92 protein-coding genes and 3 pseudogenes (2 of these 95 cut by a window edge) are annotated in these 115,343 nt (G+C 70.9%); 45 read left to right on the top strand and 50 right to left on the bottom strand.

Annotated features, from left to right (window positions below; translation table 11 throughout):
- The 4 genes from pglY to ACZ4D5_RS30465 all read left to right on the top strand — a co-directional run.
- On the top strand, positions 1–2,056 hold the 3' portion of the coding sequence (gene pglY, locus ACZ4D5_RS30480; protein ID WP_467775655.1) for a BREX-2 system ATPase PglY. It extends 1,844 nt beyond the left edge of the window; only the last 2,056 of its 3,900 coding nucleotides appear in the window; its start codon lies off the left edge, out of view; it ends in the stop codon at positions 2,054–2,056.
- On the top strand, positions 2,056–4,974 hold the full coding sequence (gene pglZ / locus ACZ4D5_RS30475; protein ID WP_467775654.1) for a BREX-2 system phosphatase PglZ: 2,919 nt from the start codon (positions 2,056–2,058) through the stop codon (positions 4,972–4,974). The genes pglY and pglZ overlap by 1 nt, the downstream gene beginning before the upstream one ends.
- Positions 4,975–5,044: 70 nt before the next feature.
- Positions 5,045–6,397 carry a BREX system ATP-binding protein BrxD gene (gene brxD, locus ACZ4D5_RS30470; protein ID WP_467775653.1) on the top strand — a complete coding sequence of 451 codons (1,353 nt, stop codon included), beginning with the start codon at positions 5,045–5,047 and terminating at the stop codon, positions 6,395–6,397.
- Between the two features lie 53 nt (positions 6,398–6,450).
- On the top strand, positions 6,451–8,607 hold the full coding sequence (locus tag ACZ4D5_RS30465; protein WP_467775652.1) for a DEAD/DEAH box helicase: 2,157 nt from the start codon (positions 6,451–6,453) through the stop codon (positions 8,605–8,607).
- Positions 8,608–8,662: 55 nt separating this feature from the next.
- Here the strand turns inward: ACZ4D5_RS30465 and ACZ4D5_RS30460 are convergent, their stop codons facing one another.
- The 8 genes and pseudogenes from ACZ4D5_RS30460 to ACZ4D5_RS30425 form a co-directional block, all read right to left on the bottom strand.
- Positions 8,663–9,733, bottom strand: coding sequence for a hypothetical protein (locus tag ACZ4D5_RS30460; protein WP_467775651.1), 1,071 nt, complete (start codon positions 9,731–9,733; stop codon positions 8,663–8,665).
- A gap of 236 nt (positions 9,734–9,969) precedes the next feature.
- Positions 9,970–10,623 (bottom strand): restriction endonuclease, encoded by a 654-nt coding sequence (locus ACZ4D5_RS30455; protein ID WP_467775650.1) that lies wholly within the window; start codon positions 10,621–10,623, stop codon positions 9,970–9,972.
- Between the two features lie 534 nt (positions 10,624–11,157).
- Positions 11,158–11,367 carry a hypothetical protein gene (locus ACZ4D5_RS30450; protein ID WP_467775649.1) on the bottom strand — a complete coding sequence of 70 codons (210 nt, stop codon included), beginning with the start codon at positions 11,365–11,367 and terminating at the stop codon, positions 11,158–11,160.
- Positions 11,368–11,746: 379 nt separating this feature from the next.
- Positions 11,747–13,276 (bottom strand): annotated as a pseudogene (locus ACZ4D5_RS30445) (amino acid permease).
- A gap of 42 nt (positions 13,277–13,318) precedes the next feature.
- Positions 13,319–14,248, bottom strand: a complete 930-nt coding sequence (locus tag ACZ4D5_RS30440) for a hypothetical protein (protein WP_467775648.1) — start codon at positions 14,246–14,248, stop codon at positions 13,319–13,321.
- A gap of 84 nt (positions 14,249–14,332) precedes the next feature.
- On the bottom strand, positions 14,333–14,983 hold the full coding sequence (locus tag ACZ4D5_RS30435; protein ID WP_467775647.1) for an L-threonylcarbamoyladenylate synthase: 651 nt from the start codon (positions 14,981–14,983) through the stop codon (positions 14,333–14,335).
- 4 nt (positions 14,984–14,987) lie between these two features.
- The gene (locus tag ACZ4D5_RS30430) at positions 14,988–15,752 is read right to left on the bottom strand and encodes a phytanoyl-CoA dioxygenase family protein (protein ID WP_467775646.1); all 765 of its coding nucleotides are present in this window, start codon (positions 15,750–15,752) and stop codon (positions 14,988–14,990) included.
- Entirely contained in the window at positions 15,736–16,572 is an 837-nt protein-coding gene (locus tag ACZ4D5_RS30425) for a creatininase family protein (protein ID WP_467775645.1), read from the bottom strand. Before ACZ4D5_RS30425 ends, ACZ4D5_RS30430 begins: the two co-directional genes overlap by 17 nt.
- 55 nt (positions 16,573–16,627) lie before the next feature.
- On the opposite strand from ACZ4D5_RS30425, the gene ACZ4D5_RS30420 reads away from it, so the two are divergent.
- Together ACZ4D5_RS30420 and ACZ4D5_RS30415 are read left to right on the top strand one after the other, a co-directional pair.
- Entirely contained in the window at positions 16,628–17,323 is a 696-nt protein-coding gene (locus tag ACZ4D5_RS30420; protein WP_467775644.1) for an XRE family transcriptional regulator, read from the top strand.
- Complete coding sequence (locus ACZ4D5_RS30415; RefSeq protein ID WP_467775643.1) at positions 17,310–17,777, top strand: NUDIX hydrolase; 468 nt, start codon at positions 17,310–17,312, stop codon at positions 17,775–17,777. The genes ACZ4D5_RS30420 and ACZ4D5_RS30415 overlap by 14 nt, the downstream gene beginning before the upstream one ends.
- Before the next feature lie 4 nt (positions 17,778–17,781).
- On the opposite strand, the pseudogene ACZ4D5_RS30410 reads toward ACZ4D5_RS30415, so the two are convergent.
- Both ACZ4D5_RS30410 and ACZ4D5_RS30405 read right to left on the bottom strand, forming a co-directional pair.
- Positions 17,782–18,069, bottom strand: a pseudogene (locus ACZ4D5_RS30410) (metal-dependent phosphohydrolase); the annotation flags it as partial.
- The gene (locus ACZ4D5_RS30405; protein WP_467775642.1) at positions 17,955–19,016 is read right to left on the bottom strand and encodes a DUF6236 family protein; all 1,062 of its coding nucleotides are present in this window, start codon (positions 19,014–19,016) and stop codon (positions 17,955–17,957) included. The pseudogene ACZ4D5_RS30410 and the gene ACZ4D5_RS30405, both read right to left, overlap by 115 nt.
- Before the next feature lie 316 nt (positions 19,017–19,332).
- Between ACZ4D5_RS30405 and ACZ4D5_RS30400 the strand changes: the two genes are divergently transcribed.
- The 6 genes from ACZ4D5_RS30400 (at position 19,333) to ACZ4D5_RS30375 (ending at position 26,917) form a co-directional block, all read left to right on the top strand.
- Positions 19,333–19,908: a DUF3558 domain-containing protein gene (locus ACZ4D5_RS30400; protein WP_467775641.1), complete on the top strand. Its 576-nt coding sequence runs from the start codon at positions 19,333–19,335 to the stop codon at positions 19,906–19,908.
- Positions 19,909–20,052: 144 nt separating this feature from the next.
- Positions 20,053–20,694, top strand: a complete 642-nt coding sequence (locus ACZ4D5_RS30395; protein ID WP_467775640.1) for a hypothetical protein — start codon at positions 20,053–20,055, stop codon at positions 20,692–20,694.
- A 71-nt stretch (positions 20,695–20,765) separates the two neighbouring features.
- Entirely contained in the window at positions 20,766–21,788 is a 1,023-nt protein-coding gene (locus ACZ4D5_RS30390; protein WP_467775639.1) for a hypothetical protein, read from the top strand.
- A gap of 80 nt (positions 21,789–21,868) precedes the next feature.
- On the top strand, positions 21,869–22,180 hold the full coding sequence (locus tag ACZ4D5_RS30385; RefSeq protein WP_467775638.1) for a hypothetical protein: 312 nt from the start codon (positions 21,869–21,871) through the stop codon (positions 22,178–22,180).
- Positions 22,181–22,187: 7 nt separating this feature from the next.
- Positions 22,188–26,678, top strand: coding sequence for a DUF6531 domain-containing protein (locus ACZ4D5_RS30380; protein ID WP_467775637.1), 4,491 nt, complete (start codon positions 22,188–22,190; stop codon positions 26,676–26,678).
- Positions 26,679–26,704: 26 nt separating this feature from the next.
- Complete coding sequence (locus tag ACZ4D5_RS30375; RefSeq protein WP_467775636.1) at positions 26,705–26,917, top strand: bacteriocin immunity protein; 213 nt, start codon at positions 26,705–26,707, stop codon at positions 26,915–26,917.
- Positions 26,918–27,217: 300 nt separating this feature from the next.
- On the opposite strand, the gene ACZ4D5_RS30370 is transcribed toward ACZ4D5_RS30375, so the two are convergent.
- Both ACZ4D5_RS30370 and ACZ4D5_RS30365 read right to left on the bottom strand, forming a co-directional pair.
- A complete protein-coding gene (locus ACZ4D5_RS30370) occupies positions 27,218–27,979 on the bottom strand; it encodes a hypothetical protein (RefSeq protein WP_467775635.1) in 762 nt (253 codons plus the stop codon).
- A gap of 35 nt (positions 27,980–28,014) precedes the next feature.
- Entirely contained in the window at positions 28,015–28,374 is a 360-nt protein-coding gene (locus tag ACZ4D5_RS30365) for a hypothetical protein (protein WP_467775634.1), read from the bottom strand.
- Positions 28,375–28,944: 570 nt separating this feature from the next.
- Here ACZ4D5_RS30365 and ACZ4D5_RS30360 point away from each other — a divergent pair.
- Together ACZ4D5_RS30360 and ACZ4D5_RS30355 are read left to right on the top strand one after the other, a co-directional pair.
- Positions 28,945–29,142: pseudogene (locus tag ACZ4D5_RS30360) on the top strand (CorA family divalent cation transporter); the annotation flags it as partial.
- Positions 29,143–29,195: 53 nt separating this feature from the next.
- Complete coding sequence (locus ACZ4D5_RS30355; RefSeq protein WP_467775633.1) at positions 29,196–29,747, top strand: hypothetical protein; 552 nt, start codon at positions 29,196–29,198, stop codon at positions 29,745–29,747.
- 49 nt (positions 29,748–29,796) lie between these two features.
- Here the strand turns inward: ACZ4D5_RS30355 and ACZ4D5_RS30350 are convergent, their stop codons facing one another.
- A complete protein-coding gene (locus ACZ4D5_RS30350) occupies positions 29,797–30,723 on the bottom strand; it encodes a LysR substrate-binding domain-containing protein (protein ID WP_467775632.1) in 927 nt (308 codons plus the stop codon).
- Between the two features lie 71 nt (positions 30,724–30,794).
- Here ACZ4D5_RS30350 and ACZ4D5_RS30345 point away from each other — a divergent pair, with 71 nt between their 5' ends.
- The gene (locus ACZ4D5_RS30345) at positions 30,795–31,712 is read left to right on the top strand and encodes a dihydrodipicolinate synthase family protein (protein ID WP_467775631.1); all 918 of its coding nucleotides are present in this window, start codon (positions 30,795–30,797) and stop codon (positions 31,710–31,712) included.
- 32 nt (positions 31,713–31,744) lie between these two features.
- Positions 31,745–31,945: a hypothetical protein gene (locus ACZ4D5_RS30340; RefSeq protein WP_467775630.1), complete on the top strand. Its 201-nt coding sequence runs from the start codon at positions 31,745–31,747 to the stop codon at positions 31,943–31,945.
- Here the strand turns inward: ACZ4D5_RS30340 and ACZ4D5_RS30335 are convergent.
- The 4 genes from ACZ4D5_RS30335 to ACZ4D5_RS30320 all read right to left on the bottom strand — a co-directional run bounded on the left by ACZ4D5_RS30335 (position 31,927) and on the right by ACZ4D5_RS30320 (position 37,124).
- Positions 31,927–32,727 (bottom strand): GNAT family N-acetyltransferase, encoded by an 801-nt coding sequence (locus tag ACZ4D5_RS30335; RefSeq protein ID WP_467775629.1) that lies wholly within the window; start codon positions 32,725–32,727, stop codon positions 31,927–31,929. The genes ACZ4D5_RS30340 and ACZ4D5_RS30335 overlap by 19 nt on opposite strands.
- A 67-nt stretch (positions 32,728–32,794) precedes the next feature.
- On the bottom strand, positions 32,795–34,321 hold the full coding sequence (locus ACZ4D5_RS30330) for an amino acid permease (RefSeq protein WP_467775628.1): 1,527 nt from the start codon (positions 34,319–34,321) through the stop codon (positions 32,795–32,797).
- Between the two features lie 79 nt (positions 34,322–34,400).
- Entirely contained in the window at positions 34,401–35,435 is a 1,035-nt protein-coding gene (locus ACZ4D5_RS30325; RefSeq protein WP_467775627.1) for a hypothetical protein, read from the bottom strand.
- 993 nt (positions 35,436–36,428) lie between these two features.
- Positions 36,429–37,124, bottom strand: a complete 696-nt coding sequence (locus tag ACZ4D5_RS30320; protein ID WP_467775626.1) for a GAF and ANTAR domain-containing protein — start codon at positions 37,122–37,124, stop codon at positions 36,429–36,431.
- Between the two features lie 379 nt (positions 37,125–37,503).
- On the opposite strand from ACZ4D5_RS30320, the gene ACZ4D5_RS30315 reads away from it, so the two are divergent.
- A complete protein-coding gene (locus ACZ4D5_RS30315) occupies positions 37,504–37,806 on the top strand; it encodes a hypothetical protein (protein ID WP_467775625.1) in 303 nt (100 codons plus the stop codon).
- A gap of 43 nt (positions 37,807–37,849) precedes the next feature.
- On the opposite strand, the gene ACZ4D5_RS30310 is transcribed toward ACZ4D5_RS30315, so the two are convergent.
- The gene (locus tag ACZ4D5_RS30310) at positions 37,850–38,035 is read right to left on the bottom strand and encodes a hypothetical protein (RefSeq protein WP_467775624.1); all 186 of its coding nucleotides are present in this window, start codon (positions 38,033–38,035) and stop codon (positions 37,850–37,852) included.
- Positions 38,036–38,100: 65 nt separating this feature from the next.
- Between ACZ4D5_RS30310 and ACZ4D5_RS30305 the strand changes: the two genes are divergently transcribed.
- Complete coding sequence (locus ACZ4D5_RS30305; protein WP_467775623.1) at positions 38,101–39,450, top strand: phosphatase PAP2 family protein; 1,350 nt, start codon at positions 38,101–38,103, stop codon at positions 39,448–39,450.
- 24 nt (positions 39,451–39,474) lie between these two features.
- Here ACZ4D5_RS30305 and ACZ4D5_RS30300 read toward each other — a convergent pair whose 3' ends face one another.
- The 4 genes from ACZ4D5_RS30300 to ACZ4D5_RS30285 all read right to left on the bottom strand — a co-directional run bounded on the left by ACZ4D5_RS30300 (position 39,475) and on the right by ACZ4D5_RS30285 (position 44,149).
- Positions 39,475–40,566 (bottom strand): LCP family protein, encoded by a 1,092-nt coding sequence (locus ACZ4D5_RS30300; RefSeq protein WP_467775622.1) that lies wholly within the window; start codon positions 40,564–40,566, stop codon positions 39,475–39,477.
- A 2-nt stretch (positions 40,567–40,568) separates the two neighbouring features.
- Positions 40,569–42,665, bottom strand: coding sequence for a bifunctional polysaccharide deacetylase/glycosyltransferase family 2 protein (locus tag ACZ4D5_RS30295; protein ID WP_467775621.1), 2,097 nt, complete (start codon positions 42,663–42,665; stop codon positions 40,569–40,571).
- Positions 42,662–43,120: a hypothetical protein gene (locus ACZ4D5_RS30290; protein WP_467775620.1), complete on the bottom strand. Its 459-nt coding sequence runs from the start codon at positions 43,118–43,120 to the stop codon at positions 42,662–42,664. Before ACZ4D5_RS30290 ends, ACZ4D5_RS30295 begins: the two co-directional genes overlap by 4 nt.
- Positions 43,121–43,498: 378 nt before the next feature.
- A complete protein-coding gene (locus ACZ4D5_RS30285; RefSeq protein WP_467775619.1) occupies positions 43,499–44,149 on the bottom strand; it encodes a maltokinase N-terminal cap-like domain-containing protein in 651 nt (216 codons plus the stop codon).
- A gap of 213 nt (positions 44,150–44,362) precedes the next feature.
- On the opposite strand from ACZ4D5_RS30285, the gene ACZ4D5_RS30280 reads away from it, so the two are divergent.
- Both ACZ4D5_RS30280 and ACZ4D5_RS30275 read left to right on the top strand, forming a co-directional pair.
- Positions 44,363–45,643, top strand: a complete 1,281-nt coding sequence (locus tag ACZ4D5_RS30280) for a TolB family protein (RefSeq protein ID WP_467775618.1) — start codon at positions 44,363–44,365, stop codon at positions 45,641–45,643.
- Between the two features lie 229 nt (positions 45,644–45,872).
- Positions 45,873–47,519, top strand: a complete 1,647-nt coding sequence (locus ACZ4D5_RS30275) for a caspase family protein (RefSeq protein ID WP_467775617.1) — start codon at positions 45,873–45,875, stop codon at positions 47,517–47,519.
- 89 nt (positions 47,520–47,608) lie between these two features.
- Here the strand turns inward: ACZ4D5_RS30275 and ACZ4D5_RS30270 are convergent, their stop codons facing one another.
- The 3 genes from ACZ4D5_RS30270 to ACZ4D5_RS30260 all read right to left on the bottom strand — a co-directional run bounded on the left by ACZ4D5_RS30270 (position 47,609) and on the right by ACZ4D5_RS30260 (position 51,443).
- A complete protein-coding gene (locus ACZ4D5_RS30270; protein WP_467775616.1) occupies positions 47,609–49,321 on the bottom strand; it encodes a helix-turn-helix domain-containing protein in 1,713 nt (570 codons plus the stop codon).
- Between the two features lie 335 nt (positions 49,322–49,656).
- A complete protein-coding gene (locus ACZ4D5_RS30265; RefSeq protein ID WP_467775615.1) occupies positions 49,657–50,385 on the bottom strand; it encodes an HAD family hydrolase in 729 nt (242 codons plus the stop codon).
- Positions 50,386–50,519: 134 nt separating this feature from the next.
- Positions 50,520–51,443 (bottom strand): maleylpyruvate isomerase family mycothiol-dependent enzyme, encoded by a 924-nt coding sequence (locus ACZ4D5_RS30260; RefSeq protein WP_467775614.1) that lies wholly within the window; start codon positions 51,441–51,443, stop codon positions 50,520–50,522.
- Positions 51,444–51,507: 64 nt separating this feature from the next.
- On the opposite strand from ACZ4D5_RS30260, the gene ACZ4D5_RS30255 reads away from it, so the two are divergent.
- From ACZ4D5_RS30255 to ACZ4D5_RS30215, 9 genes are all read left to right on the top strand, one after another.
- A complete protein-coding gene (locus ACZ4D5_RS30255; RefSeq protein WP_467775613.1) occupies positions 51,508–52,428 on the top strand; it encodes a MerR family transcriptional regulator in 921 nt (306 codons plus the stop codon).
- Positions 52,429–53,335: 907 nt separating this feature from the next.
- A complete protein-coding gene (locus tag ACZ4D5_RS30250) occupies positions 53,336–54,787 on the top strand; it encodes a pyridoxal phosphate-dependent decarboxylase family protein (protein WP_467775612.1) in 1,452 nt (483 codons plus the stop codon).
- A gap of 12 nt (positions 54,788–54,799) precedes the next feature.
- Positions 54,800–56,374 carry a phenylacetate--CoA ligase family protein gene (locus tag ACZ4D5_RS30245; RefSeq protein ID WP_467775611.1) on the top strand — a complete coding sequence of 525 codons (1,575 nt, stop codon included), beginning with the start codon at positions 54,800–54,802 and terminating at the stop codon, positions 56,372–56,374.
- Between the two features lie 73 nt (positions 56,375–56,447).
- Positions 56,448–57,020: a hypothetical protein gene (locus ACZ4D5_RS30240; protein WP_467775610.1), complete on the top strand. Its 573-nt coding sequence runs from the start codon at positions 56,448–56,450 to the stop codon at positions 57,018–57,020.
- 49 nt (positions 57,021–57,069) lie between these two features.
- A complete protein-coding gene (locus tag ACZ4D5_RS30235; protein ID WP_467775609.1) occupies positions 57,070–57,882 on the top strand; it encodes a hypothetical protein in 813 nt (270 codons plus the stop codon).
- Positions 57,883–57,905: 23 nt separating this feature from the next.
- A complete protein-coding gene (locus ACZ4D5_RS30230) occupies positions 57,906–58,331 on the top strand; it encodes a hypothetical protein (protein ID WP_467775608.1) in 426 nt (141 codons plus the stop codon).
- A gap of 36 nt (positions 58,332–58,367) precedes the next feature.
- On the top strand, positions 58,368–58,943 hold the full coding sequence (locus ACZ4D5_RS30225; protein ID WP_467775607.1) for a hypothetical protein: 576 nt from the start codon (positions 58,368–58,370) through the stop codon (positions 58,941–58,943).
- Positions 58,944–59,036: 93 nt separating this feature from the next.
- On the top strand, positions 59,037–60,458 hold the full coding sequence (locus tag ACZ4D5_RS30220) for a carotenoid oxygenase family protein (protein ID WP_467775606.1): 1,422 nt from the start codon (positions 59,037–59,039) through the stop codon (positions 60,456–60,458).
- 87 nt (positions 60,459–60,545) lie between these two features.
- Positions 60,546–61,355 carry a polysaccharide deacetylase family protein gene (locus ACZ4D5_RS30215; RefSeq protein WP_467775605.1) on the top strand — a complete coding sequence of 270 codons (810 nt, stop codon included), beginning with the start codon at positions 60,546–60,548 and terminating at the stop codon, positions 61,353–61,355.
- Between the two features lie 16 nt (positions 61,356–61,371).
- Here ACZ4D5_RS30215 and ACZ4D5_RS30210 read toward each other — a convergent pair whose 3' ends face one another.
- Positions 61,372–62,601: a cytochrome P450 gene (locus ACZ4D5_RS30210; RefSeq protein ID WP_467775604.1), complete on the bottom strand. Its 1,230-nt coding sequence runs from the start codon at positions 62,599–62,601 to the stop codon at positions 61,372–61,374.
- Positions 62,602–62,704: 103 nt separating this feature from the next.
- Between ACZ4D5_RS30210 and ACZ4D5_RS30205 the strand changes: the two genes are divergently transcribed.
- Positions 62,705–63,145 (top strand): SRPBCC family protein, encoded by a 441-nt coding sequence (locus ACZ4D5_RS30205; protein WP_467775603.1) that lies wholly within the window; start codon positions 62,705–62,707, stop codon positions 63,143–63,145.
- A 57-nt stretch (positions 63,146–63,202) separates the two neighbouring features.
- Here ACZ4D5_RS30205 and ACZ4D5_RS30200 read toward each other — a convergent pair whose 3' ends face one another.
- The 5 genes from ACZ4D5_RS30200 to ACZ4D5_RS30180 form a co-directional block, all read right to left on the bottom strand.
- On the bottom strand, positions 63,203–64,354 hold the full coding sequence (locus ACZ4D5_RS30200) for an XdhC family protein (protein ID WP_467775602.1): 1,152 nt from the start codon (positions 64,352–64,354) through the stop codon (positions 63,203–63,205).
- Positions 64,355–64,399: 45 nt separating this feature from the next.
- Positions 64,400–65,857, bottom strand: coding sequence for an NCS2 family permease (locus tag ACZ4D5_RS30195; protein ID WP_467775601.1), 1,458 nt, complete (start codon positions 65,855–65,857; stop codon positions 64,400–64,402).
- A 226-nt stretch (positions 65,858–66,083) separates the two neighbouring features.
- Positions 66,084–68,468, bottom strand: coding sequence for a xanthine dehydrogenase family protein molybdopterin-binding subunit (locus tag ACZ4D5_RS30190; RefSeq protein WP_467775600.1), 2,385 nt, complete (start codon positions 68,466–68,468; stop codon positions 66,084–66,086).
- Between the two features lie 2 nt (positions 68,469–68,470).
- Entirely contained in the window at positions 68,471–69,082 is a 612-nt protein-coding gene (locus ACZ4D5_RS30185) for a (2Fe-2S)-binding protein (protein WP_467775599.1), read from the bottom strand.
- Entirely contained in the window at positions 69,082–69,972 is an 891-nt protein-coding gene (locus ACZ4D5_RS30180) for an FAD binding domain-containing protein (RefSeq protein WP_467775598.1), read from the bottom strand. The genes ACZ4D5_RS30185 and ACZ4D5_RS30180 overlap by 1 nt, the downstream gene beginning before the upstream one ends.
- A 351-nt stretch (positions 69,973–70,323) precedes the next feature.
- Between ACZ4D5_RS30180 and ACZ4D5_RS30175 the strand changes: the two genes are divergently transcribed.
- Both ACZ4D5_RS30175 and ACZ4D5_RS30170 read left to right on the top strand, forming a co-directional pair.
- Positions 70,324–72,066: a PucR family transcriptional regulator gene (locus tag ACZ4D5_RS30175; RefSeq protein ID WP_467775597.1), complete on the top strand. Its 1,743-nt coding sequence runs from the start codon at positions 70,324–70,326 to the stop codon at positions 72,064–72,066.
- Between the two features lie 185 nt (positions 72,067–72,251).
- Positions 72,252–73,013, top strand: coding sequence for a hypothetical protein (locus ACZ4D5_RS30170; protein WP_467775596.1), 762 nt, complete (start codon positions 72,252–72,254; stop codon positions 73,011–73,013).
- 59 nt (positions 73,014–73,072) lie between these two features.
- Here ACZ4D5_RS30170 and ACZ4D5_RS30165 read toward each other — a convergent pair whose 3' ends face one another.
- Positions 73,073–73,732, bottom strand: a complete 660-nt coding sequence (locus tag ACZ4D5_RS30165; RefSeq protein ID WP_467775595.1) for a DUF4360 domain-containing protein — start codon at positions 73,730–73,732, stop codon at positions 73,073–73,075.
- Between the two features lie 139 nt (positions 73,733–73,871).
- Complete coding sequence (locus ACZ4D5_RS30160) at positions 73,872–74,654, bottom strand: GntR family transcriptional regulator (RefSeq protein ID WP_467775594.1); 783 nt, start codon at positions 74,652–74,654, stop codon at positions 73,872–73,874.
- A 139-nt stretch (positions 74,655–74,793) separates the two neighbouring features.
- Between ACZ4D5_RS30160 and ACZ4D5_RS30155 the strand changes: the two genes are divergently transcribed.
- Together ACZ4D5_RS30155 and ACZ4D5_RS30150 are read left to right on the top strand one after the other, a co-directional pair.
- On the top strand, positions 74,794–75,657 hold the full coding sequence (locus ACZ4D5_RS30155) for a (2Fe-2S)-binding protein (RefSeq protein WP_467775593.1): 864 nt from the start codon (positions 74,794–74,796) through the stop codon (positions 75,655–75,657).
- Between the two features lie 188 nt (positions 75,658–75,845).
- The gene (locus tag ACZ4D5_RS30150) at positions 75,846–76,901 is read left to right on the top strand and encodes a DUF2637 domain-containing protein (protein WP_467775592.1); all 1,056 of its coding nucleotides are present in this window, start codon (positions 75,846–75,848) and stop codon (positions 76,899–76,901) included.
- A 58-nt stretch (positions 76,902–76,959) separates the two neighbouring features.
- On the opposite strand, the gene ACZ4D5_RS30145 is transcribed toward ACZ4D5_RS30150, so the two are convergent.
- A complete protein-coding gene (locus tag ACZ4D5_RS30145; RefSeq protein ID WP_467775591.1) occupies positions 76,960–77,442 on the bottom strand; it encodes an ATP-binding protein in 483 nt (160 codons plus the stop codon).
- A gap of 177 nt (positions 77,443–77,619) precedes the next feature.
- Between ACZ4D5_RS30145 and ACZ4D5_RS30140 the strand changes: the two genes are divergently transcribed.
- Entirely contained in the window at positions 77,620–80,676 is a 3,057-nt protein-coding gene (locus tag ACZ4D5_RS30140) for an alpha-mannosidase (RefSeq protein ID WP_467775590.1), read from the top strand.
- Positions 80,677–80,808: 132 nt separating this feature from the next.
- Here the strand turns inward: ACZ4D5_RS30140 and ACZ4D5_RS30135 are convergent, their stop codons facing one another.
- The 4 genes from ACZ4D5_RS30135 to ACZ4D5_RS30120 all read right to left on the bottom strand — a co-directional run bounded on the left by ACZ4D5_RS30135 (position 80,809) and on the right by ACZ4D5_RS30120 (position 89,570).
- Positions 80,809–81,576: a hypothetical protein gene (locus tag ACZ4D5_RS30135; protein ID WP_467775589.1), complete on the bottom strand. Its 768-nt coding sequence runs from the start codon at positions 81,574–81,576 to the stop codon at positions 80,809–80,811.
- Positions 81,577–81,731: 155 nt separating this feature from the next.
- Positions 81,732–83,474, bottom strand: a complete 1,743-nt coding sequence (locus tag ACZ4D5_RS30130; protein WP_467775588.1) for a pyruvate dehydrogenase — start codon at positions 83,472–83,474, stop codon at positions 81,732–81,734.
- 71 nt (positions 83,475–83,545) lie between these two features.
- Entirely contained in the window at positions 83,546–85,213 is a 1,668-nt protein-coding gene (locus tag ACZ4D5_RS30125; protein ID WP_467775587.1) for a protein phosphatase 2C domain-containing protein, read from the bottom strand.
- A 598-nt stretch (positions 85,214–85,811) separates the two neighbouring features.
- Entirely contained in the window at positions 85,812–89,570 is a 3,759-nt protein-coding gene (locus tag ACZ4D5_RS30120) for a S8 family peptidase (protein WP_467775586.1), read from the bottom strand.
- Between the two features lie 205 nt (positions 89,571–89,775).
- Here ACZ4D5_RS30120 and ACZ4D5_RS30115 point away from each other — a divergent pair, with 205 nt between their 5' ends.
- The 3 genes from ACZ4D5_RS30115 to ACZ4D5_RS30105 all read left to right on the top strand — a co-directional run bounded on the left by ACZ4D5_RS30115 (position 89,776) and on the right by ACZ4D5_RS30105 (position 91,854).
- The gene (locus ACZ4D5_RS30115) at positions 89,776–90,777 is read left to right on the top strand and encodes a helix-turn-helix domain-containing protein (RefSeq protein ID WP_467775585.1); all 1,002 of its coding nucleotides are present in this window, start codon (positions 89,776–89,778) and stop codon (positions 90,775–90,777) included.
- 150 nt (positions 90,778–90,927) lie between these two features.
- Positions 90,928–91,410 (top strand): DUF456 domain-containing protein, encoded by a 483-nt coding sequence (locus tag ACZ4D5_RS30110; protein WP_467775584.1) that lies wholly within the window; start codon positions 90,928–90,930, stop codon positions 91,408–91,410.
- A 72-nt stretch (positions 91,411–91,482) separates the two neighbouring features.
- Entirely contained in the window at positions 91,483–91,854 is a 372-nt protein-coding gene (locus tag ACZ4D5_RS30105; protein WP_467775583.1) for a PPOX class F420-dependent oxidoreductase, read from the top strand.
- 12 nt (positions 91,855–91,866) lie between these two features.
- Here ACZ4D5_RS30105 and ACZ4D5_RS30100 read toward each other — a convergent pair whose 3' ends face one another.
- Together ACZ4D5_RS30100 and rsgA are read right to left on the bottom strand one after the other, a co-directional pair.
- Entirely contained in the window at positions 91,867–93,273 is a 1,407-nt protein-coding gene (locus tag ACZ4D5_RS30100; protein ID WP_467775695.1) for a DNA-3-methyladenine glycosylase 2 family protein, read from the bottom strand.
- 210 nt (positions 93,274–93,483) lie between these two features.
- Complete coding sequence (gene rsgA, locus ACZ4D5_RS30095) at positions 93,484–94,599, bottom strand: ribosome small subunit-dependent GTPase A (RefSeq protein ID WP_467775694.1); 1,116 nt, start codon at positions 94,597–94,599, stop codon at positions 93,484–93,486.
- A 477-nt stretch (positions 94,600–95,076) separates the two neighbouring features.
- Between rsgA and ACZ4D5_RS30090 the strand changes: the two genes are divergently transcribed.
- Positions 95,077–96,963, top strand: a complete 1,887-nt coding sequence (locus tag ACZ4D5_RS30090) for a collagenase (RefSeq protein ID WP_467775693.1) — start codon at positions 95,077–95,079, stop codon at positions 96,961–96,963.
- 5 nt (positions 96,964–96,968) lie between these two features.
- Here the strand turns inward: ACZ4D5_RS30090 and ACZ4D5_RS30085 are convergent, their stop codons facing one another.
- Genes ACZ4D5_RS30085 through ACZ4D5_RS30060 form a run of 6 tightly spaced genes read right to left on the bottom strand, consistent with a single transcriptional unit; the run spans position 96,969 to position 104,428 of the window.
- On the bottom strand, positions 96,969–99,164 hold the full coding sequence (locus tag ACZ4D5_RS30085; protein ID WP_467775582.1) for an MGH1-like glycoside hydrolase domain-containing protein: 2,196 nt from the start codon (positions 99,162–99,164) through the stop codon (positions 96,969–96,971).
- Positions 99,161–99,286, bottom strand: coding sequence for a hypothetical protein (locus ACZ4D5_RS30080; protein WP_467775581.1), 126 nt, complete (start codon positions 99,284–99,286; stop codon positions 99,161–99,163). The genes ACZ4D5_RS30085 and ACZ4D5_RS30080 overlap by 4 nt, the downstream gene beginning before the upstream one ends.
- Complete coding sequence (locus ACZ4D5_RS30075; protein WP_467775580.1) at positions 99,283–101,292, bottom strand: beta-galactosidase; 2,010 nt, start codon at positions 101,290–101,292, stop codon at positions 99,283–99,285. The genes ACZ4D5_RS30080 and ACZ4D5_RS30075 overlap by 4 nt, the downstream gene beginning before the upstream one ends.
- Positions 101,289–102,128 (bottom strand): carbohydrate ABC transporter permease, encoded by an 840-nt coding sequence (locus tag ACZ4D5_RS30070; protein WP_467775579.1) that lies wholly within the window; start codon positions 102,126–102,128, stop codon positions 101,289–101,291. Before ACZ4D5_RS30070 ends, ACZ4D5_RS30075 begins: the two co-directional genes overlap by 4 nt.
- On the bottom strand, positions 102,125–103,057 hold the full coding sequence (locus tag ACZ4D5_RS30065; RefSeq protein ID WP_467775578.1) for a carbohydrate ABC transporter permease: 933 nt from the start codon (positions 103,055–103,057) through the stop codon (positions 102,125–102,127). Before ACZ4D5_RS30065 ends, ACZ4D5_RS30070 begins: the two co-directional genes overlap by 4 nt.
- A gap of 3 nt (positions 103,058–103,060) precedes the next feature.
- Positions 103,061–104,428, bottom strand: a complete 1,368-nt coding sequence (locus ACZ4D5_RS30060) for an ABC transporter substrate-binding protein (RefSeq protein WP_467775577.1) — start codon at positions 104,426–104,428, stop codon at positions 103,061–103,063.
- 127 nt (positions 104,429–104,555) lie between these two features.
- On the opposite strand from ACZ4D5_RS30060, the gene gcvPA reads away from it, so the two are divergent.
- From gcvPA to ACZ4D5_RS30030, 6 genes are all read left to right on the top strand, one after another.
- Positions 104,556–105,917: an aminomethyl-transferring glycine dehydrogenase subunit GcvPA gene (gcvPA, locus tag ACZ4D5_RS30055; RefSeq protein WP_467775576.1), complete on the top strand. Its 1,362-nt coding sequence runs from the start codon at positions 104,556–104,558 to the stop codon at positions 105,915–105,917.
- A complete protein-coding gene (gene gcvPB / locus ACZ4D5_RS30050) occupies positions 105,914–107,509 on the top strand; it encodes an aminomethyl-transferring glycine dehydrogenase subunit GcvPB (protein ID WP_467775575.1) in 1,596 nt (531 codons plus the stop codon). The genes gcvPA and gcvPB overlap by 4 nt, the downstream gene beginning before the upstream one ends.
- Positions 107,506–108,645 carry an ATP-NAD kinase family protein gene (locus tag ACZ4D5_RS30045; protein ID WP_467775574.1) on the top strand — a complete coding sequence of 380 codons (1,140 nt, stop codon included), beginning with the start codon at positions 107,506–107,508 and terminating at the stop codon, positions 108,643–108,645. The genes gcvPB and ACZ4D5_RS30045 overlap by 4 nt, the downstream gene beginning before the upstream one ends.
- Before the next feature lie 23 nt (positions 108,646–108,668).
- Entirely contained in the window at positions 108,669–109,415 is a 747-nt protein-coding gene (locus tag ACZ4D5_RS30040; RefSeq protein WP_467775573.1) for an SDR family NAD(P)-dependent oxidoreductase, read from the top strand.
- Positions 109,416–109,463: 48 nt separating this feature from the next.
- The gene (locus tag ACZ4D5_RS30035) at positions 109,464–110,105 is read left to right on the top strand and encodes a GntR family transcriptional regulator (RefSeq protein ID WP_467775572.1); all 642 of its coding nucleotides are present in this window, start codon (positions 109,464–109,466) and stop codon (positions 110,103–110,105) included.
- Positions 110,106–110,391: 286 nt separating this feature from the next.
- Entirely contained in the window at positions 110,392–112,494 is a 2,103-nt protein-coding gene (locus ACZ4D5_RS30030) for an ATP-binding protein (protein ID WP_467775571.1), read from the top strand.
- 90 nt (positions 112,495–112,584) lie between these two features.
- Here ACZ4D5_RS30030 and ACZ4D5_RS30025 read toward each other — a convergent pair whose 3' ends face one another.
- From ACZ4D5_RS30025 to ACZ4D5_RS30010, 4 genes are all read right to left on the bottom strand, one after another.
- Complete coding sequence (locus ACZ4D5_RS30025) at positions 112,585–113,217, bottom strand: fimbrial biogenesis chaperone (protein ID WP_467775570.1); 633 nt, start codon at positions 113,215–113,217, stop codon at positions 112,585–112,587.
- 528 nt (positions 113,218–113,745) lie between these two features.
- Positions 113,746–114,555 (bottom strand): class I SAM-dependent methyltransferase, encoded by an 810-nt coding sequence (locus tag ACZ4D5_RS30020; RefSeq protein WP_467775569.1) that lies wholly within the window; start codon positions 114,553–114,555, stop codon positions 113,746–113,748.
- 11 nt (positions 114,556–114,566) lie between these two features.
- Entirely contained in the window at positions 114,567–115,124 is a 558-nt protein-coding gene (locus tag ACZ4D5_RS30015) for a GNAT family N-acetyltransferase (protein ID WP_467775568.1), read from the bottom strand.
- Between the two features lie 60 nt (positions 115,125–115,184).
- Positions 115,185–115,343: the 3' portion of a DUF4188 domain-containing protein gene (locus ACZ4D5_RS30010; RefSeq protein ID WP_467775567.1), read on the bottom strand. Its footprint extends 345 nt past the window's final position; only the last 159 of its 504 coding nucleotides appear in the window; the start codon falls outside the window, past its right edge; its stop codon occupies positions 115,185–115,187.

Raw genomic sequence — 115,343 nt, 5'->3', positions numbered from 1 at the left:
GAACTTCCCGGAGATAAAGGTCACCGGTACCGGGCCGGGTGCGGTGGTGCGCCTGGAACTCACCGGCGTCGACCTGGACGCCGTCCTCGCCAACGCCCAGGTCCACAACAACCAGGGCAACCGGCGCACCAAGATGCGTGCCCTGCTCAAGGACGCGCTCGGCGTCAGCGATGGTCCCGGCGGTTTCGACGCGTACGACGTACTCGGCCTGGTGTGGAAGGGGACCGAGCGGCAGGTCGAGGTGGTCTTCGGGAACGTCGCCGATCCCGACTCCCTGCCCGAGACCACTCTGCGTCCCAGTCAGGACGACGCCTGGCGCCTCGTCGTCGACTTCCCTTACGACGAGGGCGAGTTCGGCCCGATGGATGACTTGCAGCGGCTGCGCGCCCTGCGGGAGAAGCCTGGCGGTGACTCGCGGACCCTTGCCTGGCTTCCCACCCATCTGACGGATGCCTCCCGCGCCGACTTCGAGCGTCTCGTCGTCATCGACAAGGCTCTCGCGGACGAAGCCCGCTTCGATGCCGAGTATGCGCGGAGCCTGAACGCGGACGACAAGGAGCGCGCCAAGGGCATGCTCCAGTCCCAGCTCGTCGTCCTCACTGAGCGGGTCAGCCTGTCCCTGCGGCAGGCGTACGGGCTTGCGCAGAAGCAGGAAGGGGTGGTCGACCTCAGCTTCGAGAACCATCTGGTCGCCCAACAGGACGTACCCGATTTGCGGCTCCCTCTCGGGGCGCCGCTGGATTCCGCTGCCCGCGATCTGGTGGGCAAGCTCCTTGCGCAGCAGTACCCCGCGCATCCTGACCTGGACCCCGACGGCTCGGGCAGGCCCGTGAAGCCTGCCGAGATCAGGACCGTCTTCGAGTACGTCCGTAAGGCCGCCGAGGACCGTGACGGACAGGTCGAGGTAGAGGCCAAGGACCGCAAGGTCATGGCGCGGATCGCGGGCGGGCTCGGTCTCGGCGCCATGCGGGAGGCGTACTACCGGCAGTCCACCGCCTGGCCCGACCACTTCAACGCCCAGGCCCTCCGGGACGGCGTCGCCGAGCCGACCCTGGTCAAGCTGTGCGACTGGAGTGAGCTGCCCAATCGGCGTGGGCTGCCGGAGCCGTTGCAGCGGTTGGTGGCCGCCGCGTATGCGGAGATGACCGACCGGGTGTGGGTGCGCGGCGGGGTGCCCATCGAACCCGCGCCCGCACCAAACGAGTTGAAGCGGGACTACGCGCTGCGCGAGCAGCAGCTGCCCAGCGAGAGCGACTGGGACGAGGCGCGCAAGCGCTTCGAGCCGATGCTCGGGAAGGGGGCACCGCAGTTGCGGCGCGGGCGGATCGTCAACCAGTTCGCCGGGCAGATCAGGCAGGCTGCCGGAGCGCTCGCGCAGGACACCGGACGGCTCGTCGGGGAGCTGGAGAAGCACCGCGACTTCCTCCAGCTCAGCGACGACTCGCCCCGGCTCGTTCTCGCCCGACGGGCGCAGGAGTTGGTCAAGGAGGTGACCGAGGCCGGGATCGATGCCAAGTCCGTGGTGGACCGGCTCGCCCGCTTCGACCTCGGCGACTTCACCCCACATCGCTTCGGCATGTCGCTGATGAGTTCCGGGAAGGTCGCCGACGCGCTGCAGAACACCGTCTGGGACCAGCTGAGCCTGGCCGACACCCTCGACGTGGACGGCGCGGCGATCCTGGAGCGGGTGCGGGACGCCGCTGCCGGCGACCCCGGTGACTACCCCGACCTGCCCGGAGTATTGACCGCCGCCGGCCGGGAGGTGCTGTCCCTGCTGAGGTCCCGGCGGACCGCGGCCGAGCAGCCCCAGCCGCCCGCCGAACCGCCGCCCAGCTCCGAGAGCGTGGATCTGAACACCGGTTCAGCCCACCCGCAGGTACTACCGGAGCCAGGGCCGGGGCCAGGGCCTCAGACTCCGTCGCGGTCCGCGGCCCGCTCCGGCGGCGGGCGTACCACCGCCTCCCGAGCCGCCGCCGAACTGCAGGCTGAGATCGCGGCGCTCGCAGCCGAGAACCCGAACGCCACCGTCGAGGTCGTCTGGAAGGTCGTCGACTGATGCCCGACACGGTCACCACAGCCCCCACGACCGTCGGCCCCGCCCGACTGTCCGCAGGGACCGTCCGTCAGTACGTCGCCGCCCGCAGCCGGCTCGGCGATGGCACGCCCCGCGTACTGCTGCTGCGAGCCGCTCCCTCTTGGGACGCGCCCGCCGTGCAGCGGACGGCTGGCGGGCTGCAGGTACGGGTGGCCGTGGCTCCCTCGGTGCTCGCCGTACACGAACAGATCCTGGGCCATCTCGACGCGGCGGAGCCCGTCGATCCCAAGGTCCTTGTCGTCCTCACCGACCGCGAGGACACCGACCTCGACCCCGGGCTGCTCGCCCGTGTCTACGGCGGCCGGATCCGATCCGTCGACAACTGGGAAGTCGTACAGGAGGCGTTCGACGCGCGCGGCCTCGACGGGCGGCTGCGCAGCGAGAAGTGGGCGGCCGAAGCTCTTCTCGACGCTGCCGCAACCCGGGGCTGGCCCTCACTCGGCAGGGGCCTGCTCTCCCGCGACGAGGCCCTCACCCGGCTGGCCCGGCGGCGCCTGCGGCTCGGCCGCCACGACACGAACCCACTCGGACGGCCGGCCGCTCACGACGACGGAGACCGCATCGATCCGGTCGCACTGTTCCAGTGGACCCTCACCCCCGGTGGACCGGACCTCCTGCGTGACCTGCGCGGCCCGGAGCGGGCCGGTCTGGCCCGCTTCCTGTCCGAGCCCGAACAGGGCGGTTCCACCGGCCGGATCGTCACCGCTCTGGTGGACGCCGAGCACGGGGCGGACGCGGCGGCGTATGCGGTGGTGTGCGCAGCGCTGTGGGGGCACGCGGAAGCCGACCACGACCTGTACCGGGCGCGCGGGCGTGCCGAGCGGTGGCTCGGCGAGGCGCCGCCCGCCCAGGGTGACGATCTCGACAGGCTCCTCACCTTCTTCGGGCAGAGCGGTGAGACGTATGTCCGCAGCCTGGTCGACCGGAGAGAACACCGGCTCGTCGACCCCGTCCTGACGCGGGCCGCACAGCTCGTCACGCAGTTCGGGGCACAAGCTGCCGCTTCGGCCAGCCCTCTGCTCGAAGCCGGACTCGACGCACGTTTCACCACGGCGGGCCACGCACTCGTCGACGGAGGCGGGGAGAAGGTCGCAGCCGCCGTCACCGCCCTGGTCGAGCACGCGCTGGCCACGGACGGTACCAACCAGGCCCGAATCGAGCGGGTACGGATGGCAGCACGGCTGCGGCGCTGGCTCACGACCCAGCCCGAATCCGACATCGCCTCGGTGGCCGACGGCACCGCCCGTCAGATCCACGAACTCGGCTGGGTGGACCGAGCTTTGGAACACCTGGAAGCGGGCGGCGACGCGGACGCCGCACTCTCCGATGCGTACAGCCGGATCGGCAACCAGGTCCGCGAGCGGCGCAGGGAGCTGGACCAGGCATTCTCCGAGCGGCTTGCGGTGTGGACCACGGACGGCACCGATCCCCGCTCCATGCTCACCGTGGAGAGGTTCCTCAACCGCGTCGTCACGCCTGTCGTCCAGAGTCCTGGCCGACGGGTTCTGCTGCTCCTCGTCGACGGCATGAGTGCGGCGATCGCCGCCGAGCTCGGCGAAGAACTACGAGGCCAGTGGGCCGAGTTCGACCCCCTCGCCGAAGCGACCGGGGTGCCGGTCCGACGGGCGGTGGCTGCCGCACTGCCCACACTGACCGCCGTCTGTCGCACCTCTCTGTTCGCGGGCACCCTGATGAAAGGCGACCAGAACGACGAGAAGCGGCTCTTCCCTCTCCATCCCTGCTGGAACGGGGCCCCGGCTGCCGTATTCCACAAGGACGACCTGCGCGGCCCCGACACCGGCTCGCCCTTCTCCACCGCTCTCACCGAGGCGCTGGCCGACGAGCGCACCCACGTCGCGGTCGTCCTCAACACCGTGGACGACCGACTCGGCAAGGAGCAGAAGCTCGGCGACGGCGCATGGGCCGCGAAGGAGATCGGCGGCCTGGAACCGCTTCTGCGCGCCGCCCGAGCGAACGACATGACCGTGCTCATCACCTCTGACCACGGCCATGTCGTGGAGCGGCGCAGTAGCAAGCTCGATGCGGCCGGCGGCACCGTCGGCTCGGCACGCCATCGCACCCCCGGCGGACCTATCGCACCGGCCGAGATCGAGCTGTCCGGGCCCCGGGTCGTCTGGCCGGAACCGGGATCGCGGATCGTCGCGCTGCGCGACCACGACGCCCGGTACACCGCGCTAAAGGCGGGCTATCACGGCGGAGCGACACTCGCCGAGTTCACCATCCCGCTGCTCGCCCTCCTGCCGTTCGGCGCTGAGCCGCCCGCAGGTTGGCGCGAGCTGGGCGACCCGGCACCCATGTGGTGGGAGGGCGCCGAGGCTGCAGTCGAAGTTGAGGAAGAAGCGGCGCCTACCCACGACGCTGCCCCAGTGCACCCGCAGCGTAAGCAGTCCAAGAAGTCCGCCCCGCCCGTGCCCGAGGGCGTCATCGGCCTCTTCGACGAAGAGGAGGTGGCGCCCCCGACACAGCAGGCAACTGCCGAACCTGCACAGCAGGCCGTTGCCGAGCCTTCGAAGACGGAGGTCGCCCCCTCCCCTGCCCCGGCAGCTGCCCCAGCCACCGCACTCGTGGAGCGACTCATGGCCACCGAGCTGTACCGGACGCAGCTGGACCTGCTCGCCCGTAAGCCACGCGACAAGACGGTCCTCCCGAAGGCGCTGACCGCGCTCGTCGAAGCGGGCACATTGTCGATGACCGCCCTCGCCGAGCGCGCCGGCCAGCCGGCCACCCGCGCCCCTGGCTTCGCTGCGACGCTCGCCCAGATCCTCAACTACGACGGCGCCCAGATCCTGGAGATCCTCCCCGACAACCGCACCCTGCGCCTACACCGGGCCCAGCTGATCGAGCAGTTCGGTCTGTGAACCCATGCCACCGACCCCATCGGCCTTCGAACCGGCGGGACCGCGTCCGGCCGGATGGGAGAGTGTTCCGGTGAACGGGTTTGAATCTTCAGCCTCCGGTGCCACCGCCCCCGTCGGGGCCGTACGCCGACGCGCCGTGGTGGACGCGCTGCGGCGCGGCGCTGTCCCCGAGAGCGGTCTCGACCTGCTCGCCACCGGACTCGGCCGGTTCGAGCAGGCAGTCGACGAAGAACTGGACACCGTCGCCGCCGGCGGCTCAGTGTTCAAGGCCGTACGCGGCGAGTACGGCTCCGGCAAGACCTTCTTCACTCGCTGGCTCGGCGAACGCGCCAAACGGCGCACCTTCGCCGTGGCCGAAGTGCAGGTGTCGGAGACCGAGACACCCCTGCACAAGCTCGAGACCGTCTACCGGCGCCTCACCGAACGCCTGACCACCGCGAGCTTCCCACCCAGCGCTCTGCGCCCGGTAACCGACGCCTGGTTCTACGCCCTGGAAGAAGACGCCCTCGACGACGGCACCGGCGAGGGGGAGCTGGCGCAGGCGGTAGACCGGCTGCTCACCGCCCGCCTGGCCGAGGTGTCCCGGCACGCGCCCGCCTTCGCCACCGCCCTACGCGGATACAAGCAGTCCCTGGACGCCGGCGACGAGGCCACCGCCGCCGCAGTGATGTCCTGGCTCGGCGGCCAGCCGCACGTCGCCGCAGCCGCCCGGCGCAGCGCCGGCGTCCGAGGCGACCTCGACCACTTCGGTGCCTTCGGCTTCCTGCAGGGCCTGCTCACCGTGCTCCGAGATGCCGGACACGCGGGACTCATCCTCGTCCTGGACGAGGTGGAAACCCTGCAACGGGTCCGCTCCGACGCCCGCGACAAGGCACTCAACGCCCTGCGCCAGCTCATCGACGAGGTCCACTCCGGCCGCTTCCCTGGCCTGTACCTCGTGATCACCGGCACGCCCGCCTTCTACGACGGGCAGCAGGGCGTCCAGCGACTCGCGCCGCTCGCCCAGCGCCTCGCTACGGACTTCACCACGGACCCGCGCTTCGACAATCCGCGGGCCGTCCAGATCCGCTTGCCTGGATTCACCGAGGAATCGCTGGTCGGACTCGGATCCACCATCCGTGACCTGTATGCCGAAGGCTCCCAGTCCCCCGATCGCATCAAGCAGCTCGCCGACGACGTCTACCTCACCGACCTGGCCCGAGCTGTGGGCGGAGCTCTCGGCGGGAAGGTCGGGGTCGCACCGCGGCTGTACCTGAAGAAGCTGGTCGGCGACGTACTCGACCGGATCGACCAGTTCCCCGACTTCGACCCGCGCACGCACTACAAGCTGACCGTGGGCAGCGGTGATCTCACCGCCACCGAACGGAACTTCGCCGCGCCCGCACCGGCCGCCTCGGCGGACGACCTCGACCTCGACCTCTGACGACCCAGTTTCCGAAGTCCCCAACTTTGACGAGCAGCCCTGGAGTTACAGACGTGCAGGAGCAGCCGCGCGGCACCGACCCGGTGGATCGCCTCGACCCGGTAGTCCTGCACCACATCGTCAACACGCTCGGGTGGCCCGATCTACGACCCCTGCAGAAGGCGTCCGTGTATCCGCTGATGGACGGCGAGGACGCGGTCCTGCTCGCCCCGACGGCCGGCGGGAAGACGGAGGCCGCTACCTTCCCGCTGCTGTCCGCCATGCGAGAGCAGCGCTGGACCGGCACCTCTGTCCTCTACCTGGCCCCGCTCAAGGCGCTCCTCAACAATCTGGTGCACCGGGTCGACAGCTACGCCCAGTGGCTGGGGCGGCGAGCCGCCCTCTGGCACGGCGACACCCCCGAGTCCGTACGCCGTCGCATCCGCACCGAGTCCCCCGACTTCCTTCTCACCACGCCCGAGTCCCTCGAAGCGATGCTCATCAGCGTCAAGACCGACCACGCGCACATGCTGGGCCGGGTGCGTGCCGTCGTCGTCGATGAGGTGCACGCCTTCGCCGGGGACGACCGTGGCTGGCACCTGCTCGCCGTACTCGAGCGCCTGGAGCGGCTCGCCGGCCACCGCATCCAGCGCATCGGCCTGTCCGCCACGGTAGGCAACCCCGACGCCCTGCTCACTTGGCTCCAAGGCGCGAGCCCAGCCGACCGCCCCGGCCGGGTCGTCGCCCCCGGCGTCACTCTGCCCGCCACTTCTGGCAACGCCAGCAGTACCGAACTCCCGCGCCCCGCAGGAGAGGTGGAGCTCGACTACGTCGGATCGCTCGCCAACGCCGCCAAGGTGATCTCCGCCCTGCACAAGGGCGAGAAACGGCTCGTCTTCTGCGACTCCCGCAAACAGGTCGAAGAACTCGGTGCGGCGCTGCGCGCCCGCGACGTTACCGTGTTCCTCTCCCACGCCTCCCTCTCCACCGACGAACGCACACGCTCCGAGCAGGCATTCGCCGAAGCCCGCGACTGCGTCATCGTCTCCACCTCCACCCTCGAACTCGGCATCGACGTCGGCGACCTCGACCGCGTCATCCAGATCGACTCACCCAGCACCGTGGCCTCCTTCCTGCAGCGCATCGGCCGCACCGGACGCCGCTCCGGAACCTCCCGCAACTGCCTGTTCCTCGCAACACGGCCCGACACCCTGCTCCAAGCAGCCGGCCTGCTCACTCTGTGGGCCCGAGGCTGGGTGGAACCCGTCACCCCGCCGCCCTCACCCCGCCATCTCGTCGCACAACAACTCCTCGCAGTCACCCTGCAGGAACACCGCATCGGCGACCGGCTGTGGCCCGAGCAGTGGAACGGCCTGGCTCCCTTCGACCAGTCCGCCGCGCCCATCCTGTCCCACCTGGTCGCGGAAGACTTCCTCGACAACGACGGCGGCATGCTGTTCATCGGCCCCGAAGCCGAGAAGCACTTCGGTCGCCGTCACTTCATGGAGCTGACCGCATCCTTCACCGCGCCCCCCGAGTTCACCGTGCTCGCCGGACGCACCGAGATCGGCACCACCGACCCCACCGTCCTCACCGAAGAACGCCCAGGCCCGCGCCGCCTGCTGCTGGCCGGCCGCAGCTGGCAGGTCACGTTCATCGACTGGGCCCGCCGCCGTGCCTTCGTGGAACCCGTCGAGGACGGCGGCATCGCCAAATGGCAGGGCAGCGAAGCCCGCAGCCTGTCCTACGCCCTCACCCGCGCCATGCGCGACGTCCTCCTCGGCACGGACCCCGACGTCCGCCTCACCCGCCGCGCCGACGCGGCCCTCGCCGAACTCCGCCTGGACCTCGCACCCCACGAAGTACACCCGGCAGGCACCCTGCTGGTCCGCGACGCCGACGCCACCCGCTGGTGGACGTGGGCCGGCTACCGCGCCAACGCCACCCTCGCCGCCTCCCTCGGCAACCTCGCCGACCCCGTACAGCGCCCCACCGACACCCATATCCGGCTCCGCCAGGACCTCGCCCCCACCGACTGGAAGACCGCCCGCGCCGAACTCCCCGACTCCCTCACCCTGCCCACCGTCGACCCGCGAGCCGTCCGCGGCCTGAAGTTCTCGGTAGCCCTCCCGCCCCGCATCGCCACCACCACCCTCGCCGAACGCCTCGCCGACTTCGACGGCGCCCTCGCCACGGCCCGCGAGCCCGTACGGATGGAATGGGGCACCTAAACAACCCGGCACACGGGCGATTTACTGCCGTTGCAGTTCTTCTGCTCTAGCTGATCTACTGCTGGCCTCCGTCAGGATGCGGTCGCAACTCGCTCGGCTCATAGCTGAGTTGATAAGCGCGGACACCGCTGCCATTCATGCGGTAGATCGTGATGCTCGACAGGAACTGCTGCTTGATGTCCAGGATGCGTTGCCGCTCCCTCTCTTCAACCCCGCTGATCCACACCTCAATGTGTTCCGGCAGCTTGAAGGCCAGACGATAAGCGCCCTCGTCTTCTCGTGGGGAAAGCGTCCACTCAGCAGTTGCGGCTTGCCCCGACCGACGCAGCCGCACAGCGTGGTCGGGGCACTGTTCGGCATAGGCGAGGAACTGCTCCTGATCCTCGGCGACCAGCGGCAGGATGAACGGGGCCGCAGGGAAACCGAGCAGCAACTCAGCCGCAGCGTGCTGTTCCAAGGTGCCGACGAACTGGGCAAGGATCACAGAGGCTGCAGCCTCGAACTGCTCGGCGTTGGTAGTGACCGGCAGTGACGGCACCCCTGTCGGCCATGTACCGAGAGCCTCGCGGAGCACTTTGCGCAGCCACGTCACAGGGAAGCGCGCGACGGCATGGGCGAGCTGCGCCGAGTAGAGGCTGGCCGCAGCGGTACGGATCGCCTGACGCAGCCATATGAAGGACTCTCCGGACAGGTCCACCAAGGAGATCTGGTGGGCGAGGGCATACTGCTGGGCACTCTGCGTGAACCCGTTGGCGGAAAAGAGCGCGTAGGTGTACTGGTACCGCCGCCGGGGCCGGGTACCGGCATGACTCATGAAGTTTTCGTTGACGTCGTGCAGGACGCCGTGCGCATTGCGCACGACCTCCAGTTCGCACGGGGTCGAGTAGTGCTTGGCTTCCAGGAACAGCCGCACAGGGAGAGAAAAGGCAGGAGTGAAAGCGAACTCACCAAGCACGTCCACCTGATGGACCGCGCCACGGCCTCGGACACGCAGAGCGCCACCTGATCCGATGAGTTCGGCATCGTCCTGTCGATAGTCGACGAGCAGACGGTAGCCGCTGTGCCGGAGCAACCAGGCCAGGGCCTCCTCAAGCAAGTACCCCCGCAATGCGGACCTCTTTGCCATGCCCTCGCCCCACCCCTGCCGTTCACCGAGCTTGCCGATGTGATCTTCTCACCCTCTTCTGGACTCGACCGGACCTATCCCGTATCCAGCGCCATTGCACACCGGATCGCCGCGGCCGTGACTAGCGCACGGAGTGCAAGGAACGACGGTGAAGAGGCAGACGAGTCGCCCGGCAGGCTCTGCAGTATCCGCGTGCGGAGCCGCCTGAAATCGTCGTGCCGCTTGCGCTTGCCGGGTCAGGACAGGATCGTCGGCCGACGCGGCGGTGGGATGCGGTCCAGCAGGTCCCACAGCGGGCGCGAGCCCGCCGCCCACTCTCCGAGCTTGCGGCGGTCGACGAGATGGATGCGGTGCTCCCGGCCCCAGGGGATCGCCTTGGAGGAGAAGCGGCCGTTGGTGAGGACGACCGCGATGTCCGCCCCATGGATCTGCCGGGCGGTGCCGTTGACCTGCTGAAGCACCCCGACGCCGACGGCTGAGCCACGGTCGCCGTCGCGGCGGTGCTTGCACTGGATCGCCCACACGCGGCCCGCTGGGTCGACAGCACGTACATCGCAGGCGTTGTCGCCGGCGCCGCCAAGCTGCTCGGCCCGGTAGCCGTCCCGGCGCATCAAGTCCCGTATGGCGAACTCGAACGCACGGTGATCCAGGGCATCTATCTCAGCAATGCGCAGCCGCAGGGCCTGGGCACGGACGCGTACCCACTCCGCCCGCTGCCGTACCTGCCGGAACCACAGCCCACCCGCGCCGACGGCACCCAGCGCGGCGAGGACGAGGACCCACCAGTGCACGAGCAGCCACTGCACGACGGCGACGACCAGGCCGATCGCGACGACCGCGGCCACCAGCAACGCGACCTGCTCGTCCTGCTTCCTGGAACGGCGGCGCATCGGTCGGCGCCGCGAGGTGCGCCGTACCGGACGGCGGCGGCTCATCGGAGCCCGCCAGGCTGTGCGGGCGCGGTGGAAGGGGAGCGGTGCGGCGGAGGTGTCTTGACCTCACCCTCGAACTTGATGCCGCCCTCGGAGGCTCCCCAGACCGGGAGCGCGACAATGGCCGCGATCGTGAGCTGCCCTGATCCGGGATGAGACCTTGTGTGCGCCCGCACCGGGGCCCCGCCCCGAACATGCGCCTTCACCTGAACCGCCATGGAGAAACTCCCCCTCCAGCCAAGGTTGTTGGTCACGCATCCCCGCGTAGTTCGCATGACAGCACGCAGCACTGACATCGCGTCAGGGGTCGATCACCGGGAGTGCACCGTTTTCGGCCAGGACGGCCGCGCACACCAGGAGTCGAGGAGTCGGCGACCTGCGACCTTCACGGCCCGTTCGGCTGGCTTCAGCCGTTCCCACCGTTCTCAGACGGTCAGGTGGCGGACGCCCCGGGCATCCAGTCACTGCGCGGAGCCGGGGCAGCCCGAAACCTCAGCGCTCGCTGTTGCCGGGCTCGGGCACGTTCAAGTGGGCCGGTCTCGTCCGGTCAGGGGACGGCGTGGCCGTGCTGTCGTGGTCGCTGACCAGCCACGCACCAACGAGAAGGCCCACGACGAGCAGGACCAGGTGACGGTTCTTCCTCCACCAGGTCGGTGAGTTGGGCTTGGTTATGACGTATTCCACGCGCGGGGGCTTCGGCACGTAGGTCCTCCCTCTCTTGTCGAGCATCCCGGAATAGGCGTGGTGGTGCCCTGGTCCGGAAGCGTGTGAACGTGCAGGCATAGGTGCTTGCGGGAGCGGAGTGGCCGACAGGCAGTGCCCCAAGTCGCAGTGGTGACCTCGGGCTTGCGGGTTGGAACGCTCAGGCATGGACAGTTCCCGCTGCTGAGCGGGCTTGCCTCGTATCGGCCTGGAGTCAAGTGTGGAATACGAGGTCGCCGAAGGGCCACAGGATTAGCGGTGGTACAGGTGCGTGACGAGCACTGAGGTACTCGACCGAGCAGCTAGGGCTGTCGCACACAGACTTCACCTGGCCCGCACCGCTTTGGCGCGGGCCACGGCGATGCCTACTCAGGCCGATCTATGAGCGAGCCGCTTCTTGTCCGTGAGCGTGATCGCGAGCGGGGCTGGCGTTGCGGGGGTGGGCCGGGTTGAGGAACCACTTGCGGGCCGAGGCCAGCCACCAGATGCCGCAGAAGGCGACGACGACGCCGACCGCGATCGGGGCGTAATTGAAGGTGTCCACGGTGACCGGGGAGCTCTGCGGCAGCATGAACAGCACCGTGATCACCACGACCCACGCGACGGCGATCGTGCCGACGATGGTGGACCAGGAACCGAGGTGCCAGGGGCCGCGCTCGAACCTGCTCCCCAGGCGCAGCCGCAGGAAGGTCGGGATCACGTACGCGATGTACAGGCCGATGGTCGCGATCGAGGTGACGGCCGCGTACGCGGTGCTGTTCCACAGGTAGGGAAGGCCGAGGACGAAGGCGCCACCCGCAGCGAGCCAGACGGCATTGGTGGGGGTGCGGGTGGCGGGGTTGAGCTTGTGTCAGGTCCTGGAGAAGGGCAGCGCACCGTCGCGGGAGAAGGCGTAGATCATGCGGGAGTTGGCCGTCACCGAGGCCATGCCACAGAACAGCTGGGCGACGATGATCACCACGAGGAGCCACTTGCCAGCCGCCGCGCCAAGCGCGTCCATGAGGATCTGTGCCGGGGGTACGCCGGTGCTGGAGTCGAGGGCACCGGTGTAGGAGTCGATGGCGTAGGTGAAGCCGAAGAGGAGGACGAATCCGGCGGCGAGGGAGACGAGGATGGACCGGACGATGCCCTTGGGGCCGGCGGTGGCCGCGTCGATGGTCTCCTCGGTCATGTGGGCGGAGGCGTCGTAGCCGGTGAAGGTGTACTGCGCCATCAGCAGCCCGATGAGCACCACGTAGATGCTGGACGAGAAGCCGGTGTTGTTGACGAATTCGCCGAGGACGAAGTGGGTCGACTGGTGGTGGTCGGGGACGAGGACCAGGGCGCCGCAGATGACGACGACGCCGAGGATGTGCCACCAGATGGACACCTCGTTGAGGAAGGCGACGATGCGTACGCCGAAGGTGTTCAGGATGCCGTGCAGGACCAGGATGATCCCGAACAGCGTGATGGTGTGACCGGGCGTGGCGGCATAGCCGAATTGGAGATCGAGCAGGGCATTGAGGAAGTTGGCGGCGCCGAAGTCGATGCCTGCGGTGACCGCTATCTGGCCCAGGGTGTTGAACCAGCCGGTGAACCACGCCCACGCTGCCGCTGATCGTCTGGGGGCCATGCGGTGGGCCCAGAAGTACAGGCCGGCGCTGGTGGGGTAGGAGGAGCAGACCTCGGCCATAGACAGCCCGACGAAGAGGGTCATGAGGCCGACGAATAACCAGCCCCACATGATGACCGCGGGGCCGCCGGTGTTCATGCCGTAGCCGTACATCGTCATGCAGCCAGACAGGATCGAGATGATCGTGAAGCTAACGCCGAAGTTCGCGCGGCCGGACATCGAGCGCGACAGCGTCTGCTGGTAGCCGAGTTGCTTGAGGCGTTCCTCGTCGGAGACACGGGAGACATCGAGAGGCATGGAGGTTCCGTCCTTCGTACTTGAGAGGGGTGGGGCAGATCTTCAGCGGTGCCGGCGCCGGGGCGGGCTGTAGGCCCAGCCGCGGTGCCGCAGGAACAGTTCGTGGGCCTGGCCGCAGTACGACCACGGCACCTGCGTGGCGTACGGGCCGATCGCGTCGAAGACCTCCAGGGCCTCGTGATGGCGGTTCGCGAACGACAGTGCGTGGGCCAGGTAGTTGGCGTCATCGGCGAAGCAGGCGTGCGGGCGCGGGGCGCGGTAGCGCCACCACCGCTCCAGCACGGGGTCGATCTGCGGACAGTCGACCCAGGGGTGGATCGTCAGGCCGTACGCCTTCTGGTCCTGCTCCTGGCGGGACCGGTGCGCTTCTGCCAGGACAACCAGGGGCAGGACGGCGATGGGCAAGCCCTGGGGAGCGATGGACGCCTGCTCCTCAGCCCACCACGCAGCCTCGCCCGGCTTGCCGTGGTGGCGGGCGAACAGGTAGGTGACGACCTCGTGGTGCGCTTCGCGGTTCCACGGGTCGCGCTGCTTGATCTCCTCCCACACGCGGCCGAGCGTGTTCCGGTCGGGAGCGTGAGTGCGAAGTAGCGCGAGCATGACAATCAGTGGGGCGACATCCCGCGACCACATGTCCAGGGCGGTGCGGCAGGTGGCCCAGGCTTCCTCCATCAGCCCCCAGCCGCTGTCGCGCCCGGCGATCATCGCGCGCAGAGCCTGCACGTTCGCAAGGAGGGTCAGCGCGTGTGGTGAGCGTGGTTCGGCCTTCGCCCAGGTATCGGCGAACCGGAGCCGCGCCCCGGCCTCGGCGAGGACCTGGAGGCGGAAGATCCGGCGGTCCCAATCCGACCCGGTGGAAGCCAGCAGATCGCGCGGGCCCTCCCAGCGGCCCATGGAGGCGTCTTCGAGGACCCGGCGTAGCGCCCCGTCATCCCGTGCAGGGTGCGCGTCGAGGAGTTGTCTGGGGTTCATCCCTTCTTCATCCCCGTCCCCACTCGGCCGCCGGCCTCCGGGGCCTCGCTATCCGTCTTCGCGTAACGCGGCTCGGTAACTCCATCAGGAAGGCCGCACTTCCCGCCCAAGAGCCGCGGTGACGGCCCACTGGTGGACGAGGCCGGTGCGCACGAGCTTCGCCTCCGGGGTGAAGCAGTCCACGATCGTCATGTGGTTGGCCGCGGGGCATACGCCGCCGTCGACGATGACGGACACCGCGAGGCCGGAGGCGGCGAGGAAGGCGTGGACCTCGGCAAGGGTCACGGCGGGACCACGGTCGTTCAGACCCGCGTCGCCGGAGATGTTGGCCGTCGTCGCGGCGACGGGAACCTTGGCTCGTGCCGCCAGTTCGCCGAGGACTCCGGGCGCCATGGTGGTGAGCGTCGGCGAGCCGACTGCGGCATGGCGTGCGGCATCGTCGGGGTCTCGCCATGGCAGGAGGAGTGCGAGGTCACCGGGCCAGAACTGCTGGGCGAGTTTCCGTGCCTCGGCGCCGAGTTGGAAGTGCTGCTCGCAGACGGCGAGCGAGGGCACGACGTAGGCGAGGGACTTGCCGCTGGGGCGCCGCTTGCCCGTGAAGATGCTGCCGGAGGCGTCCGCGTTGCTGGCGTCGGCGCAGATCATGTACCAGCGGTTGGTGGGGACGATGACGAGCTCTCCGCCTTCGAGGGCACGGGCTGCTGTGTCGAGTTCGCCGGGGTGGATCGTGCGCATGGTGCTACTCCTGGAAGGTAGGCGTGGGGAGGTCCGTGAGGGGCGGGTAGTCGAGCCAGGGGTCGCGAAGGGCTTCGAGGCGACGGCCCGCGTGGTCCGGGTGGGAGACGCGGAAGTACGCCATCACCCTGGGGAAGGGCATGAGGTTCTGGGCCACCGTGTGGGGGGCGAGGTGGTGCATCAGCAGGACGTCCCCGGGCATGCCGAGGATCGGTGTCCCGCGTTCGCAGTCGATCTCCGGCGGAACCTGCTCCGTCATTCCGAGTGACCACTTGTCGGCGAACCAGCGGGCCATGGCCAGGTGCCCGCCTGGGAGGTAGTGCAGGGCCCCGCACCGCGGGTCGCTGATGTTGGACAGGACGATGCCAACGAGCAGGGAGAACGTGCGCAGTTCGCGCGGGTCCAGGTGGGGGCAGGAGACTCCGTCGACGTGCATGGCTTTCTCGGGTTGCACGCCGGGGAACTCGCCTTCGGGCACACGGATCTGGACCTGGGCGGTCGTGACCGGGGCCGTGTCGCCGAGCAGGTCGCCAGCGAGCCCGACCGCACCGGTCTCCGTGTACAGGGAGAGCAGTTCTGCGCTGTTTCCAAGTTCCGGGGCGAAGGTGCGCCGGGAGTACGCGGGTATGTCGTCCGCGGTCATCTCCTTGCGGTACGACGCGTCGATCAGGGTGACGGCTCGCTTGACCAGGTCGGGGGCGGCCAGCCCGCGGCGTATGAGGACTCCGTCCCGTTTGAAGTTTGCCTTCTCCTCAGCTGTGAGACTCATGGGCCCTCCGTACGTCGGTCGGTTCGTGCGATGCGGGTGGGGCGAGCCGGTCGAGGACGTCCGCGCACGCATCCAGGGCAGCGATGACGAGCGTCTGGCCGTGCTCCGCAGTGGCCTGTCGCGGGTCGCCGCCGATGACGCCGTGCGTGGAGATCGCGGGGTTGTCGGACGACCAGGGCCAGGTGGCGCCGCGGCCGAAGACGAGACGCTGGATCGCCTCCCGCTGGCCGGGGCCGGGGATGGACCCGCTCGGGAGGAGATCCAGCCGTACGTAGTCGGGGGCGAGGGCGAGCATGAGGGAGGTCTCGCGAATGCCGGCGTGCACCTCGGGGAACTCGCCGTCGGCCTGGAGCTGACCGGCGGCGAGGGAGCCGGGGTTGACCACGCAGGTGGCCACGTCGTGGGTGCGCTGGAGCTGGTGCACGAGGGCCTCAAGGCCGCCCTTGTTGCCGCCATGGCCGTTGACGATGAGGATCGCCCGTGCCGGTGTGGAGCGGACGTACTCCCCCACGAGCGTCTCGATCAGGGAGGTGTAGAGCGCGATGTTCAGGGTGATGGTGCCGGGCGCCCACGCGTGCTCGGGGGAGAGCCCGTAGGGAACGGGTGGCACGACCCAGAGGTCGTGCCGGTCCGCGACGTGCGTGGCCAGTCGGGCGGCGAAGCGCTCGGCGATGACGGCGTCGGTATTGAGCGGCAGGTGCGGGCCGTGCTGCTCCAGTGACCCGACCGGCAGGCAGAGGATCGACCGCTCGCTCAGCTCGGACGTGACGCGCGGGGCCGTCAGCCTGCCGTACGACCTGTCCCCACCGCCAGTCGTCACTTCCTGCCTCGCCGTCCGAGGCGGATGAGCGAACGCCTGCGCCGTCGACCCCAAAATGGCCAGTCGCTGGATCGGCGGCCGGGTTCCCCACCGTCGACATCGCTGGACCGTCGCCAACTTGCTCCGTGTGGACGAGACTTACCTGTGGCCAGAGGCAGACCAGAAGACGTCGCGCTTCGGTTCCACCCAGTCCGAGATCGCGGACACGTACCCGAACCGCGCGAGCGTCCCCCGCGACGTCTGGATCTCCCTGCTGTTAGGGGCGATGAAGCAGATCGACGTCCTGGTCTTTTCCGGCACCTTCTTCGCCCAGACCAACCCCCACATCGCGCGCATGCTCCAGGAACGCGCGCAGGCCGGTGTGCGAGTACGGCTGTGCTTCGGCGATCCGACGGGAGAAGCCGTACGCATCCGTGGCCACGAGGAAGGCATCGGCGACACCCTGGCCGCCAAGATCAGGGCTTCGCTCACCTACTACCGCACCCTCGTCGGCCACCCGGGCTGCGAGATCCGGCTGCACGACACGACGCTGTACAACTCGATCTTCCGCTACGACGACCACCTCCTGGTCAACCCCCACATCTGGGGCCAGCCAGCCAGCGCAAACCCGCTCTTCCAGCTCCGCCGCACCGCCAACGCAGAATGGTTCGACCGGTACGACGAGAGCTTCGACGCGGTCTGGAAGACAGCGCGCCTGTGGGCGCTTGACAAAACCGACAGCAAGGAGCACCACCGCAGTGGGCAGGATTGAGTACTACAACGACCCCAAGGCTCCCAAGGCCAACACCCTGATCCCCGCCAGCAACATGATCGTCGTGAACGCCGAAGGCGAGATCCTCCTGCAACGGCGCCGCGATACCGGCCAATGGGCCCTGCCCGGAGGCGCCCAGGACATCGGGGAGACAGCAGCCCAGTGCGCCGTCCGCGAATGCGAGGAAGAGACCGGCATCGTCGCCGAAGTCACCGGATTCCTCGGCGTCTATACCAACCCGCACCACATCGTCGCCTACACCGACGGCGAGATCCGCCAGCAGTACGAGAACACCTACATCGGCCGCCCCATCGGCGGTAAGCCCACCATCAACGACGAAGCCGACGGCGTCCGCTTCGTCCGGCCCGACAACCTCGACGACTACGACATCCACCCCAGCATGCGCCAGCAGATCGGCGACTACCTGGCCGGCACCTACCCCTACCTGGGATAGTCGCTCAGAGCGCCACGCCCAGCTCGTTCGCCGCCGCCCGCACCCGGCCCACGCTCTCGTGGATCTCAGGTGCGGCCCGGCGGATAAACCGCCCCACGACACTGTCCTCGCCGTAGCGGCCCAGGATCTCGCCCACCCGCTCCTCCGACGTCGTACGCCCGCCGTCCGGCGTCGTGGTCATATCGCAGTACACCAACGCGTCCACCAGCAGAGGATCGTCGAGCAGCGGGAACTCGTCGGCCAGCTCTGCCCGCAGCCCGCGTTCCTCGGCCTCCAGGAGCGCGAAGGAGTGGCGGCCTTGAGGTCATCCAGTAGCTTCTGGAAATGCTCCTGCCGTACGTGGTCGAGGTAGGAGGAAAGGATCTTGGGGCTCTCGATGCCGACGAGCTCTCCCTGCACATCCTCCGCCGCCAGAGAGACAGCGCCCATGAAGGCGCTGAACTCGCTCTCGTGGCGCTTGCGCAGATCGACAATCTTCTGCACCGGGACCTGCGCGATGTTGTCCGGAAGGACCATCTGGACCGCGAGCTGGCCGAGACGCCCCGCCACTGGCTCATCGGACGGTCCCACACGGTGCCCCAGGAGGACTGCCGATATACGCGCAGCGTCCCAGGCTTGAGCCGCGCGGTGTGCGTCGATCTGGTCCGTGGTGGGGTGCAGGCGGTTCCGGGAGGCGATCTCGTGCGTGAGGGCGCACTTGTACACCCAGGCCAGCATCGGGTCCGTGGATATCCAGTGGCTGTCCACGTATCCGGATCGCGCGAAGGGCCGATCGGTGTTCAGCGCGAGGCCCTCGTTGATCAGGGTTTCGCGGAGATCTGGGGAGACCTCGTCCCAGAACAGTTCTGCGGCTCGAGCAGATCTCCGGGGCCCGCCGGGGCCTCCCAGCGCGGGTGGAGGCGCGTACTGGTTGACGCGATTCACTCTCCGCGGCGAGGGATCGGCACCGTCGCCGCCACGGAGCTGATCGGGCTGGACCGAGTAGAGATGCCGAAGAGCTGCAGCGTGCTCGCTGAGAACAGACAGGAAGGGGGCCTCGATCGCGACCGCGGCGCGCTTCGGATCGAGGTCCTCCCAGAAATCGAGCCCATCACCCAAGGCAGTGGCTGTCGCGGGATCACGGACCGGATAGCCGTCGGCAACCACGCGGGCGAGTCTGGGCCAGTAGAGGGCGGCGGTCTTCAGCCAGACGTCGTTCTGGACGTGGACGTACGGGTAGTAGAGGCCGATGGTCTGCATCCCGTGTTCCCCCCATCGCTCGCCACCGTTGCTTAGCGCGGCGGCACGCGGTCATCATGACCCACACCTGCTGTGGGTCGATCACTGGGCTTGCGTCGGCGGAGGTGCGGGTCAAGGTCGACACTCGTGAGGCCGGCAGAGCGCCTGTGGTGCACAACTACGGGCACGGAGGCGCCGGGGCGACCTTGTCTTGGGGGTGCGCTCAGGAGGTTGCGCAGCTGCTGGCGTGAGGTGGGCGGAGATCTGGTGGCTACGATGTCGTGCCCGCTACAGCTCGCCGCAGCCAAAGGCTGATTGAGGAGAATCCGCAGTGCGTATGTCGTCGCGCGCGTGGCCCCTGATGTCACTCGCCGCCCTGCTGGTGACGGGATGCTCCTCCTCGGAGTCCCCGGCGACAACGTCCGCCAAGCCCGCCGCTGAACGTACGGCGACCACCGTACCGATCAAGGCAGATGGAGTCGACGAGAGCTCCATCTGCCAAGCCGCGCTCACGGATGCCCAGCAGCAGGCCGCCGGTATCGAGGACACCGAGCCCGACTCGGACGAGGGCGAGGTCAGTTGCTACTTCTTGATGACGTCCGACGAGGACAATCCGGCAGGCTACGTCGTCAGCCTGTTCAAGAACGAGACCGCGCTGCTCCAGGTCTCCGACGCGACGGACTCCAGCCCGACGAAGGCCGTCCCTGTGATCCTCAAGGGCCGGAACGCAGCGCGGCAGGACATGTACGGCGACACATGGCGGGCGTCGCTCACGGTGAACATCGGAGCGGGGCAGTTCCTGTACGTCGAGAGGTACTCGCCCGCCCACATGGTGGCCGAGAAGGACCTCAACAGCCAGGTGCGCAAGGTAGCTGGACAGGTGCTGGGGAACCTGGAGAAGAGGCGCGCGTAGCGGAATCGCTGCGGTCTCCACCTGAACCGGGTCGGTTCAGCACAGTTACGTCTCAGCCAAAGTCCGACCCGCTCTCATGGTCACCGGGTGGTCACGGATAGCGTTGCTTCGCTCTAGTTGACCCTCACCTCACCGGAGACAACAGTGAACCGCTCGCCCCGGCTCGCGGCGGCCGCGCTCGCGGCTTCCGCTGCCCTGCTGTTGACCGCTTGCGGCGGCTCGGACGACGACAAGGACAACAAGAAGATCGCCGGGGCGGACACGCGATCGAGTGCCAGCCCGTCGGCCTCCGCTGCACCCTCCGACACGGCAGCGGGCCGCCCAAAGATCACGCTCCCCAAGAGCTTCCAGGCCGACTTCCAGGGGTGGACGAACTCGGACCCCAAGAAGCAGGCGATCTTGGATGACGGCAGGCAGGAACTGCTGGCTGAGTACGCCGCGATCATCAAGGGAAACCCGGACTCCAAGGCGCTGGCCTTCTACACCGACGAAGCCGCCGGCCAGTCGGCCCGTAAATGGATCAAGGGCTTCGTCGACAAGGACCTGGTTCTGATCGGCCGCGCCACGGTGTCGAAGCCGCAGGTGAGCATCGCCGATGACGGCAGCGGCGTGTTGTTCTACTGCGTCGACGAGAGCAAGGGCTCCACCAAGAACACCAAGACCGGCAAGGTCGAGCACACACCCCAGAACTCCAAAGCGCGCGTCCAGTACCGCAACCGGCTCGACAAGACGCCACAGGGTGTGTGGAAGACGCGCTACTCGGAGACCGAACGGGGAGGCTGCTGACCATGCCGCGCCACTACAGGGCAGCGAGCCTGCTGATTGCCTCAGCACTCGTCGTTGTTGCGGTGCCCGGCATGGCCCACGCGTTCGGCGAGGACGACAAGTCCAAGCAGCCGAGCAAGCCCTCAGGCCCCAGTGGCGACGCCTCCGGCAAATCGCTCATGGCATCGGTGTCCAACTCGAAGATCAAGCTCACGTACCCCGGCGGCCGGACGGCGAAGGCGTCGGTGGGCGCGCTGAAGTCCATCGATCCCAACTGGGAGCCGCCCGCCTGCTGGTACGAACCGGTCTTCTCCCCGAAGCAGCTCAAGGACGCGGTTGCCACCGGCGAGGGCGGACTCGTCAACGCCCACGTGTGGTGGAGCAACGGCCTCTGGGTGGACCACTACGAGAAGGGGAAGGCCGACAACAACTTCGACCTGACGCTTCCCGAGGACACCAGCGCCGACGGCTACAAGAACTACAACCTCGGCAAGAAGGGCATGTTCTGGCGCAGCACGGTCCGCGAGGGCATGTACCAGGACTCCAAGGCGTGGGACTGCGGCCGCATCATGTTCTGGCAGGAAGCCGGGACCATCCCGAAGGACAAGAACGCCCCCACTCCCGAGACTCTCGCCGCCTTCGCGTACGACAAGATCAAGGTCCCGGACACCGAGGTCGAGTTGAAGCCCGAGGGTAAGTCGACGGTGAACCTGCCCACTTGGGTGTGGCTGGACAAGGCCACCTTCAAGGGCGTCACGGTCCGTGCCGACCTGCCCGGCACCGGCCTGTGGGCGGTGACGACGGCCAAGCCGGTGGCCCTCCATCTGGAGCCGGGCACCGAGGATGCGAAGACCTTCCCCGCTTCCGGTGACTGCCCGGTGAATGAGGACGGTTCCATCGGTGCCCCGTACAAGAAGGGCGATGCCGGGCAGGAGCCGCCGTGCGGGATTCAGTACCTCCGCGCCACGAGCGGTGAGCCGTACGAGTTGAAGGCGTCGATCACCTGGGCGATCTCCTGGGAGGGCACGGGCGGCGCGAAGGGCGATCTGCCGGATGGCACCTTCGAGACCACCCAGGACATGGACGTCCAGGAGATCCAGTCCATCAACCGCTGACCGAGGCTGCAGGCCGGTCCGGTCTGCACGCGTCGGCGCATCACGCGTAGAACCATCTCAGTCAACGGGGGCGGGCAGGCATGTCGGACCTGAAGAAGGACGCGGAGTCGCTGCACAAGGCGGCCTCCGCCCTGGGCAAGGTCGATCACCACACCACCAAGCCGCTGCACGGCTTCAAGGCGGCCTCGCACGACTTGTCCGCCTTCGGCGTGCTGGGCTCGCTGATGAGCGCCAAGGACGACATCCAGGACGGCATGGACACCATCGCCAAGCTCACCAAGAGCCTGCACAAGGAGTGGGAGGAAGAGGCGAAGTTCCTGGGGGATGTCTCGGACGCCTTCGACCTCCTCGATGTCCTGCTGACGGCCGCGGCCCGCGCCAAGAAGGGCTGAGCCGTCCATGGGCTTCGACATCCCCGGCATCGACGCCGACGACCTCAACCCGCTGAAATGGATCAACAAGGCCAACCACGCCTTCGGCGACACCCTCGCCAGTAATCTGGAGTTCCTCGGCATCACCGATCCCGCCGTCGACCCCGACGGCATCCGCGAGATAGCCAAGCAGTGGCGGGCCCTGGCCAAGGGGCTTGACGCCGCCGCTCACGCCGCCGAGACGGCGCTCACGGACCTGGAGTGGGAGGGCAAGGCCGCCAAGGCCCTCCACAAGCGAGCCAAGACCGCCCGCACGCAGGCCACCAGCATGGCCGACTCGCTGCGCGATGGCGCCAAGGCGCTGGACGACTTCGCCGACGAGGCCCACGAGCTGCTGACCGAGATCGGCGTGATCCTCGCGGAGATCGCCGAGTTCGAGATCGCGAGCCTGGCCCTGTCGGTGCTGACCGGCGGCCTATCCGTGATCGCCGGGAATCTTGCGGCCGGTGCGCGGGCGGCGAAGGTCGTGGCACTGATCGCCCGGATCGAGAAGTCCGGGACCCGCATGGCCTCGGTCATCCGCACCGTGATGGAGGCGATCCGCGGCCTGGAGCGGGCGCTGAAGGCCCTCGGCGAGATCAAGACGATCGCCAGGGCCGGCAAACTTGCGGGCGAGGGCATGAAGTTCGCCGCTTTCGACGCTGCCCTGCAGGATCCGGGGACCTTCAAGGACCCGGGCAAACTGGCGGAGACGCTAGCCATAGGGGCGGCGTTCGGGGTCGGTGCGGGAGGTCTGGGCAAGCTCCTCGGTAAGGGCTTGGGCAAGCTCAAGCCTAGCGAACTCGCCAAGCTGGGCCAGAAGTTGGGGATGGACGGCTCCGGCCTGCCCCGGCTCAAGCTTCGCCCCTCGGAGTGGGAGAAACTGCCCGCCTCCATCCGGTCCATGTTCAAGAAGTGCGACCGTGACCCGATCGATGTGGCTACCGGCGACATGCTGCTGCCGCAGACCGACGTCGAACTGCCCGGCACACTGTCCCTGGTACTGGAACGAACCCACCTGTCTTCGTACCGCTGGGGCGGCTGGTTCGGCCCCACCTGGGCCTCCACCCTCGACCAGCGCCTCCAAGCCGATGACGAATGCATCGTCTACGCGGCAGCCGACGGTGCACGGCTGATCTATCCACACCCTGCCCCCGACACTGCCGACCCTGTCTATCCAGAGCTCGGACCGCGAATACCCCTGACCTGGGATGGCGAAGTCGACGGCGCATTGCGCATCACCGACCTGGACACAGGGCTGGCCTACACCTTCCACACCCCACGGCCCACCGACAACAGCGACGCTGTCGACTTGCCCTTGCAGTCCATCCAGGACCGCAACGGCCAGCGCATCACCCTCCTCTACGCGGCCGACGGCACGCCCGTGGAAGTCGCCCACTCCGGCGGCTACCGCATCGCCCTCGACCGCCACCGCGACCTGCCCCGCATCAGCGCCCTGCGGCTGCTGGACCCCGAGCGGCCGGACAGCCTCGGCACCGTCCTTATCTCCTACGGCTACAGCGAGGACGGGCACCTCACCGAGGTCACCAACTCCTCCGGCCTTCCTCTTCGGTTCACCTACGATTCCGAGGGCCGTATCACCTCGTGGACCGACCGCAACGACACCGCGTACCACTACACCTACGACGAGCATGGCCGAGTTGTTCACACTGAGGGCAGCGCCGACTTTCTCTCCGGCACACTCAGCTACGACGACGCCATCCGTACCACCACCGTCACCAACTCCCTGGGGCATACCACTCGTTATGAGCACAACGAGGCTCTGCGGCTGGTCAGGGAGACGGATCCGCTGGGCCACACCACCGTCCAGGAATGGGATGCCGAGCACCGGCTGATCGCCGTTACCGACGCCCTTGGGCACACCACGCGCTACGCCCACGATGAGCAGGGCCGGGTCGTATCCGTGTGCCTTCCCGACGGCCGTGAAGCCGGCGCGGAGTACAACTTGCTCGGTCTGCCGACCACCATCATTGAGCCGGACGGCTCCCGGTGGAGCCAGGAATACGACGAGCGGGGCAACCGCACTCGCCTGACCGACCCTGCTGGCGCCACCACCCACTACACCCTTACCGCTGCCGGTCATCTCGCAGCCATCACTGATGCTTTGGGCGATACCGTGCGGGTGCGCTGCAATCCGGCGGGACTGCCCACCGAGGTCACTGATCCGCTCGGGGCCCGCACCGCCTATGAACGGGACCTGTTCGGACGCCCCGTAACCCTCACCGACCCCCTGGGGGCCGTGACCCGCCTGGTCTGGACGGCGGAGGGCAGGCTGTCGCGTCTCACTACCCCAGACGGTGCCAGCGAGTCATGGGAGTACGACGGCGAGGGCAACTGCACCACACACACGGACGTGTTGGGGGGAGTTTCCCGCTTCGAGTACACCCACTTCGACCTCCTCGCAGCACGTACCGGCCCCGACGGAGTCCGCCACACCTTTACTCACGACACCGAACTCCGCCTGACCCAGGTCACGAACCCGCACGGCGCGACCTGGGGCTACGCCTACGATCCTGCGGGCCGACTCATCTCTGAGACGGACTTCGACGACCGCACGCTCACTTACACCCACGACGCCGCGGGTCGGCTCACTTCCCGCACTGCGGCAGCCGGACAGACGGTCCGCTACGAGCTCGACTCCATGGGCCGTATCTTGGCCAAGGACGCTGCCGGCACAGTGACCACCTATTCCTACGATGCGGCAGGCCGCCTGACGCGAGCTTCCAGCCCTGAGGCAGCGCTGGCCCTCCACCACGACGCGGTCGGACGTCTGGTGTCCGAGACGGTTAACGACCGCACCACCACCTACACCTACGACCTTCTAGGCCGCCCCACATCGCGCACCACCCCCACGGGCGCGACCAGCACCTACACCTACGACGCAGGCGGCAACCGCACCCAACTCAACGCCTGCGGCCGCACCCTGACCTTCGAACACGACCCGGCAGGCCACGAGCTGTCCCGCCACTTCGGCAGCAATCTCACCGTGACCAGTGCCTTCGACCCCCTGGGACGGCTGAGTAGCCAGACCATCACCGATGCCCGGCGTACCTCAATCCAAAAGAGGACATACACCTACCGCGCCGACGGCGCTCTCATCGCACTCGATGACCAGCTCAACGGCCCCCGTCGCTTCGAGTTGGACACCACTGGCCGCGTCACCGCGGTCCAAGCCGCCAACTGGACCGAGAGCTACGCCTACGACGAGACGGGCAACCAGACACACGCCTCATGGCCGGGCACCCACCCGAGCCATGAAGCCACCGGTCCGCGCGCCTACAGCCGCACACGCCTCACCCGCGCCGGCCGGGTCCGCTACGAACACGACGCGGCCGGACGCGTCACTCTGCGCCAACGGCACCGCCTGTCCCGCAAACCCGACACCTGGCGCTACACCTGGGACGCAGAAGACCGCCTGGCCCAGGTCGTCACCCCCGACGGGACACTGTGGCGCTACTCCTACGACCCTCTCGGACGCCGCACCGCGAAACAACATCTGACGGCCACCGGCGAAACGATCCTGGAGCAGACCGACTTCACGTGGGACGGGCCAGTTCTGTGTGAACAGACCACCCGTTCCCACGCACACCCGAACCCGGTCACCCTCACCTGGGAGCACGACGGCCTGAGCCCGATCACTCAGTCCGAACGTGTCACGGTCGCCGATGCCTCCCAAGACGAGATCGACTCACGCTTCTTCGCCATCGTCAGTGACCTCGTCGGCGCGCCCTCCGAACTCATCGACGAAGACGGAGCCGTCGCTTGGCGTGCCCGCAGCACCCTGTGGGGAACGACAGCATGGGCAACGGGCAGCAGCGCATACACTCCTCTGCGATTCCCTGGCCAGTACTACGACTTGGAGACCGGCCTCCATTACAACTACTTTCGCTACTACGACCCCGAAACCGCCCGCTACCTCACCACTGATCCGCTCGGACTAGAGCCCGCACCAAACCCATCCTCCTATGTGGACAACCCGCACATAGCTGGTGACCCACTGGGGCTTTCTCCGTGCATGATCGGAGCCAGAAAGAGTTCCACGCAGCTCCGGAACACTCCGGGGTCGGTAACGGGAGGCAGTAGACTTCCGGACGTCAACGGCCGGTGGCTCAGGGGATCCGAAGGAAATGCCGGACGCATCCCGGGACAAGTGGCAAGAGGGCTGCAAGGGCGGCAGTTCAAGACCTTCAACGACTTCCGATCGGCGTTCTGGGAAGAAGTATCCAAGCATCCCGACATTGCCAAGCAATTCTCCAAGTCCGGGCAAACAGCAATGGCGGGCGGTAATTCCCCCTTCGTCCTCGCAGCCCAGGCGGAACCTGGCCAGTATCGATACGTCCTGCACCACCTGCAGCCCATCCAGCGTGGTGGCGGCGTCTACGACCTTGATAACCTTGTCGTCATAACCCCGCGCTACCACAAGGAAATACTTGATCGCGGCTACCATTTCGGTAAATGAGAGCCACAAGCGAGAGGACACCCTCAATGCCCCCCAAGACCCGCACCGAACTCGTCGAGATTGTACAGAAACTCATCGATGCAACTCTGCCGGAAACGGAAGAGGACGCATTGCTGGAAGAGTTGATGGCGAGTGTCCCGCACCCGCGTGTATCTGACTTGATCTTCTACCAGGACCCCCCGCTGACCGCAGAGCAAGTGGTCGACCAAGCATTGGCGTACCGTCCCATTGAACTGTAATGGGCGCAACAGGATGACTCACTCCTCCCATTTCGTTCCGCCCCGTTCTCTGGAGACGCGGGCAGCTACGAGATCGGTGAGTTCCTGACCGCAGCGCATACACATGCCTCGGAAAGTAGGGGGCTCGCTGTTCGCGTAGAAGAGAGCTGTGAACGGCTGCCCTGCAACCGGACATGCCGATGTGCGGCACGTCGCGATCAGAGTCACCGTACTCTCATCATCCACGGGCATTTCAGTCCTCTCCGACGATCATCCAGTGCACCTGGGTCGGTGTGGTGTTGGTGCGGTGCACCCAGATCGTCAGGCCGCTCGATGAGACGCCGGTGATGCCCACGCCCTCGACGGTCTTGCCGGGCACCGAGGTGTTGGGCGTGACAAAGGCACGGAAGTTCGTGCCCTTGATGTTTCCCCGGTCAGGGTGACGGACGTCGGCTTGTTCGCCACTGGGGTGATGGTCGCCGTGCCCATGGACACGTTGTCCGCCCGCAGCACGCCGGCCGCGCGGATCGACGCCGCGGACACCGATGCCGAGCCCTTGGTCAGGGAGATGCTGCCGCCGCCTGGCCCGGACTGCACGTGTGCGGAGCTCTTGCCGAGTAAGAGCCGCCCTCCGACGGGCTTGCTGCCCTTGGCGGTGATGCGCTCCGCTGTGTAGAAGTCGTTGCCGAAGAACGTCCGCCACCGGTAGGTCTCGTTGTCATTGGGGTCGGTGAAGGTGCCGGAGTTGATGCCGATGTTCGCATCTGCGGTACTGCTGCCGCTGACGTTGATGAACGCCTGATTCGTGCCGTCCACGGACGACCAATAGATGTACGGATAGGCGTCGTTGGGCTCCATACCGATCGCGGACCCGTTCGTGCCGATCGCCCGCAGCCGCGCGTTGTTGAGCACCACGCGCGGCCCATCAGCGGCGGTCTGCACCGTGGCGCCGGTGATGATCTTGCCGTTGATCGCGTCCGCGTGCAGCAGGTCGGCGGTGATCGCGCCCGCCGCCACGTTCTCACGCTGCACGGCACCGCTGCCGAGGTCATCAGTTGCTGCCCGGCGCGCCGTGGCTTCCACGGCTTCGGAGGGTGCGCTTGGTGCGCCGGAGCTGTTCACCGCGACCAGTCGCCCCCACACGGGCCGTAGTGGTTGACCGCGACCGTCACCGAGGCTCCCGATGCTGCCTCGATCGTGGTGGTGGGCCACTGCACGTCCGGCTCTGCGTCCGCTGACGTGCGGACGTGCACCTGGACACACGCCAGAACCAGCGGGGCGGGCTCACCGCTGGCGAAGCCACCGTCCCAGGTGATGCGCACACCGCCGAGCACCGGCTCCACCTGCGGGGGCGAAGGGGCGGGTGGCCTGGGCCCGTTGACTGCAATGATTCCGCTCGTCCCGTCGGGCTGCTTTCCGATGACAGCGCGCAGTGAGCCGACGGCGGCGCCGAGGAGAGCGGCGAGCCCTGCGTCCATGGGCTCAGTCTGGCGGGCTTGTTGGCCACCGTGTGGGCTGGGCCCCTGTACGAAAAGCTCGCCGTCCGCTACGAAGCCACCGTTTGCTCCGTTCCGCTCCGCTCTCCGGAGGTGTAGGCGGGCACGAGACCGGTGAGCTCCTGGCCGCATTGCAGGCAGGTGCCCCGGTAGATGGCGGCGTACTGTTGGCGTAGAAGGCGGCTACGAAGGGCTGGCCCTCCACCGGGCATGCAGGTGTCCGACAGGTCGCAGTCATGGTGACCGGGTTCGGGTCGTCCATGGGTGGTTCAGTCCTCTCCTCTACCGCCACGCCCGCTCCCGACGGGCGCGCTGGGCGAGCACGTACAGTGAAGGGCACGGAACCGGCACCTAACCGATGAGCATGTTTGCACTCCGTTTGCACCCCCAGCAAAGGGCCACCCCTGGGGAGAATCTGGGGAGTTTGGACAGCCCCGGGGAGCGCCTGGGGAGAATCGACTACGTAAAGCTGACCAACTCTGAAAGCACCTGAAAGGTGCTCCTGCCCAGGCCAGAGGGCCCGCTGGACACATAACCCCAGGTCAGCACCTCCAGGGCGAAGACTTCAAGAAGTTCTCCTCCTGGGCAGCCATCCTCTTCGCCCCCACCCTGGTCGGCACGATCTACGGCATGAACTTCGACCGCATGCCCGAGCTGAACTGGGCGTTCGGCTATCCGTTCGCGATCCTGCTGATGGCCGTGGTGTGCGTGAGCCTGTACTTCATCTTCAAGCGGCGGGACTGGCTGTAGCGGAGGATTCCAACCGCTGGGGCGGATCCGGGGGAATGCGGCAGACTTCCGGCATGACTCCCGTGATTCCAGAGGCCGTTGACGACGACACCGCCGTCCGTCAGGCGCTGCGCACCGCGCTTCGTACGGTGTGGAGCGAGCGTCCCGATCTGATCGGCCACGATGTGGGCGAGCGAACCGTGGTGGGGGCTCTGGCCATGGCCCTGGCGTCCCTGGTCGCGGAGTGGGACCAGGGCTGGAGGGTGGATGTGGAGTACAACCGGTGGCACCCCGACGGTCTGGAGGAGGTGCGGCGGAAGTTCCTCCCGGACTTCCGGGCCGGGGGGCGCGAGCGACTGGTTCTCCCGGACCTGATCGTCCATCACCCCGGCCATGACGGCCCCGAGCACAACCTCCTTGTCCTGGAGGCGAAGAAGGGCGCCGTCAGCTCCCGGGCCCGGGAGTACGACTACCTCAAGTTGACGGGATTCCTCTCGGTGTTCCAGTACCGACAGGCCGTCTTCCTGGAGTTCGACGGCTGGGGCGGCAGACCGCGTCTGCAGTGGTTCGCAGGCGACGGACCTGCCGCCGATCCCACTCGACCGGCCCAGGAACTCGTCGAGTAGTCACCCCAAAGACCTCCGCTCCCGCGGCTCGGCTCACCGAAGCGATCGGTCAGGAGGCACGGCCCGTGGCGCCTACCGCCGCTCGCGCCGCCGCCACGAAAGCCGCGATCGCCGGGTGGGTGCCGCCGCCCGCGCGGAAGGCGACCCGCGAGCGGCGGAAGAGGGGCAACCGGGTCAGGACCACGCCCTCGGGGGCGTGTGCGGTGGCCATCTCCGGTACGAATCCGGCGCCTTGCCCGATGGCGGCCAGCGCCAGGACCGTGCGGAAGTCGTTGACCTGATGGCGGATGCGCGGCTGGAAACCGGCCGCCTGACAGGCGCGTACGGCCATCGCGTGGCCGGTCGTGCCGTCCCGGGCCGTGATCCATGGGGCCGTGGCCCACGGCCCGAGCAGCTCCGCCAGCGTGTCACCGCGGGCCACGGGACCTGTCGCGGCACCGGCGCCGGCGCCCGTGGCGAGGTACACCGGCTCCTCCAACAAGGGCACCTGATCGACCGTGGTGTCCGGGGAGGCGGGCACGAAGTCGTAGTCGTGGACGAGGGCCACGTCGAGTTCGCCGGCGCGCAGGCCGTCGGAGACCCGCGCCGAGTCGATCTCCTGCACCATCGGCTCCAGCGCGGGGTGCCGCTCGGCCAGTTCGGCCAGCGTGGCGGGCACGATCGCGGGGCCGCCGGAGGGAAACGTCCCGATCCGCAGCGGACCGCCGATGCCCTCGCGTGCCCCGGCCAGCTCGGAGACCGCCAGTTCGAGGCGCTCCAGGACGGCGTCGGCGTGGGTGACGAGGGTGCGGCCCGCGGGGGTGAGCACCACCCGTCTGCCACTCCGTTCGAGCAGGGGTACGCCCGCCTCGCGCTCCAGCACGCTCAGTTGCTGGGAGACGGCCGAGGCGGTGAAGGTCAGCGCCTCGGCGACGGCCGCGATGGTGCCGCGCCGGTCCAGTTCGCGCAGCAGGTGGAGACGTCGCACATCGAGCATAAGGTGAGCTTACGCATAGGCATAGAAACATGAACTGGATCTACTGGGTTTGCGTCGGTCAGGCTGGGCGCATGAAGCCAGAAGCGAACCTCACCGGCTTGTTCGTCCCCTTGGTGACCCCGTTCACCGACGACCTGCGCCTCGCCCCGGACGCGCTCGCCCGCCTCGCCGACGAGGCGCTGTCGGCGGGCGGCGCCCGCGGACTCGTCGCCCTCGGCACCACCGCGGAAGCGGCCACGCTGACCACCGAGGAGAAGCGGGCCGTGGTCCGCATCTGCTCGGCCGCCTGCCGGGCGCACGGAGCTCCGCTGATCGTCGGCGTCGGCACCAACGACACCGCCGCCGCCGTCACGGCACTGCGGGAGCTCGCCCAGAGCGGTGACGTCGCCGCGGCGCTGGTTCCGGCGCCGCCCTACACCCGGCCCGGTGAGGCGGGCACGCTGGCGCACTTCACGGCGCTCGCCGAGCACGGGGGTCTGCCTCTGGTCGTCTACGACATCCCGTACCGCACCGCTCAGTCCCTCAGCGTCAGCGCGCTGAACTCGCTCGGGCACCTGCCGGAGGTCGTCGGGGTCAAGTACGCGACCGGTGCGATCGACGCAGCCGCGATGGAGCTGCTCGGCTCACCGCCCCCGGGCTTCGCGGTGCTCGGCGGTGATGACGCCGTCATCTCGCCCCTGCTCGCGGCGGGCGCCCACGGCGGCATCCTGGCGTCGGCCAATGTCCGCACCGCCGACTACGCCGAGCTGATCTCGCTGTGGCGGCGCGACGCCACCGGACCGGCCCGCAGGCTGGGAGCCGAGCTGGCCCGGATGTCCGCCGCGCTCTTCGCCGAGCCCAACCCCACCGTGATCAAGGGGGTGTTGCACGCCCAGGGCCGTATCCCCAGCCCGGCCGTCCGGCTGCCGCTGCTGGCCGCCTCCGCCGATTCGGTCCGGCGAGCGGCGGACCTGGCCACCGTCGGGGCCCGCCAAGGGGCCGCGGCCTGACCCGAGGACCCTGCCCGCGCCGGCAGAGCGCGGTGATCCGACTCGGCCGCGGGATCGGGGGCGGCCTCTTCCAGGAGTGGCTGCGCACCGCCGAGGCGGGCGACCGGGGCCTCTCGGCCGCCGCCGACCCGGACGCCCCGCTGATGCGCCTGGTCCCGTGGTGTGGCTGGTCCCGTGAGGTGCCTGGTCCCGGCGTCGGCCCGCCCCCGTCGGCTCACTCCTTCACGTTGTAGAAGTGGATGGGTGAGTTCGGCGTGAAACCGATACGCGGGTAGACGGGGGCCCCGGCGACGGTCGCGTGCAAGGTGGCGCGGGTCAGGCCGGTGGCCCGGGCGCCCTCGTGCAGCGCCTTGCGCGTGACCGCCTCGCCGTAGCCCCTGCGCTGCCACTGCGGGTCGGTGGCGACGAAGGCGACGAAGAGGCGGCCTTCCGCTTCGACCGTCGCGGCGCACGCCACCGGAACGTCGCCTCGCATGGCGAGGTAGGCGTACATCCCGCTCCTCCAGTACGCGGATCCGACCAGGCCGTCGCGGCCTTCCTCCAAGGGGAAGCCGTAGGCGCGGGACTGGAGGTCCGCGTAGGCCCGCAGGTGCTCGTCGGTGCGCACACGCACGAACGTCAGGTCGGGGTGGACCGGGTCGGGGATGGGCAGCAGGTCTCCGGCCATGCCCCGGCCGGGGAAGGCGTACTGCAGGCCTGCCTGCTCGGCCGCCGTGGGCAGCGCGGTGCGGGCCTCCTCGTCGAGGAGGTCCTCGAAGAGCCAGAGGAAGCCCGGGTGCTTCTTCGCGCGCATGATGTCCGCCGCCTGGCTCAGGCGTTGCGCGACGAGATCGGCCCCCGCTCCCTGGTCGGTCAGGGTGACGCAGTTGTAGAACGAGAACCGGCAGTCGGCCCAGCGGACGGCGATGCCGGGGAGGTCGCGCACGTCCGCTTCCGCGTCACGGTCGAGCACCAGGGGCCGCCAGGCCACCGTGAGCTGCCGTGCCGATTCGATGGACTCCGTGAGGCCAGTCACCGTACTCCCATGGGTTGTTGGGGATCTTGGGGTATTGGGGATGTCGGGCGTTGCCGTGTCGTTGCCGTCAGATGATGCCTTCGAACTGGTTGTCCTCGGCAGGGGAACTGGAGCGGGGCACGTGGTAGGAGTCGCGTCCGAAGCGCCGCCACAGGGCGGCTATGAGGAAGGCCACCACTACGGCTACGGGGGTGTAGTTGAAGGTGCCGGCGGTGATCGGGCTGCTCTGCGGCAGCAGGAACAGCACCGTGACCGCGGCCGCCCACACCACAGCCACCCAGCCGATCGGACGGCTCCAGCGGCCCAAGTGCCAGGGCCCCGGGGAGAATCGGTCACGGTGGAGCAGCCGCAGCAGCACCGGGATGGCGTAGGCCGAGGTGAATCCCACGACCGAGATGGCGGTCACCGCCGAGAACGCCGTCGAGGAGTACAAGGACGGCAGCGCGAGCACGAACGCGACGGCGACCGCGAGCCAGACCGCGTTGGCGGGGATGGCGGTGCGGCGGCTGACCTTCTTCCAGAGCCCCGATCCGGGCAGGGCACCGTCCCGGGCGAAGGCGTAGATCATCCGGCTGGCGCTGGCGGTCACCGTGTAACCGCACAGGAACTGGGCCACGATGATCACGAGGAGCAGCGCCTTGGCCGCCGCCATGCCCAGCGCGTCCAGAAGGATCTGCGCCACTGGTACGCCGGTCGGGCCGGACAGGGTCGCCGCGTAGTCCTGGATGGCGAACAGCAGCGTGGTCAGCAGGATGCCGCCGGCGATCCAGGACACCGCCACCGAGCGGAAGATGCCGCGGGCCGCGGCGACGGAGGCGTGGTTGGTCTCCTCGCTCAGGTGGGCCGAGGTGTCGTAGCCGGCCAGGGCGAAGACCGGCAGCAGCATGCCCAGCAGGATCACGTAGACCGGGGCGCTCCAGCCGGTGTTGTTGGTGAACTCGGAGAAGACGAAGCCGGCCGACTGGTGGTGGGAGGGCACGATCGCGAGGGAGCCGATGATGACGACGGCCCCCGCCAGGTGCCACCACGCGCTCAGGGACGTCAGGATGTTCATCAGCCGGGTGCCGAAGAGGTTCAGGACCGCGTGCAGCGCGAGGATGACCGCGTACAGGGCGAGGAGGGAGCCGGGAGTCGGCGTGTAGCCGAACTGCAGGTTCATCCACGCGGCGGTGAACGTCGCGATGCCGTAGTCCTGGGCGGCGATTCCGCCGAGCAGGCCGAGGAGGTTGAGCCAGCCGGTGTACCAGCTCCAGCGCTCGCCGCCGAGCTGGCGGGCCATGTAGTACAGGCCGCCGCTGGTGGGGTAGCGGGAGGTGATCTCGGCCAGGGCCGCGGCCAGGCACAACACCAGGGGCCCGACGGCGAGCCACCCCCACGTGATCACCGCGGGGCCTCCCGAGTTCAGGCCGTAGCCGAACAGCAGCAAGGTCCCCGACATGATCGAGATCACCGAAAGGGAGGCCGAGAAATTGCCGAAGGCCCCCATCCTGCGGTGCAGTTGCTGGGTGTAGCCCAGCGACTGGAGGATGCGTGCGTCCTCCCCGTCGTCGTCGACCGGGTTCGACTGCTGGCGCGGTGTTCTTACCGAAGTCATGGGTTCTCCGCACAGGAAGGCTGACGTAGGGGGTGCAGGCGGGGTGGCCGCCCGCCGGCCCGTGGAACCGGGGCGGCGGTCACGGGTGTTCTCCCGTATGCCGCGGGTGGGATCTCAGGCAGGCGACGCGGTCCTCCTCGAATGCCTTCCGCCACCGGCCCTCGGGGTGACGGGCGTCGTGCTGCCACGGGGCGGGGGTGGCGAAGTCGCCGATGGCGTCGAACACTTCGGTGGCCCACTGGGCGAAGCCGCCCCTGGCCAGGGCGTAGGCGAGGTAGTTCAGATCCAGCTGGGAACTGGTGGCCGGATCGCACTTCCGGAACCAGCCCTCGAACGCCTGCGTGATGGCCCGGGTGGTGTCCTCCCTGGTCCACAGGAGGTTCAGCATGCCGTCGGCGCCTTTGTCCCGTCGCTCCCGGTGCTCCTGCACACGGGCGTAGAGGGGCAGCAGAAGCAGCGGCGAGTCGGGCGGCGCGAAGGAGACCGTCCAGCGGGCGAAGTCCGTCGCGACCGCCTGGCGGCCCGCCGGCCCCGGGCGGGCCTGGAGCGCCTGGGACATGCGGTGCCATGCCTCGCGGTTGAACGGGTCCCGTCGGTGCACCTCCCCGAGCAGGCCCCATGGTCCGCCGGGCAGCAGGTACTCATGGGGTGGCGGAGCCACGTGGTGCTCCGGGTGGCGTCCTGCCGTGTCCGCTTCGGCCAGGGCCAGTCGGCAGATCCAGGGCACCGAGTCGTCGGGGTTCCCCTCGCCCGCCCTGTGGCACGCGTCCCTGGCCCGGGCCACCAGTTTCTCCAGGTCCGCTGCCCGCCGGTAGTCACGCCCCCAGTTCCTTCGGTGGGCCTGCAGCACCCGTTCGGTGGCGACTCTCGCGTACATCACCCGGGCCGCGAGGCTCTCGGGTTCCTCTTTGAGCCACAGCTCCACGACGTTGGCCTGAGCCGCGACGACCCCCAGTACCTGGGTACGGGACGTCCACTGCGCCCAGTTGCCCGTCCGGGCCAGCACCTGCCGCATCTGCATCCAGTAGCCCGCCCGGATGTCCTGCACTGCCGCATAGAGGTCGGTGTCCCGGCCGGCCGGGTGCGTCCCGCCGGCCGCGTTCGAGCTCTCCATCAGCGCCTCCCCAGGCCGGCCGGGCACAGGGCGGGCCACAGGGGGACGCCAACCGGCGCCGCAGGGAGGCGTCTTGGCGGTGTGGGCGCCTTCACGCGGCGACCGGCCGGTTCGGACGGCTGCCGTGAGCGCTGCGGCTCGCCGGGGAGTGTGAGCACGACACCGAACGGTGTGCACTGGCGAGCATAGGCAGAAGGACCCTCGGAACAGTTGGGACGGGGTGGGGCGGGGTGGGGCGGGATCGACTGCCGGCGCACAACTCGTGCGGTGGCTTTCGTTCTTGGCCGGTAGTGAGTGCCCGACAGGTACTTAAGTGCCTGAAGGGGCGCATGACCAGAGAATCCCAAGATTGTTCGGTCGCCCAGCTACAGGTTTCGGCCATACGGAACGGGAGCGTCGCCATCCGTGACCGGACCCGCCGGCCGGAGCGCCCGGACGGTGCGCCGCCGGGGTTCGGACGGTGTGCCGCCGGGCTCGGGCCGCGTACTCACGGGCATGCGGAACAGGGCTGCCGCGTCGGCGCGCCGCCGTGACACGAGCCCCTTCGGGGACACCGGCGCCGCCCGGCGCAAGGGTGGCATCAACTCTCGCGCGTACTAAAGGAGTTGCTTGCGGGAGAGGCAAGTTGTGTGCGTTGCGGGCAAGTTGAGGCATGCCGATGGCGCGCGGGCGTGAGGGGCACCGCGTTCAGGCATGCACGGATGCTCCTGTGACGGCGCTCCAGCCGCGGATCATTCGGCCAGTTCGATGCGGTGGTCACTGAGGGTGAGCAGACGCCACCGTGGGCGAAAGCGCGCGGCACACACGCCTCGACTCGGGGGCCGGGGCCCGGCATCGCGACCGGGCTGTCCGCGCGTGAAGGGTGCGGGGCGGGGAACTTGGCCTGCAGGGCGGGTTCGCGGCATTCCCTAGGGGCTGCTCCAGCCCAGGCTTTCCCGGTTCGGACCTTGAGCTGGGGAAGCCGCGCACGGCTCAGGGCCGGGGCGAAACACCTCAAGGGCCGGAGAACTCGCCCTTCTTGCAGATCTGGTGCGCGACATCGCGAAGCTTGATGTTGTTGTCCTGCGAGTAACGGCGCAGCATGTCGAACGCCTCCCCCTCCGTGAGCCGGTGCCTGTTCATCAGGATGCCCATGGCCTCGCCGATCGTGTGGCGGGTGGCGAGGGCCTGCGCGAGCTGGGCGTGGGTACGGGCGCTGGAGAACGCGACGGCGGCATGGGAGGCGAGCAGCACGCCGGCCGTCTCACTGGCCTCGGTGAACGCGCCGGGCCGACGGGAGTAGAGGTTCAGCGCGCCGAGCTCCTGGTCCTCGGTGAAGAGCAGGAAGCCCATCATGCTGCCCACACCGAGAGCGCGGGCGCGGGGAGCGTACTTGGGCCAGCGCGGCTGCTCGCCGGAGAGGTCGGCGATGCGGAAGACCCGCTGCCCGCCCAGGCGGAGGGCGGCGTCGAAGCAAGGTTCCTCGCCCTGGCTTTCCTGCAACTGGTCGCTGTCGACGACCAGTTGGTGGGTGGGCGCGAGGGTCTCCACCTTCTTTCCGTGCATGACGAGGATGCCCGCCTCCTCGCAGCCCTGCACCAGCTCGGTGGCCGACGCGGTGATCCGCCGCAGTGTGGCCTCCACCGAGTCCTGCGCCAGAAGGTCCCGCGCCATCGCCGCCACCTGCTCCGCAAACCGAACCCAGTTCACGCCGCCCTCCGTCCCGCGCAGTCCGCATACGCTTCCTGCCCACCCTCTCGCGTTCCCGCCCCTGAAGGGAGAACCTTGTTTCCGGCATGACCCGACGTGTGTCGCGCAGCACCAAAGCGCCCCCGTCCCGGTGGCGTGCGCGCCATTCCGGCCGGAGTGCGCGGTGGCTCCCGGGCCCCATGCGTACCCCGCGGCGACACCGGTCACCTGGCGCAGTCCTCCCGAACGCATGCTGCTCCGCCGCCTCTTGGGCGCCTGGCCGATGAGTGGCGGAAGGGGAGCCGACGCGTCCGGCAGAGCGTTCCGGGACCGGGGCCTCGGGTACACGCTCGCCTGCCCGCACGCCACAGGGCACCCCCATCCAGGAGGCAGAGACAAGATGACCGCAGCTTCGTCCCCCGGGTATCCGGAAGCCGGCCAGGCCCGGGGCGCACGTCCGGCACGTCACGTCTGGTCAGAGACGAAACCCTCGTTCAAGACCTCCGAGATGTTCGTCTACATCGCCTCGGTACTGGCCGTTCTGATCGCTTCTCTGGCGGTCGGTGACGGCTCCGACGGCGTGGACCGGTTCCCCGCCGACCAGGCCTGGCTGTACGTCACCCTGTTGACCATCGGCTACCTGGTCAGCCGGGGCCTGGCCAAGAGCGGCAGCCGTGACACCTCGGACACCTCGCATCAGTGACCCCGAGCAGACCGAAGGCCCGCGCGAAGTCTTCGCGCGGGCCTCACCATGCCGCCCCTGTGGCCGACTCATGGGGTGACGTCTTGAGGTCGAGCCCCATGCAGGAGGATGCCTGCATGGACAGATCCCGCGAAGCGGCAGCGCACGCGAACCACCGACGGGCTTGCGCGACCGCCTCGGCCGCCTCGATCAGGTCCTGCCGCCAGTCGCCCAGGTACGCGAGCATCACCGAACAAACCTGTCAAACAATTGATGTCTATAGTTTCGCGGGTGTTTTCGCGAATAAACAGCCGAATGACGTTCGCCGCGCTGCGTCGGCCCCGGATCATCCTGTGGGCCACGGCCGGCGCGGTGGCCCTCGGGCTGCTTGTCGCGTTGGAGGTCGCCGCGCGCCGCTACGGCGGTGAACCGGGGCCGATCACCAACCAGCTCCGCGAGGTGATCTTCCCGCCCAAGCCGGGGCCGCTCTACGGCGGCCTGGCGTTGATGATGGTCGTGCTCACCTGGCGGCAGCGGTTCGTCGCCGCCGGGGCCGCCATCGGGATCGATGCCGTCTTCGTGCTGGTGCGGTGGGCGGTCGGTGCCGAGGTGCCCGAGGACCAGTTCTTCGGCAACGGCGCGCTGTGGGTGATGCTGGGTGTCGGGGTCATCGCCCTCACACGCCGCACGGGCCAGGAGCGGGTGCTGCTGCTCAAGGGCGTCGGACTCGGGCTGCTGCTCGTGGCCGGGCGCAAGACCGGTGACACCTGGCTGCTCATCACGGCGAAGACCCGCCCGACGGTCCTCGATCCGTACGTGGCCGCCGCCGATCACGCGCTCGGCAATCCGTCGTGGCTGGCCGGGCGGCTTCTCGAGGCCAGTGGCCCCGTCAGCACGTACGTGCTCGACCTGGTCTACGCCCAGCTCGCCGTGGCCGCGGTCGCCGTCGCGCTCTACCAGCTGCGCAACGTCGCGGTCGAGCGGCGCTTCCCGCGCCACCACCTGGTGCGCACGTTCCTGCTGATCGGCCTGATCGGGCCCGCCTTTTACATGATCTTCCCGGTGGTCGGGCCGATCTTCGCCTACGGTCCCGGCACCTCGGGCACCGGCGGCGTGGAGTGGGCGGTCGCCGACCTGTGGCCGCACACGGCGCCCTCGATCGGCGTCCCGCACCCGGTGCCGTACGACGGGATCACCCCGCGCAACTGCATGCCCAGCCTGCACACGGCATGGGCCGTCACGATCTTCGTCCACTCCCGCAAGGGGCCGCGCCTCCTGCGGTACGCGGGGACGTTCTGGCTCGTCGCCACCCTCTGCGCCACGCTGGGCTTCGGCTACCACTACGGCGTGGACCTCCTCGCCGGCGTGGTGTTCGCCCTCACCGTCGAGGCGGGCCTGCGCACGTTCGACCGCGGCTGGGACCGGTCGGGGATCCGCCTGGTCGCGTACGGCACGGCCGTCTTCACCGCGCTCCTCGTGTCCTACCGCTTTCTGCCGGTCGAGATGGCCGCGCGTCCGTGGCTGTTCGGTCCGCTGGTCGTCGCGCTGATGCTGTCCGTCATCTACGGCTACGTACGGACGACGCGGCTGTGGGACGCGAAGCCCGCGCCGGTGCGGCTCCCCCGGCAGGCGGAGCCGCAACCGGCGGCGCCCGAACTCGTGTGAGTCAGGGGCGCTGCCTCGCGGGAGTCAGGGGCGCTTGCGCGTCACCTTTCCCGTCTCCGTCACCGGGCGGTCGTGCCGCAGGTCGTCGAAGAGCTTCTGCGACCTCTTCGCGTGCCACTTCAGTACGTTGCCCTTGGAGGTGGGGACGCCGATGCCGGACACGGGCACGTTGATCTGCTTGCCCCGGCCGCCCGCGACACCCTGCACCGCGCGGAACATGTCGGCGAGGTCCCGCAGGCTCATGTCCTCGTCGACGATGAGCGTGTCGAGCCCGGCCTCCACGGCCGGGCCGATCTCCGTCGGGTCGAACAGGGTGCCGGGCCCGGCGGCCTGGTGGGCGAGGGTCGACAGGAACTTCTGCTGGTTCCTGGAGCGGCCCAGGTCGCCCTCCCTCTCCTGGTGCCGCTGCCGGACGAAGGCGAGCGCCTGCTTGCCGTTCAGGGTCTGGCAGCCCTTGCGCAGGTCGGCGCCCGACTTCTCGTCCTTGATGTCCCGGTCCAGGCACATGCGTACGCCACCGATCGCGTCGACGATGTTCACGAACCCGGCGAAGCCGATCTCCGCGTAGTGGTCGATGCGCAGCCCGGTGTTCCGCTCGACGGTGTGGACGAGGAGCTCCGGGCCGCCGTAGGAGAACGCGGCGTTGAGCTTGTCCCCCTCAGGGCGCTTCGTCTTGCCCGTCGTCGTGTCCAGGCGGCCCGGCACGGTGACCCAGGAGTCGCGCGGCAGGCTGACCATGCTGGTGCCGTGGGCCCCGGTGTGCAGCAGCATCATCGAGTCGGTGCGCCGCCCGCCTCCCCCGCCCGCGTGCAGGTCCGCCACGTCGCCCTCGGAGAGCCCGTCGCGGCTGTCCGAGCCCACGATGAGGTAGTTGGTGCCCTCGCCGGGCGGCGGCCGGTCCCCGTACGCGCCGAGGTCGACGTCGCGCTGGAGCCGGGTCTCGGCCCAGCCGTACGTCCCGCCCACCACGACGGCCACGACCGCCAGCAGGACGAGCACCGCCCGCCGCAGCCTCCTGCGCTTCACCTTCGACTGGCGGGCGTGGGCGCGCCGGGGGCCGTAGTGGGAGCTGGGGCGCTCGGCGAACCGCTCACGCGCGGCAAGCGGATCTGTCATGGTCAACTCCCTTGCAGACTCTGCCGCGCCTCTTCGGGCGGCGCGGGCGCATCGAGCAGATACGGGTCGGCGGTCCCGGCGCGCTTCATGCTGTGCCACTTCAGGCGGGTGCCGAGCAGCGCCGTGGTCACGGAGTGGAAGACCACCAGGTACATCAGCTGCCGGTAGACGAACTGCTGGAGCGGAAGCACCCACAGCACCCGCAGCCGTTCGCGGTCGAGGCGCAGCGCGTACGCGGCGGTGACCAGCTGGACGGAGAGGAACCCGAACCAGACGAGGGCGGCCTCCACGGGGTCCCGGAAGAACGCCCCGAACAGGGCGAACATGTCGACGACCGGAGCGCACAGCGGAAGGACGATCTGGAACAGCGTGACGTAGAGCAGCACGCGCCGGCCGAAGCGTCCGGCGGGTCCGACCTCCACCACCGCGTGCCGGTGCTTCCACATCGACTGCAGGGTGCCGTAGCACCAGCGGTAGCGCTGGCGCCACAGCTGCCGCAGGGTGGTGGGGACTTCGGTCCAGGCGACCGCCGACTGCTCGTAGACGACGCGCCAGCCGGCCCGCCAGAGCGCCATCGTGAGGTCGGTGTCCTCGGCCAGGGTCTCGTCGCTGACGCCGCCGACGCCCATCAGCGCGTCCCTGCGGAAGGCGCCGATCGCGCCCGGCACCGTCGGCATGCACTCCAGGACCTCGAACATCCGCCGGTCCAGGTTGAAGCCGAGCACGTACTCCAGGTGCTGCCACTTGCCGAGGATGCGGCGCCGGTTGCCGACCTTGGTGTTGCCGCTGACCGCGCCGACCGCCGGGTGGGCGAGCGGCTGGACGAGCCGGGCCAGGGCCTCGGGTTCGAAGATGGTGTCCGCGTCGACCATCACGACGATGTCGTACCCGGCGTGCGCCAGGCCGGTGTTGAGGGCGCTCGGCTTGCCGCCGTTGGGCTGGCGGATCACCGTCACCCGCGGGTCGTCGATCTCCTCGGCGATGTCGGCGGTGGCGTCGGTCGAGCCGTCGTCGATCACGATGATCTGGAAGTGCGGGTACGTGGAGGCGAGCAGCGAGTACACGGTGGAGGCGATACCGGCCTCTTCGTTGTACGCGGGCACGAGCACCGTCACCGGGTCGCGCACCTCCCGCAGCCGTGGCGCGCCGGGCCGGTACCGGTGCAGCCTGCGCACGTGGAGCCGGGCGAACACCGAGAACAGGAGCATCCGCAGGACGCCGAGCGCGCCGGCGAGGGTCAGCGTCCACACCATCACGGTGAGGAAGGCGTGCCCCAGCCGCTTCGACCAGATCAGGCCCTCGCCCTTGATCTCCTGGGCGACCGGGACCTCCTCGACGAAGGAGGGGCGGTCGAGGCCGCCGCTGATCGTGGTGAACCGCTTCGCGCCGCGGTCCCGCAGCAGGTCCTGCGCCTCGTGGTAGCCCAGGTCGGTCTGGCTGTGCTGCGACACCAGCCCTTGCCGGGGCTTGCGGTCCTTGTGGTCCGAGGCGGCCACCAGGTACCCCTGCTCCGCGGCGCGGCGCGCGGCCGGCCACTGGGGGCCGCAGAGGGTGTCCGCCGCCGTGGTGTGCGGCAGCCGCAGCAGGGTGGTGTTGACGCCGACGGAACCCGCCAGGGCGGCCTGGGTGAGCGACAGTTCGAGGCGGGCGCGCAGCGACGACGCGACGCCGAGGTCGCCGCCGCTGTAGGTGTACGAGCCGATCTCGTGCCCCTCGTACAGGATGCGCCGCATCAGCTTCGGGTGCTCGGCCGCGTCCTTCCCGTAGACGAAGAAGGTCGCCCGCGCATGGTGTGCGCGCAGCAGGTCGAGCAGGCGCGGCGTCCACACCGGGTCGGGCCCGCCGTCGAAGGTGAGCGCGACGGTTCCCGGCGGCATGGCGGCGGTGGTGACCCCCTTGGGGCCGAACCGCAGCAGCGGCCTGCCGTCGTCCGCCTCGCGCGGGATCGGTCTGGTGCACGGCGGTTTGGTGCGCGCGGCGTCGACCTGGTGGGTCGTCCAGCCCTCGAAGAGAAGGGTGACGGCGACCACCAGGAGCACCAGCAGGAGCACCAGCCAGTGTCCGCGCGGCGGGCGACGGACGGCGGCACTCCTGCTCACTGCTTCGGGGCTCCGGCCGGCGGCGGGGCGGGTCTGTCGCCGGTGTCCGGTCCCGCGGGCACCGGACCGTTCATGCGCGGCGGGTGCGTGCCGACCGGCTGCATGAGCCCGCTGACCAGCGCGCCGACGAACAGCAGATATCCGATGCAGACGAGGCCCACGACCAGCGCCACGCCTTGCAGCGCGCGCCTGCGCCAGCCCGACTCGTCGATGAAGACGGGGAGTTGGGGCTCGTCGTCCTGAGGGCGGCGCGCCACCGGGGCGACGTAGGGCGCCGCCTCCCCTTGCTGCGGCATGGAGTGCGGCACGGGCTGCGCCATGTCCTGCCCGGCGTACTGCGTGTCCTGCCCTGCGTACCGCATGTCCTGCCCGGCGTACTGCGCTCTGCGGGCAGGGGGTACGGGCGACCATCGCCCGTCGTGCGGTGTGCTGGCTATGTGGGGGGTGCCCTGCACTGGTGCTCCTGATCTGCGGCCGCGCACGCGCGGCTCTTTATGTGTGGGGGGGTGCGGACCCGGAGGTCCGCCGTGCTGCCCGTGAGACGTCAGGAGCCGCATCCCGGTGCCCGGCGCGTACGGGGTTCTCCCGTACGCGCGCATGCCGAGCGCCCTCCCGGGTGGGGCCGGGAAGGCCACGTACGCATGTGCCCCCGCAAGGCATGTGCCCTCACGAGGGCCGGAAGGCCGGGGTGCGGCCGTCAGCCGTCACGCGGCCTCCGACCCTACTCGGGCACCCTGGTGGCAGGGCAACAGCCCACCTGCGAGGCACCGGCCACACCATGGATCACCTGCGCGACGGCAAGAGAGCGGCAACGGGCGCCGCCAGGCCCGGGATTACGCGTGCAGCACGGCGAACAGCCCACGCGCGCGCGTGCCGTTCGGCAGGCTCCAGGCCCCGGAGATGTGACCGATCGCTCCTTGCGGAAGGGCAGCCGGATCGTCCTGGGCGGGCCGCAGGGCGCGGCGCAGACGCAGGACGCGGCCGTCCGGGAGCGTCAGGGCGGTGCCTTCGTCGTCGTCGGCGGCGGTGACCCCGGCCGCGGCGGAGATCGGCCCCTCACCGGTGTACGAGGACGTGACGTCCCGGTCCGGTACGTCGCTGGTGTTCTGGTCCTGGGCCTGGATCCGTCCCTCGACCAGGGCGGGCAACTGGGCGGCCACCACCGGGTCGTGGGCTCCGTCGTAGGCCCAGCGCCGTCCGAGGACGCCGTGCTCCATGGTGCCGACGAGGGCGTGCTCCGCGCCGTCGAGCGGCGCGCCGCGGTAGGTGAGCGGCACCAGATAGGCGGTCGGGCGCGGTCCCGAGGTGTCGGTGACCACCATGAACTCGACGCCCACCTCGCCCTGCGGGTCGTCGATGCGGAACCCGCCGGACTTGGCCAGCTCAGGCACGGGAGCGCCGCGGTACCAGGGGCGGGTGGGCAGCCAGGCGGTGAGCAGTTCGAGCTTGGTCGGTCTGAGGGTGGTGCGGTGGATGACGGCCATGCCGAAGGACCTCTCCCCTTGTTCGATTACGGACCGCCTTACCTTCCCATTCGCGTCGCCGCCTCGCGGACGCCTGACCCCGCGTCCGGGTTGTGATCAATTCGGGGTATTGACGGTGTGCGTGGTGATGCGTTTGCCTCAAGGTGGGCCTTGGGCAGGGGACTTGAGGCCATGCGAAAACGGGGAAAATCGGGGGGAACTGTGTTCAGAGCCATGCGTGGGGTATCCGTGGCGGCGCTCGCCGGGGCGATGGTCGCGCTGTCGGTGACGTCGCCCGCCTCGGCGTCCAGGGCCACGGTCGGGGCCGGGACCGAGCGGGTCACCCTGTCCGCCACCGGGGAACAGGGCAACGGCGCGTCGTACGGGCCCCAGTTCAGCGCCGACGGCCGCTTCGCCCTCTTCAGCGCGTACGCGTCCAATCTCGTGCCCGGCGACACGAACGGCTCCTCCGACGTCTTCGTACGCGATCTGCGCAAGGGGACCGTCGAGCGGGTCAGCGTCAGTTCGGACGGCGCGCAGGGCGACGGCGAATCGTCCGCGCAGGCCATCAGCGCCGACGGGCGGTACGTCCTGTTCCGCTCCAACGCCGACAACCTGGTCCACTGGGACACCCCTCCCCCGGCCGGCGCGGGTGACGACATCTACCTGCACGACCGGCGCACCGGCAGCACGAAGCGGATCAGCGTCGCCCGCGACGGAGGCACCGCCTTCGCCGGGGGCGCCACCATGTCGTCGAACGCCCGGTACGTCGCCTTCAACGCCAAGGCGGACCGGATGGAGGACGACCCCGCCGACCTCTTCGGAGCCGTGTACGTCCTCGACCGCCGCACCGGCGACGTGAAGCGGGTCACCAACCGGAACAGCCCCACCAATCCGGCGCTCCTGCAGGACATGAGCGCCGACGGACGCTACGTCGCGTACACCCAGCTGGTGCCGCGCAGTTCGTACGGCCGCCTGCTGGTGCACGACCGCAGGACCGGCACCGAGGAGCAGGTCAACGTCAAGCCGGACGGCTCCCCCGCCGTGCGGTACGGGATGGGCGGCTCGTTCTCCGCGGACGGCCGGTCCATCGCCTTCGACTACTGGGGCGACGAGGAGCTGGTCCCCGGCGAGAGGCCCGACGAAGGCTCCTCCGCCTATGTCCGGGACCTGCGCGAGGACGTGACCCGCCGCGTCAAGGCCGGCCCCGCCGGGGAGGACCGGGTGCGGCAGCCCGTGCTCAGCGCCGACGGGCGGTACGTGGCCTATCTGGCGGATCCGCGCACGGCGGACGGCCGCACCGGTCCCGCCAACGTCTACCTGCGGGACCTGCGCACCGGCACGACGCGACTGGTCAGCGAGTCCACCACGGGAGGGCCGGTCACGGACAGCTCCGTGTCGGTCCACTCGGTGGGCGCGGGGGCCCGGCGGATCGGCCTGGGCAGCGAATCGGCGCAGCTCGTCCCCGACGACACGAACGGCGCCTACGACGGCTTTGTCCGCCGACTCCGCTGAACTCCCGCGCGGCCGCACCGGCGCGTCCAGTCCGCCCTTTTCCGCCAGTCCGTCATGAACCCCCCGCTGTCTTCGTAGAGTTGGCACTCCATCGATGACCCAGGGGGATCCGTGACCGCAGCCGCTGTCCCGTCCGATGAACCGTCCCCGCCCGTGCGGTTCATCGGCGGCCCTCAGGCGCGGAGCAGCCGCGGCGCCCTGCCTGCCTCCAGGAAGTGACGCGCGTCTGATGGGGTGTCACCGTGCCCTGCTCATCGGGGCGAGCGACTACGACGCGTCCGGTGTGGCGCCGCTCCCCTTCGTCCCCGGCGACCTCGCCCGCCTCGGATCCGCCCTGGAGGAACGAGGTTTCGCCGAGGTGCAGGTACTGGCGGCGCGGGACGGCGGGAAGCAGGTCTCGGCGAACTTCGTGAACGCCCGCGTCATCGGATTCCTCAGGCGCGCACGCCCCGGCGACACGCTGCTCGTCCTGCTGAGCGGACACGGCGTGCACGCCGGGGGCCACGACTATCTCGTACCGGAGGACATCGACGAGGACACCCACCCCTTCGAATCGGGGTGCGTGGCGATCGACTGGCGCCGGCACCTCGACGAGACCCCCGCCGGGCACGTGGTCTTCCTGATCGACGCCTGCCGGGAAGGGATCGAGCAGGGGGCGATGGGCGTGGCGGGCGTCAGACAGTGGAGCCGGCAGAAGATCAGCGCCGCGCTGCGCCGCAAAGTGGCCTACGTCTACGCCTGTTCACCCGCCCAGCTCGCGCTGTTCGTGCGTCCGCAGGAGTCGGCGGCGGACCCGGTTCCCGGCATCGGCCCCGGTGAATCGTTCAGCATCTTCTCGCGGTCGGTGTCGGACGTCGTCGCCGCCCAGCCGGCCGCCACGGCGCTCCGTCTCGACGCGTTCGCGGCGGAGGTCCAGGAGCGGGTGACGGAGCTGCACCGGGCGTACCGGAAGAAGGGGCAGCCCCAGACGCTGCGGACCGTCGGCGACATGCCTTCCGACACGTTTCTCGTGCTGCCTCCGTCGAAGACGCGGAAGCCGCCGACGGCTCCCCTCGTGGAGACGGCGACGGAGGCGGACGCGGGTGCGGAGGTGGGCGCGGGTGCGGAGGTGGTGAGCGGAGGCGGCCCCGGTGCCCGGCGTCGTCACGGGTGGCTGGCGCTCTCCGCTCTGGCGCTGCTCGGCCTTCTCGCCACGACGACCTGGGTGCTGGCCTCCTTCGGCGACGACGGAGGCGACGGCGACGGGGCGAGGAGGGCTGCCGGGGCCGGAGTGTCGGCCACGTCCGGCAGTTCCGCACCCGGCCCCGGAACCGGCCCCGACGCCACGCCCCCGACGAGCGGGTCGAGCCGCTCCGGCGAAGCGGGCGGGTCGAGCGAGCCGAGCAAGCCGAGTACGGCGAGCAAGCCGAGTACGGCAAAGGGGGACGGCGGTTCAGACGCGGGCCAAGCCGACGCGGACGGCCGCTCCAGCCTGCCCTACTGCACGGCGGGCGCGGTGGAGTTCACGGTGCGCAGCGTCCACAACAGCTATGCCCCCGGCGAGGATCCGGCCCTCGAACTGACCGCCGCGAACTCCTCCGGCAGCGACTGCAAGCTGGATCTCGGGCCGACGAAGACCGTTCTCACGGTGACCCGGGCCGGCGCCGAGGAACCCCTGTGGTCCTCCGCCCACTGCCCCACGGGACCCGGCAGCTCCCTCGTCCGCGTACCCGCCGGGGACCGTGCGAGCCGCACCGTCGAATGGGACCGCGAGCCCAGCGCTCCCGGCTGCGGCGCGCCGGAGGCGGGTCCGGCGAGCGTGGGCACCTACTTGGTGGAGGCGCGGGCGCCGAGGCTGACCACGGCGCAGGCGTCCTTCGTGCTGGAGGCGGACTGAGTTCCCCGCGTGCCGCATTCGGCGTCGGCCAGGCGCCCCCTGCCCGGCGCGACTTCGCGGGCCGTTCGGCACCGGGCCCGTTCCAAGCGCTACGGCGCGACCGGTCTGCGGCAGCGCAGCGCGGCGTACAGGTCGAGTCTGTGGTCGAGGCGGGACAGGTCGCGGCCGGTGAGGTGCTCGATGCGCTGGATGCGGTAGTGCACGGTGTTCACGTGCAGTTGGAGGGCCTCGGCGGTGCGGGCCCAGGAGCCGCTGTGCGTGAGGTAGGTCTCCAGGGTGTGCAGGAGCGTGCGCGAGGAGGCGTCGGTCTCGTCGGTCAGCGGGCCCAGCGTGCGGGCGGTGAACGCGGTGCGCACGGCCTCGGGCACGCCCGCGACCAGGCCGGTGAGCGTGGTCATCGCGTCCGTGCGGGTCAGCAGGCCGTGCCGGGGCGCGGCGGCGCGGGCGGCGTCGAGGGCGTAGCGGGCCTGGGCCAGGCCGCGCGCGAGCAGTTCCGGCGTGCGCACCGCCGCGCCGAGGCCGCCGTGCAAGGGGGTGCTCGGGGTGCGGGCGGTCAACAGGGGCCAGATGTCCTGGAGTTGGACGCCGTCCGGGGCGTCGGTGGCGGCACCCAGGTGGATCACGGCTACCGCCCCGCCGTCCGCGAGGGCGCCGACGGCGAAGGGCGGGGCGTCGGGGAGGTGCCGCAGCGCCTCCGTGAGGGCGGCGAGGGCCGGGGCGTTCCGCGTGCCCACGCCTTGCTCGCGCGCGCCGTCCTCGCCCCTGTCCCGTTCACCCATGCCTCTATCCCGTTCACCCATGCCTCGTTCGTCCGGGCCCGGCTCGTCCGGGCCCCGTTCGGCCAGGCCCCGCTCGGCCAGGCCCCGTTCACCGGCGCCCACCGACGCGGCGATCACCTGGTACGGCCCCTCCTCCGGCAGCCCGCAGTCCCTCAGCGCCTCACGCAGCACCGCGGCCGTCGGCGCGGGGGCCGCCCCGTCGAGGAGGGCGAGGAGAGCCGCGGCGCGCTCCCGCGTCACGGACTCCGCACGCACGCGCCGTTCCCGGTGCCGGGCCAGGACGTCGGCCATCTCGTGCGGCAGACGTGGCGGCGCCTCGTCCGCGTGAGGGAGGTACAGGTGCCAACTGTCGTACGCCGTCGCGTCCGTGTCGATCCGCAGGCATGTCCCCCACGGCCGGGTCAACTGCCGGACGGCCTGCTCCGGGGAGAGGTGCGGGGCGGAGGACGTGCGGGCGACGGTGCGGCCGGTCGCGGTGAGCAGATGGCAGGCCGGGGTGCCGAGGTGGTCGAAGGCGCGGTCGAGGAGGGTGGCGGCGTCGGCGTCCGCCGCCAGGAGACGGTTCAGTTCGACGCGTACGTTCTCGGGCAGCGCGGGGCGGTCGGGGCGCCGCCGGCTCAGGCCTTCCTGACAGCGCCGGTGGATCGCGTCGGTGACGGCGCGGAAGTCGGTGTGCGGCGGCACCGAGACCAGCGCGACGCCGTGCGCGCGGCAGGCGTCCACGAAGGCTTCGGGTACGGCGCCGTGGGTCTCCTCGGCAGCGAGCAGGACGGTGACGCCCGCGGCGGCGAGGGCCGCGACGAACCGGTCGGCCTTCGCCTGCCCCTCGTCGGGGCTCCACCGGGCGAGGCCGCTCCACACGGCCTCGCCCGACCGCGGGAAGCACGTCGGGGCCTCCGGGTCGTGCAGGTCGTCCAGGTCGGCCGCCGTGACGCCGCGGATCTCCCGTGACAGCGAAGTGCCGTCGCCCCACCGCAGGTTCAGGTCCAGGGAGGTGAGCTGGAGGAGGTCTTCGACGTGCATGGGCGGTGGCTCCTTGGTGCGGTCACCCCCGGCCGGGTCGCGGCAGGGGCGAGTCACATACGCCAGGTGAATGCGGGTCCCAGCATCGTATGTGCAAGGTCAACCGGCGGGTATCCCTCTTGGTTGATGCTCCCGTGCCAAGGGCGGACACCGGGGTGCCGGCGTCCAGGCCCAGGTCCGCGACGGCGCCCTGGAGACGGCGAGCGGAGGGCAGGTGTACGGCCGCGGTTCGCACCCACCGGACGTACGGGTGGCGGGCATTCAAGTGGCCGGGCGTTCAAGCAGCCGGGCATTCGGGTGCCCGCGCATTCAGGTGCCCGACGCCCGCTGACCGCTCACGCGCCCGTGCGGTCGGCTCCCCTGTTCCAGTCGTCGACCACCGTCAGCACGTCCTTGAGGGTGGTGACGATCGCGTCCGGCTCGGCGGCGTGGTCGCCGAGTTCGTCGGCCGGGACGGAGCTGTGCGGGACGAAGATCGCCCTCATTCCGGCCTGCCGGGCGCCGTGGACGTCCTCGAAGGAGCGGTCCCCCACGTACACGCAGGCGTCGGGCGACGTCGCGCCGATCGCCGCGAGGGCCGCGGCGAAGATCTCGGGGTGCGGCTTGCTCCAGGACACCTCGCTCGAGTAGATCGCGCAGTCGACGAAGCCGAGCACGCCGTCCCGGTCGAAGATCTCCTCGTGCCAGGCGGCCGGCCACAGCGTGTTGGACAGGACTCCGATGCCCACGCCGCGCTCGCGCAGGCCCGCGAGCATCTCCAGGGCCTCCGGGTCGGTGAAGGTGTGGGCCTCCCAGGCACGGCGGTACACGGCGAGGGCCCGCGCGTGCGCCGCCACCCCGGCCAGCTCGAACACCTCGTCGAGCCGGGCCGAGCACTGGGTCTCGCGGCAGCGGGCCATCAGCTCGCGCTCGGCCTGGAACAGCCGCTCGCCCACCTCATCGACCCGGTGCGGCTCCACGCCGTCCAGCGCGGCCGCGGTCTCGCGCCAGATGCCCGGCAGATCCACGGTGTGCCACGGGGTGAGCGTGCCCGCCCAGTCGAAGATCACGTGCTCGACGATCATGCCGCCCTGCTCTCCTTCGTACGAACCGGTCGGGACGCGACGCCACCGCCGACGCCGCGCGATCAACAGGATCGCACGACGACGTCAACTCAGCGGGGCCGTGGAGCACTTGTGGCCGACGACGACCGGTGGGGCTACAGCGTCGCGTGTGTCAGCCAGTGGTCCAGGAGCGCGCGGTCACCCGTCACCGTCACCCTGTCGTCCTGCGGTCCGACGCGGCCCGCGAGAAGGAGCATGAGGGCGGTCGGCGGGCCCCAGACCGTCACGTCCGCCTTGGCGTGGATGCGTTCACGGCGCGGGCCCTCGGGGGTTCTCGTGATCCGCCAGCCCTTCTGTGCGGCCGGGCGCAGGGCGATGCGTTCGCCTCGGCCGCGCAGTTCCGCGACGGCCGGCTTGAGTGCGGCGAAGGCCGGGGTGGTCAGGAGGGTCAGGTTCTCGTCGATCACGTCCACCGCGAGGTCGTCGGCGATCTCGAAGCCGTCGCGGATCTCGATGCCGTCGCGGCTCTCGGAGGCCGTACCCGCGGGAGACGTGACCTCGGGAGACGTGACCTCGGGAGAGGTCACCGCGGGAGACATGACTGCAGAACCCGTGCCCGCGCGAGCCTCGCCCGCACGAGCCGCCGCCTCCCTGGCCCGCACCGCGTCATAGTGGTGGACGCTCGTGTCGCTCAGCATTCTGCGCAGCCAGAACGACGCCGGGCGCGGGCCGAAGAGCGTTTGTGTCGTCGTGTCCGCGCCGATCTCCTCGATCGCGCGGATCACGTCCTCCGCGCCCTCGCGCAGCCATGCGGACCAGGCCTCCGGGGCGCCCGGGTCCGCCTCGTTCGGGTCCGGGACCGGCAACTGCTCGCCCTTGCGGATGAGTTCGGCCGCCCAGCGGTGCTCCTGGCCCACGTGGCCGACGAGGGTGCGCAGCGGCCAGTCCGGGCAGGTGGGGACCCGGGCATCGGGGTCCCCGCCCGCGACCGCGCGGGCGAAGCCCGTCGTCTGTTCGCGCAGGCCCTCCACCAGCCGTGCGGTGTCCGGCGTCGACGTCGGCGGCGTCGTGGTCATCATCACGAAAGCTCCTCTCATGGGGTGACGCCGGTACCGTAGGAACTCCAGTCCAGTGGAGGTTCAAGTGCCTGTGGCCGACGCCACGTTCGGGATCGGCGACCTGGCACGGCTGACCGGCGTCCCGGTGCGGACCATTCGCTTCTACTGCGACGAAGGCATCGTCGACTCGGTACGCAGCACCGGCGGGCACCGCCGCTTCGACCGGGCCGCGGTGGAGCGGCTCGGTCTCGTCAGGCGGCTGCGCGGGCTGGGGCTCGGGCTGCCCTCCGTCCGGCGCGTGCTCGCCGGTGAGCACTCCGTGGCCGAGGCCGTCGCGGCCGAGCGGGCCGCGCTCGACGTACAACTCGCCGATCTGGCCTGGCGTCGGGCCTCGCTGCGCGCCGTCGAGGAGGCCGGCGGCCCCGCCGACCGCGCCGCCCGGCTCGACCTGCTCGCCGCCGTCCGGGGCGGGGACGCCGCCCGCGACGCGCTGATCGACTTCTGGAGGCGCACGATGGTCGCGCCGGTGTCCGACGCGATGCTCACCGCGTTCGTCACCCTGGCCGTTCCCGAGCCGCCCGCCGACCCGACACCGGCCCAAGTGGTGGCGTTCGCCAAGCTGTTCGCCCTGGCCGGAGACCGCGGGCTGAGTCGCGGACTGCTGGAGAGGGCGCACGCGAGCGCCGAACTCGGGCACGACGAGGACGCGTTGATGGAGGGGATCGGCGAGGCGTGCGCGCTGGCGGTGCCGATGGTCCGGGCGGGCGAGCCGCCGCGCGCGGGCGCCGCGCTCGACCGGTTCGTCGCGGCCCACGCCTCGGTCCGCCGCGCGCGCGACACCCCGCGGTTCAGGAACCGGCTGCTCGCCCACGTCGCCCCCGACCGCGACCCGCGCATGCGCCGCTACTGGCGCCTCGCGGCCGAGGCCGGCGGCGACCCGGTCACCCTCGGCACGTCCTACGTATGGCTCACCGACTCCCTCGAACACTCCGTGCGCTCCTCCTGAAATCCCTGCCGCGGCCACGGCCGGTTCACCCGCCGGCGGTCGGGCGACGCCCGGCGCGGAGAAGGGAGTTCACGAAGCAGGGCGCGGCGAACGACCGGTACCGCCCCGAGGACCAGTCGATCCGCATACTCCTGGTCCCAGCTGACTAGTCCGTTCGATCCCTCCCCCGCTCCTCTCTGTTACCGGCGGTCCGGCATGGCCGGATCGCCGTGACGCAGCGGGAATTACTCGCCCATTGTCCGACGCCCGGAAGCACGTGGAACGCGTGTAACGGCGCCCGGGATCCGGGGCCGAAGATGGCAGGAAACGCCTTGCGCCGCGCCGATCAGGTCCACCGTCCTGCATGGTCGGACTTTCTGCCGCGCACATGCCGGAGGCACAGTGTCCGAAAACCGTGGAGTGAGTTCAGGGCCCCCACGAACCTCTGGTTACGCGTGTGACTCATGTTGAGTGACGAACCATCAGATGGTTCACGCGCCTTTTCGGACAGACCCCGGACTTTCGATTTCTCGTTGAATCCCCACCGCCTACGGTTGTCGCTGTAGAGGGGCAGGCACTCACCATGCCGAGGAGATGACGGCTACGTAGCACCATTCGAGGGGGGATTCCGCGCGGCCTGCGCAGAACGCGCGCCGCAGGAACCGGCATTGCCGCCCGGTTCGACCAGCCGGGCGGCGGGCCTCTCTTTTTGGCGTGGAGCAGAACCGACCCGGCGCGGCCGCCTGCGCCGACTCAACCATGTTCGGATGACCCAGGGGCATTCCGAGGGGGGACCCTAGTGACGGAATCTCAGTCGAGCGATCCCGGGGCGGATCGAAGCGGCTTACTGCTCGAGGCCTTTGATCCACAGCATTTCCGGGAGAATTCAGAAACCGCTCTGGCGAAGTTGGAGAAGCATCTGTCCGACATGTCGATCAGAGGGCTCGAACTGATCGACCCGGCGAAGTTGTCGCAGGCCGCGAAGGGCCTGATGACGACCGAGCGCGAGAGCGTCGCCGCCTTCGACGAGGAGCGGCTCGCGGGGATCATCGACCTGTACATCAGGACGGGCATCCAAGTGCACTCCCCCGGCTACATGGGGCGACAGTTCTCGGGCGTCGTGCCGGTCGCGGGCGTCATCGACTTCGTGAGCTCCATGGTCAACCAGCCGTCCTCGTTCTACGAGGCGGGCCAGTTGCCCAACGTCGTGGAGCGGATCATGGCCGACGAGCTGAACCGCTTCATCGGCTGGGACCCCGAGCGCTTCACCATGCTGACCACGTCGGGCGGCTCCCTGGCCAATCTGACCGCCCTGCTCGCGGCCAGGAACGAGAAGCTGCCCGGCTACTGGTCGCAGGGCGGCTCGGCGGTGCGCGGCCAGCCCCGGCCCGCCATCGCCGTGGGCGCGGACGTCCACTACAGCGTCGCGCGGGCGGCCGGCGTGCTCGGCATCGGTGACGCACAGCTCGTCCGCCTGCCGCTCAACCGGCAGCAGCAGATCTCCGCGGGCGAGGTGCGCGCGACGCTGGAGGCCGCCGAGCGGCAGAACCTCAAGGTGTTCTGCATGGTCGCGTCGGCGGGCAGCACGTCGGTCGGCGCCTTCGACCCCATCGACGAACTCGCCGACGTGGCACGGGAGAAGGACATCTGGCTGCACGTCGACGGCGCGCACGGCGCGAGCCTGCTGGTCTCGGAGACGCTCCGCGAGAAGCTGCGCGGCATCGAGCGCGCGGATTCCCTGACCTGGGACGCGCACAAGATGATGTTCGTGCCCGCGCCCTGCACGATGCTCTTCTACCGGAACAAGGAGAACGCGCTCTCGGCATTCCGACAGAAGGCCAGCTACGTCTTCGACGAGGAACAGGACATCTACACCGCCTTTGACAGCGGGGGAAAGAACTTCGAGTGCACGAAGCGCCCGATGATCATGACCCTGTGGGCGCTGTGGGCCATTTACGGCAGGGCACTTTTCGCGGAGAAGATCGAGTATCTCTGCCAGTTGACACGGGACGCCCATGACGTCCTGAGGGCCGATCCCGACTTCGAGACCCTGCACCGTCCGGAAGCCAACATCCTGTGCTTCCGCTACCGTCCCGCCGACCTGGAGAAGAAGTACGGAAATGAGCCGGGCGGCAAGTTCGGCAAGAAGGAAGTACACCGCCTCCAGATCGCCATCAGGAACCGCGTGAAGTTCGAGGGAAACTTCTTCATCTCGAAGGTGAACGTCGACGGAGTCGCCGCTCTGCGCGTGGTCATGATGAACCACCAGATCACCGGCGAGCACTTCAGGATGCTGCTCGCCGAAATCAGAAGGACCGGGCAGGACCTGCTCGACAACGCACAGGGAACAGCAAGCGAACAGGGAACAGAAATTGCGTAGAGGGGACGGATGTTGAGCACATCTCACGCTCCACAGGCACCGTATGTTCCACCGCCCGCACCGGCGCCGAACGGCGCCCTCGAACTGGCCAACTGGCTCATCCCGGACTGGGAGCTGCATCCCGAGTCCGTCGAGGCCGTCGCCGTACTCCCCTCCTTCGCGAGCAAGATGCGCGAGTGCGAGCGGGTCTGCCAGACCCTGTACAGCGAGATCTCGCACGAGGTCCAGGACGCCCTCGTCCTGCGCCGCCTGCAGCAGATGGTGAACACCGTGATGCTCAACCCCCTGTGGCGCGAGCGGCTGCGCGGGGCCGGCGTCACCAAGGCCCCCCGGACGTACGAGGAGTGGCAGCGCGTCCCGCTGTCCGACAAGGACGTCCAGCGCGACTTCTTCATGGACACGCGGCCCGGCATGGTCGTCCCCCTGACCCGCGGCGAGTTCGAGATCGTGGCGAGCGGCGGCACCAGCGGCGGCAGCCCGCTCGAAGTCGTCTACTCCCTGCGGGAGTTGAAGGACACCTACGAGATCGCGGGCCGCTTCATGGGGGCGTACCAGCTCGCCGAGCACCTCGCGGGCGCCGACCCCAAGTGGCTGTTCACCACGCTGGCCGACTACCAGATGTGGTCCAGCGGCACCATGGTCGGCGGCGTGCTGCAGAACGTGCCCGGCGTCAACTACGTCGGCGCGGGGCCCGTCACCGCCCCCGTCCTTGAGCACATGTTCTCCTACCGGGGCCCCAAGGCCCTGATGGGCATCTCCGCGGGCATCGCGATCCTCGCCGAACTCGGCGCGGGCATGCGCAAGGAGTACCGCGAGAGCTTCCGCGTCGCCCTCTACGGCAGCGGCGTCCTGCCCCAGCGCAAGCGGGTCGAACTCCAGGCGCTGTACCCGAACCTGTCGATCCTCAGCTACTTCGCCGCCACCCAGGCGGAGACCATCGGCCTGCAGCTGGACGCCGCGTCGCCCCATCTGTCGGCGGTGCCGGGCCTGCACTTCATCGAGATCGTCGACGAGGAGGGGCGCCAGGTCCCCGAGGGCGAGGAGGGCGAACTCGTCGTCACGCGCCTGCACGCGCACGAGACCCCGCTGCTGCGCCTGAAGCTGGGCGACCGGATGATCCACCGGCCCCGCACGGACGGCCCCGGCCTCAAGACCCGGCAGTTCGAGTTCGCGGGCCGCACCGGTGACGTGCTGCACCTCAACGACAGCCAGTACTCGGCAGCCCGTGCCTACGCCTCACTGCGCGACGAGCTGAAGGCGGCCGAGGTGGTCGACCTGGACGCGGTGGCGCACGACATCCAGTTCGTCAACCACCGCGAGGGCAGGACGATCACGCTGTACGCGGCGGTGGACGACGTGCTCGGCCTCACCTACCGGGCGGACACGGTCCTTGGGCCCTACGGCCTGCAGCAGGTGTTCGTGAACGCCCTGCCGCGGGCCCTTTCGCTGTTCAACCACGGCGAGGCGAACGCCGCGTCGATCGAGAAGACCGGCTACACCCTCCGGCTCAAGTTCGTGCCCAGGATGTCCGCCGAGATCGAGCGGACCGCGGTCGGAAAGGTCCCGCTGGTGCGGGACCGCGGCTAGGCGCGGGGCACCGCGCGCAACCACCAGGTGCGAGGACAGGAGTGGAATGACCGTGAGTGGATCGAAATCGCAAGTGAACATCATCGCTGTCGTGGACGTCATCGGGGCCCTGTCGATCAAGTCGCTGCTCGACGGCAATCTCTGCATGGTGGACGACGGGGCGTTCAACAGCGCCCACCAGGGGACGCCGAATCTCGTCACCGTCGTCAAGCCGGGGCAGGTCGTCTCGTGGACCGCGCTCGCCGTGGACCTGCAGACGCCGGTCGAGATCAAGAACATCTCGTTCCTGCCGGGCAACGGCCAGACCGGCGCGGGGGCCCAGGGCGCCGCCTCGTACGGAACTCCCCAGCAGGGCGCGGCAAGGGGGCCCGTCCCCGGCGCCTCCGGGCCCGGAGGCGCCGGGCCCGGAGCCCCCGGGCCCGGAGCCCTCGGGCAGCCGTCCTACGGCGCCGCCCAGTCGGCGCAGGGCGGCGAGCAGACCCACGGGGACCCGGCCAGCGCCAAGCTCGACCTGGACGTGTGGACGGGCGTGGTGCCGCACTGGATGGCGCGGGGCGTGCCCTACCAGTACCGGCTCGAGGTCCAGATGTACGACGGCTCCAACAGCATCATGCACATCGACTCCCCCGCGCTGTTGTGCCAGTAGCGGCCGACACCACGACGGGAAAGCCGGGAACGACGACGAAGGCGGAATCATGCCCCAACAGTTGGCGATCATCGTGCTCGTGGACGTCGGCAATGCGCTGGAGTCCAACACGCTCGACGGCAACACCTATCTGTTCGACAACATGAAGCTGCACGGCTCCACGAACCAGGGCACCGGCGAGCTGGTGACCGCGATCCACGGCTCGTACTGGCGGGACGGCTCGCAGGCCAGCGAGCAGGTGCTCAACTGGCTGCCGTACAGCCTCGGTTCGATCCCGCCGACCGTGCCCCGCGGCTACGAGGTCGAGCGGGCGCGGCAGAGCGACGAGCAGGCCCTCGCCGAACTGCAGGAACTCGCGGCCAAGTCCACGGTGCCGAGCGCCGACGCGACGGCGGAGCTCAACCGCATCCGCAGGAGCGTGGGCACCCGCGTCAAGACCACGCGGCGCACCCGCGGCCGGCTGTCCGGCCAGAAGATCGTGGACGTCACGGGCCAGGTCGTCACCGACGACGCGACGGCCGCGCACAGCTACCCGGCGCCCGTGATCACGGACATCTACGGCGAGGCGGTCGACGCGAAGATCATGTACCCGGCGGAGTACGGCTCGCCGGACATGGTGACCGACGGCTGGTACTGGTCGGCGTCGGTCGACACGTCCCGCCCGGGGACGTACTCGTACACGATGCGCATCCAGCTGCACAAGCTGGCGCAGACGAACGGCGAACTCCGGTGGGACCCGGTCAACCTGACCTGTACCTCGTCGCTGCGGATCACCTCCGAGCCGCGGCGCAACGCCTTCACCAAGGCGGGCATCGGCCCGCTGCCCATCCCCCAGACGCCGCCGCCCGCCCGCGGCGCCTGACCCCACCGGACGAGGAGGACCAGATGACCACCAAGCCGAGGCGGGAAGTGGCCGCGAAGCGGCCGATCTCCATCACCGCCGTCGTGGATGCCGTGGGCGCGCTCGCGGCCGGCGACATGAACGGGCACCTGTACATGTACGACACGAACAAGTCCGGCGGCTCCACCGGGTTCGGCAGCGAGGAGCTGCAGACCAGGGCCCGGCGCGGCGACCAACTCCTGTGGAACTGCCTGGCGTTGGAGTGCGAGGCGTACGTCGCCATCGACGGCATCATCATCGACCCCGACGTCTGCGAGCCGGAGCGGAAGGTGTACCCGGGCACCGACGTCGCGTACTGGACCGGCACGGTGAAGAAGGACGCGGGGCCGATCACGTACCAGATCAAGTTCAAGCTGGGCACGAGGGACGAACCGATCACCACCACCCTGTCGTCGGCCATCATCGGCTGACCGAGCAGTCATGACGGCGTACGCGAAGGAGGCACGGTGAGCACGAGCACGCACACCGGCGCGCAGCAGTCCGGCGCGCAGGAGAAGCAGAATCCCGGCCAGCTGAACTCGGTCCAGCTCAACATCGTGACGCTCATCAACATGGAGCGGGCGACGGAGACGGGCTCGCTGAGCGACTCGATGTACATGATGGACAACAGCATCGGCGGCAAGGGTCAGGGCACGTCGTCGCTGGAGACCGTCTGCAAGCAGGGGCAGGTCATCAACTGGATCGTGCGCCCCATCGACATGGAGAAGCGGCTCGACGGCACCTGGCCGCCCATGCCGAAGATCAACAACATCGTCTTCCTCGACACCGAGGTGGGTGACGAGGAGGACGTGGCGGAGCGGAGGATCTTCAACGAGCTGAAGATCTACGGCGGCCCCGACCGCACCCGGGACAAGTTCACGCCCGTCTACTACTACTGGGCGGGCACGGTGATGAGCACCGCGAAGCCCGGCCTGTACCGGTACCGGCTCGTGCTGGAGCTGGAGCAGGAGCGCAAGAAGGAACGGCTGTACCTGAACACGGCGATCCACCCGTCGATCAGGGTGATCCCGGTCGGGGGCTGAGGGACACCCGGCTCCCGAGGGGTACCTGGCACCACCCCAAGACGGTGCCCAGGCCCAGCGACGTGATCGTTCCGCCGGACCACAGTGGTGGTCATGACGGAACAGACGCAGCACACACGGAGCAAGGCACAGCGCACGGAGCCCGGCCACCCCTTCCTGGAGGGCGCCTACACGCCCGTCCGGGAAGAGGTGACCGAGTTCGACCTGCCGGTGACGGGCCGCATCCCGAGGGAGCTGAACGGCCGTTACCTGCGGGTCGGTCCGAACGCCCTCGGCGTCGAGGACCCCAAGGCGCACCACTGGATGCTCGGCGAGGGCATGGTGCACGGGGTGCGGCTGCGCGACGGCAGGGCCGAGTGGTACCGCAACCGCTGGGTCCGCTCGGCTTCCGTGGCACGGAAGTTGGGCGAGCCGTACCCCTGGACCGTGCCCGAGGGCGACTTCGCGCCGAACACGCACGTCATCGGCTACAAGGGGCGCGTCCTCGCGCTGCAGGAGGCGGGGCCGAGGCCGTACGAGCTCGACGGCGAGCTGAACACCGTCGGCCCGTACGACTTCGAGGGGACGCTGGACGGGTCGTTCATGTCGCACACGAAGTTCGACGCGGCGGCCGACGAACTGCACGCCGTCACCTACCACCCGACGTGGGACCACGTGCGCCACCTCGTGCTCACCGAGTCGGGCAGGGTCACGCGGACGACGCGGATCCCGGTGGCGGACAGCCCGATGCTGCACGACTTCGCGCTCACCGAGCGGTTCGTGGTGATCCTCGACATCCCCGTCACCTTCGACCGCGGGGCCGCCGAGGCCGGCGCGCCGGTGCCGTACGCCTGGAACGAGGCCCATCCGGCGCGGGTCGGGGTGATGGCGAGGGGCGGCGGCCCGGTGCGGTGGTTCGAGACGGAGAACGTCTACTACTCGCACACCCTGAACGCGTACGACGACGGCGACCGCGTGGTCGTCGACCTCACCGCCTTCCCGGCCCCGTTCCTGGTGGGCGGCCGCGGCTCGGGCGGCCCGGCGGCCAGCGGCACGCCGTCCCTGGAGCGCTGGACGATCGACCTGACGGCGGGCCGCGTCCGCACGCGGCGCGTCGACGACCGCCCGCAGGAGTTCCCGCGGATCAACGAGTCGCTGGTCTCGCGCAGGCACCGGTTCGGCTATCTGGCCTCGACGGCCCCGCTGTACGAGGGGTACGACTTCGTCGACGGCAGGCCGGGCGGCCGGGCGTACGACAACGCCCTGATCAAGCAGGACCTGGCGAAGGGCACGGCAGAGGTGCACCGGCTGCCGAGGCACGCCACCGCGGGGGAGGCCGTGTACGTCCCCGCGCAGGACTCGGCGGCCGAGGACGACGGCTACGCGATGGCGTACGTCGCCGACCCCGAGCGCGGCGCGACGGACCTCGTGATCCTCTCCGCGCAGGACTTCACCGGGGAGCCGCTCGCCCGGATCCATCTGCCGGGGCGTGTGCCGATGGGGCTGCACGGCAGCTGGGTCGCGGACGCGTCCTGAGCCGGGGCCACGCCCGGCCGAGCCGGGGGCCGGGCCCAGGGGCGAGCACTATGAACGGGCTGTATACGCCATGTGTATAGTGCTCGTATGCCTGCCGTGAACATGCCTGCCCCGAACAAGACGACGCGCTCGCCCAAGAGGTTGCCTCGCACCGCCTCCGTCCTCGCGGCGGGGGCCGCCCTCACCCTCGCGCTGACCGGGTGCACCAAGCTCGACACCACCTCGCCCAGCACCGTCCGCAAGGACGCCGCGGAGGCGAAGGCCGCGGACCAGGCGAAGTTCGGCACCGTCGACTGCCGCAAGGCCAAGTGCGTGGCCCTGACCTTCGACGCGGGCCCCAGCGAGAACACGCCGAGGCTGCTCAAGATCCTCAAGGAGAAGGAGGTCCCCGCCACCTTCTTCACGCTCGGCAAGAACCACATAGAGAAGTACCCCGAGCTCGTGAAGCAGATGGACGCCGAGGGGCACGAGGTCGCCAGCCACACCTGGTCGCACAAGATCCTGACGAAGATCGACGCCAAGGAGGCGCGCAAGGAGCTGGAGCGCCCCAACGAGGCGATCGAGAAGCTCATCGGCAAGAAGCCGACGCTGATGCGCCCGCCGCAGGGCCGCACGAACGACGACGTGAACAAGCTCTCCAAGGAGCTCGGCCTCGCGGAGGTCCTGTGGACCGTCACCGCCAAGGACTACACGACCAATGACTCCAAGCTGATCGAGAAGCGGGTGCTCGACCAGACCAAGCGCGACGGCATCATCCTGCTGCACGACATCTACAAGGGCACCGTGCCCGCCGTGCCCGGCGTCATCGACGGGCTGAAGAAGCGGGGATTCGTCTTCGTGACCGTGCCCCAGCTCCTTGCCCCCGGCAAGGCGGAGCCGGGCAAGATCTACCGCTAGGCCACGGAGCCGCTCGTCACCACGTCAGGTGCAGTTCCTCCGGTGAGCGGTGGATCATGGTCGGCCGCATCGTGACCGGCGGCCGGCCCTCGTCGATCCGCAGCCCCGGCAGACGCCGCGTGAACAGCTCCAGGGTGATCCTGAGCTGCCCGCGGGCGAGCTGGGCGCCGGGGCAGCCGTGCGGGCCGAGGCCGAACGCCAGATGACGGGCGTCCTGGCGGCGCGTGATGTCGAAGGCGTCGGGCCGCGCATGCCGTGCCCCGTCGCGGCCCGCCGCCCCGAAGGCCACCAACAGGGCGGCGCCTTCCGGGAGTTCGGTGCCCGCCAGGGTGAGGGGACGGGTGGTGACGCGGCGGAAGGCCTGCACGGCGGTGTCGTGCCGGGCGGCCTCCTCGATCGCGGCGGGAATCCGCTCGGGCTGTTCGCACAGCAGCTTCCACTGGCTCGGGTGGCGCAGCAGATGGAAGAGCGTGGTGCCGATCAGGGCCGTGGTCGTCAGATGCCCGGCGATCAGGAAGTTCGCCAGCTGCGCGACGACCTCGTGGCGCTCGTCCAGGGAGAGCGGCTCGTCCGCCGGGCCCGGCGCGAGCGAGGTGACCAGCTCCGTGCACAGGTCCTCGCGCGGCGCGGCCCTGCGCTCCCGGGCCAAGGCGTCGAGCACCGTCTGCCCGGCCACGATGTCCCGCGCCGCGGCCACCTGCTCCGCCTCGGCCATCGGCCGGAACACCAGCTCCTCGGTACGGCGCCCCGCGCGCACGGCGGTCGGCACGTCCTCGGGGGCGATCCCGACGAGCCTGCCGATGACGTCGCCGGGCAGCCGTCGCGCGTACGCCGCCATCAACTCCACGCGCCCGTCCGGCAGGAAGCCCTCGACGAGCGCCTCGGCCCGCTCCCGCGCGTACGGCAGTACGTTCGCCACGCGCACCGCCGACAGACCGCGGACCAGCGGCGTGCGCAGCCGCCGGTGCGCTTCGCCGTCCGCGCCGACGACGACCTGGCGGCCGCCGAAGCCCTCCGCCAGGACGGCGAGCGCGGCGGGCGAGGGGCGTACGTCGCCGCGCAGCACATTGGCCGACGAGAAGTCGTCGGGCCGCCGGAGCACCTCGCGCACATCGGCGTCGCGGGCCACCAGCCAGGCGTCGAACTCGGGGACGAAGGTGAGCCCCTCGGCTCGGCGGGCGCGGTCGTAGAGCGGATAGGGGTCGCGGGTCAACACGGCGAGCCTGTCGTGCGGTTGAGGATCCACGGGGCCTCCGGGCAGCGGCGCGGCTGCGGTGTCCCCCCATCGTGACGGGGCCACCGGCGGGGCGGAAGAACGCATCCGGCCGTCACCTGGCACGCTCATGGGTGTGGCCCTCTTCCAGTTCACCAGGCCGACGTCCCTGCCGGCGGCCGAGGCGTGGCGCCGGCTGACCACGTGGGAACGGCACGCCGACGTCGTCCCGCTCACCCGCGTCACCGTCCTGACTCCCCCGCCCACGCACGTCGGCACGGTCTTCGTGGCCCGCAGCGCGCTCGGCCCCGTCGGCTTCGACGACGTGATGGAGGTCGTGGCATGGACCCCGCCGACCACCACCGCCCCGGGCCGCTGCCGCCTGGAGAAGCGGGGCACGTTCGTGACGGGCTGGGCGGAGATCGAGGTGCACGAGGGTTCCGCGGGGGCGCGGGTCGTCTGGCGGGAGGACCTCAGGGTGCGGTGGCTGCCCGAGTGGTGCGACGGGGCGCTTTCAGCGGCATCCCGCCGAGTGTTCGCCCGAGTGGTCGACCGCCTGACGGTGGACGCCCCTTGAGGGGCGCGGGGAACTGCGCGACCAGCCACATCCGACCCGCGGTCGGCGAACCACCTGTCACGCCACGGATCCGATCCGCCCAGAAGGCCCCCGCGTCCCCTCGTGATGGATGGGCGTGTGGGCCCCGGCCAACGAAACCCCGCTCCCGCCACGGCGATTGGCGACGATCTCCGAGGCGATGGACAGCGCGGTCTCCTCAGGCGTACGCGCGCCGAGGTCGAGCCCGATGGGCGACCGGAGCCGCGCCAACTCCAGCTCCGTCACGCCGACTTCCCGCAGGCGTTCGTTGCGCTCCACATGGGTGCGGCGCGAGCCCATCGCGCCGACGTAGGCGACGGGCAGGCGCAGGGCGAGCCGCAGCAGGGGGACGTCGAACTTGGCGTCGTGGGTCAGGACGCACAGCACGGTGCGGGCGTCGACCTCCGTGCGCTCCAGGTAGGTGTGGGGCCACTCGACGACGATCTCGTCGGCGTCGGGGAAGCGGATGGGCGTCGCGAAGACGGGGCGCGCGTCGCACACGGTCACGTGGTAGCCGAGGAACTTGCCGATCCGCACCAGCGCGGAGGCGAAGTCGATCGCGCCGAACACGATCATGCGGGGCGGCGGGACGCAGGACTCGACGAGGACCACCAGCGGCTGACCGCACCGCGAGCCGTCCTCACCGATCTCCACGGTCGCGGTGCGCCCGGCGTCGAGCAGGGCGCGGGCCTCGCCCGCCACGGTGCGGTCCAGTTCCGGATGTCCGCCGAGGCCGCCCTCGTACTCCCCCGAGGAGCGGACGAGCAGGGCACGGCCGAGCAGTTCGGCGGGCCCCGACGTGACGCGCGCGACCGCCGCCGCCTCCCCCACGGAGGCGGCGGCCAGGGCGGCGCCGAGCACCGGACGGGCCGCGGCGTCCGCGCGGACCGGGGTGACGAGGATGTCGATGACGCCGCCGCAGGTCAGCCCCACGGCGAAGGCGTCGTCGTCGCTGTAGCCGAAGCGTTCGAGCACGGTCTCGCCGTCCTCCAGCGCCTGCCTGCACAGTTCGTAGACGGCGCCCTCCACACATCCGCCGGAGACCGAACCGATCGCCGTGCCCTCGCTGTCGACGGCGAGCGCGGCGCCCGGCTGCCGGGGCGCGCTCCCGCCGACCGCCACCACGGTGGCGACGGCGAAGTCACGTCCCTGCCCGACCCACCGGTTCAGCTCGTCGGCGATGTCCAGCATCTCGGCCTCCTCAAGGCTCTACGGGTGTGCGGAGGGCTCAGCGCCTCAGTGGACGCCCAGCCATCCTTCGATGGGGTTGAGGGCGAAGTAGACGATGAAGATCACCGTCAGGCCCCACATGAAGGCGCCGATCTCACGGGCCTTGCCCTGGGCGATCTTGATGGCGACCCAGGAGATGACGCCCGCCGCGACACCGGTGGTGATGGTGTACGTGAAGGGCATGAGCACCACGGTCAGGAAGACCGGGATGGCGGTGGCGCGGTCGGCCCAGTCGACGTGCCGGGCGTTCATCATCATCATCGCTCCGATGACGACGAGCGCGGCGGACGCGACCTCCTGCGGCACGATCGCGGTGAGCGGCGTGAAGAAGAGGCAGGCCGCGAAGAACAGGCCGGTGACGACCGAGGCGAGACCCGTGCGGGCGCCCTCGCCGACGCCGGTGGCGGACTCGACGAAGACCGTCTGTCCCGAGCCGCCCGCCACACCGCCGATGGCACCGCCCGCGCCGTCGATGAACAGCGCCTTGGACAGTCCGGGCATGCGGCCCTTGTCGTCGGCGAGGTTGGCCTCGGTGCCGACGCCGATGATGGTGGCCATCGCGTCGAAGAAGCCGGCGAGCACGAGCGTGAAGACGATCATGCCGACGGTCATCGCGCCGACCTGGCCCCAGCCGCCGAACTCGACGTCGCCCATGAGCGAGAAGTCGGGCGTGGAGACCGCGCTGCCGTGCAGTTCGGGGGCGCCGTTCGCCCACTGCTTGGGGTCGATCACGTCGAGGGCGTTCAGGATGACGGCCACGACCGTGCCGGTGACGATGCCGATCAGGATCGCGCCGGGGGTGTTGCGCGCCTGCAGCATGAAGATGAGGAGCAGGGTGCCCGCGAAGAGCAGGACGGGCCAGCCCGCGAGTTCACCGGCGGGGCCGAGCGTGAGCGGGGTCGCCTTGCCCTGGTGGACGAAGCCGCCCTTGACCAGGCCGATGATGGCGATGAAGAGGCCGATGCCCATGGTGATGCCGTGCTTGAGGGCGAGCGGGATCGCATTCATGATCATCTCGCGCAGCCCGGTGACCACGAGAAGCATGATCACCACGCCGTACATCACACACATGCCCATGGCCTGCGGCCAGGTCATCTCGGGTGCGACCTGCGAGGCGATCACGCCGGACACGGAGAGCCCGGCGGCGAGCGCGAGCGGCACCTTGCCGACGAAGCCCATGAGGAGCGTGGTGACCGCCGCGGCGAGCGCCGTCGCGGTGATCAGGGCCTTCTGGCCCATGGTGTCCCCCGCCGCGTCCTTGCCGGACAGGATCAGGGGGTTGAGCAGGACGATGTACGCCATCGCCATGAAGGTGGTGATGCCGCCGCGCACCTCACGCGCGACCGTGGATCCTCGCCGGGATATGTGAAAGTACCGATCGAGCCAAGACCTGCCGGCGGGGACGCGCGAGCCGTGGCCCGCGTCCTCTGCGGTGGTCTTCGGCTCCACTGACGACTGGGTCATGGTGCCTACTCCCAAGGTTCACAGGGGCACCCGCAGAGCTGCGGGATTTGGGATGGTGCGTTGGCTGCACGACCCGGGGGACGGCCCGAGACGAACGACTTCTCCCACAAAGAGAAGGGGAGTTGAGCTCCGAGCGGTGTGGGCGGGAAGTGTGACGTTCCGGGAGGCACACACCGCTCGGAGGGACTTGCTGATCCCCGAGCGGGGGATCAGATCCCCGGAGGGATCACGTACCGGTGAGGTGCTCGGGGCGCACCGGCGTCTTGTTGAGCTCCAGACCCGTGGCCGCGCGGATCGCCGCGAGGACGGCCGGGGTCGAGGAGAGGGTGGGGGCCTCGCCGATGCCGCGTACGCCGTAGGGCGCGTGCGGGTCGGCGAGCTCCAGGTAGTCGACCGGGATGGTCGGGGTGTCGAGGATGGTCGGGAGCAGGTAGTCCGTGAAGGAGGGGTTCTTCACCTTCGCGGTCTTCGGGTCGACGATGATCTCCTCCATCACCGCGACGCCCAGGCCCTGCGTGGTGCCGCCCTGGATCTGGCCGATGACGGAGAGCGGGTTGACCGCCTTGCCGACGTCCTGGGCGCAGGCCAGCTCGATGACCTTGACGAGGCCGAGCTCGGTGTCGACCTCGACGACCGCGCGGTGCGCGGCGAAGGCGTACTGGACGTGGCCGTTGCCCTGTCCGGTGCGCAGGTCGAAGGCCTCGGTGGGGCGGTGCCTGAACTCCTCCTCCACCTCCACGGCCTCGTCCTCCAGGACGTCCACGATCGTGGCGAGGGCCTCGCCGCCGTCGGTGACGACCTTGCCGCCCTCCAGGAGGAGTTCGGCGCTCGCCCAGGCCGGGTGGTACGAGCCGAACTTGCGCCGGCCGATCTCCAGGACCCTCTCGCGGACGATCTCGCAGGAGTTCTTGATGGCGCCGCCGGTCATGTACGTCTGACGGCCCGCGGAGGTCGAGCCCGCCGAGCCCACCTGGGTGTCGGCGGGGGCGATGGTGACCTGCTGGACGCCGAGCTCGGTGCGGGCGATCTGCGCGTGGATGGTGACGCCGCCCTGGCCGACCTCGGCCGCCGCGGTGTGGACCGTGGCCACGGCCTCGCCGTTGATGACCTCGATGCGGATCTTCGCGGTCGAGTAGTCGTCGAAGCCCTCGGAGAAGCCGACGTTCTTGATGCCGACCGCGTAGCCGACGCCGCGGACGACGCCCTCGCCGTGCGTGGTGTTGGACAGACCGCCGGGCAGCGCGCGGACGTCGGCGCCCTCGCTGGACTCCCACTGGCGCTCGGGCGGCATGGGGCGGGCCTTGACCCGGCGCAGGAGTTCGGCGACGGGAGCGGGCGAGTCGACCGGCTGGCCGGTCGGCATGATGGTGCCCTGCTCCATCGCGTTCTTCTGCCTCAGCTCCACCGGGTCCATGCCCAACTTCGCCGCCAGCTTGTCCATCTGGGCCTCGTACGCGAAGCACGCCTGGACCGCGCCGAAGCCGCGCATGGCGCCGCAGGGCGGGTTGTTGGTGTAGAGGCCGATCGCCTCGATCTCCACGTCGTCGATGACGTACGGGCCGACCGAGAGGGACGAGGCGTTGCCGACGACCGAGGGCGTCGACGACATGTACGCGCCGCCGTCCAGGACGATCTTGCACTTCATGTGCGTGATCTTGCCGTCCTTGGTGGCGCCGTGCTCGTAGTAGAGCTTGGCCGGGTGCCGGTGGACGTGGCCGAAGAAGGACTCGTACCGGTTGTAGACCATCTTCACCGGCTTGCCCGTGCGCAGGGCGAGCACGGAGGCGAGGATCTGCATCGAGATGTCCTCGCGGCCGCCGAACGCGCCGCCGACGCCGGCCATCGTCATGCGGACCTTCTCCTCGGGCAGGCCGAGGCAGGGGGCGATCTGCTTGAGGTCCGAGTGCAGCCACTGGGTGGCGACGTACAGGTCGACGCCGCCGTCCTCGGCGGGCACCGCGAGGCCGGACTCCGGGCCGAGGAAGGCCTGGTCCTGCATGCCGAAGGTGTACTCGCCCCTGACGATCACGTCGGCCTTCTTCGCGGCCTCGGCGGCGTTGCCGCGGATGATCGGCTGGCGGTGCACGATGTTCGGGTGCGGGACGTGCCCGGCGTGGTGGTCGCCGCGGTTCTCGTGGACCAGGATCGCGTCGGGAGCGGTCGCGGACGCCTCGTCCGTGATGACCGGGAGCTCCCGGTACTCGATCTTGATCTTCGCGGCGGCGCGGCGCGCGGTCTCCGGGTGGTCCGCGGCCACCAGCGCGACCGGCTCGCCGTGGTGGCGGACCTTGCCGTAGGCGAGGACGGGGGTGTCCTGGTACTCCATGCCGTAGTTCTTCGCGGCCGGCAGGTCGTCGGCCGTCAGGACGGCGTAGACGCCCGACAGGGCCAGGGCCTCGGAGGTGTCGATGGACACGATCTCGGCGTGCGCGACGGTGGAGCGCAGGGCCTGGCCCCAGATCATCTCCTCGTGCCACATGTCGGAGGAGTAGGCGAATTCGCCGGTGACCTTCAGGGTGCCGTCGGGGCGCAGCATCGACTCGCCGACGCCGCCCTTGGTCTGGGAGCCCTGGGTGACGTTGGCGGGGATGCCGGTGGTGGTGCCAGCCATGATCAGACCGCGCCTTCCTGGAGTCCTTGACGATCCTGACGGGCCGCGGCCAGGCGGACCGCGTCGAGGATCTTCTCGTAACCGGTGCAGCGGCAGAGGTTGCCGGACAGCGCCTCGCGGATGTCCGCGTCCGAGGGCGTGTCGTTGCGCTCCAGGAGCTCGTCGGCCGCGACGAGCAGACCGGGGGTGCAGAAGCCGCACTGGACGGCACCGGCGTCGATGAACGCCTGCTGGATCGGGGAGAGTTCGGCGCCCTCGCCGGTCTGCGAGTCCTGCCCCTTCGCCTTCCACTGCTGGGCGTCCTGGAGCGAGGTGCCGCAGGCGCCGGAGGCGCAGCCGCCGCCGGGGTGGGCGCTCTCGCGGTGCTTGGCGTAGTCGGCGAGGCCCTCGACGGTGGTGACCTCACGGCCCTCCACCTGTCCGGCCGCGACCAGGCACGAACACACCGGCACGCCGTCGAGGCGGACGGTGCAGGAACCGCACTCACCCTGCTCACAGGCGTTCTTGGAACCCGGCAGACCCATGCGCTCGCGCAGCACGTACAGAAGGGACTCGCCCTCCCAGACGTCGTCGGCTTCCTGTTGACGGCCGTTGACCGTGAAGTTCACGCGCATTATGCGACTCCCTCAGTGCTGCGGCCCTGGCCGCGGTACGACTCCCAGGTCCAGCCGAGCGTGCGGCGGGCCATGATCCCGACGGCGTGACGGCGGTAGTTCGCCGTGCCGCGCACGTCGTCGATCGGGTTGGCGGCTCCGGAGGCGAGCTCCGCGAACTGCTTGGCGATCGAGGGGGTGATGATCTTCTTGCTGTCCCAGAAGCCGCCCTCTTCGAGCGCCGCGTTCAGGAACTCCTCGGCCGCCTTCGCCCGGATGGGCGTCGGGGCGGCGGAGCCGATGCCGGTCCGCACGGTGCGGGTCTCGGGGTGCAGCGCGATGCCGAACGCGCACACGGCGATGACCATGGCGTTGCGGGTGCCGACCTTGGAGTACTGCTGCGGTCCGTCCGCCTTCTTGATGTGCACGGACTTGATGAGCTCGTCGGCGGCGAGCGCGTTGCGCTTCACGCCGGTGTAGAACTCGTCGATCGGGATCAGGCGCGAGCCGCGCACCGACTCCACCTCGACCTCGCAGTCGGCGGCGAGCAGCGCCGGGTGGGCGTCGCCGGCCGGGGAGGCCGTGCCGAGGTTGCCGCCGACGCCGCCGCGGTTGCGGATCTGCGGGGACGCGACCGTGTGCGAGGCGAGGGCCAGACCGGGAAGCTCCGTGCGCAGCTCCTCCATGATCTGGGTGTACGGGACGGAGGCACCGAGCCGGACCGTCTCCTCGCCCACCTCCCACTCGCGCAGTTCGACGATGCGGTTGAGGTCAAGCAGGTACTCGGGACGACGGTGGTCGAAGTTGATCTCGACCATCACGTCGGTGCCACCCGCAATCGGCACAGCCGTGGGGTGCTCGGCCTTGGCGGCGAGCGCCTCCTCCCAGCTGGCGGGGCGAAGGAAGTCCATGAGGCTCTCTTCTTCGTATCGAGGGTCGTTCGCTTCGAGGGACGGAGAGATTCCGTTGGGGGACTCCGTTCAGGCCACTCGGGCCTTTGGTCCCTCGACTGCTCGTTCATGTGCTGTTAACGCGGAGTGGGCCCAGTACACCGCCCGGTCCTCCGATGGGGTCAGTCACCGAAACCATGAAGGAGTTGGCTGGCCAAGGGACGCGTCTTGTAGATTCGTATGAAGAACGGGCCTCAGTAACCTCGCGGAATCCCCCGGGAAACCGGAGGCGCCCCACGGCGCAGGCCCCCGGCTCTACGGGGCCCACCTGCTTGTACACCACATTCGAGACAGATCGGCGGCGACGACACCATGCGGCTGCGCGCACTCCTTGACACCGACGCGCTGGGCCTGCGGCTGCTCGGCGGCGAGGACGAACTCGACCGCACCGTGCGCGGTGTGATGACCACGGACCTGCGGGACCCCAGCCGCTATCTGACCGGCGGCGAGCTGGTCCTGACGGGCCTCGCCTGGCGCAGGGACGCCTCGGACACCGAGCCGTTCGTACGCATCCTCGCGAACGCCGGGGTGGCGGCCCTGGCCGCCGGTGAGGCCGAGCTCGGCGACGTCCCCGACGACATCGTCGAGGCCTGCGCCCGGCACCGCCTGCCGCTCTTCGCGGTCAACGAACGCGTCGCCTTCGCGACGATCACCGAGCACGTCGTACGACAGGTATCCGGCGAGCGCGCGGGCGACCTGGCGGCCGTGGTCGACCGGCACCGCCGCCTGATGACCTCGGGCCCGGCGGGCGGCGGCCCCGACGTCGTCCTCGACCTGCTCGGCAGCGACCTGGACCTGCGCGCCTGGGTGCTCTCGCCCGCGGGGCGCGTCATCGCCGGGTCGAGCGCGGCGGGCACGACGTTGCCGGGCGCCCTGTGCGCTCGGCTCGCCGGGGAGCACCTGGCGGCGACCAGGACGGGGCGGCGGGGGCCGCACCGGGTGACGGTGGACGGAGTGACGTACTCGCTGTTCCCCGTGCGGACGAGGGGGCACCTCCCCTCGGTGGAGGGGGGAGGCCGGGGGACGGCCGGCGCCTCGCGCGACGTGCGTGAGACGGTGCTCTCGGACTGGGTGCTCGCCGTGGAGGCCGACGCGGGCGACTGGCCCGAGGAGCGGCTCGACCTGCTGCAGGGCGTGACACAGCTGATCGCGGTGGAGCGCGACCGGCGCGACGCGGCCCGCACGGTCCGCCGCCGCCTGGCCCAGGAGGTCCTGGAGCTGGTGCAGACGGGCGCCGCGCCCGCGGAGATCGCCGCGCGTCTGCGCGTGGCGGCGCCGGTCCTGCTGCCCGGCCTCGGCGCCGCCCCGCACTGGCAGGTCGTGGTGGCCCGTGTGGAGTGGGAGGGCGGGGACATCGACGGCGGCCCGGTGGCCCAGTCGCTCCTGGAGGAGATCCTCGTCGACCCTTCCCCGAGTTCTCGGACCGACGCGAACAGGGGAGGCCCCATCTCGGCCGGACCCGAGCCCTCGGACCGGATCGCGGTCGCGCACACCGGCGGCGAGGCCATCGCGCTCGTGCCGCTGCCCGCGGTCACGGGCGAGCAGGACGGCTCGGAGACGGGTCTGCTCGCGGACGCGCTCCTCGCCTCCGTCCACGACCCCCTGTCGGCGGGCCTCGCCGACGACGGCCGCCTCACGCTGGGCGTCAGCGCGTCCGTGCACTCGGCGGAGGGGCTGCGCGGCGCCCTCGAGGAGGCTCGGCACGCCCGCAGGGTCGCCGCGGCACGCCCCGGCCGGGTCTGCGCGGCGGGACACCAGGAGCTGGCCTCGCACGTCCTGCTGCTGCCCTTCGTCCCGGACGACGTGCGCCGGGCGTTCACGGCACGGCTCCTGGACCCCCTGCGCGAGTACGACCAGCGGCACCGCGCCGAGCTGATCCCGACCCTGGAGGCGTTCCTCGACTGCGACGGCTCCTGGACCCGTTGCGCCACGCGGCTGCACCTCCACGTCAACACGCTGCGCTACCGGGTGGGCCGTATCGAGCAGTTGACGGGCCGTGACCTCTCGCGCCTCGAGGACAAGCTCGATTTCTTCCTCGCCCTGCGTATGAGCTGAGCAAATCCCGCACGAGCCGACCGGAGGCGACACGTCGCCGGTCGGCTCGAACCCCGTTCCTTGCCCGCCCTTTGTGAATTCTTTCACCCAGCCTCTTGGCCGGACGCCGGGATCCATGCTGAGATTCGCCCACGACTCAACAGCTCAATGGTGTGCTCGGGGAGGGCAACGTGGCGCATACCGCCATGTCTGGTACCGGAACGACTGCAGAGCACGATCCACTCCAGACCGCGGTATGGCGGCTGCGCTCGCGCGGCTGCTGGACCGACGCTGCGGCGCTGTTGGCCTCGCGGACCGGGGTGGCACCCGCACTTCAGCGAACGGCACTCCTCGTCGAGCGGTGCCTGTTCACCGGGGACGGCTGGGGCGAGGCCGAGGACGGCCTGCGCACCGCGGAGGCGCTCGCCGAGAACGACGACGACCGCGGCGCGGCGGCCTGCGAGCGGGGCCAACTGGCGTACGCGTCAACGGTCCTGGGCGTACGCGACCGGGCCGACGAGGCGCGCACCGCGCTCGGCAGGGCGGCCGCACTGCTCGCCCCGAACGCCCCGGGGCGGCCGCTGCTCGACTTCCGCAGGGGGCTGATCGCGGAGCACATCGCGGACTCGCCGCAGGCCGCGAAGGCCGCGTACCGCAGGGCGCACGCGGGCGCCACGGCGCACTCCGACTCGCTGCTGCTCTCCTTCACCTGGCGCCATCTCGCCGGACTCGCCCTGCGGGACGGGGAGTTGGCGGAGGCGCGGCACGGCTTCGCCGAGTCCCTGCGCCTCCGCGAGGAGCTCGGCTACCTGGTCGGTACGGCGCCCGCGCTCGCCGCGCTCGCGGACGCGGAGCCGGAGCCGGAGGCCACCCGGCTGCGGGCCGAGGCGACCCGCCTCTTCCGGCTCCTGGGCGGGGTGCCGTCCTGGCTGGCCCAGCACCTGACGCCGCCCGCGCCCGCCGTGTGAGCACGCGACCCACCGGCCGTGCGGCCGGTGGGTCGACTGCCGGGAACGCGCGGCCGCGGTCAGCGCCGCACCGGGCACTTCTTCCAGGAGAAGTGGTACTTGGTGGTGAAGTCGCCGTCCGTGGAGTCCATGGCGATGAAGCTGTTGGTGTTGACCGTGTCGGAACGGCCGCCGTTCACCAGCAGTTCGGTGTTGACGTTGAAGTTCCGCTGCTCGCCGCAGGGCGCGTGCACGATCGCGTGGATCGGCGTGGTGTCGGAGACCTGCCAGTTGCCCTGGCGCTGGCCGTGGAAGCGGTGGGTGCGGTACGTCGTCCGGGACATGCCCTGGAAGTAGTAGTTGGCCTGCTGCGTGGCGCTCGCGCCCTTGTGCAGGTTCATGAAGCCGCGGTAATCGGCCTTGGCGACGGCGTAGGTGAAGCCCTGCGGGGCGTGCACGTTGAGGCCGAGCTGGCAGTTCTTGCGGAAGTCGGTCGGCTTGGCCCCCTTGCCCACCTGGGCGAGGTACTCGCTGTAGGTGACGGTGAAGGCCGTGTTGTCCGGGGCGACGGCCACGGTCGCGGTGCCGGGGCGGCAGCCCGAACCGTTGACGGAGACGAGGTCGATGGTGACCTTGCCGGGCGGGGCGAGGACGGCGGGGGCCTGCGCGCTCCCCGCGGCCGGAGTGAAGGCGGCGACGAGGGCCGCCGTGGCGCCACCGATGAACACCGTTCTGAACATGGGGGGTCCCTTCCGATCGTTCGACGCGCCCGCTCGAACCATTCGGCAGGTCGCTGAACGTCACCGGAGTCGACCACAATGTGACTCTCCGTGGTGGTATCCACGCCGGAGGAGGATCACCGCCGGGTGATCGGCACTCTCAGGCCGCGGCACCCTTGAAGTGCTCCCTGACCAGGGCGGAGACAACACCCAGGTCCTGGGCCGCCAGGGCGTCGAGGAGGGCCATGTGCTCCGCGGCGTCCGCCACCAGATCGGCCCTCCTGCCCGCGACGGGGCCGCTCACCAGGGGCCACTGCGAGCGCCTGTGCAGATCGTCCGCGACCTGCACCAGCTGCTGGTTGCCCGCGAGGGAGAGCACCGCGCCGTGGAAGGCGCGGTCGCACTCGGCGTAGCGCGCGAGGTCACCGACCGCGGCGGCCGCCGCGGTCGCCTCGGCCAGCGGCCGCAGCTCGGCCCAGCGCGCCGCCGGCACCGAGCGGGCGAGCCGCAGCATCACCGGCACCTCTATCAGCGCGCGCACCTCGGCCAGCTCCGCGAGCTCCCGGCCGCTGCGCTCGGTGACCCGGAAGCCGCGGTTGGGCACGACCTCCACGGCGCCCTCGACGGCCAGCTGCTGCATCGCCTCGCGCACGGGCGTCGCGGAGACGCCGAAGCGCTCGGCGAGCACCGGCGCCGAGTACACCTCGCCGGGGGTGAGTTCGCCGCCGACCAGGGCGGCGCGCAGCGCGTCCAGGATCTGCCCGCGCACCGAGGTGCGCCGGACCGTGCGCCGTGGCGCCTCGGGCTCGCCGTGCGTGTGTTCCCCGCGGGCCTCCCCCGCCGGCCTGCGGGTCTGTACGCCCGCCTGCTCCGGCACCCGGACGCGCGGCGCCCGGGCGTCGGGCTCCGCCCCACGCCCTCCGGTCTCCTCCACGACGTCCACCCGCGTCCGCCCGCCCTGCCTCTGTCCGCTCCGAAAGGTACGAGAGGCACCATAGGCGGACAGGACTGCAGTTGAAACCTCGATCACGTCGGGTAAGGTAAGGCTAACCTGCAATCGATCGCGATTCGGTGGTCCCCGCATGTCCGTCCCCACCTTGGCCGCGCCGCCCTCCCCGGGCGCCCCCAGTGCCGTAGCGGACTCCTACGCCCGCCTCACCGAGGTGTTTCCCGGGCTGTGCGTCACCGAGCTCGCTCCCGAGGAACAGGCCCCCCAGGGCGGCGGCTGGGTCACCGCCGCCCGGCTCGCGGAGGGCGGGGCCGACCTCGACGCGTTTCTCGCCTGGGACAACGCGCAGGTCCTGAAGGACTACGGCACCCAGGCGCGCCCCGACGTGGTGGCCAGTTTCGGACTGCACCGCTACGCCTGGCCGGCCACCCTGCTCATCACCGTCCCGTGGTTCCTGCACCGCCGCGTCCCGCGCTTCCCGGTGGCGAACGTCTCCTTCCAGCGGACGCTGGGCCGTATGGCCGTACGCACGGACGGCTTCGCCTGCCTCCCGGGCGATCCGGCCGCGACCCTGCCCGGCGCCCGCGTCGTACCGGACGAGGAGGCCCTGCGCGCCGAGGTGCGGGCCGCGGTCGCCGAGCACCTGGGCCCGCTCCTCGACGGCTTCGGCCCGCGGATGCGGCGCCGCTCGCGCGCCCTGTGGAGCGTCGCCACCGACGAGATCGTCGAGGGCCTCTGGTACATCGCGCACCTCCTCGGCGAGGAGCGGCGGGCCATGGAGGAGCTGGAGCGGCTCCTGCCCGGCGCCACCAAGCCGTACGTGGGCACGGCGGGCTTCCGGGAGCTGACGGGTCCGAACGGCGAGGCGCTGCCGACCCGCGACCGGGCGAGCTGCTGCATGTTCTACACGCTGCGCCCCGAGGACACCTGCGTCACCTGCCCGCGCACCTGCGACGCGGAGCGCATCGCGCGCCTCAGCGCAACCGCTTCCTCCTGAACCACCCTTTCGCGCGCGTTTAATCGAACTCAACTCCGCCCCACCCGGCGGGAGTTCGACGAAAAGTGCGCTCTGCGTGCTCCCTTGCACCCCCTTGGCGTTCTCTTGCCCCGAAACCCCCTGAGGGGCATCGGGATTGGGCCACTATGGCGCCCGATACGCCCTACCGCGATTGCAAGGGACCCCAGATGAGACTGACCGACATATCGCTGGACTGGCTGCTCCCCGGCGGCGTCCTGCTCCTGGGCATGCTGGTGGCGGTGGCGGTGCTCACACGCGGCAAGCGCGCGCAGGAGAAGGCGGCCACGAGCGACGACTCGTGGGAACGCAGCGAGGAACGCCGCAGACGCAAGGAAGCCATCTACGGCACCGCCTCCTACGTGCTGCTGTTCTGCTGCGCCGCGGTCGCCGCCGCGCTCTCCTTCCACGGCCTGGTCGGCTTCGGCCGACAGAACCTCAGCCTCTCCGGCGGCTGGGAGTACCTCGTCCCCTTCGGCCTCGACGGCGCGGCGATGTTCTGCTCCGTCCTCGCCGTGCGCGAGGCCAGCCACGGCGACGCCGCGCTCGGCTCGCGGCTGCTCGTGTGGACGTTCGCGGGCGCGGCCGCCTGGTTCAACTGGGTGCACGCGCCACGGGGGTTGGGACACGCGGGCGCCCCGCAGTTCTTCGCCGGGATGTCGCTGTCGGCCGCGGTGCTCTTCGACCGCGCGCTCAAGCAGACCCGCAGGGCGGCGCTGCGCGAGCAGGGCCTGGTGCCCAGGCCGCTGCCGCAGATCCGCATCGTGCGGTGGCTGCGCGCGCCCCGCGAGACCTTCGGCGCCTGGTCGCTGATGCTCCTGGAAGGCGTACGCACCCTGGACGAGGCCGTCGAGGAGGTGCGGGAGGACCGCCGCGAGAAGGAGCGCACGCGACTGCGCAGGCGCGACCAGGAGAAGCTGGAGCGCGCCCAGCTCAAGGCGATCAGCCGCGGCCACCGGGGCTACCCCCGGGGCGGCGGCCGTCAGGTGGAGATGCAGGCCGTCGCTCCGTCCGCCGGGTCCGCGCAAGTCGGCGCGGACCCTGCCATAGCGGCGCAGGAACAGCTGCCGGTGCGCGCCCGACCCTCCCTCCAGGCCGTCAAGGGCGGCCCTGAGAGTGCCGCCCCCGTCACCGTCGACCTGACGGCGGAGGACGACACGATGACCCTGCCCCGGCTCGACTCGCTGGAGCAGAAGCTGAAGGACCTGGAGCAGCAGTTCGGCTGATCGCACCAGGTCAGGCCCGTGGCGTGACAGGACGTCACGGGCCCGGCGGCGGCGGGGGTCACACCACGCCGCCGCCGCTCAGCTCGAACCACACCACCTTCCCCACCCCGTGCGCCCGCACGCCCCACGAGTCGGCCAGGGACTGCACGAGGACCAGGCCCCTGCCGTGCGTACCGTCGTCGGCGTTCGGTACCCGCGGCTGGGGGCGGCGCCCCACGAAGTCCCTCACCTCGACCCGGAGTCCGCGTGGACTCACGGTCGCGGTGACGATCGCGTCGTGATCGGTGTGCACCAGTGCGTTCGTGACCAGTTCACTGGTGAGGAGCTCCGCTATCTCGGATCCGCCCGGTTTTCCCCAGTGCCGCAGAAGATCCCTCAGGGCCTTCCTGACCTCGGCCACCGCACGCAGATCCGCTCTCCCCAGCCGGCGCCTCAGCTGGATCCCGTCGGATCCGTCCGGCGCCTCCCCGGTCGTCTCGTCCCGTACCTTCGAAGAGGCCCCGATTCCCCCGGGGCCTCCCCCACGTGACTGCCTCGTCATGACCCCCGCCCACCAAGCGATGACCCGGCCTCCCTGCTCGAACAACCTCACGGAATGCATGCCCCGGGCCGCACCCCGCACTCCTGTCGAATCGTCAATCAACGGCGGGGGTGCGCCCCGGGGATGAGGGGAAGTGAAGCGGTGGACCCCCACCGCCGAGCGTTCCGAGGAGCCCGAGTGCACGACGACAGACTGCTGGTGGAAGGCCGCCTGGAGCGGGCGCTGCGCCAGTTCATCCGCCCCGCCCAGTACGCGCTCCGGGCGCCGCTCGCCCTCTCCGTCTGGCACGCGCCGGGCGAGCCCGTGCCCGTCGCGACCGCTCTCGAAGCCGCGTACGAACCCTTCGAGACGGGCACGGAGTGGGGAAATCCCTGGTCCACAAGTTGGTTCCGGCTTCAAGGACAGGTGCCCGACGCGTGGCGGGGGCGCCGCGTCGAAGCGGTCGTCGACCCCGGCTTCTCCGGCGAGGGGCCCGGCTTCCAGGCGGAGGGGCTCGTGTACGACGCGTCGGGCGTTCCCCTGAAGGGGATTCACCCGTGCAATCGGCATATTCCAGTGGCCGACCTGGCGCGGGGCGGCGAAACGGTGCACCTACTCCTGGAGGCGGCGGCCAATCCGGCCGTCCTGCACGACTTCGTGCCGACCCCCCTCGGCGACGTACTGACCGCAGGCAATACCCCGATCTACCGATTCGCGTCTGCCGATCTCGCCGTACTGGACGAGGAGGTCTGGCAGTTGGTCTTGGACATCGAGGTCCTCTCGGAGCTCATGGGTGAACTGGACCCCGACCGTCCGCGCCGGCACGAGATCCTGCGGGCCCTGGAGGACATGCTCGACGCGCTCGATCTGCACGACGTGTCCAACACGGCGGCCGCGGCGCGCGCCGAACTCGCCGGCGTCCTGGCGAAGCCCGCCCACGCCAGCGCACACCGCGTATCGGCAACCGGACACGCGCATATCGACTCGGCGTGGCTGTGGCCGCTGCGCGAGACGGTGCGCAAGGCCTCGCGCACCTTCGCCAATGTGACGGCCCTGGCCGAGGAGTATCCGGAGCTGGTCTTCTCCTGCTCGCAGGCCCAGCAGTACGCCTGGGTCAAGGAGCACCAGCCGCACATCTGGGAGCGCATCAAGAAGGCCGTGGCGGACGGGAACTGGGCGCCCGTGGGTTCCATGTGGGTCGAGTCGGACGCCAACATGCCCGGCGGCGAGGCGCTCGCGCGGCAGATCACGCACGGCAGGCGCTTCTTCCGCGAGGAGTTCGGCGTCGAGACGGAGGAGATCTGGCTGCCGGACTCCTTCGGATACACCGCCGCCTTCCCGCAGTTGGCGAAGCTCGCGGGCATCCGCTGGTTCCTCACGCAGAAGCTGAGCTGGAACCAGTCCAACAAGATGCCGCACCACACCTTCTGGTGGGAGGGCATCGACGGCACCCGGGTCTTCACCCACTTCCCGCCCGTGGACACCTACAACTCGCAGTTCCACGGCTCCGAACTCGCCCACGCCGAGCGGAACTTCGCCGACAAGGGCCGCGCGACACGCTCTCTGGTGCCGTTCGGCTGGGGCGACGGCGGGGGCGGCCCCACCCGCGAGATGATGGAGCGCGCCCGGCGGCTGCGCTCCCTGGAGGGCTCGCCGCGCGTCGAGATCGAGAAACCGTCGGCGTTCTTCGCGGCGGCCGAGGAGGAGTACGGCGCCCAGGCCCCGGTCTGGTCGGGCGAGCTGTACCTGGAGCTGCACCGCGCGACGTACACCACCCAGGCGGCGACCAAGCGTGGCAATCGTCGCAGCGAACACGCCTTGCGCGAGGCGGAGTTGTGGTGCACGGCCGCCGCGGTGAACGACCCGGCGTACGTCTATCCGTACGACACGCTCGACCGCCTGTGGAAGACGGTGCTGCTGCACCAGTTCCACGACATCCTGCCGGGCTCGTCGATCGCCTGGGTGCACCGGGAGGCCCGCGAGACCTACGAGCGCGTCCTGGCCGAGCTCGACGAGCTCACCCTCGCGGCCGCGCGCTCCCTCGGCGCGGGCGGCCCCGCGGCGCTCAACGCGTCGCCCTATCCGCGCAGCGAGGTCGTCGAGACCGGCGACGGCACGCTGGTGCACGTCTCCGTGCCCGCGCTCGGCACCCGGAGCCTGGACGCCGCCGCGGCCTTCACCCGGGAGCCGGGCACGGGCGTGTCCGCGCTGACGGACGGCACGGCGATCGTGCTGTCGAACGAGCATCTGCGGGTCACCGTCGACGCGGCCGGACTCCTCACCTCCGTACGGGACCTGGCGCAGGGCCGTGAGGTCCTCGCGGCCCCCGGCAACCTCCTCCAGCTGCACCCCGACCACCCCACGCACTACGACGCCTGGGACCTCGACCGGCACTACCGGCGCCGGCACACCGACCTCACGGACGCCGAGTCCGTCGAGCTCGTCGAGGACGGGCCGCTGCGGGTCGCGGTGCGGGTGGTGCGGGCCTTCGGGGACTCGCGGATCACGCAGGAGATCCGCCTCGCGGCAGGCAGCAGGCGCGTGGACGTCGTCACGGACGTCGACTGGCGGGAGTCGGAGAAGGTCCTCAAGGCCGCGTTCCCGCTCGACGTGCACGCCGAACGGTCCGCCGCCGAGATCCAGTTCGGCCATGTGCACCGGCCCACGCACGCCAACACCGGCTGGGACGCGGCTCGTTACGAGATCTGCGCGCACCGCTGGCTGCGGGTGGCCGAGGAGGGGTACGGGGTCGCGGTGCTGAACGACTCGACGTACGGCCATGACGTGACGCGCACGGAGCACGGCGGGACGCTCGGCACGACGGTGCGGCTGACCCTGCTGCGGGCCCCGCACAGCCCCGACCCGGAGACCGACCAGGGCACGCACCGCTTCACGTACGCGCTGCTGCCGGGGGCCACGACCGGTGACGCGGTGCAGGAGGGGCTCGCGCTCAATCTGCCGCTGCGGGTGGCGGACGCGCCGGTGCGGAAGTCCTTGGTGAGCGTCGACCATCCCGCGGTGACCGTGGAGTCGGTGAAGCTGGCGGACGACCGGAGCGGGGATGTCGTGGTTCGGCTCTATGAATCGCGGGGTGGGCGGGCCTCGGCCGTGCTGAGCACGTCGTTCCCTGTGGCACGGGCGGAAGTCACGGATCTGTTGGAGCGGCCTCTGCGGGAGGCTGAAACGGGCGAGGCCGGGCTTGGCCTCGCGTTGCGCCCGTTCGAGATCGTGACGCTGCGGCTGCGGCCCGCGTGAGCCTGTCGGGGCCTGTGTGAGTCTGCGGGTTGTTTGTGGTTGAGCGCGCAGTTCCCCGCGCCCCTTTCAGGGACGCGTCGGTGCCCGGCCCGAAAATCGGGCCGGGCACCGACGAAAGGCGTGTGCCCTGACTCAGAGCAGGTCGATGTCGACGTCGAGGACCAGGTCCAGGAGGCCCTGGACGCCGAGGTCGAGGTCGATGTCGGCGTCCAGGCCGAGCGCGACGATCAGGTCCGCGTCGAGCCGCGTGCCCACGGCGAGGTTGGCGTCGACGTCGAGGGCGGCGTCCACCATGACACCGGCGTCGACGTCCACGTTCGTGGACAGGCAGGCGCCGAGCGAGGCGTCGAGGTCGGCGATGAGGCCGGCGTTCAGGATGATGCCGTCGTTGCCGAGCTTGATGGTGGCGTTGGTCGTGCCCTCCGCGAGGACGACCTCGGCGGCCGACGGGTTGGCGACGGCACCGATGCGGACGTTGGCCTTGGCCCCGACCTTGGCGGTGATCGTGCCGGTCCTGATGTCCACGGCGACGTTCGAGATGCGGACCTTCTTGGCGCCCTTCGACAGCTCGATGCCGCCGTTGAGCATGACCTTGCCGCCGAGGATCTTGCCCTGCTTGTGCGAGATCTTGCTGCCCTTGCCGACCTTCAGCTCGACGGCACCGTCGACGTCGACCGCACCTCCGACAGCCGCGGCCACGATGCCGTGGGCCTCCAGGTCGAGGGCGGCGTTGAGGTCGAGGGAGAGGCCCGCACCGATCAGCGGGGTGTCCGGGCTCGGCGCCACGGAGGTGGCGGCGGGCGCCTTGTCGGGGGTCGCGGCGAGCGCGGCGGGGGCGGTGACTCCGGAGATCAGCAGCGCGGCGACGGCGACGGCGGAGACGCGACGGTAGGACGACATGGGTGTCACGGACCTTCCTGTGGAGAAAGTGTGATGGTCACTTGGTGACATTTCCGCGCCGCGCCGGGGAGTCCTCCGCCCGGCCGCCTCTTCCACTCGTACGGCGCAGGCGCGGATCGGGCCGCACACGCGCCGCTGTCGTGTCTTGTACGAGGTCAGGGCCTCGGTACGTTGCGCAGATTCGATCGGGCCATCTGCACCATCCGGCCCACGCCGCCGTCCAGGACGATCTTGCTGGCGGAGAGCGCGAAGCCCGTCACCATCTCCGAGCTGATCTTGGGCGGGATGGAGAGGGCGTTCGGGTCGGTGACGATGTCGACGAGCGCCGGGCCCTTGTGCGCGAAGGCGTCCTTCAGGGCGCCCGCGAGCTGCTTGGGCTTCTCCACGCGTACGCCGTAGGCCCCGCAGGCACGGGCGACGGCCGCGAAGTCCGGGTTGTGGTTGGCCGTGCCGTACGACGGCAGGCCCGCCACCAGCATCTCCAACTCGACCATGCCCAAGGAGGAGTTGTTGAAGAGGACGACCTTCACCGGCAGGTCGTGCTGGACGAGGGTGAGGAAGTCGCCCATCAGCATCGAGAAGCCGCCGTCGCCCGACATCGAGACGACCTGGCGGCGCCGGTCGACGAACTGGGCGCCGATCGCCTGCGGCAGGGCGTTGGCCATCGAGCCGTGGCTGAAGGAGCCGATGATGCGGCGCTTGCCGTTGGGGGTGAGATAACGGGCGGCCCACACGTTGCACATGCCCGTGTCGACGGTGAACACCGCGTCGTCGGCGGCGAGTTCGTCGAGGACCGAGGCGACGTACTCGGGGTGGATCGGGACGTGCTTCTCGACCTTGCGCGTGTACGCCTTGACGACGCCTTCGAGGGCGTCGGCGTGCTTCTTCAGCATCTTGTCGAGGAACTTGCGGTTCGTCTTCGGCGAGATCCGCGGGGTCAGACAGCGCAGGGTCTCGCGCACGTCGCCCCAGACCGCGAGGTCCAGCTTGGAGCGGCGGCCCAGGTGCTCGGGCCTGATGTCCACCTGGACGATCTTCACGTCGTCGGGCAGGAAGGCGTTGTACGGGAAGTCCGTGCCCAGCAGGATCAGCAGGTCGCACTCGTGGGTGGCCTCGTAGGCCGCGCCGTAGCCGAGCAGTCCGCTCATGCCTACGTCGTACGGGTTGTCGTACTGGATCCACTCCTTGCCGCGCAGGGCGTGGCCCACCGGGGACTTGACCTTCTCGGCGAACTCCATGACCTCGGCGTGGGCGCCCGCGGTGCCGCTGCCGCAGAAGAGGGTGACCTTGTCGGCCTCGTCGATCATCGCGGCGAGCTTCTCGATCTCGGCGTCGCCGGGGCGCACCGAGGGGCGGGAGGTGACGAGGGCGGTCTCGGCCGCCTTCTCCGGGGCGGGCTCGGAGGCGATGTCGCCGGGCAGCGAGACGACGCTGACGCCGGACTGGCCGACGGCGTGCTGGATGGCGGTCTGCAGCAGCCGGGGCATCTGCTTCGGGTTGGAGATCAGCTCGCTGTAGTGGCTGCACTCGCGGAACAGCTGGTCGGGGTGGGTCTCCTGGAAGTAGCCGAGGCCGATCTCGCTGGAGGGGATGTGGGAGGCGAGGGCGAGGACCGGGGCCATGGAGCGGTGCGCGTCGTACAGGCCGTTGATGAGGTGGAGGTTGCCGGGGCCGCAGGAGCCCGCGCAGGCGGCCAGCTTCCCGGTGACCTGGGCCTCGGCGCCGGCGGCGAAGGCGGCGGTCTCCTCGTGCCGCACCTGGATCCAGTCGATCGCCTTGGTCCTGCGGATCGCGTCCACGACCGGGTTGAGGCTGTCGCCGACGACCCCGTACAGGCGCTTGACGCCCGCGCGGACGACGATGTCGACGAACTGCTCGGCGACGTTCTGCTTGGCCATGCTGCACGCACCCTTTCGAACCCGTGAACCCTTTGATCGCTCTGTGGTCCATGAATTCACAGGTGCGGCGGTCATGCCTCCCAAACGGCGGCGGCGGTCCTGTCGTCCGCGTACCCCTTCACCCTGACCTGGATGTCGGCCAGGAAGGCGGCGAGTCCCGGCGGGCCGCTCTTCTCCCACCTGCGGGTGAGGTGTTCGGCGAGCTCGGGCTCGCCGCGCAGCGGTTCGGCGAGGCCGCCGCTGCACAGGACGAGCGTGTCACCCGGGCGGGCGACCGAGGCGCGGAAGCGGAAGGGCTCGCGGGGTGGCTCGGGCGCGGGTTCGTAGGGACTCGGGGGTGTGGTGATGCCGAGGTCCATCGTGAGGCGGTCGCCGTCCCCGCTCTCGGCGGGCAGCGAGCCGAAGCCGACCACGGCGTCGCCGGTGGCGTCGGCGACGCGGGGCTCGATGTCCTGCCACTCGCCGCCGCGGAGCCGGAAGAGGCCGCCCGAACCGACGCCGAAGAAGACGCGGGTGCGGCACTCGGGGTCGGCGGGCAGGAGGAGGCAGCGCAGGGAGGCGGCGTACTCCTCGGGTTCCAGGCCGAGGTCGGCGGCGCGGGCGCGGAGTTTGCCGAGGCTGCGGTCGGTGAGGCGGTGCAGGCCCGACTTGAGGTCGCCGCGGCGGGCGGCCCTGATGTCCTCGGCGAGGCGGCGGTGGCTGCGGCCCACGGCCCTGCCGATCCACTCGCAGGCCTCGGCGGCGGCGCGGTGCGCGCCCGGGGTCGCGCGGGCGCCGGTGGCCATGGCGACGAGCACCAGGGCGTTCTCGCCGGTGCCGAAGCGGGCGGTGAGCAGGGAGTCCCTGCGGGGCTCGCCGCGGTACCTGGCGGAGTCGCCGCGTACGGAGGCGGCGCGCAGGGTGCAGGATCCGTACCGCGCGCCGTCCAGCACGGTGTCGGCGATGAGGTCGTCCAGGTTGTCGGGGTCGGCCGCGGGCAGGACGGTGGGCTCGGCCTCGTAGGTGGGCGGCCCGTCCCCCACGTAGGCGAGGGGGGCCGGAGGGGTTCCTTCCCCGGCGGGTCCCCGCGCCTCCCCCTCCGCCGGGCGGGCGCCCGGCGGCGCGGTGGACCGCTCGGGCCCTCGGGAGGTGGGGACGGCTCCGCGGGGCTCTTCGGTGGACGGAGTCGAATACCCACCGCCCTCCCCCGCGGCCCCTGTCCCGAAGGTCACGGGCCCGCCGGGAGCGGTGGGCAACTCCCAGGGCGAGGGCCCACCGCCCGGCACCGCCCCGGCGGGGGCCGACACATAGGGCCCGGCGGAGGCATGCGGCTCAGGCATCGCACGAGTCCCACCAGAGCGATGGGACACAGGCCCCGCGCCGGACCCACCAGCGCCATGCGACACAGGCCCCGCGCCGGAGCCGCCAGAGGCATGCGGCTCGGTCTTCCCGTCGGACCCACCGTCCGCACCTGCAAAGCCCCCGCTCGCCGGGAGCGCCGCCTGCGGCAGCCCCGCGACTGCGGGGCCGGGCGCGGGGGGCGACCCGGGAGCGGTCGGCACGGCCGCGGGGCCCCGCGCATCCGGGGGCCAAGGGCCAGAAGGGGCTTGCTCATCCGGGGGCCGAGAGCCAGAGGGGACTTGCCCTTCCGGAGGCCGCGCGCCCACAGCGTTCCGCGCATCCGCAGGCCACGAGCCACCAGAGCCCTCAACCTCCGACACCCCCGCACCCGCAGAACCCTGCGCTTCCGGAGGCCGCACGCCCGCGGGACCTTGCCCTTCCGGAGGCCGCGCGCCCGCAGGGCCCCGCCCATCCGGGGGCCAAGGGCCAGAAGGGGCTTGCTCTTCCGGGGGCCGAGAGCCAGCGGGGCCTTGCGCTTCCGGAGGCCATGGACCCGCGGGGGCCTGGGGCCGTGGGGTCGCGGGGGTCGGTGTTGGCCGGGGGCGCGTGCCCTCGCTGTCGCGTGGCTCCGGGAGGTGGGCGCTCCCGCGGCCCCATGCCTCCGGAGGCCACGGGGCGTCTCCGGAACCTTGTGCCTCCGGGGGGCCTTCGTTCCCGTCGTCCTGTGGTGAGGGGAACCCTTCCTTCACCGTGCTCGCCGCCGAGGCGAATCTGTCGTCGAGGGTGTCCGGTGCGGGTGTCGGGCCCGTGTCCTGCGCGGAGTCGTCGTACAGCTGCCCCCACCAGTCGTCGTCGCGACCGGTGCGCCTCTCCCCCTGCTGGCTCATGCCCCTATTTTCCACCGCTGAGGGCGTACGAAAACGGTGCATCCGGAAATTCCGGCCGGAAGGGGGCGGACAGAGGGCCGCCGGGCGGGCCCACCCCCCACAGGAGGACCGCCCGGCGGTGCCGGTGTGGCTAGCGCACGTCGTAGGCGCGAGCCACGGTCTGTGTGACGGAGTTGCCCTTGGCGTCCGTCAGTTGGGCCCTGAGCCGGACCCGCTTGCCGGAGGCGCCCGCGTGGTCCACGGTGGCGCTCCACTTTCCGCCCTGTTCGGCGGTGGTGGCCGCCCGCCAGCTCTCGCCCTCGTCGTAGGAGTACGACAGCTTCACCTCGGTGAGCGCACCCGGCTTGTAGCCCGCGTGCCCCGTCACGCCGAGTTCAATCCGCTGCCCGTCCTTCGCGGGCAGGGTCTTCAGGCCATCCTCGGCGAGCGCGTACGTCGGGAAGAGCATCGGGATGCCCTGCGAGTACGCGGACTCGTCCAGGCGCGAGCGGAAGGACCAGGTCGTCTCCGTCGACGTCGACCGCTGCCAGACCTTCGAGCCGATCTTCTGGGTGCTCAGGGTGAGTTCGTACGCGGAGTCCTCCGCCGGCACCGTGAACACCCCGGACGGCCACCCCGACTCGCCCACGACCTCACCGTTCCGCTTCAGCCGCACGGAGCCGATGTCGCCGAAGCTGCCCTGGACTCCCGCGTGTTGCGCGTCCGACCAGAAGCCGGGCGCCACGCCGATCAGGTTGCCCTGCCGCTCACCCGCAAGGGCCTGCTCGCCCGCGGCGTCGCGCGGCGCGCCGGGGGTGAGGACGCCGTCGTACCAGGTCTCGCCGCGCCGCTCGCCCTTCTTGTACGTACGCACCGGGTCGATCATGAACTCGCCGTACGGGAAGCTGCTGGACACCTGGTGGCCCCAGCCGGTCGTGCCCGCCGAGTAGTACTCGGTGCGCCGTCCGGGGGCAGGGACCGAGGCGATGTCGCCGAAGTAGATCTCCAGGCCGGTGGGGCGGACCGCCGACGGCAGGTCCACGTAGTCCGTGGCCTGGCCCATCGCCCGGTACGTCGCCTCGTTCGCGGCGAGGTCCTTGTCCCGCACGCGGTAGGTGCGGTCGTCGCGGATCCGGCCCGTCTCGGGGAACGCCAGGTTGTAGGCGTAGGGGCTCTTCGCCGTCGCCTTCCACTTCAACTCGACGGTACCGGAGGCGAGTCGGGCGAGGAGGTACGCCGCCTCGCCCGTCGGGACGCCGAGGACCGGCAGCGGGGATCCGGTGAAGCCCGCGGACGGATACCAGCGGCCGGGGGCGGCGCGGTGGGCGAGGACGGCGACGGCGCCCGCCTTCTTCGCCTCGGCCGCCACGGCTGCCGCCTCGCCGCTGTCGGGGACCTTCACGAGCGCGACCCTGCCCTTGACCCCGGCGGCGGCCAGCTCCTCGGCCGTGCCGGACCTGGCGTCGACGAGAGCCGCCCTGCCGGTGCCGTCGAGGTTGGCGGAGCCGGTCGAGGCCGTCAGCGGGTGGAGCGTCCTGCCGCCCGCCACGGCGAGTTCGGAGATCTGGGGCGCCGCGGCGCGCCAGTAGCTGCCGGACTCGAAGGTGCCGTCGGACGCCTTGCCCTCGACGAGCTGGTAGTAGCCGCGGATCGTGCGCGGCCCCGCCGCGGTGCCCGCGTGCAGCCAGTTGTCCCTGCCCCAGGTGCGGGCGAAGGCGAGGGTGGCGCCGCGCACTTCGGACGCCTTGTCGGTCCTGACGGCGAGGCGGTGGGCCTTGCGTGCGTCGAGGGTGATCGTCGTGTCCTTCTCGACCTCGGCCTGGGGGCGCGCGATGTGGGTGAGGGAGTCGGTCAGCCTGCCGTCGCCGCCCGCGTCGGGGGTCGCGATGAATCCCGTCAGGAAGTAGGCGCCGGGGCGGACTTGGTACGTCTGGTCGTGCGCGCCCTCGTTGAAGCGGCGCTCGCCGCTCGCGGTGTCCGTGCCGATGAGGTCGACGGATGACGGTCCGTCAGCGGGCTTGCCGTTGCGGTCGATCAGCTTCACGCGGAGGCTGACGGTCTCCGGCTGGACGTAGAGGGAGAAGGGGGTGGAGACGCGGGTACCGCCGTCCGCCGCGGCCAGCACGCGACCCGTGATGTCGCCGTACTGGGAGCGCTTGAGGTCCGCGTCGGGGGTGAGCAACAGCGGGACCTTCACGGTGGCGCCCGCCGGGACGGTCACGGTGCGCGCGCCGAGCTTCGCGACGCCGGAGCGCACGGCGGTGCCGTCGTTGCCGGTGACGTCCTGGAGCGACAGCTTCAACTTCACTGTTCCGTCGGTGGTGTTGGTGTACGGCACGTCGACCGAGGTGCGGTCCGAGGAGTCCTGGGGCCAGCCGAAGCTGCCGCCCTGCACCGCCGGGGAGCCGAGCACCTTCTGGTCGATCGCGGCCTTGGCGTCGAGCCGTCCGCCGCCGGTCTCGCGCGCGTCGCCGGGGATGCCGCTGTCCGCGGACGACACGAGGGCCGCCTTGACCTGCCGCGCACTCCAGTCGGGGTGGCGCTGCTTGACGAGGGCGGCGGCGCCCGCGACGTGCGGGGCCGCCATCGACGTACCGCTCATGGACTGGTAGGCGTAGGGGCCCCGGCCGCCCGCCGCGGCCGCGGAGATGCCGACGCCGGGCGCGGCGATCTCCGGCTTGAGGGTGTGCGAGCCGTGGGCGGGGCCGCGGCTGGAGAAGTTCGCGGTGGTGTCGTCGCGGTCGACGGCTCCGACGGTGAGCACGCTCGGCGCGCAGCCGGGCGAGGAGACGGAGTCGAGGGTCGGGCCCGTGTTGCCCGCCGCGATGACGAAGAGGGTGTCCTCCGCGGACTGCGCGAGCTCCTCGGTCGCCGTGCTCATCGGGTCGGTGCAGTCGGTCCGCGCCGGGTTGCCGAGGCTCATCGAGATGACGTCGGCCTTCTGGTCGACGGCCCACTGCATGCCCGCGATGATCCACGAAGTGGCGCCGGAGCCGCTGTCGCCCAGGACCTTGCCGTGCAGCAGTTCGGCGCCGGGCGCGACGCCCTTCTTCTTGCCGCCGCTCGCCGCGCCGGAGCCGCCGACGGTGGAGGTGGTGTGGGTGCCGTGGCCCTGGCGGTCCTCGCCGTCCGGCGAGTCCGTGAAGTTCTTTGTCGCGCCGATGCGGCCCTTGAGGTCGGGGTGGTCGGCGTCGGCGCCGGTGTCGAGGACGGCGACCTTGGTGCCCTTGCCGTCGTAGCCGGCCGCCCAGGCCTCGGGTGCGTGCACCTGCTTCGTGGACCTGTCGAGGGTGGCCTCGACCTTGGCGTCGAGCCAGAGCTTCTTCAGGTGGGTGGCGGAACGGGACTTGGGGTTCGTGACCTCCGCCCAGAAGCGGGTGGCCTTCTTCTTGTCGGCCTTCAGGGCGACGCCGTCGACGGGCTCCAGGACGAGGCCCCGCTCGGCGCCGCGCGGTGTCGCGGGCAGCGAGCGCGCGACGTCGACGGACTTGTCGTACACGGCGATGAGCGGCAGCTTCTCGGCGTGCGCGTCGTCGTAGCCCTGGCGGACGAGCCCGGTGACGTTGAAGAGCTCCTCGTCGACCGTGCCCTCGGCGATGGCGTGGACGGCACCCTCGGGATAGACGTACAGGTCGTTGCCCGACTGTCTGGTCTGGATCAGCGGCGCCGTGCCGTCCTCGCCGGGCAGCGCGGCCGCCCCCGCTCTGCCCTTGCCGTCGGACGTCACCAGGATCCGGTCGCCGGTGACGAGGGTGACGACCGAGCCGCCCTCGCGCTGGGGGGCGCTGCCCACCAGTGGCCTCGTGTTCGCCGTGTCCGCGCGTGGCTCGGCCACGGACGGGACGGCCGCGGTGACGGCGAGGGCGACGGCGGACGCCGCCCCCAAGGCCGTACGCGATATCGGGCGCATCGCTCTCCCCAGGGGTAGGTGGGCATGCAGGACCGCAGGCCAGGACGGACCAAAGGCCGCAAAAGCGGCCGCGGTCGGTGCTGCGGTGGCGTCACCTTGTCATCGGGAAGGGTGGTGCGGGGATGATGTCCCCGGGCGGGTTTACGCCGTGGCTGCTTCCCGCCACGACGCCGTCGAACGGAGCACAGGGGAGGGACGTCGCCGCATGCTGGCTGCGATAGGTCTGGACGAGACGCACGAGTCGGCGTACCGGGCGCTGGTGTCGGTGGGCGCCGCCGACGTGCCCGATCTCGCGCGCAGGCTCACCCTCGGCGAACCGGAGACCGAGCGGACGCTGCGCCGCCTGGAGCGGCACGGGCTGGCCGCGCAGGCGTCGGGCAGGGCGGGCCGCTGGGTGGCCGCGCCGCCCGGCGTCGCGCTCGGCGCGCTCCTCACCCAGCAGCGGCACGAGCTGGAGAAGGCGGAGCTCGCGGCGACCCTGCTCGCCGAGGAGTACCGCGCGCAGGCCGCCGAGCCCACCGTCCACGACCTGGTCGAGGTGGTCACCGGGGCGGCCGCGGTCTCCCAGCGCTTCCTCCAGCTGCAGCTGGGCGCGAGCGACGAGGTGTGCGCCCTGGTGACCGGCAGCCCCGTCGCGATCACCGGCATGGAGAACAGCGCCGAGGAGCAGGCCACGGACCGGGGCGTCAGCTACCGCGTGGTGGTCGAGCGCACGGTCCTCGACCTGCCGACGGGCCTCGTCGAGCTGTCGACGGCGATCGGCCGCGACGAGCAGGTGCGGGTGGTGGACCGCGTCCCGACCAAGCTGGTCATCGCCGACGGCTCGCTCGCGATGGTGCCGCTCACCTCGCGGACGGCGGAGCCCGCCGCTCTCGTCGTGCACGCGAGCGGGCTGCTCGAATCCCTGACGGGCCTGTTCGAGGCGGTGTGGCGGGACGCGCTGCCGCTGCGCATCGGCGAGGACGGCAGGCTCACCGAGGACGCGCCGGAAGGCCCTGACGGCACCGACCTGGAGATCCTGTCGCTGCTCCTCGCGGGACTGACCGACGCCAGCGTCGCCAAGCAGCTCGACCTCGGGCTGCGGACGGTGCAGCGCCGGGTGAAGCGGCTGATGGAGCTCGCGGGCGTGACGACACGGCTCCAGCTGGGCTGGCACGCGTACGAGAGGGACTGGGTGGCACGCCGTTCCCCCACGCCCCGCGCCTGACCGGGGCCCCGCCCTGCCCCCGCCCCTCCGGAACCGACCGGGCCCCGCCCTGCCCCCGCCACCCCGCAACCGACCCGCGCCCCGCCCGCACCCGCCGCCTCGGGACTAACCTGACCTGCGGTTTCGCCGGATCTCCTGCACCCTGGGCAGATGGGAGCGTGGGAACTCCTGCTGGTCGGCGTGGTCATGCTGCTCGGCCTGTGCGGAGTGCTGGTGCCCGGGGTGCCGGGACCGTGGCTGGTGTGGGCCGCGGTTCTGTGGTGGGCGCTCCAGGACCCGAACGGCCTCGCCTGGGGCGTCCTGGTCGGCGCGACCGTCGTGCTGCTCGCGGCGCAGGCGGTGCGCTGGCAGCTGCCGCCCAGACGGCTGCGGGAGAGCGGGGCGACGCGCCGGATGGCGGTCTTCGCCGGGGCCGGGGCGCTGCTCGGGTTCTGCGTGGTGCCGGTGATCGGGTCGATCCCGGGGTTCATCGGCGGCATCTACGCCGGGGAACGGCTGCGGCTCGGCGGGCACGGCGAGGCGGTGACGGCGACGCGGACCGCGATGCGGATGGGCGGGAGCAGCGTCCTTGCCGAGCTGTTCGCGTGCCTGTTGATCGTGGGGGCGTGGCTGGGGGCGGTGTTCTGGGGCTAGGCCTGCTCCGTGGCCTGCCCTGCCCCGGGCCGGGCCTGCGGGCCGTCCCTTACGCGTGCGAGGCTTCGCGGCATGACCGAATTCAGCGAAGCCGAGCGCGCGTACCTCGCCTCCCAGCGCCTGGGGCGCATGGCCACGGTCGACCCGAAGGGCCAGCCGCAGGCGAACCCCGTGGGGTTCTTCCCGCAGGACGACGGCACGATCCTGATCGGCGGTTTCGCCCTGGGCACGACGAAGAAGTGGCGCAACCTCCTCGCGAACCCGAAGGTGTCCCTCGTCGTCGACGACATCGTGAGCCTGAGGCCGTGGAAGGTGCGCGGCATCGAGATCCGGGGCGAGGCGGAACTCCTCACGGGACCGCACGAGTTGGGCCCCCGCTTCAGCGAGGAACTGATCCGCGTCCACCCGAAGCGGATCCACAGCTGGGGTCTGGAGGAGAGCTGAACCGGCACCTCGCTAGGCGGACTCCGCCCTCACGTGCCGCAGTGCGTACGAGCGCCAGGGGCGCCAGGCGTCCTGGATCGGGGTGGGCTCGTCCGGCAGGGACACGTCCGGGTCGCCCAGGGCCCGCATGCGGATGAGGGCGGCCGTGCGGTCGGGCATGCCGGGCAGGGAGCGCAGGGCCGACTCCGCGTCGTCGCGGTCCGCGCCCGCGTCCAGGCGCAGGGTGCCGTCCGCGAGCGCGGTGGCCAGGGCGCCGAGCGTGCCCGGCTCCTCGGTCAGGTCCGACGGGGCCGGGAACACGTGCGTGAGCCGGCCGCACGCCGCGTCCAGGGCCTTGCCGTACCGCTCCACCAGGCGTTCGGCGGCCTCGCGCCCCACGAGTGCCCGCACCGCGAACTCCTCCGGGTCGGCTGCCCCCGGCGACCTGAGCCCCGGCCGTGCGGCGACGAGCGGGGCGAGGCGGGGGTCGGCGCCGAGCCGGTCGTCCACGGCGTACGGATCCGCGTCCAGGTCGAAGAGGCGGCGCATGCGCTGCACGGCCGTGGTGAGGTCGCGCAGGTCGCCCAGGTGCAGCCGGGCGTCGAGCCAGCCGCCGCGGTGCACGGCCTCGGCGCTCGAACCGCCGCCGGTCGCCCTCGCGGTGTGCGCGGTGTGCGCCTCCTCGACGGCCACGATGCCGGTCCCGTACGGCAGTCGGAGCGTACGCCGGTAGGTGCGGGTGCCCCGCTCCCCCGTGACCTCCTCGATCCCGGCGACCGCCTCGTCGGCGAGCAGGTCGAAGACGGCCTCGGCCCGGTAGGGCCCGCGGTGCGCGAGGCGCAGCGGGATCCCGGCGGCGGGCGTGGCCCTGGCCGTGCCGCGCTTGGGGGCCGCGGCGCGCAGGGCGGTCGGCGTGAGCGCGTACACCGCCCTGATCGTGTCGTTGAACTGCCGCACGCTGGCGAACCCCGCGGCGAACGCGATCTCCGTGATCGGCAGGTCCGTGGTCTGCAGCAGCACCCGGGCGGTGTGCGCGCGCTGCGCCCGCGCCAGGGCCACGGGGCCGGCGCCCAGTTCGGCGGTGAGCTGGCGCTGCACCTGCCGGGCGCTGTAGCCGAGGCGCACCGCGAGCCCCGGGACGCCCTCGCGGTCGACGACGCCGTCGCCGATCATCCGCATGGCGCGGCCCACCACGTCCGCGCGTACGTTCCACTCGGCGGAGCCCGGCACGGCGTCCGGCCTGCAGCGTCGGCAGGCACGGAAGCCGGAGGTCTGGGCGGCGGCCGCGGTGGCGTAGTAGCGGACGTTCTGCCGCTTGGGGGTGACGGCGGGGCAGCTGGGCCTGCAGTAGATCCCGGTCGTCTCGACGGCGAAGAAGAACTCTCCGTCGAACCGGGCGTCCCTGCTGCGCACGGCCTCGTACCTGGTCTCTTCATCGATCACGCCCTCCATTGTGGGGCGGGGACTCCACAACGGCTGGCGGAATTCGGACACGGAGCCTTGGGGGGGGCAGGTGTGCGGGGACACGGGCAGCCGCAGCTCATGACGGGCCCCGCAGGGGCGCGGGGAACTGCGCGCTCAGCCACAACAGGCCCGCAGCCACCCCCACCCCACACCGTCCCCACCCCGCACGCGCCCCACCGCCCAAGCTCAGCGCACGCGCCCCCGCTTGGCTTCCATCGCCGCGCGCCCCTCCGCGCCCCTGAGCCGCCACTCCCGCCGAAGTTCCGCCCGGGCCCTCGCGTCGGTCTTGGCGACGATCCGCTGGTTCTCACGGATCAGCTTGCGGTAGCTGTCGAGCCGGCGTTCGGGAAGCGTGCCGTCCTCGACGGCGGCGAGCACCGCGCACCCCGGCTCCGCCGCGTGCGCGCAGTCGTGGAACCGGCAGTCCTCCGCCAGCTCCTCGATCTCGGAGAAGACCTGTCCGACGCCGGTCTCGGCGTCGAACAGACCCACCCCGCGCAGCCCCGGGGTGTCGATGAGGACCCCGCCGCCGGGCAGCAGGATGAGGTTGCGGGTCGTCGTGGTGTGACGGCCCTTGCCGTCGACGTCACGGATCGCCTGGACCTCCATGACGTCGGTCCCGGCGAGCGCGTTCGCGAGTGTCGACTTGCCCGCGCCGGACTGCCCGAGCAGCACCGACGTACCGCCGGAGACGACGGCGGCGAGGACGTCGACGCCCTCCCCCCGCGCCGCGCTGACCGGCAGGACCTGCACGCCGGGCGCCGTGGTCTCGACGTCCTCGACGAGATGCGCGAGCGTGGCGGCGTCCGGCACGAGGTCGGCCTTGGTGAGAACGATCACCGGCTGCCCGCCCGACTCCCAGCCGAGCGCGAGGAACCGCTCGATGCGCCCGAGGTCGAGCTCGGCGGCGAGCGACACGGCGATGATCGAGTGGTCGACGTTGGCCGCGAGGATCTGTCCCTCGGACCGCTTGGACGAGGTGGAGCGCACGAAGGACGTACGACGCGGCAGATACGCCCGTACGTAGCGGGGGTCGCCGCCGTCCGGGTCGACGACGGCCCAGTCGCCGGTGCAGACGACCTTCAGCGGATCGCGCGGGGTGACGAACTCGGTGTCGGCACGCACCATCCCGTCGGCGGTGACGACGTCGCACTGCCCGCGGTCCACACGGACGACGCGGCCGGGCACGAGGCCCCGCTCCGCGTACGGCGCGAACTCCGCCTCCCAGCCCGCGTCCCAGCCGTACGGGGCCAGGGGGTGCGGGGCGGACGAGGACGCGGCAGAGGACGCGGACGAGCCCAGGGAAGAAGAGAACGGGAGAGAAGAGAAAGACAAGGGGTGACCCTTCACAAGGGTGGCCCCGGCGGCGCGCTCGGCGCGCGGTGAGTCAGGTCAAGGTCAGCCGGAGGCCACAGGGGTGGCAAGGAATTCCTGAGTGCGGGCAGCGCCCTGCGCGACGGCATTCATCGAAGGCCACCTCCTGATCTTTCGTATGTGCACTTCCGTACGTCCATACGTGCGTGCGTGCATACGTGCTCAACGGCTTGCTCGGCCGAGCGTAGGGGACGGCGGCGTCGCGGCACCACTGGTTTTCCCTGGGCGGGCCCGCCCGCCAACTCCCTTGCGCACAACGGCTTTTCAGGGCCATGTGACGTGTGCAATGGTACATGTCACACATCCGCCGTGGGCATGACATGACCTGGCATGACACGGCCGCGACCCGGCCCGGAGGCCACCTTGAAAACCAGACCCCCCACACCGAGCACTCGCGCGCGAGCACTGATAGCCGCCCTCGCCGCCTGCCTGGGACTCGCCCTGCTCACCCCCCTCGACACGGCGGCCACGGCGAACGCCGCCGCCGGCAAGCCCGTCGCGCCGAGTGCGAAGGCCGCCCCGCGGCCCGCCACCCCCACACCGGCCGACGCCGAGGCGGAGCGCATGGCCGAGCCGTCCAAGGACGTGTCGAAGCGGCCGCCGATCCAGGTCGCCCCGGAGAAGGCCCGCAAGGCCAGGGGCAAGGCCGCGGAGTGCCGCGTCTCCGACTTCGCGTCGAAGACCGGCGACGCCCTGGTCCAGCAGATCAAGAGCGTCGAGACCGCCTGCGTCAACACCCTGTTCTCCGTGACCGGTCCGGACGCCGGGGCGCTGTTCCGCGAGGAGCAGATGGTGACGGTGGCGAACGCGCTGCGCGACGTCGGCTCCGCCTACCCCGGTGACAACACCACGTCCGCCGCCCAGATCGTCCTGTACCTGCGGGCCGGCTACTACGTGCAGTGGGGCAACCAGGACGAGGTCGGCGAGTACGGCCCCGCGCTCAAGAGCGCGATCCAGGGCGGCCTCGACGCCTTCTTCGGCTCGTCCCACGCCTTCGACGTCACCGAGGCCAACGGCACCACCCTGGCCGAGGCGGTCACCCTGGTCGACAGCGCCCAGGAGAACGACCGCTATCTGCACGTGACCAAGCGCCTGTTGAACGGCTACGACGCCTCGTACGACAAGTTCTGGGGCATGGTCGCGGCGGTGAACAACACCTTCCAGGTCTACTTCCGCGGCCACCAGGTCCCGGCGTTCCTCGCCGCCGTCAAGGCCGACCGGAGCAACCTCACGATCCTGCGCGACTTCGCCGTCAGGCACGACGGCCTGCTCGGCACCGACAAGTCCTACCTGGTCTACAACGCGGGGCGCGAGCTCGGCCGCTTCCTGCAGCACGCGGACCTCAGGCCCGCCGTCACCCCGCTGGCCAAGGAGCTCCTCGACCGCAGCCGGATGACCGGCCGCACCGCCAGGCTCTGGATCGGCGTCGCCGAGATGACGGACGCCTACGACAAGGAGAACTGCTCGCAGTACGGCACCTGCGACCTGGCGAACCGGGTGCGCGACGCCGTGCTCACGGTCAAGCACACCTGCGGCGGCTCCCTGAAGATCGTCGCCCAGCAGATGACCGCCGCCGAGCTCGCCGCCTCCTGCGACAGCCTCCTCAAGCAGGACGACTTCTTCCACGGCGTGGCCAAGGACAGCGGACCGGTCAAGGACGACCACAACACCACCCTCGAAGTGGTCGCCTTCGACTCCAGCACCGACTACCAGACGTACGCCGGTGTGGTCTTCGGCATCGACACCGACAACGGCGGCATGTACCTGGAGGGCAACCCCGCACAGCAGGGCAACCTGCCGCGCTTCATCGCGTACGAGGCCGAGTGGGTGCGCCCCGACTTCCAGATCTGGAACCTGAACCACGAGTACACCCACTACCTCGACGGCCGCTTCAACATGTACGGCGACTTCACGGAGAACATGAAGACGCCGACCGTGATGTGGGTGGAGGGCTTCGCCGAGTACATCTCCTACTCCTACCGGGGCGAGACGTACGAGAAGGCCGTCGCCGAGGCGGGCAAGAAGACGTACAAGCTGAGCACGCTCTTCGACACCACCTACGAGAACACCGACACCACCCGCACCTACCAGTGGGGCTACCTGGCGGTCCGCTATCTGCTCCAGTCCCACCCGCAGGACGTGGCGACCCTCCTCGGCCACTACCGCGCGGGCGACTGGGACGCCGCCCGCACGCTGCTCACCGGCACCATCGGCACCCGCTACGACGCCGACTTCGACGCATGGCTGGACCGGTGCGCCGCGGGCGACTGCGACGCCACGGCCGGGCGGTGACCGTCTCATGACCGGTCGAGCAGCGGCAGCAGCAGCGCCGCCGACCAGCTGAAGTTCGGCGCGTTGAGAGGGGCTCCGGTCAGGGGGTTGTAGTTCTCCATGACCGGGGCCCTTCCCGTCAGCCCGGCCGCGTCGGCGAGCAGGCGGTCGGTGAGGGCGTCCGCGTCGCGGTCGTAGCCGTAGCGGCGCAGGCCGCCGAGGGCGAAGTGGGCCTGGTCGAGCCAGACCGGGCCGCGCCAGTAGCGGGTCGCGGAGAAGTACGGGGACGACTTGGCGACCGTCGGGAACGGCACCGTCGTCGCGAACTCGGCCGAGTCGATCAACATGGCCCGCACCGCCCGCGCCTGGCCCCGCGACGCCGAGCCCGTCCACAGCGGGACGGCGCCCTCGATGCCGCGGCCGCGGGCGGTGAGCCGGGTGCCGGAGTCCAGGCCGATGTCGTGGAACCAGCCGGTGGCCGGGTCGTACATCGTGGCACGCACGGCGGCGTGCGTCGCGTCCGCCCTGCGCTGCCAGCGCGCGGCGTCGGCGCGCTCGCCCAGCGTCTTGGCGATGCGCGCCAAGTGGTCCTGGTCCTGGGCGAGATAGGCGTTCAGGTCGACGGACTCCTGGGTGAGGGAGTAGCCGAGGAGGGTGCCGTCGGCGGCGCGGTTGGCGACGACGGAGGTGCCGAGCTCGGCGTCGAAGCGGGGCGCGTTGTCCATGCCGCTCTCCCAGGCGGCGGCCAGGCGGCGCTCCCGCGTGGAGTCGTTGGCCGGGTCGACGGTGGCGCCGTACTCGGCGAGGCCGTCGTGGTCGTGGTCCCGGTTGCGGTACCACCAGGCCTGGTAGGCGGCGAGCTTCGGGTACATCTCGCGCAGGAAGGCGCGGTCGCCGCTCTTGCGGTAGACCTCCCACACCGCCCAACTCGCCAGGGGCGGCTTGGAGTTGCGTTCGTTCCAGTTGCCGCCGTCGCGCGCGGGGGCGTTGTAGAAGACGGCGTCGGGGATCATCCCCGCGTCCTGCGGGCGGGTCGTCGAGTCCGCCGTGATCTGCCAGTCGAACAGGGCGCGGATCTGCGTCTGCGCGAGCGCCGGGTCGAAGCGGGCGGTGCCCACGGCCTGCTTCCAGGTGTCCCAGGACCACAGGCCGCCGGTGAACCACTTGTACGAGATGGACGGCGTGATGCCGTCGTGCTTCAACTGCCCAGCCGCCGAACGCCAGTTGGTGACCAGTGTCTGCAGGGACTTGACGGCCGTGCGGCGCCGGTCGGTGGGCACGCCGCGCGTCACCCCCGCCACATAGCCGCGCCAGCGGGCGTCGCCGGCCGACGCGTACGCCTGCGGGCGGGCCAGGACCGTGCGCACGCTCCGCGCCTGACGGGCGCGCTCGGCGGCGGTGAAGGTGTAGGACTCGGTCCAGTCGAAGTGGTGCGCGGCCCCGGGCGCGAGCAAGACCGGCGCGGTGGTGCGTGTGCGGTAGGAGTCGCCGTCGACGGTGGTGCGCACGGGCTCCTTGTGGGTGACCTCGAAGCGCTCGGTGCCGTCGGTGAGGTAGTCCCAGGTCTCGCGCACCTTCGCGAAGTCGACGCCGACGCCCGTGGCGGTCGGGGCAAGACGCGGCGCGTCCCGCATCGGCGCCTTCGCGGGCCGCAGGAGGCTGCCGGTCCAGTCGGCGCCGAGGGTGCGCGGGGCGGTCCCTGTGTTGCGGACCTCGGCGCGGATCAGGGCGCTGCGGTGGGTGGCGAAGCGCAGCGTCAGGGTGAGGCGCAGGCCGCGCCCGAGGTCGTAGGACTGGACGAGCCGGCCGGGCAGCGAGGTGAGGCGGGGCGCGCCGCCCGCGGCGAGGTCGAGGGCGTGCCCGTCCTCGGTGAGCCGGATGCGGCTGAAGGAGCCGCTCAGCCACCAGGGGTACTCCTGGGCGATGTAGAGGGGCCCGGTGAAGCCGCCGTACGCGGAGCGGTCGCCGGGCTCGGGCAGGGCGTAGGCGTGCCAGGCGCCCCGGTCGGCGAAGACGTTGACGCGGTTGACGTCGTCGTCGCCGCCGGGCAGCGCGGCGGTGGGGGTGCCGTGCAGGTCGAGGACGTCGGCGTAGGCGGGGGTGGCGGGGTCCTTGGCCGTGGGGGCGGGGCCGGCGCTCGCGGGCGGGGCGGCCAGGGCGGCGCCGCCCGCGAGCAGCAGCGCGGTGAGGAACGCGAGGCGGGAGGTGCGGGGTCCGGTCACGAGGGGATGCCTCCGGGAAGGTCGGGGGTGCGGAGCACGGCGTAGGCGGGGGCGCACTCCGTGACGGCGGGGGCCGCGTGCGCGGGCCGGGACGCGACGCCTGGCGCGCGAGGGCCGGTCACGAACGCTCACCTCCAGAAGGGGTGGTCGTGCGGAGCACCGCCGCGCCGAGCGGCGGGAGGTGCACGGCGCCGCTCACCGCAGCCCCGGTGAGCAGGTCCGTGCCGTCGGCCTCGATCTCGACGGTCCTGTCCGTGTGGTTGAGGAGGAACAGGTAGGAGGCGTCGGGGCCGGTGCGGACGGTGGCCTCGACGCCTTCGGGGACCGGCGCGCACGGGGTGACGCCCGCTTCGGCGAGCGCCGGGTCGAGGACGTCCGCGATGTGGTCGGGCAGGTGGCAGCTCACGTACCGGGCGGTGCCCGCGCCGTGGGTGCGGCGGGTGACGGCGGGCCGGCCCGCGAGCGGTCCCGCGGCGTAGGTGTCGAGGGGCTCGGCGTCCTCCGCCTCGATCCACTCGCTCCACACCGTGGCCCGGGCGCCGGAGGCGAGGGGCACCGTTTCGGCGTCGGGCACCGGCCAGAACTCGTCGACGGACAGGCCGAGCACGTCCCTCAGCGGTCCCGGCGCTCCCCCGTCGTGGATGTGGTCGTGCTCGTCGACGACCCCGCTGAACGGTCCGACGACGAGGTGGCCGCCACCGTGGACGTACGCGGTGAGCCGCTCGGCGTCGGCGGTGCGCAGCAGGTGCAGGCTGGGGGCGAGGACCGCGCGGTAGCCGCAGAGCCCGGCGTGCGGCGGCACGAAGTCGGCGGTGACGCCGCGCGCGTGCAGGGCCGCGTACCAGGGGCGGAGCAGGTCGGGCCAGCGCATGCGGGCGGAGGGATGGTCGTCGGACTCCAGGGCCCACCACGACTCCCAGTCCAGGACGAGGGCCACGGAGGCGGTGACGCGGCTGCCCGCGACCTCGGCGATCCTGCCCAGTTCGGCGCCGAAGCGGACGGTCTCGCGCCAGCCGCGCGACACGGTGCCGCGGTGCGGGAGCAGGGCACTGTGGTACTTCTCCGCGCCCGCCCGCGAGGCGCGCCACTGGAAGTACAGGACGCCGTCGGCGCCGCGGGCCACGGCCTGGAGCGACCAGAGGCGTTGCAGCCCCGGCTTCTTGGGGACGTTGACCGGCCGCCAGCTGACCGCGGAGGGGGCCTGTTCCATCAGCAGCCACGGCTTGCCGCGCTTGAGTGAGCGCATCAGGTCGTAGTTCAGGGCGGCGGTGACGTGGGCCCGGGGGTCGGCGGGGTCGGGGTAGGCGTCGTCGGAGACGAAGTCCTCGTGCTCGGCCCACCGCCAGTAGTCGAGCTCCTTCAGCATCGACATGAAGTTGGTCGTCGCCGGGGTGCCGGGGCTCACCTCGGCGAGGACGTCGCGCTCGGCGCGGTGCAGGGCGAGCAGGGCATCCGAGCAGAAGCGGCGCCAGTCCAGGAGCTGGGTCGGGTTGACGGGGCCCGGCGCGGTGCGCGGCGGTTCGATCTCGTCGTAGGTGCCGTACCGCTGGGACCAGAAGGCCGTGCCCCAGGCGTGGTTGAGGGCGCCGATGCCGCCGTACCGCTCCCGCAGCCAGGCGCGGAAGTGCGCCGCCGAGCACGGGCAGAAGCACTCGGTGACGTGGTCGCCGTACTCGTTGTGGATGTGCCACAGGGCGAGCGCCGGGTGGCCGGTGTACCGCTCGGCCAGTGCGCGGGTCAGGCGCAGCGCCGCCTGCCGGTAGTGCGGGGACGAGGGGCAGTAGTGCTGGCGCGAGCCGAATTCGAGGCGTACGCCGTCGGCGGTGACCGGCAGGATCTCGGGGTGGGCGCGCACCAGCCAGGCGGGCGGGGAGGCGGTGGCGGTGGCCAGGTCGACGGCGATGCCGTGGGTGCGGAGGAGGTCCATGAGCCGGTCGAGCCAGCCGAAGTCCCAGGCGTCGGGGCCGGGTTGGAGCCGGGCCCAGGAGAAGACGCCCACGGTGACCAGGGTGACCCCGGCCTCCTTCATCAGCGCGGCGTCCTCGGCCCAGGTCTCCTCGGGCCACTGCTCGGGGTTGTAGTCGCCGCCGTAGAGCAGTCCGGGCACGGACGTCAGGCGCTCGCTCATCCCTTCACCGCCCCGCCGAGCAGGCCGGCCACGAACTGCCGCTGGAACAGCAGGAACAGCGCCATGAGGGGCAGGGTGGCGAGCAGCGAGCCGAGCATCAGTCCGGAGTAGTCGACGCGGGAGAGTCCGGTGAGGGTGTTGAGGGCGACGGGCACGGTGTACTTGTCCTCCGTGTTGAGCACGAGAAGGGGCCAGATGAAGCTGTTCCAGGCCGCCGTGAACGTGAAGATGACGAGGGCGCCCAACTGCGGCCGCACGCACGGCAGTACGACGCGGTAGAAGGTGCGCAGCTCGCCGCAGCCGTCCATGCGGGCCGACTCGACGAGCTCGTCGGGAAAGTCGACGAAGCCCTGGCGCATCAGGAGGATGCCGAAGGAATTGGCGAGGAACGGCAGGATCACCGCCTGGTAGGAGTTGATCCAGCCGATGCTCGCCATCATCTGGAAGAGCGGCACGAGCAGCACCTGGAAGGGGATCATCATCGTCGCGAGCACGGCGGCGAGCACCAGCCCCCGTCCCCGGAAGCGGTACTTGGCCAGGCCGTAGCCGCACATCGCGGAGACGAGGGAGCTGAGCGCGGTCTGGACGACGGCGATGCCGAGGCTGTTGAGCATGACCCGGCCGAAGCCGATGGTGTCCTGGAGCCGGGCGAGGTTGTCCAGGAGTTCGCCGCCGGGCAGGAACGGCGGCGGCGAGTGGAACAGGTCGGCGGAGGAGTGGGTGGCGGCGATCGCCATCCACAGGAACGGCACGAGGCCGGCCACCGCGCCGAGCAGGAGCACCGCCCGCGCGGCGATCCTTCCGACGCCTGTGACGACGGCAGGGCCGCGGTTCATCGGCGGCGCTCCCTTCCGAAGGCGAGGTACTGGAGCGCGGAGACCGCGGCGATGATCGCGACCACCACCCAGGCGATGGCGGCGGCGTACCCGAAGTCGAACTGCTGGAAGCCGACGCGGTAGAGGTGCAGCACGGGGGTGAGGGTGGCGTCGTCGGGGCCGCCCCGGGTCAGGACGTAGTTCTCGTCGAAGAGCTGGAGCGTGCCGATGGTGGAGGTGACGACGCAGAAGAGGACCACGGGCCGCAGCTGCGGCAGGATCACGCGCCTGTACGTGGTGAAGGTGGAGGCGCCGTCGAGGGCGGCGGCCTCGTACTGGTCCTTGCCGATGGACTGCAGACCCGCGAGGAGGATGACGGCGTTGTAGCCGGTCCAGCGCCAGGTGAGGGTGAGGACGAGGGAGACGCGGGCCCAGGTCGGGTCGTTGAGCCAGTCGACCGGGCCCGCGCCGACGGCGCCGAGGGCCTGGTTGACGAGGCCGTTGTCGGTCTTGAGCAGGACCTGGAAGACCACGGCGTACGCGACGAGCGTGGTCACCGCGGGCAGGAAGTGCACGGCGCGCCAGGTGCCGCGGAAGCGGAGCCACGACTGGTTGAGGAGTGCGGCGACGACCAGTGCGAGGCAGATCATCACCGGGACCTGGACGACGAGGATCAGCCCGGTGTTGAGCAGCGACTCGGCGAACGCCGGGTCGTGCAGCAGCCGTCGGTACTGGTCGAGGCCGACCCAGCGCAGGGCTCCCGCGTCCTCGGTGGTGAACGACTGCAGGAGGCTCGCGCCGAGGGGATAGGCGAAGAAGAGGGCGAACAGCGCGGCGGCGGGGCCCGCGAAGATCCACCCCGACAGGCGGGCGCGGCGCCGGGGGCGGCGCGGCGGGCCGGGCGTGCGGGCGGGCACGGCGGTGCGCTGCCCGGAGTTCAGGGCGACCATGGGCTACGCCACTCTCTTTCGTCCGGTCGCGTCGGCGAGCCGCTCGGCCGCCGAGACGAGGGAGGCGCGCGGGTCCTCGCCGTGCAGCAGCACGCCGTTGACGGCGGAGATGGTGATGTCCTTCTCCTTGGCGTCGTCCTTCGTGTACTCGATGGGCGGGATGCGCCGGGCGAGTCGCGCGAACACGGCACCCGTGCGCTGTCCGCCGAAGTACTCCTGTCTCCGGCTCAGATACGGGTCTTCGAGCGCGGGCAGGTAGGCGGGGAAGAGGCCGTCGCGCTTGAGCATGGCCACCTGGTTGCCCTTGTCGGCGAGGACGAAGCGGATGAACTCCCAGGCGGTCTCGGGGTGTTCGCTCTGGGCGGGGATGCAGAGGGTGGAGCCGCCGATGTTGGAGGTGCGTACGCCGTCGGCGGTGAACCCGGGCAGCGGTACCACGCCGAACTTCCCCTTCAGCTCCGGCATCTCACCGGTGAGGGTGCCCGTCCACCAGGCGGCGTTGGGGGTGGTGGCGACCTTGCCGTCCTTGGTGGCGGTGACCAGGCCGTCCCAGTTCTTCTCGTAGGCGAGGAGCCCTTCCTCGGCGAGCCGCTTCATCAGCGTCAGGGCCCGTACGGCGGCCGGGGTCTCCAGGGCGATGCGGCCGCCGCGGAACGAGGACTGGCCCTGCTGCTGAAGGAGCATCGGGAACATTCCCGCTCCCGTCGGATCGTGGACGAGCAGCTTGCGCCCGGTGGCCCGCTTGACGCGGACGCCGGCGCGGAGGTAGTCCCCCCAGGTCCGCAGGGACTTGGGGTCGACGTCGGCGGCGCGCAGGTGGTCGGCGCGGTAGAAGAGGGCGCACGGGCCGATGTCCCACGGGATCCCGAAGACCTTCGTGCCGTCCGTGCCGCCGGTGACGGTGCGCCAGGCGGCGCGGTCGAAGTCGGCTTCGTGGCGGCGGGCACGCCGTGCCACGTCGTAGAAGCCGCCGGGGAAGTTGGCGGTGTAGCGGGGCAGGTAGCCGCCCTCGACGGTGAGGACGTCGGCGAGTCCGGTGCCGCCGCGCAGGCCCACGGTGATCTTGTCGTAGGCGTTGTCGTAGCCGATGTCGACCACGTCGACGCGCACGTCCGGGTGGCGCTCCTGGAAGGCGTGCCGGAGCCGCTTCATCGCGGTGGCGGCCACGTCCCACGACCAGACGGTGATCCTGCCGGTGAGCTTGCGGCTTCCCGTGCCTTCGGGGCCTTCGTCCTCCCCTTCGCCGCCCAGCTCACGCGGGCCGCCGCCCGCTCCGCCCGCCCCTCCCATGGCGCAGGAGCCGAGCAGCGCGGATGCCGAGGCGGCGAGTCCCGCGGCCACAACTCGCCGCCGGGGTGGTCTTGTTGACACTCTTGCCTCCTGAGGACTGAATGCCTAATTCTGTATTCAGAACACTGAATGACATGACCGACCGTCAAGAGGCCTGCGCACAAAGACTTCTGCACCCGAAGACTTCTGCACACGCGAAAGGTGCGGCATGACCCACCCGTACATCCCGAACGCGGTGCCCGCCGTCCGACAGGCGATGCTCGACGAGATCGGCGCGGCGAGCGTCGAGGAGTTCTACGCCGACATCCCCGACTCCATCCGCCTGCACCGCCCCCTCGACCTGCCGGAGCCGCTGCGCTCGGAGGCCGAACTCACCCGGCACATGGAGGAGTTGCTCTCCCGCAACACCACCACCCGTCAGGCCCTCAGCTTCCTCGGCAAGGGCTGCTACCAGCACCACGTCCCCGCGGTGGTCGACGAGGTCGTGAACCGCGCCGAGTTCCTCACGGCGTACGCCGGCGAACCGTACGAGGACCACGGCCGCTTCCAGGCCCTGTGGGAGTACCAGTCGATGATGGCCGAACTGCTCGACGTGGAGGTCGTCAACGTCCCCGTGTACGACGGCTTCCAGGCCGCGGGCACGGCGCTGCGCATGGCGGGCCGGATCACAGGGCGCCGCCGCCTCGTCGTGGCCACGGCGCTCGACGCGGACAAGCTGTCGCGCGTACGGGACTACGTACGGCCCGACCACGACGTGACGCTCGTCCCCGTGGACCGGGAGACCGGCCGCGCGGACCTCGCCGCGATCCGCGGGGCACTGGACCCGGGCGACACGGCCGCCGTGTACGCGGAGGCCCCCTCGGCCGTCGGACTGGTCGACGAGCACCTTCCCGAGCTCGCCGAACTCGCCCACGCGGCAGGGGCGTTGTACGTGGTCGGCTGCAATCCGCTCACCCTTGGCGTGCTCGCCCCGCCGTCCTCGTACGGCGCGGACATCGCGTGCGGCGACATCCAGCCGCTCGGCATCCACCAGAGCTTCGGCGGCGGCAACGCCGGGTTCATCGCGACGCGCGACGAGGAGCACCTGGTGGCCGAGTTCCCCTCGCGCCTGTTCGGGCTGGTGCCCACCGAGGTCGAGGGCGAGTACGGCTTCGGCGACGTCGCCTATGAACGGACCTCCTTCGCCCGGCGCGAGGAGGGCAAGGAGTGGGTCGGCACGGCGGCCGCGCTGCACGGCATCGGCGCCGGGGTGTATCTGGCACTGATGGGGCCGCGGGGCATGCGCGAGATCGGCGAGACCATCCTCTCCCTCACCGCGTACGCGCGGCGGCGCCTGGCCGAAGTCTCCTGTGTGGACGTGCCGTTCGGGGACGCCCTGCACTTCGCCGACTTCACCGTCCGCTACACCGGCTCCCGCACGGCCGCCGACATCCGCGCCCGCCTGAAGGAGCGCGGCATCTTCGGCGGCGTGCCGACCGGCGAGCGGGAAGCGGCGTACTGCGTCACCGAAGTCCACACCAAGGCCGACATCGACCGGCTCGCCGCGACCCTGGAGGAGATCGTCAAGTGAGCGACCACCACGCGTCCGCGCCCGTGCCGGTGACGCCCGAGGACGCGCGGATCGCGGCGAAGCCGCGGCTGCGCCGGTTCCGGCAGGCCTCCTGGGACGAGAAGCTGGTCTTCGAGCTCGGCGGGCCGGGTAAGCGGGGTGTGCTGCCACCGGCCGCCGACCCCTCGCTCGCCGTCCCGCGGATCCCGGCCGCCCTGCGCCGCACGGCACCGCCCGCACTGCCCGAGCTCTCCCAACAGCAGGTTCTGCGCCACTACTTGAGGCTCTCGCAGGAGAACCTCGGCGCCGACCTGAACATCGACGTCGGCCAGGGCACCTGCACCATGAAGTACAGCCCGAAGGTCAACGACCGGTTCGTGCGCGACCCCCGGATCGCCGCGCTCCATCCGCTCCAGGACGAGGACACCGTCCAGGGCGTGCTGCGCGTCATCCACGACCTGGAGCGGCTCCTGTGCGAGATCTCCGGCATGGACCGGGTCTCGCTCCAGCCCGCCGCGGGCTCCGCGGCCATCTACACGAACGTCGCCATGATCCGCGCCTACTTCGCGGCGCGCGGCGAGCTGGAGCGGCGCGACGAGGTCATCACGACGGTCTTCTCGCACCCCTCGAACGCGGCCTGCGCGAAGACCGCGGGGTTCAAGGTGATCACGCTGCACCCGGACGCGGACGGCTACCCCGACATCGGGGCCCTCAAGGCGGCGGTCGGCCCGCGCACCGCGGCCCTGCTGATCACCAACCCGGAGGACACCGGCATTTACAACCCGCGCATCGAGGAGTTCGTGCGGATCGTGCACGAGGCGGGCGGCCTGTGCTCCTACGACCAGGCGAACGCCAACGGCATCCTCGGCATCACCCGCGCCCGTGACGCGGGCTTCGACCTGTGCCACTTCAATCTGCACAAGACGTTCTCGACGCCGCACGCGTGCGGCGGCCCCGCGGCGGGCGCCTGCGCGGTGACCGAGGAGCTGGCGCCGTATCTCCCTTACCCCACAGTGGAGTCGGAAGGAGACCGGCTGTTCCTGGATCACGACCGGCCGCATTCGGTCGGCAAGATGCGGCCGTTCTACGGAGTCGTGCCGAACCTGGTGCGCGCGTACGCCTGGATCAGGTCGCTCGGCGCACAGGGGCTGCGGGCGGCGGCCGAGACGGCGGTCCTCAACAACAACTACCTGCTCCACAAGGTCCGGCGGATCCCGGGCGTCTCGGTGCCGTACGCGCAGGGACGGCCGCGCGTGGAGCAGGTCCGCTACAGCTGGCAGAAGCTGCACGAGGACACCGGCGTCCACTCGGAGGACATCGGCCTGCGCGCCGCCGACTTCGGCACCCACTACTGGACCAGCCACCATCCCTACGTGGTGCCCGAGCCGATGACCCTGGAGCCCACCGAGTCCTACAGCCGGGCCGACCTCGACGAGTACGCGGAGATCCTCGCGGAGGTCGCGCGCGAGGCGTACGAGGACCCTGAGACCGTGCGCACGGCGCCGCACCGCTCCAGCGTCCACCGGGTGCGGCCCGAGGCGCTGGACGACCCGAAGACGTGGGCGGTGTCCTGGCGGGCCTACCGCCGCAAGATCCTGGGCGAGCCGGCGTGAGGACCCCGCGTGTCGGCCTGGTGGTCAACCCGGTCGCCGGGCTCGGCGGCCGGGTGGGTCTCGGCGGCACGGACGGGCCCGAACGGGCCGCGCGCGCGGTGGAGTTGGGGGCACGCCCGCTGGCCGGTGCGCGCGCGGCCCAGGCGGTGCGGGCGCTGCGGGCCGTGGTCCCGGATCCGGTGGTCGTGACCGTGCCGGGGGTGATGGGGGCGGATGCGGTGCGGGCGGCGGGTCTTGAGCCGGTGCCGGTACGGGTGCCCGTGCCCGCCCGTACCACCCCCGCCGACACCCTCGCCGCGGTCCGCGCCGTCGTCCGCTCCGGCGTCGAGCTCCTGCTCTTCGCCGGTGGCGACGGCACCGCGCGCGACGTGCTGGGCGCGCTCGGCGCAGCCCGTTGCCCCGTCCTCGGCATCCCGACCGGCGTCAAGATGCACTCGGCGGTCTTCGCGGTCGGCCCGCGCGCGGCGGGCGAGGTCGCCGCAGCCTGGCTGACGGGAAAGGGCGGCGTACGGCTGCGGGACTCCGAGGTCATGGACCGCGACGACGCCGCGCTGCGCGAGGGCCGGGTGGCCTCGCGGCTCTTCGGCTGGCTGCCCGTGCCCGACGTACCGGCGCGGGTGCAGCAGCGCAAGACGGGCGGCACGGCCGCCACCGCCGAGGCGTCCTGGGGCATCGCGGCGGAGACCGCGGGGCGCGTCGGCGACGGGCTGCTCGTCCTGGGCCCCGGCAGCACCACCCGCGCCGTGGCCCGCGCGCTCGGCGCCGACGCCTCGCTCTCCGGGGTCGACGTGCTGGCCCTGCGCGAGGGCCGCGCCGAGGTGGTGGCGCGCGACGCGGGCGAGGCGGAGCTGCTCGCGCGGATCGGCCGGGGGCGCTGCTGGATCGCGCTCTCCCCCATCGGCGGCCAGGGCTTCCTGCTCGGCCGCGGCAACCAGCAGATCTCGCCTCGCGTGCTGCGCGCGGCGGGCGGCCGCGAACGGCTGCTCGTCCTGTGCCCGGAGCAGAAGCTGGCGGCGCTCGGCGGCCGCCCGCTGCTCCTCGACACCGGTGACCCGGCCCTGGACGCCGAGTTGACCGGATACCTGCCGGTGCTCACCGGGCACCGGCGCGTCTCCCTCTACCCCGTGACCAGCTGATCCCCAGGGACAAGGAGCACACGATGATCTCTCTCGACGGAAAGCGCGCCGTCGTCACCGGTGGCGGCGCCGGCATCGGACGCGCCACGGCCCAGGTCCTCGCCGAGCTCGGCGCCCGCGTCGTGGTCGCCGACATCGACGCGGAGGGCGGCGAGCGGACCGCGAAGGACACCGGGGGTGTCTTCGTACGCTGTGACGTGTCGCGGCGTGCCGACTGCGAGGCCGTGGTGGCCACCGCCCAGGACCGCTTCGGCGGCGTCGACGTCCTCTTCAACAACGCGGGCGTGATCCGCCGCTCCACGGTGTGCGAGATCACCGAGGACGACTGGGACCTGGTGATGGCGGTGAACGTGCGCTCGATCCTGCTGATGAGCCGTCTCGTCATCCCGGGCATGGCGGCCCGGGGCGGCGGCTCGATCATCAACACCGGCTCCGGCTGGGGCATTTCGGGCGGCGCCCGCGCGGTCTCGTACTGCGCGTCGAAGGGTGCCGTCGTCAACATGACCCGCGCCATGGCGATCGACCACGGCCCGGACAACATCCGCGTCAACTGCGTGTGCCCCGGCGACACCGCCACCGGCATGCTGGCGGAGGAGGCCCGGCAGCTGGGCGAGCGGGCGGACGCGTTCTACGCCGAAGCGGCCGACCGCCCCCTCGGCCGCGTCGGCCAGCCCCACGACATCGCGCGGACGGTGGCGTTCCTGGCGTCCGACGCGGCCGGGTTCATCAGTGGGGCGATCATCCCCGTCGACGGCGCAGGTACCGCCTGACCAGCCGGTGGCGGATAATCGAGCAACCGAAGGGGAGGGCCGCCGCACATGCCAATCGAGAACCGACCGCTGCGTGAGCAGGTGAAGGAGGAACTGCTCAGGCGCCTCGGCAGCGGCACGATCGCCACGAACGAGACGATCAACGAAGTGCAGTTGGCCGCCGAGCTGGGTGTCAGCCGTACGCCGCTGCGCGAGGCGCTGATCACGCTGGAGCGCGAGGGCGTCATCACCAGCGAGCGCGGCAAGGGCTTCCGCTTCACGCCGCTGAGCGCCCAGGAGTTCCGCGACCTGACGGCGATCGTCACCACCCTGGAGGCGCTCGCCCTGCGGTCCACCGCCCCCGAGTACCTCGCGACGATCGCCCCGCAACTCCTCTCGGAGGCAAGGGCGTTCGCCGCCCCGCAGGCCCCGCACGACGTGATCGAGCGCTACGACGACGCCTGGCACGACCTGCTCCTGTCGGGCTGCGCCAACGGCCGCCTGATGCAGCTGATCACGTCCCTGAAGGTCACGATGCACCGTTACGAGCGCGTGGCCCTCGGCGACCAGGACGTCCTGGAGCGCTCCGCCGAGGAGCACGAGCGCATCGCGCTGTGCCTGCAGCGCGGCGACCTGGAGGCGGCGACGGCGGCACTGGAGGACAACTGGAACAGCGGAATGGACCGCATCCTGAAACGCCTCAAGCCCTAGGGCCTGTCCAAAGGATCAGGAGCGGCAGCGCCTGGGGCCGCTTCCCGTGATCCGAGGACGGGTCCGATCCTGTGTGCACGGTGCTGCTGTGCGGCCGCCTGCGTGGCTGGGCGCGAGGTCGTCCGTTTCCGCGCCGTCACGGTCCGCCGTAGTCATAGTCGGGCACTTTCTTGCTGATCGTCCCGCAGGCCGACGGGAGACGGGAGGCTTCTTCCTGCTGATCGTCCCGCTGAGCGGCGGGTGGCGGGAGCTTCGCGCATCCCGGATCGGGACGGAGGAGGCGATCATGGACGCACGGCGACAGCGGGCAGCAGGCAACCTGCCCGCGGAGACCACGGTGCTGGTCGGGCGACGGGACGAACTGGCAGAGCTGCGCCGATTGTTGGGGCGGTCCCGGCTGGTGACGCTGGCCGGTGTCGGCGGAGTGGGCAAGACACGGCTCGCACTGCGGGCGGCACAGGACCAGCAGTCCGCGTTCCCGGACGGGGCATGGTGGGTGGAGCTGTCACCGGTGAACCGGGCGAGCCACGTGCTGCCCTACGCCCTCGCCGAGGCGCTGCCGCTGACCGACCAGACCACCCGGCCCATGCTGGAGGTCGTGGCCGAGTACCTGGCCGAGCGGGAGGCACTGCTGGTCCTTGACACCTGCGAACACCTGGTGGAGGACTGTCAGAAGGCGGTGGCCACGCTGCTGACCACCGCCCCCGGGCTGCGCATCCTGGCCACCAGCCGCCGCACCCTCGGCCTGCCCGGGGAGGAAGTCCTCACCCTTGAGCCGCTGCCGGTCCCCGAGTCCGATGACGATGACGCGGCGGACGCGCTGGTGCTGCTGGCCGAGCGGGCCGCCACGGCAGTGCCCGGGTTCGTCCTCCCCGGATCCGACCTGGCCGAAGCCGCCCGGCTGTGCCGCCGCCTGGAAGGACTGCCGCTCGCCCTGGAACTGGCCGCCGCCCGCCTGCGCGAGCTGTCGCTGGCCGAGCTCAACCAGCGCCTGGACGACCGCTACGCGGTCCTCGGCAACACCGAGTCCGCGGACTACGACGCCGATCCCCCCTGGCACCAGGCCCTGCGCACCGCGATCGGCTGGAGCCACCAGCTGTGCACCCCTGCCGAACGGCTCCTGTGGGCCCGCCTCTCCGTCTTCGCCGGCAGCCTCGACGCCGCCACGGCCCAGCAGGTCTGCGCCGACGAGCACCTCCCGGCCCGGCGGATCCCGCCCCTGCTGGGCGCCCTGGCGGAGAAGTCGATCCTGACCTGGCAGCCCACCGGAGGCGGCGAGCGCTACCGGATGCTGGACACCATCCGCGAGTACGGGGCCCACTGGCTGCGCGACCTCGGCGAAGAGGACGTCCAGCGCCGCCGCCACCGCGACCACTACCTGGACCTGGCCCGCCGGGGCGACGCCGCCTGGATCGGCCCCGACCAGTTCCCCTGGTACGACCGGATGACCGCCGAGCACGACAACCTCCGCACCGCACTGGACCACAGCCTCGCCGAACCGGCCGACCACGACCACACCGCGCTGGAGCTGGCCGGAGCACTGTGGTTCTTCTGGTACGCCTGCGGGTTCCTCAAGGAAGGCCGCCTCTACCTGGACCGGGCCCTGGCCTCCGACACCGCACCCTCCCGGGAGCGGGCGAAGGCCCTGTACGCCAGCGGCATCCTGCTGCTCCTCCTCGGCGATCTGCCCGCCCTCGAACAATGCGCCGCCGAGTCCACCGCCCTGGCCGCGCACTTCGGCGACACGGAGCAGGCGTACGCGACGGCCACCGACCTGCGCGTAACAGCCCTGCGCGGCGACCTGGCCCAGGCGGTGTCGCTGGCCGAGGCCCTGCTCGCCACGGACTGGCGCGAGCGACCGCTCACCTTCCTCCCCCTGGCGGCCCTGGTGATCGGCGCCCACGCGCACGTCTTCACAGGCCACCTTGAGGAGGCCGTCGCCTGGCTGGACGAGCTGAGCAGCGTCTGCGCACGCAACGGCGAGCGCTTCATGCGGGCCTGGGGCGACACCGTCCACGCCACGGCCGAACTGGCCCGCGGCCGCCACCGGGCCGCGCAGGAGCACGCCCGGGCCGCCCTGCTCGTCAACCACCGGCTGCGCGACGACGTGGGCACCGGCATGGCCCTCGAATCACTGGCCCAATCCGCCACCGCCACGGGCCAGAACACGGACGCCGCCTGGCTGCTCGGCCTGACCACGCAACTGTGGGAGAAGCTCGGCAGTGCGCAGGCGGGTGTCCCCTCGCTGGTGACCGCCCACCGCGCCTGCGAACAGCAGACCCGCACCGCCCTCGGTGAAGACGCCTACGAGACCGCGTACCGCGCCGGCTACGCCATCGACCTCGACACCGGCATCGCCCACGCCCTCAACCCCGCCCCGCCTCCCTGACCCAACAGCCCCTCCCCTGCACGCCGCCGGGACTGCCCGGTCGTGCCGGCATACCCGGATCGCTGGCTACTGCCGGAAGCCGGCTACCTGTCACGCCGGTCGCGCGGTGCGCTCGATCCCGATGTCGTCCAGGTAGGACCAGCCCTCCACGGCTTTCCCGTTGAGGTTGTCCAGGGTTTGCGTCTGTCCGGGCGGGATGCTCCCGACATGGATGTCGGTGCTCACCCCGTCCACGGTGACCGTCATCGGCGTTACGTAATAGCGCGACGGGTTATGCACCTGCACCGTGCCGTCGGCGCAGGTGAACTGCAGCGCCTCGGCGGCTTCAAGAGCCGTGCCCGGCAGCCCATTCGGGCGATGGAACAGTTTGATGCGCTGCTGAACAGCACCTCGCAGGGAATCGTCTCCTTCCGTGCCTGTCGAACTCGGCGGGGTTCCCTGAACGTAGAGGAAGAACAGGCTCTCCCTGTCGTCAGGCAGGGCAGTGGCCGCCCCGGGCATGTAGGAGATCCTGATGGCCGTGTCCCTGCCCCCGTCCACGATCTGGCGCGCGGGGGACACCACGAACGGCACCTGGACCTGCCCCGGCTGTGAATCAGCGCCCCTCTCGTCGACCCACGCCTCGCACAGCGCAGGCCGTGTCCCCGGGTTGGCTATGTTCACGGACGTGCTCTTCTGACCAGAGCGATATATCAGGCGCGTCGGAATGACCTTGATCGGCATGTGGCCTCCTTGGTTGGGCAAGCGGACCCCGGACGAGCCCACGGCGATCATGATCACAGCGCGGCTCCACACGGTGACTACCGTTTCGCCTACGGCGATCACATCTGGTAGCGGTGCGCGCCTTCGCTCTGCCCATCAGCTTTGCCGCATCCCACCAGGCGCGGCACCCCCAACAGCCCCGCCGGTCGGACGATTCGGCGCTGTCTCAACGCCCGCCGACCGAACAGCCCGGTGAGAGGCCCTGGCCTTCGCTCGACCGGCTCCCGGGACGCTCGGTGCGGCGCCAGGGCGAGCACGAACGCCGCGCCCACGAGGACGGCCGGCACAGCGGGCGCCGGGACGTGACTCTGCGTCCGGCTGGCCACGTTGGGGTGTACGCGGACACGGCTCTTCCACTGGCCACCACGCTTGCCGTTTCGGGGCACATGGGGCCGCAGCCGTGCCCACTCGCCGCTCGATAAGTCGCCCCACCCCACGAGGCAACCAACAGGTGGCGCACGAACCAGTCACCGATCCATCGGACAGGCCCTAGCCCCGCTCCTCCTGACGCCGCTCCTCCTGACGCCGCTCCTCCCGGCCCCTGTCCCCGTCCGGGCGTCGCGCCACGAACACGAACTCGCGGCCCGGCCGGTCGGGGGCGTCGCGGACGTCGTCCACGACGTACCCCTGGGCGGCCAAGTCGGCCTCGACCTCGGCGCGCTCGCGAAAGCGCAGCGTCGAGTCCGAGGTCGCCACCTGCCCGTCCGCGGTGAAGACGTAGGTCCAGCGGAACGTCACCAGCGGGCCCTCGACGTCGGTCACCTCGGCCCAGCTCTCGACCGTCCCGGCGCCGGGGACCTCCGTGACCCCGTGGGTGGCCTCGCGGTTCCACCCCTCCCAGGCCCTGCGCGCCGGGTCCCGGGTCTCGAACACCAGGCGTCCGCCGGGACGCAGGGCCTCGCGGACGCCCCGCAGGCTCGCCCGCCAGGCGTCCGGATCGATGATGTGCTGGACTACGTTCGCCGTCATGGTGGCCAGGTCGACCCGCAGCGGCGGGAGTTCGGTCGCGTCGCCGCGGAGCCAGCGCACCCGCTCACCACCCGGCTTTGCGCGGGCCACGTCGAGGGAGGCGGCCGCGGGGTCGACGCCGACGACGTCGATGCCGCGCTCGGCGAGCAGCAGCGCGAACACGCCCGTTCCGCAGCCGATGTCGAGCACACTGCGCGCGCCGAACTCCTCGGCCATGCGCAGATACGCGTCGAGATCACTGCGGTCGGGGTCGAGCGGGTCGTAGAGCGCGGCGAGGCGCGGGTTGCCGTAGGCCTCGTCGACCGTGGTGCGGGCGGAGTCGTCCGTCATCGCGCGGCCCCTCAGGCGGCGGCGCGTGCGGCGCGCCACTCGGGGGCGAGCACCGACCAGACCTCGGTGTCCTGGCGCACGCCCCGGTAGGGGTCGTTCTCGCGGAGGACGCCGTCGCGGCTCATGCCGAGCCGTTTGGCCACGTTGATGCTGGCGGTGTTCTCGGCGGCGACCAGCCACTCCACGCGGTGCATGCCGCGCTCGTCGAAGGCCCAGTCGACGAGGGCGCGCACCGCGCGGGTGACCAGGCCGCGCCCCGCGGCGTCCGGCTCCAGCCAGCAGCCGGCCTCGCAGGTGCCGGTCGTCGTGTCGAAGACCCGGAAGAGGACGCCGCCGACGAGGCGCCCGTCGAGCCGGATGCCGTACAGGCGGCCGGTGTCGGCGGCGGCCCTGTCGGCGTACACCTGGAGCCAGGAGCGCGCGGCGTCGAGGTCGGCCGCGACGTCGGGCAGACCCACGTACCGGCCTATGTAGTCGCGGCCGCGGTCCATGTGGGCGAGGAACTCCTCGGCCTGCCAGGGCTCCAGGGGGCTCAGCTCGGCTCCGTCCCCCAGCGACATCGCGAACATCCTCATCCTCCACAGTGGCCGTGCGTGATCCCTGGATCTTCGCATGGCCGCCTCGGCGCCCTACGCCCGCTGGGAGCGGTGGGCGAGACGGGCCGCGGCGGTGCGGCCGCGGCGCTCCACCGGCAGAGCCCCCTTCGCGCCCGCGAGGCCGAAGGGAGGCATGTCGAAGTAGATCGACTCGTACGAGCCCTCCGGGGCGATGTACGTCTCGTGCCACAG

This window comes from Streptomyces sp. NPDC025651 (genome assembly GCF_055558735.1).
This window is presented reverse-complemented; position numbering and strand designations above follow the sequence as displayed.

Coding starts and splice junctions, on each gene's coding strand:
- ACZ4D5_RS30375 (WP_467775636.1), top strand. CDS start 26,705: ATGCCCCCCAAGACCCGCACCGAACTCGTCGAGATTGTACAGAAACTC.
- ACZ4D5_RS30420 (WP_467775644.1), top strand. CDS start 16,628: ATGGCCAGTCGCTGGATCGGCGGCCGGGTTCCCCACCGTCGACATCGC.
- ACZ4D5_RS30365 (WP_467775634.1), bottom strand. CDS start 28,374: ATGGACGCAGGGCTCGCCGCTCTCCTCGGCGCCGCCGTCGGCTCACTG.
- ACZ4D5_RS30015 (WP_467775568.1), bottom strand. CDS start 115,124: ATGTTCGCGATGTCGCTGGGGGACGGAGCCGAGCTGAGCCCCCTGGAG.
- ACZ4D5_RS30040 (WP_467775573.1), top strand. CDS start 108,669: ATGATCTCTCTCGACGGAAAGCGCGCCGTCGTCACCGGTGGCGGCGCC.
- ACZ4D5_RS30400 (WP_467775641.1), top strand. CDS start 19,333: ATGTCGTCGCGCGCGTGGCCCCTGATGTCACTCGCCGCCCTGCTGGTG.
- ACZ4D5_RS30380 (WP_467775637.1), top strand. CDS start 22,188: ATGGGCTTCGACATCCCCGGCATCGACGCCGACGACCTCAACCCGCTG.
- ACZ4D5_RS30300 (WP_467775622.1), bottom strand. CDS start 40,566: ATGACAGATCCGCTTGCCGCGCGTGAGCGGTTCGCCGAGCGCCCCAGC.
- ACZ4D5_RS30175 (WP_467775597.1), top strand. CDS start 70,324: ATGCGGCTGCGCGCACTCCTTGACACCGACGCGCTGGGCCTGCGGCTG.
- ACZ4D5_RS30455 (WP_467775650.1), bottom strand. CDS start 10,623: ATGCGCCGCCGTTCCAGGAAGCAGGACGAGCAGGTCGCGTTGCTGGTG.
- ACZ4D5_RS30120 (WP_467775586.1), bottom strand. CDS start 89,570: ATGCGCCCGATATCGCGTACGGCCTTGGGGGCGGCGTCCGCCGTCGCC.
- ACZ4D5_RS30195 (WP_467775601.1), bottom strand. CDS start 65,857: ATGACCCAGTCGTCAGTGGAGCCGAAGACCACCGCAGAGGACGCGGGC.
- ACZ4D5_RS30385 (WP_467775638.1), top strand. CDS start 21,869: ATGTCGGACCTGAAGAAGGACGCGGAGTCGCTGCACAAGGCGGCCTCC.
- ACZ4D5_RS30130 (WP_467775588.1), bottom strand. CDS start 83,474: ATGGCCAAGCAGAACGTCGCCGAGCAGTTCGTCGACATCGTCGTCCGC.
- ACZ4D5_RS30285 (WP_467775619.1), bottom strand. CDS start 44,149: ATGGCCGTCATCCACCGCACCACCCTCAGACCGACCAAGCTCGAACTG.
- ACZ4D5_RS30035 (WP_467775572.1), top strand. CDS start 109,464: ATGCCAATCGAGAACCGACCGCTGCGTGAGCAGGTGAAGGAGGAACTG.
- ACZ4D5_RS30215 (WP_467775605.1), top strand. CDS start 60,546: ATGCCTGCCGTGAACATGCCTGCCCCGAACAAGACGACGCGCTCGCCC.
- ACZ4D5_RS30230 (WP_467775608.1), top strand. CDS start 57,906: ATGACCACCAAGCCGAGGCGGGAAGTGGCCGCGAAGCGGCCGATCTCC.
- ACZ4D5_RS30030 (WP_467775571.1), top strand. CDS start 110,392: ATGGACGCACGGCGACAGCGGGCAGCAGGCAACCTGCCCGCGGAGACC.
- ACZ4D5_RS30180 (WP_467775598.1), bottom strand. CDS start 69,972: ATGGACTTCCTTCGCCCCGCCAGCTGGGAGGAGGCGCTCGCCGCCAAG.
- ACZ4D5_RS30145 (WP_467775591.1), bottom strand. CDS start 77,442: ATGACGAGGCAGTCACGTGGGGGAGGCCCCGGGGGAATCGGGGCCTCT.
- ACZ4D5_RS30105 (WP_467775583.1), top strand. CDS start 91,483: ATGACCGAATTCAGCGAAGCCGAGCGCGCGTACCTCGCCTCCCAGCGC.
- gcvPA (WP_467775576.1), top strand. CDS start 104,556: ATGACCCACCCGTACATCCCGAACGCGGTGCCCGCCGTCCGACAGGCG.
- ACZ4D5_RS30155 (WP_467775593.1), top strand. CDS start 74,794: ATGTCCGTCCCCACCTTGGCCGCGCCGCCCTCCCCGGGCGCCCCCAGT.
- ACZ4D5_RS30135 (WP_467775589.1), bottom strand. CDS start 81,576: ATGTCGTCCTACCGTCGCGTCTCCGCCGTCGCCGTCGCCGCGCTGCTG.
- ACZ4D5_RS30250 (WP_467775612.1), top strand. CDS start 53,336: ATGTCGATCAGAGGGCTCGAACTGATCGACCCGGCGAAGTTGTCGCAG.
- ACZ4D5_RS30110 (WP_467775584.1), top strand. CDS start 90,928: ATGGGAGCGTGGGAACTCCTGCTGGTCGGCGTGGTCATGCTGCTCGGC.
- ACZ4D5_RS30265 (WP_467775615.1), bottom strand. CDS start 50,385: ATGATCGTCGAGCACGTGATCTTCGACTGGGCGGGCACGCTCACCCCG.
- ACZ4D5_RS30190 (WP_467775600.1), bottom strand. CDS start 68,468: ATGGCTGGCACCACCACCGGCATCCCCGCCAACGTCACCCAGGGCTCC.
- ACZ4D5_RS30165 (WP_467775595.1), bottom strand. CDS start 73,732: ATGTTCAGAACGGTGTTCATCGGTGGCGCCACGGCGGCCCTCGTCGCC.
- ACZ4D5_RS30115 (WP_467775585.1), top strand. CDS start 89,776: ATGCTGGCTGCGATAGGTCTGGACGAGACGCACGAGTCGGCGTACCGG.
- ACZ4D5_RS30270 (WP_467775616.1), bottom strand. CDS start 49,321: ATGCACGTCGAAGACCTCCTCCAGCTCACCTCCCTGGACCTGAACCTG.
- ACZ4D5_RS30350 (WP_467775632.1), bottom strand. CDS start 30,723: ATGCTCGATGTGCGACGTCTCCACCTGCTGCGCGAACTGGACCGGCGC.
- ACZ4D5_RS30020 (WP_467775569.1), bottom strand. CDS start 114,555: ATGACGGACGACTCCGCCCGCACCACGGTCGACGAGGCCTACGGCAAC.
- ACZ4D5_RS30235 (WP_467775609.1), top strand. CDS start 57,070: ATGCCCCAACAGTTGGCGATCATCGTGCTCGTGGACGTCGGCAATGCG.
- ACZ4D5_RS30275 (WP_467775617.1), top strand. CDS start 45,873: ATGGGGTGTCACCGTGCCCTGCTCATCGGGGCGAGCGACTACGACGCG.
- ACZ4D5_RS30220 (WP_467775606.1), top strand. CDS start 59,037: ATGACGGAACAGACGCAGCACACACGGAGCAAGGCACAGCGCACGGAG.
- ACZ4D5_RS30435 (WP_467775647.1), bottom strand. CDS start 14,983: ATGCGCACGATCCACCCCGGCGAACTCGACACAGCAGCCCGTGCCCTC.
- ACZ4D5_RS30325 (WP_467775627.1), bottom strand. CDS start 35,435: ATGGAGAGCTCGAACGCGGCCGGCGGGACGCACCCGGCCGGCCGGGAC.
- ACZ4D5_RS30280 (WP_467775618.1), top strand. CDS start 44,363: ATGCGTGGGGTATCCGTGGCGGCGCTCGCCGGGGCGATGGTCGCGCTG.
- ACZ4D5_RS30315 (WP_467775625.1), top strand. CDS start 37,504: ATGACCGCAGCTTCGTCCCCCGGGTATCCGGAAGCCGGCCAGGCCCGG.
- ACZ4D5_RS30355 (WP_467775633.1), top strand. CDS start 29,196: ATGACTCCCGTGATTCCAGAGGCCGTTGACGACGACACCGCCGTCCGT.
- ACZ4D5_RS30345 (WP_467775631.1), top strand. CDS start 30,795: ATGAAGCCAGAAGCGAACCTCACCGGCTTGTTCGTCCCCTTGGTGACC.
- pglZ (WP_467775654.1), top strand. CDS start 2,056: ATGCCCGACACGGTCACCACAGCCCCCACGACCGTCGGCCCCGCCCGA.
- ACZ4D5_RS30430 (WP_467775646.1), bottom strand. CDS start 15,752: ATGAGTCTCACAGCTGAGGAGAAGGCAAACTTCAAACGGGACGGAGTC.
- ACZ4D5_RS30405 (WP_467775642.1), bottom strand. CDS start 19,016: ATGCAGACCATCGGCCTCTACTACCCGTACGTCCACGTCCAGAACGAC.
- ACZ4D5_RS30460 (WP_467775651.1), bottom strand. CDS start 9,733: ATGGCAAAGAGGTCCGCATTGCGGGGGTACTTGCTTGAGGAGGCCCTG.
- ACZ4D5_RS30065 (WP_467775578.1), bottom strand. CDS start 103,057: ATGGTCGCCCTGAACTCCGGGCAGCGCACCGCCGTGCCCGCCCGCACG.
- ACZ4D5_RS30390 (WP_467775639.1), top strand. CDS start 20,766: ATGGCCCACGCGTTCGGCGAGGACGACAAGTCCAAGCAGCCGAGCAAG.
- ACZ4D5_RS30070 (WP_467775579.1), bottom strand. CDS start 102,128: ATGAACCGCGGCCCTGCCGTCGTCACAGGCGTCGGAAGGATCGCCGCG.
- ACZ4D5_RS30260 (WP_467775614.1), bottom strand. CDS start 51,443: ATGATGACCACGACGCCGCCGACGTCGACGCCGGACACCGCACGGCTG.
- ACZ4D5_RS30150 (WP_467775592.1), top strand. CDS start 75,846: ATGAGACTGACCGACATATCGCTGGACTGGCTGCTCCCCGGCGGCGTC.
- ACZ4D5_RS30200 (WP_467775602.1), bottom strand. CDS start 64,354: ATGCTGGACATCGCCGACGAGCTGAACCGGTGGGTCGGGCAGGGACGT.
- ACZ4D5_RS30170 (WP_467775596.1), top strand. CDS start 72,252: ATGTCTGGTACCGGAACGACTGCAGAGCACGATCCACTCCAGACCGCG.
- ACZ4D5_RS30440 (WP_467775648.1), bottom strand. CDS start 14,248: ATGAACCCCAGACAACTCCTCGACGCGCACCCTGCACGGGATGACGGG.
- ACZ4D5_RS30075 (WP_467775580.1), bottom strand. CDS start 101,292: ATGAGCGAGCGCCTGACGTCCGTGCCCGGACTGCTCTACGGCGGCGAC.
- ACZ4D5_RS30025 (WP_467775570.1), bottom strand. CDS start 113,217: ATGCCGATCAAGGTCATTCCGACGCGCCTGATATATCGCTCTGGTCAG.
- ACZ4D5_RS30305 (WP_467775623.1), top strand. CDS start 38,101: ATGACGTTCGCCGCGCTGCGTCGGCCCCGGATCATCCTGTGGGCCACG.
- ACZ4D5_RS30185 (WP_467775599.1), bottom strand. CDS start 69,082: ATGCGCGTGAACTTCACGGTCAACGGCCGTCAACAGGAAGCCGACGAC.
- ACZ4D5_RS30330 (WP_467775628.1), bottom strand. CDS start 34,321: ATGACTTCGGTAAGAACACCGCGCCAGCAGTCGAACCCGGTCGACGAC.